The following is a 115,343-nucleotide window of genomic DNA, read 5'->3' as shown; positions in this document are numbered from 1 at the left end:
CGGACTGTCCGCGCCGAGAAATATCTGCATGGCCTGTCGATCCGCGAGAAGCAGCAGCACAACCAGGGCTCCCGTCATCAGAACTGCATAAATCGCCCCTATACGCGTTATCGAACTCACGCGATCCCATTTTCCCGCACCGATATTCTGGGCAGCCATGGCGCTGACAGCGGCGCCAAGCGCCATTGCCGGCATCTGCACATAAGTCCAGAGCTGCTGCGTAGCGCCAAACGCGGCTGTCGTATCGACCCCCTCCTGATTGACCAGCCGCATCATGGTCAGCATCGAACTGGAAACCACAATCATCTGGACGCCCATTGGCAGTCCTTTGGTGAAGATCAGCCGCAGTAATTCCCGGTCCGGAACTAGAAGCCATAATTCCTCGCCGCGCAGGCGCAAAGGCAGATCACGGTAGTAGATATAATAAAGCATCGCTGCGAGGCTTATGTAATTGGCGGCAGCCGTCGCCAAGGCAGACCCTGCGATACCGAGTGCGGGCAGCGGCCCCCAGCCCAGAATGAAAAGGGGATTGAGCGCTATATCCAAAAGAACGGCCATTCCCATGAATATGAGCGGGGTCATGGCGTCGCCGCTGCCGCGCAATGCCATCATCAATGTCGTCTGCATCAAAATCGCCGGCATGGCGAGGAACGTAACTTGCAGAAACGCGCGCGCCAGCGGTTCAATTGCTTCAGGCGTTCCGAGCAGATCCAACACCTTTGGGGCGAGTAGCCAGCCGATGATGGCGACGACAATGCTAAGCGGCACGAAAGTACCAACAGTGGTGCCCGCTATTGCGCGCGCTGTCTCGACATCACGCCGCCCGAATGCCTGTCCGATCAGGATCGTCGATGCCATGCCGAAACCGAAGACAAAGGCAGTTAGCAGAAACATGACCAGGTTGCCGTTTGTCGTCGCTGCAAGTGCATTCTCGCCCAGCAACTGGCCGATCCAGATCGTATCGATCGAACCGTTGGCTGATTGCAATATGGAAGAGCCAAGCGTCGGCAACGCAAAAAGCAGCAAAGCCTGATTGATCGGGGCGGTTGTCAGGTCGATGCTTTGTTTCATGAGACCTCGTCATCGGAATGTTTTGTTGTGAAAGAATTGCCTAAATGAAACTGGATGTTCGTCCCCGTTACCGGAAACCTAAATGGTTGTACTCCGGAGTGATGTTGGCAGTTTGCACACCACACGTAAAGTCACGGAAAAGAGTATCGGATGTGACGCAAAGCGATGGTACGACCGTTTTATGCCATTCCCACTAATCAAAAGATTGCTAATATGGTCATGAAAGCATGGAGGGGCTCTATCCATGAAAGGTCTGGCAAATGAGGCATTGCAAGATGCCGATAAGAATGAGGGTGATCTACATCCTGCTCACGCGGGGTGTCAGCCATCACAACTGAACCCGGGCGATCACGCCTGTGCAGGCGAAGAGCAGCTCAATTGGCTCGTCGCAATGATCAATCACGTGCCAGATTTCATCTATGCCAAGGACCTGCAGGGTCGGTTCCTGTTTGCCAATGATGCTGTGGTTCGCAACAACGGACTATCGGACATCAGAGATCTGGTCGGACTGACCGACTTCGAAATTCATGGTGAAGCTGCGATCACTGCTCGCATTTCCGAAATCGAAAAGCAGGTCATGGAAAGCGGCCAGCCGGATCTCGGTTATGAAGAACGCGCCATGCGCGGCGGAGCTGATCGCTGGCTCATGATCTCGCGCGTGCCTTTGCGCGATAGAAGCGGCAATATTATCGGCGTCGTGGGTGTGTCTCGTGACATTTCCATCAAGAAAAGGGCTGAACGCTTCATGCAGGTTCAGGCCCGTATTCTGGAAATGACGGTAAGCGCGGTTGCCATACCGGAATTTGTCGATCAGCTGGCACATTTGCTGGAAGATATTACAGCTGGTGCTCACTGTGTTGCCATGCTTACCGGGGAAACGACTGACGAAGTCGTCATATCCGCGCCTTCGCTGCCTCAACTGGTGACCGGTTTGAGAGGTGGGCTTGAATCGATTTCGGCCGCGAGTCTCGAAGTGGTGTTGAGGACATTGCTTCCAGACAGCCAAACCATATTCTGCATCGAGATTCCGTCTGCGGACGCTGAGGGGCACGGTTTTCTAGGCTTGGTGGCCGATGTTGACGCTTCGAAAGACCTTGATCTCAGGGAGTTTTTCACTACTGCAGCGAGGCTGACCGGCATTGCCATAGACAGGCGCATTGCCGATGAGCGCATCCGCTATCTGGCCGAACACGATACGCTGACGGGACTGGCGAACAGGGCCTTCCTGGAGCGAAGGCTCGACGAGATTCTCCAACAGGCAGCTTCCGGATCTCGGAGGGTGGCTGTTGGCTTTCTCGATCTGGATCAGTTCAAACCGGTCAACGATACGCTCGGCCATGCAGCGGGAGACAAGCTCCTGCAACAGATTGCCGAACGGATTTCGGTGCTCCTGCGCGACGGTGAACTAGCCGGTCGCATGGGAGGCGATGAATTCATTCTGGTTTTGCAGGCGGATGAAGGTGATTTTTGCTCCCGGCTGGACGAGATCAGGCGGAAGATCAGCGAGCCGGTCGAACTGGACGGGGCATGTCTGGAAGTCACCTGCAGTATCGGCGTCGCCTGTTTCCCGAGACATGGCGGGGCGGCGGGGGAACTCTTGGCGGCTGCGGATGCGGCCATGTATGATGCCAAGGCGAAAGGGCGTAATGGCCTCAGTGTCTATTCCGGCGAAATGTCGCGCGGGCCCGCTACAGGCGGGAGCGGCCAGTCATAGTTGTTGCATGATGTTCAACTCAGCTTGGCTTTGACGAACACGTCATAGCGCGTGCTTTTGCCGAGTATCTGGTGGGAAGGTTTGCGCAATCCGGCCATTGGGTCGGCACGCAGGGGCCATTTCAGCACCACGCGGTTCTGCGCGGCTTCCAGCGCCACTTGCATCAGTCTTTCAGCATCCGGATCTGTGCCGACGATCTCGCGGATTTGCCGCATTTCCTTTTTGACGAGCGCACTGTTACCGCGCGGAGGGTGCATCGGGTCAACCAGCACGACCTGCGGCTTCAGATCCGGCAGGAGCAAGCTGGAATCACCCAGCAGAAGTGTCATGCGCGCGACAGTCTCGGCATAGCGACCGCCTTCTGCAGCAGCGCGCGCCAGCCCTTCGGCGAGAAGAGCGTGCATCTTTTCGGAACGCTCGATCAAAGTTACCTTTGCACCCAGCGATGCCAGCAGAAATGCGTCGCGTCCGAGCCCCGCTGTCGCATCCACGATTTCTGGCGTGGCATCGCGCGTCAGACCGGCGGCCTTGGCGAGAGCCTGTCCGCGTCCTTCGCCGGAGCGAAACCGGTGGCCGACAGCGCCTCCGACGAAATCAACGACCAGTTCCGATGTATCGATTTTCTGCGACATGGATGCTCTCAGAAGGGGCAGGGCGCGGTAAAGTTCACGGAACGACCATCGGGATGCTGGAAAGACAATTCTTCCGCGTGCAGCAGAAGGCGATCTGCAGCAGCCAGCGCTTCACCTTCGGCATAGAATTCGTCGCCAAGGATCACGTGGCCGAGCGCTTTCATATGTACACGCAGCTGGTGCGTGCGCCCTGTGAGGGGATGAAGCCGCAGACGCGTTGTGTTCTCGTCCCGATCCAGAACCCGCCAGCGGGTTTGTGCTGGTTTGCCATTTTCACGGTCGACACGATGACGCGGTTTGTTGTCGGGGTCTATGGCTAGAGGCAGGTCGATCAGCCCTTCGTCATCTTCAACAAGCCCCCAGACCACTGCAACGTAGGATTTTTGCGTCGTCCGCGCCTCAAACTGCGAGGCGATGGCAGCATGTGCCTTGCGGTTGAGCGACATCAGCACAAGGCCCGACGTGTCCTTGTCGAGACGGTTGATCATCTGGGCTTGCGGAAACTGTTCCTGAACGCGTGTTGCGAGACTGTCCGACAATGCGGGGTGACGCCCCGGTACGGATAAGAGGCCACTTGGCTTATCCAGCACGAGAAAGCCTGCATCGCGATGAAGGATCGAGAGGTAGGGTTCCAGCGGAGGGTGATAGACGGGAGCAACGGCGGATAACACAGTCATGATACGCTTCTAGCATGGTTTACGTGTCGCGGAGAAGCGGCCCTTTGTTGACAGCACGTCCGGGTCGCTCTACCGTATATAAAGATGCTCTAAAATACGTTTTTTCCCTTTTATTTTCATGGTGATACGATGATGACCCGCCGCCAAACCTTGTTGGGTGCTGCCGCTGCTGCCGTTGCTATGTCTATGCAGTCACAGAGAGGGCAGGCTGAAGGTCAATCGGCTCGTTCTGCCGGTTTTTGGTATCCGGAAGAAACAGAGCCGCATGAACGTACTTTCATGCAATGGCCGGTGAATCCGGCGGTCTATGACGATCCTGATTTTCTGGATGACATTCAGAAAACGATCGCGAAAATCGCCAACACCATTGCTGAATTCGAGCCGGTCGTGATGCTGGCGGCGGCACAGCACCACCGCGCAGTTCGCAAGCTGGTGTCGCGCAATGTGGAATTATGGGACATTCCGACCGATGATTTGTGGTGTCGCGATTCCGGTCCCTCCTTTGTCGTGGATGGCAAGGGTGGTCTCGCCGTCACGCAGTTCAACTTCAACGGTTGGGGCAACAAGCAGACCCATGGGGCAGACGGTCAGATCGCCGCGCGGATAGCCGAGCGGATGGGGGTGCAGGTTTTCGATACAGGGCTGGTGGGTGAAGCGGGCGGTGTTGAAACCGACGGCCATGGCACGCTGATCGCTCATGAAAGCACCTTCGTCAATGGCAATCGCAATCGGGGCAGCAAAGCTGAAATCGAGAAGATGCTGCTGGATACGATGGGCGCCCGCAAGATGATCTGGGCGCCCGGAATCATTGGTGCCGATATCACCGATTATCATATCGATGCGCTTGCCCGTTTTGTTAAGCCGGGACAGCTGGTAATCCAGATGGGAGATAAGATCGATCCCGACGATCCCTGGTCGGCTGCTGCCTTCGAAACGCACGACATTCTGGCCGCAGCCACCGATGCCGAGGGTCGCAAACTCGATATGGTTATTCTGCCGGAGCCTTATAATATCCGCTCGAAAAGCCACGATTTCGTGTCTTCCTATGTCAATTACTACGTTTGTAACGGCGCGGTGATAGCTGCCGAGTTCGGGGATCGTAAAGCCGATGAACGGGCTGCCGCTATTCTTGCCAAACTGTATCCCGGTCGGGAGATTGTTACATTGAATATCGATCCGGTGGGTGAGGTTGGCGGCGGTATCCATTGTGCCACCCATGAGCAACCCAAGGTCTGAACATGTGGAACTGGTTGCGGCGTAATACTGAACCGTTAGCCGCTCTGGGCGGGATTGCTACAGCCTTTGCCGCGCTCTCGGCGCTGGTTATTATTCCCTATCAGGTCGGTCAGGCCGATCTCATTCAGCGCGACCAGACAGCGCGCGAAATATATCGCGAGTTTCTGAATCTGACGGTGCAAAAGCCCGAGCTGGCCCAGGCCGACTATTGTGCGCTGAGAGGCACGACGCAGCTCACCGCCTATGGGGCATATGTCGAATATCTGCTTTATACATCTGAACAGATGATCGAAACCTCGCCTGACTGGCGTGCGCCGATGGCCGGATATTTGAATGATCACATGGAATATCTGTGCGATCCCGAGGGGCTGGGCGCACGTGATGGTGTAGCTGGTTTGCTGGCGCAGGCTGGACTGGTCTGCAAGCCCGAGAATACCTGTCAGGAAGACACACAGCCTTGAAGTGATATGGCGGAGAGGGTGGGATTCGAACCCACGGTGGAGTTACCCCCACGCCGCATTTCGAGTGCGGTACTTTCGACCACTCAGCCACCTCTCCGCATTGTGCACTACGGTAAAACGATCTATAAAAATCGCGCCGTTGAAAAGCATCTAAAGCGAATGCTAAGTGTGTAGCGGCTCATTAACGAGCCAGAGGCAATTAGACAAGACCTAATTTGCATTCCGTTGTGAAAATTCTTGACTTTTCTGCCGCTTCACACCTATAAGCACCAGACCTTAGGCGTGGGGTAATCCGCGCCTATTGTTTTGATTGCAGATTTCGGACTTTTCCGGGCTGCGATCAGGGGCCAAAAGCCCGCTCATCAACCGACTGATAAAAAGACGGCCCATCACTTCGACGCCAATGTCGTGGAAATGAGAGCCGGACCGAACAACCGAAAGGACAACAAATGTTCGCAGTCATCAAGACCGGTGGCAAGCAGTATCGCGTTGCCGCAAACGACCTCATCAAGGTCGAAAAAGTTGCTGGCGAAGCCGGTGACATCGTAGAATTCGCAGAAGTTCTGATGGTCGGCTCGACCATTGGCGCCCCGACCGTCGCCGGTGCTATTGTCACCGCCGAAGTCGTCGAACAGGGCCGTGCCCGCAAGGTCATCGCGTTCAAGAAGCGTCGTCGTCAGAATTCGAAGCGCACCCGCGGTCATCGTCAGGAACTGACGACCATCCGTATCTCGGAGATCCTCACCGACGGCGCAAAGCCTTCCAAGAAGGCCGCCGAGAAGAAGGCTCCGAAGGCAGCGCCTAAGAAGGCAGCAGCCAAGGCCGAGTCGGCTGAGTAAGTAGAGAGATTAAAGGAGAACACCAATGGCACACAAAAAAGCTGGCGGTTCCTCGCGTAACGGTCGCGATTCAGAATCCAAACGCCTTGGCGTGAAGAAGTTCGGCGGCGAAGCTGTGCTCGCCGGCAACATCATCGTGCGTCAACGCGGCACGAAGTGGCATCCGGGCGCCAATGTTGGCCTCGGCAAGGACCACACGATTTTTGCAACCACGAACGGTTCTGTATCTTTCCGTACGAAAGCCAACGGCCGCACGTACGTATCGGTAGACCCGATCGCGGAAGCAGCAGAGTAAGCCGGGCACTCTCTAAAGCACCGGCGTCCCATCGGACCCGGTGCAAATGGCAGCCTAGCCAAAAGATCGAAGGGAAGATGGGGCCACCATCTTCCCTTTTTGCATCTGGAGGAACGAAAAATGGTTGTCGAAGTTCTGGAAGAAGATTGTTACGACGCAAGCAGTAGCGAAAGAAGAGACAGTTACACCGATCTGTCGCCCGGCCAGGCTGTCGGCTTGGCGACCAGTCTGGCTGATGATCTGAGCCCCGATCTGGCTTATGAACTAGACTGTCCTGTCCTCGTCACTGAAAGGCTGGTCCTGCGCCCGCCGCATGTCGAAGACGTGGATGCGATTTCCTATCTTGCCAATAACGCCCGCGTCTCCGGTATGCTTGCCCGCATGCCGCATCCATACACGCGTGAAAATGCGGTCGATTTTGTCGAACGCGTGCGAAAAGGCGAGATGGGCAATTGCATCTACGCCATCACGCAAGCGGAAACCGGCATCTTTATGGGCTGCTGCGGCATTCATGCGCATAAGCATGGCGAGGGGCTGGAAATCGGCTACTGGCTGGGTGAGCCCTATTGGGGGCACGGCTTTGCCACCGAGGCCGCTCACGCCCTGATCGATCTGGCTTTCCGTGCAACTGCCATCGAGCGGCTGCATGTCTCGTGCCGGGCCAGCAATGGCGGCTCCCGCCGGGTGATCCACAAGTGCGGGTTCCAGTTCAGCAGCATGGGCATGGCGGATTCGCTTGCCGCAGGCAATGTGCCGGTCGAGCGCTATGTCCTTGATCGTCGCACCTGGATCGGGCTGAGAAGCTGGCAGTCGTAAACAAAAGGTCCTGCGTGCCAAACCTTGTAGGCCGCAGGACCAATAATAACGGGGAATGAAATGATGGATACTCATGCAATCGCACGCGAGAAGATCGTGGTGCGTGCGCTCGAAAAGGGCGATCTGCATCGCTATCGAGCCATAAGATTAAGCGCTTTGCAGCGTGCGCCAATGGCCTTCGGTTCGAGTTTCGAAGAAGAGAATGCCTATTCGGACAGCGTGTTCGCACGTCGTCTGGAGCAGGTGGACGGTAATGTGGTTTTCGGTGCCTTCGACGGTGAAAACCTGCTGGGAACGGCTGGCCTTTTCCGCCACGACCGCAAGTCCGAGCGCCATCGCGGCACGCTCTGGGGTGTCTATGTGGCCCCCGAAGCGCGCGGGCTGGACTTGGGCAAGGCCCTCGTCAGCAAGGTCATCGACCATGCCGCAAAGCAGGTCGTCGTTCTGGATGCCAAGGTGGTGGCCACGAATGAAGCCGCCAAGCGCGTCTATTATGCGCTTGGTTTCAAGACTTTCGGTGTCGAACCCAAGTCACTTTACGTGCAGGGCCAATATCTGGATCAGGAATTGATCTATATCGATTTCACCGATCCGGTCTGGAAAGACAAACTCGGATGAAATCTGGCCTCCTCGACTGTTTGCAGGAGGCCGCTTTTGCTGTAATTGCAACACACCACATGCGGGCACAGGCCCGCATGTAACAATATTCAGGGCGTCTGCCGCCCAAAAGCCCGCCAGAGTGTGGGCATCCAAGAAGGTTACGTTCAGATGAAGTTTCTCGATCAGGCAAAGATCTACATCCGCTCCGGCAATGGCGGTGCGGGGGCGGTTTCGTTCCGCCGCGAGAAATTTCTCGAATTCGGCGGTCCCGATGGCGGTGATGGTGGACGCGGCGGCGATGTCTGGGTGGAGGCTGTAAACGGCCTCAACACGCTGATCGACTATCGCTATCAGCAGCATTTCCGGGCCAAGACCGGCATGCATGGCATGGGCCGCAATATGACCGGCGGCAAGGGCGACGACGTTATTCTCAAGGTGCCGGTCGGCACGCAGATTTTCGAGGAAGACGACGAAACGCTGATCTGCGATATCACCGAAATCGGCCAGCGCTACCGGCTGGCCAAGGGCGGCAATGGTGGCTTCGGCAATCTGCATTTCACGACCTCGACCAATCGCGCGCCGCGCCGCGCCAATCCCGGACAGGAAGGCATCGAGCGCACCATCTGGCTGCGCCTGAAACTGATCGCCGATGCTGGTCTGGTCGGTCTGCCCAATGCCGGAAAATCCACCTTCCTTGCAAGTGTGACAGCTGCCAAGCCGAAGATTGCCGATTATCCATTCACCACGCTGCATCCCAATCTGGGCGTCGCCCGCGTGGATGGCCGCGAATTCGTCATCGCCGATATTCCGGGCTTGATCGAAGGTGCGAGTGAAGGCGTCGGTCTTGGCGACCGTTTCCTCGGCCATGTCGAGCGCACGCGCGTTCTGCTGCATCTGGTTTCGGCGCAGGAAGAAGATGTCGCCAAGGCCTATCACGTCATTCGTGGTGAGCTTGAGGCCTATGAACACGGGCTTGCCGACAAGCCGGAAATCGTTGCGCTGTCGCAGATCGATACGCTCGATCCTGAAGCGCGCAAGGCCAAGGTCAAGGCGCTGAAAAAGGCATGTGGGCGCGACCCGCTGCTGCTTTCAGCCGTCAGCCATGAAGGTCTGAACGATGCTCTGCGCCAGCTCGCAAGCGTCATCGACCAGAGCCGCGCCGCAGAGGCCGGTACGGCGGAAGCCGAAGAATAAGCGTCGGATTTTATTTGGGCACGCATCTTGTCCGAAAACCGTTTCACACTTTTCGGGATGCGCTTTGGATGCGGCGAGGGGAATGAAAGCATGCTGAAGCAACTGAAAAACTATCGCCGCATCGTTGTTAAAATCGGGTCCGCTCTTCTGGTGGATCGAGCAGCCGGTCTCAAGCGGGACTGGCTGGAAAGCCTCGGGCAGGACATTGCCGCTCTGCATCATGCAGGCGTCGAAGTGCTGGTGGTTTCTTCCGGTGCTATTGCACTTGGACGCACGGTTCTGGGGCTGCCGAAGAAGGCGCTGAAACTTGAGGAAAGTCAGGCCGCCGCCGCCGCAGGTCAGATCGCGCTCGCCAAGGCCTATGCCGATGTGCTTGGCGGTCATTCCATCCGTTCAGGCCAGATTCTCGTCACGCTGTCCGACACCGAGGAGCGCCGCCGCTATCTCAACGCGCGCGCGACCATCGAGACGCTGTTGAAGCTGAAGGCCGTGCCGGTCATCAACGAGAACGATACGGTGGCAACCACCGAAATTCGTTATGGTGACAATGATCGTCTGGCCGCACGTGTGGCGACCATGATGGGCGCGGACCTGCTTGTCCTGCTGTCGGATATTGACGGGCTTTATACGGCCCCGCCACACAAGAACCCGGACGCCGAGTTTCTGCCGCTGGTCGAAACCATCACCCCGCAGATCGAGGCCATGGCGGGAGCGGCGGCGTCGGAACTGTCGCGCGGCGGCATGAAGACGAAGCTCGACGCGGGCAAGATCGCCAATGCGGCAGGGACCGCGATGATCATCACATCGGGCACGCGTTTCGGCCCGCTTTCGGCAATCGATCGCGGTGAACGCGCGACACTGTTTGAACCGGCGCGTGCGCCGGTCAATGCCTGGAAAACCTGGATTTCCGGCAATCTTGAACCGGCTGGCCGTTTGACGGTGGATGCCGGTGCAGCCAGGGCACTGAAATCCGGCAAGTCGCTTTTGCCCGCAGGCGTCAGGGAAATCGACGGCCAGTTCGAGCGCGGCGATACGGTTGCGGTGATCAACGAGGACGGACGCGAAATCGCGCGCGGACTGATCGCTTATGATGCCGAGGATGCGCGCAAGATCGCAGGGCATAAAAGCGATGAGATCAGTGAAATTCTTGGCTATGATGCTCGCGCGGCGATGATCCATCGCAACGATCTGGTTGTGCGTGCTGCCAGCAATGCAGAAGTCGCATAGGGGAGATGGGATGCTGACCAAGGCAGAAACGGTAAACGATATTGCTGCAGTCATGGCGGAAGTGGGCCGCAAGGCGCGCGCTGCCGCAGCCCCTCTTTCCATCGCTACCACTGAACAGAAGAACAGGGCGCTGATTGCTGCCGCCGATGCGATGCTTGAAGCGCGTGGCGATATTCTTGAAGCCAACAAGCTTGATCTGGCCAATGCGGAAAAGAGCGGCATGGCAGCCTCTTTCGTTGACCGGCTGACGCTCGATGACAGCCGGATCAGTGCGATTGCCGACGGTATCCGTGCTATCGCAGCCCTGCCTGATCCGGTGGGCGAAGTGATTGCCGAATGGGATCGTCCGAACGGGCTCCATATCGAGCGTGTGCGCACGCCGCTCGGTGTGATCGGCGTCATTTATGAAAGCCGCCCCAATGTGACTGCGGATGCCGGTGCGCTGTGCCTCAAGGCAGGCAATGCCGTTATCCTGCGTGGCGGTTCGGATTCGGCGCATTCGTCGGCTGCCATTCATAAGGCGCTGGTCAGGGGGCTCGAAGCAGCCAGCCTGCCAGCCGATGCGATCCAGATCGTGCCAGTGACCGACCGTGCCGCTGTTGGCGAAATGCTGAAAGGTCTGGACGGTGCGATTGATGTGATCGTGCCGCGTGGTGGAAAAAGCCTTGTTGCGCGCGTTCAGTCGGAAGCGCGGGTGCCGGTCTTCGCGCATCTGGAAGGCATTTGCCATCTTTATATCGACAAGTCCGCCGATCTCGACATGGCCCGCAAGATTGCGGTCGATGCCAAGATGCGGCGCACCGGCATTTGCGGCGCGGCGGAAACGCTTCTGGTCGATCGTGCCGCAGCTGCGATGCATCTAGTGCCGATCCTTGAAGACTTGGCTGCCAAGGGTTGTGAAATTCGCGGGAGTGCGGACGTGCTGGCGCTCTATCCGGCAGCAAAGCCTGCAACCGAAGAGGACTGGTCGACCGAATATCTCGACGCGATCATTTCCGTTGCGCTGGTTGACGGTATTTCGGGCGCGATTGAGCACATCAACCGCTATTCCTCGCACCATACGGAAGCCGTCGTGGCTGAGGATGCGGCAGCGGTTGCGCGCTTCTTCAACGAGATCGACTCGGCCATTCTCCTGCACAATGCCTCGACGCAATTTGCCGATGGCGGCGAGTTCGGCATGGGCGCGGAAATCGGCATTGCTACCGGCAAGATGCATGCGCGTGGACCGGTCGGTGTGGAGCAGCTGACCTCGTTCAAATATCGCGTTCGCGGTGACGGTCAGATTCGTGGTTAGGTTCGAATGAAATTCGGCTTCGGGCTTTCCGCATTGAGGGAACAATATCCTGGTGTCGATGCGCATTATCTGCGCATGCCTTATGTCGAGAAGGGCATGGCGGTCGGGCTGTTTGGCGGCTCGTTCAACCGCCGCATGGCGGGCACGCGCTGGTGGCGGAAATCGCAATCCGGCGGCTCAAGCTCGACCAGCTCTGGTGGATGGTGACGCCCGGCAATCCGCTGAAAGACAGTCGCGAACTGGCGCCGCTTGCCGACCGATTGAAACTGAGCGAGGAAATCGCATCCGATCCGCGCATCAAGGTGACGGCGCTCGAGGCAGCCTTCAACGTGCGTTATACGGCGGATACGCTGGCGCTTATCCGCGATGCCAATCCCGGCGTCCATTTCGTCTGGGTGATGGGGGCGGACAATCTTGCCTCCTTCCATCGCTGGCAGCGCTGGCGCGAGATCGCGCAGAATTTTCCGATTGCGGTTATCGACCGGCCGGGTTCGACGCTGGCCTATCTGTCGTCACGCATGGCGCAGACATTCTCCGACAGTCGCGTCGATGAACAATATGCGCCGATGCTGGCGCGTCGCACACCTCCGGCCTGGACCTTCATCCATGGACCGCGTTCGTCGCTCTCATCCAGCGCGATCCGCAAATCCCGTACATGATCTTGATGCTTTCATGACGATTTCGACAAGATATATGCAAAACGGGCGAATAAACTGAAAAAGTGAACGGTTTGGAAAAGCCGATAGTCTTGAAACAAAACAGGGACTCTGCCTATTTTAGGGAGTGTGGTGCTTATAACTGCCACACGGCGTTGTTCTGCTGAGAAAGGGAATACACTGAGAACAGCAATTGAGAAGAAGGCTCATCACGCGCCTTCAACGGTCAGGATGGACGAGTCCAATCTCGTGTCCCAGACCTTCGACGCGGCCTTGGCCAGTCTCGAAAACTCCAAGGCAGAATCCATCATCCCCATCGACATTCGCGGAAGATCAACGATCGGCGATTATATGATCGTCGCGTCGGGCCGTTCGCATCGTCATGTGACGGCGGTTGCCGACCATCTCCTGCAGGCCCTGCGTGAAGCAGGCTGCAAGGATATACGGGTCGAAGGTCTCGAGAGTGGCGACTGGGTTCTCATCGACACCGGCGACATCATCGTCCATGTCTTCCGACCGGAAGTCCGTGACTTCTACAATCTCGAGAAGATCTGGCTCGACGAGGGTTTTGACGCGTTCGACACCGAACGTGCGCCGGGATTGGTGCATTAGAGCATTTTCGAGCCAAAACTGCGAAGCGGTTTTGCGTTGGATAATGCGCGAAAAAAGAAGATTAAAGCGTGAAACGCTTTAGTTCGATGAATTGAGAGCGTCATGCGTGTGAGTGTTTTTGCCGTGGGCCGGATGAAAGCCGGCCCCGAACGGGAGCTGGTCGAGCGTTATTTCGACCGATTTTCGAAAGCTGGACCGCCATTGGGGCTTGAATTCGCCGGTGTGAGCGAAATTCCCGAAAGCCGGGGCCAGACGGCAGAGTTGCGCAAGGCCGAAGAAGCCCAGCGCATTCATGAAGCTCTCGATAATGGAGCTGCCTTGATCCTTCTCGACGAGCGCGGCAAGGCGCTCGGATCCGAAGCTTTTGCGGATCGCATCGGGCGGATGCGGGACGACGGCAAGCGCCAGCTCATCGTCGCCATTGGCGGGCCGGACGGCCACGATCCGGCATTGCGATCACGTGCCGACCTCGTTCTGGCGCTGGGCGAATTGACCTGGCCGCACCAGATCGCCCGCATCCTGATTGCCGAGCAGCTTTATCGCGCCGCCACCATTCTGGCAGGCCACCCTTATCACAGGTCCTGATATGGGGGCTGGTTGTAGACTGCGCCCCTCAGTGTGAAACTCTTGCCGCTTTCGGGAATGAGAACGGTAAGGCCATCTGCTGCTTGCCGGGTGATCTCCAGACCGGCCTTAGCAAGAGTTTCAACGATGAAGGCGCGGTCGGAACGCTTTGCCGCCACGATATGCTCGCAAATATAGGTATGGACATAGCCGCGCCCTTCGCGCCAATCCTCCGTCATCGTTTTCAGTGCTTTTGCATTCATGACGACCGGTTTATCGTGCGAAGGCCGGTTTAACCAGCGATCCGTTATCGGCGGTATTTATGGTTGATGGTTCGTTAACGGGTTCAGTCTAGTTTCGGCTCTGAATTTGGCCTTGTTTCGTCCTGATAGAACACGCATGAGTCCTGAACGCCTTTTCAAAAGACCACGATTGCTTGCTTTCATGCAGGCTGGCCTCGTTTTGGCTGGCGTGTTCGCCTGCGCGCCGTCGGTTCTTGCGCAGGAAGCCTTGCAGCAGCAGCGTGATCAGGCGGCGAGCGAATATGAGAAGCTCAGCAGCGAACTCACCGTCACCGGCGACAAGCTGAAACAGCTTGAAGACGAGGTGGCCGGGCTCAAGAAGGACCAGACGACCATCACCGCAGCGCTGATCCAGTCGGCCAAGACTGACAAGAAGCTGCAGCAGGATATTGCCGATATTGCCGACAAGCTTACCGCGCTGCGCGAGCAGGAAGATGGCATTCGCTCGTCGCTGCGCGCACGGCGCGGCGTTCTGGCGGAGGTGCTGGCCGCATTGCAGCGCATGGGGCTGAACCCGCCGCCTGCCATTCTGGTGCGGCCCGACGATGCTCTGGCTTCAGTGCGCAGCGCCGTGCTTCTTGGCGCTGTCGTGCCTGAAATGCGTGAGCAGGTGGAAGAACTGACGGGCGACCTGAAGGATATGCAGCGGGTCACTGCCTCCATCCGGCAAGAGCAGGAAAAGCTGAAGGCGACGCGCACGGTTCAGGCCGAAGAGCAGAAACGGCAATCACTTCTTCTTGAGGAGAAGAAGAAATTGCAGTCGCAATCGGAACAGGAAATCGATGCGCAGCGCAAGCGTTCGGAAGAATTGGCGGCCAAGGCAGGCAGCCTGAAAGACCTTATCGACGGGCTCGATAAGCAGATGGCGGGCGTGCGCGATGCAGCCGAATCCGCTCGCAATGCCGAGGCGGATCGCCTTGCCGCAGCAAGGGAAAAAGCCGGAGAAGCAACGCCGAACGACAATCATCTGCGAGCCCAGATTGATTTTGCTTCGCTACAAGGCAAGCTCGCTTTGCCTGCAGCTGGCAAGACGATGCGCCGCTTCGGCGAGAAGGACGGTGTCGGCGGCAGCATGATGGGGCAGGTCGTTGAAACCTTGCCTTCTGCCACGATTACGTCACCTTCCGATGGCGTGATACTTTACGCAGGCACATTCCGTTCTTACGGGCAGCTCTTGATACTCGACGCGGGCAATGGATATCATGTCGTCATGGCTGGCATGGGTCGAATCGACGTATCGCAAGGCCAGTTTGTACTTGCGGGAGAGCCGGTCGGCGCGATGGGAGAAAAACTTCTGGCAAGTGTTGCACCGATAGAGGTGGGCAATGGTGCGCCATTGCTTTACATTGAATTTCGAAAGGATGGAAAACCCGTCGATCCCGCCCCTTGGTGGACCGAACGGCTTTCTGGAAGGACGTGAAAATGATACGTAAACTATCGCTGCTGTTCGCCGGGGCCCTTCTGGGGGCGTCAGCCATGGTGATGGTCCAGGGCGCGCCGGCTTCCACTGCTTTTGCGGCAGGGAAAGATAGCGATGTCTACAAGGAACTGGCCCTTTTTGGTGATATTTTCGAACGGGTGCGCGCGCAATATGTGACGCCGCCGGACGACAAGAAGCTGACCGAAAGCGCGATCAACGGCATGTTGACCTCGCTCGATCCCCATTCCTCCTATCTCAACCCGGAAGCCGCGCAGGACATGCGCGTGCAGACCAAGGGTGAGTTTGGCGGTCTTGGCATCGAAGTGACGATGGACAACGATCTCGTGAAGGTCATCGCGCCGATTGACGATACGCCCGCTTCCAAGGCCGGTGTGCTGGCAGGCGATCTCATCACCAAGATTGACGGGCAGGAAGTTCGCGGTCTTTCGCTGACCGATGCGGTCGACAAGATGCGCGGTGAAATCGGTTCGTCTATCGAGCTGACGATCCAGCGCCAGGGCGTCGACAAGCCGATCACGCTGAAGATCGCACGCGCTGTCATCAAGGTGAAAGCCGTTCGCTATCGCGTCGAGAACGATATCGGCTATCTGCGCGTCATCTCGTTCACCGAACAGACATCCGAAGACCTCAAGAAGGCGATCAAGGATATTCAGGACAAGATTCCGGCCGAAAAGCTCAAGGGCTTTGTGCTAGATCTTCGCCTCAATCCGGGTGGTCTGCTCGATCAGGCTGTGGCTGTTTCCGACGCCTTCCTCGACAAGGGTGAAGTCGTCTCGACCCGTGGTCGCGATCCGCAGGATGTGACCCGTTTCGATGCACGCAAGGGCGACCTGACCGACGGCAAGCCGGTCATCGTTCTCATCAATGGCGGTTCGGCCAGCGCGTCGGAAATCGTTGCCGGTGCATTGCAGGATCATCGCCGCGCCACGGTGCTCGGCACGCAGTCCTTCGGCAAGGGTTCGGTGCAGACGATCATTCCGCTTGGTGAAAACGGCTCGCTGCGTCTGACGACGGCGCTTTATTATACGCCGTCGGGCAAGTCGATTCAGGGCAAGGGCATCACGCCTGACATCAAGGTTGACCAGCCTTTGCCGCCGGAACTGAAGGGTGAGGACGTCGTTCGCGGCGAATCCGAACTCAAGGGCCACATCAAGGGCAATGCCGAGGATGACAATGGCTCCGGTTCGTCGGCTTATGTCCCGGCTGATCCGAAGGACGACATCCAGCTCAACGAAGCCTTCAAGCTCCTGCGTGGTGAGGTGGCCAATGCCGCATTCCCGCCGGATCCGAAGAAGGGTGTGTTGAACTGATCGCTCCATGCTGGATCTGAACAGCCCGTTAGGACTGGATAAGAAACCGCAAAAGCGCGGGGGCTCACGCTCCCGCGCTTTTCGTTCGTTCGTGACAGGCCTTGTCATTTTAGGCGGGCTTTGCCTTGCCGGGGGCGCGGTGTTCGCCATCTGGCAGAGCAATCAGGCAGCTTTTCGCAAAACCGAAACTGCCGCCGTGGACACGACGCAAGTCGAAGTGCCAGTCGCCAACAAGACTGAAGCCAAGCCCGTAACCGGCAATACACCGCCGCCCGGCAGTGCGCTGCGCGGGGCAAGTGGTCAGCCGGGGCCTGCCATCATCAAGGTCACACCGGACATGCCGCCCGGTATGCCAGGTGCCGCCACCGGTATGGCGGAGGGTAATGTGGTCGTGGTGCAGAACACGCATCAATCCGGACAGGATAAGCGTGTCGCCCATCTGCCGGAACAGGCGCTGGTCGAGCAAAGCCCCACCGGCCCGCTGCCGGTACGCGGGGCGGATGGTCTGCGCCCCATGGATGCCTATGCAGCCGGATGGTCCGGCGCGCGGGGCGCGCGGATTGCGCTTGTCATCGGCGGACTTGGGCTGTCACAGACCGGCAGCATGGAGGCAGTCGACAAGCTTCCGCCGGAAGTCACGCTCGGATTTGCGCCGCAGGGCAACAGTTTGCAGCGCTGGATGCAGGCGGCCCGGCAAAACGGTCACGAACTTGTGCTGCAATTGCCGATGGAGCCTTTCGACTATCCGCGCGTCAATCCCGGTCGCAATACGCTGACGGTGGATGATGGTGCCAGCAAGAACCAGGCTTCCTTGCTGTGGGCGCTGTCGCGGATGACCAATTATGCCGGTGTGATGAATTATATGGGCGCGCGTTTTACATCCGAGACGGAAGCCTTTTCGCCGGTGCTGAGCGAGATCGGAAAGCGCGGCCTGTATTATCTCGATGACGGCACCTCGGCGCGCAGTCAGGCTGACCGGATTGCAGGAAGCGATGCGGTGCCTTTCGCGGCGGCGGATATTCTGATCGATGCGGCGCAGGAGCGCGGCGCGATCCTCGACCGTCTCGATGAACTGGAGCGGACTGCGCGTGCCAATGGCAGCGCCATCGGCACCGGCTCGTCCTTTGCGGTGACCGTCGATGCAGTTGCCGAATGGGCCAATGAGGTCAAGAAGCGCGGCATTGAAATCGTGCCGGTCTCGGCGCTGGTCCGCGACCCCGAACGGCAATAATTTGCACATCATGGAGAATGTCATGTCGAAGCACAAAGGTCCCGTCGATCCCGAAAGCTTGCCTTACCGTCCCTGTGTCGGGCTGATGGTGCTGAACAAGGCCGGTCTGGTCTGGGCTGGCCGTCGTATCGTCATTCCGGGCGATGAGATGGATGGCGCGACCCAGCTCTGGCAGATGCCGCAGGGCGGGATCGACAAGGGCGAGGAGCCGCTCGAGGCAGCTATCCGCGAACTTTACGAGGAAACCGGCATGAAGTCGGTATCGCTGCTCGAAGAAGCGTCAGACTGGATCAATTACGATCTGCCGCCGCATTTGGTCGGCCAGGCACTCAAGGGCAAGTATCGCGGCCAGACGCAGAAGTGGTTTGCCTATCGTTTCGAAGGCGACGAGAGTGAAATCGCCATCAACCCGCCGCCCGGCGGACACACTGCCGAGTTCGACCGCTGGGAATGGAAGCCGATGGTCGAGCTGCCGGAACTGATCGTTCCCTTCAAGCGCAAGGTTTACGAGGAAGTCGTCGCGGCTTTCAGGCATCTGGTAGCCTGATTTAACAGGGGGAGGAGCCTCCGCCCCCTTGTGCCGCCGCCCAACATATAGTCAACTCGCTTCAGGCGCACCGAACGGTTGCGTTTTGAGAGGGAGAAAAACGCATGGATGTTGGAAGTCTTCTCGTATTCCTTTTCGTAGGTCTGATCGCTGGCTGGCTGGCTGGCAAGGTCGTGCAGGGTGGTGGTTTCGGCCTGATCGGCAATATCATCGTCGGCGTGATCGGCGCATTCTTTGCAGGCTGGTTGCTGCCGCGTCTCGGATTTTCCGTTGGCGGAGGGATTGTCGCCTCAATCATCAACGCCTTTATCGGCGCGGCTATCCTCCTGATTATCCTGCGCATCGTCAAACGCGCCTGACTTGTAAATATTCTTCTGAACAGGCCCGGCTTCCCGCAAGCCGGGTTTCTTCATTCCGAAGTTCAATCCCATGACACCGAATTCCAAACTTTCGCTCGGTCTGGTTCTGACCGCATCGGCTGGTTTCGTCGATGCGATTGCCTTCCTGCAGCTGGGCGGTTTCTTTGCATCCTTCATGAGCGGCAATACCACGCAGCTGGGTGTCGCGTTGGCGGGACAGCCCGGCGTGCAGGGCACTGTGCTGGTCTGGTTTCCCGCGATCCTGATCGTGCTGTTCTTTTCCGGCGCCTTCTTCGGCACGCTTGCGGTGCGTTCATACGGTCGTGCGGGCAGTCTTTATGTGATGGCAAGCGTGGTGGCGATCCTGCTGCTGGTCGGCGTGCTGCGGCGCGAGGGTGCATTGCTGGTCCAGCCGGTGCTGCTGCTTGCCGCAGCCATGGGCGCGCAGAATGCTGCGGTGCAGCCCATCGGAGCTGCGCGTCTTGGCGTGACCTATGTGACCGGTACGCTTTTCAACGCTGCCGCAGATCTTGCTTGTTCGCTGCGCGGTGAAACGCCAAAATGGCGCTGGCTGCAGCATGTGGCGGTCTGGCTGTCCCTGATGCTGGGCGCTGTCGGCGGCGGTCTCGGCCATTATTTCATCGGCCTCGACGCCTTGTTCGTTCCGGCTGCAATGATTGTCGGCGTCATGGTCGCCTATATGCGGCTCAATTGATTTAGCATGATCTGATCCGAAAACCGGCTTCCACTTTTCGGGATCATGCTTAACTGAACAGCGATTTCTCGCTTTCGACCAGTTCGGAAATGAGTGCCGATATGGCGGTGACGCGCCGCAATGTGCGGGCAGATTCATGATAGGCGAGCCAGTAGGCGCGCCGGATCACCCGATCCGGCAGAATGGGCACGAGATCGGGATCGGCGCGGGCGATGAAGGCGTGCAATATGCCGATGCCTGCACCGGCCCGCACGGCCTCGACCTGTCCCAAAGCACTCGACACTTCGAAGGCCGGTTTCCAGTCACGGCTGATTTCCGGCGCATAGGCCAGCGACGGGTTGATGACGAGATCCTCCACATAGCCGATGAGCCGGTGCCGGGCGAGATCGTCGGTGTTTTCCGGCGTGCCGTTCGCCTCCAGATAGCTGCGATGCGCATAGAGACCGAGCGTATAATCGACGAGCCTGCGCGCGATCAGCCTGCCTTGTTCCGGACGTTCGACGGTAATGGCGATATCGGCTTCACGGCGCGACAGTGAGAACGAGCGCGGCACCGGCACCAACTGGATGGTCAGGTCCGGATATTTCTGTGTCAGCCGCGCCAACCGGGGCGCCAGAAAGTTGACCCCGAACCCGTCCGGCGCGCCGATGCGCACCGTGCCCGACACGGCAATATCCGCATTGCCGACATGCGAGCGGGCGGAAAGCATTTCAGCTTCCATGCGTTCGGCGGCGAGCAGAAACTCCTCGCCCGCCTGTGTCAGCGTCGAACCGTTGGTGCGGCGTGTCAGAAGCGTGGTGGACAGCGCCGTTTCAAGCGCGGTCAGCCGTCGGGCAACCGTGGTGTGGTTCAGGCCGAGCCTTTTGGCCGCGCCCAGAATTTGGCCCGAGCGAGCAACAGCGAGAAATATGCGAATATCGTCCCAGTTCATGATGCTCTCTGCATAAGGATGTATTCTGATTACTATAAAATTTGCACAACGGATACGCTTTTCATCGCCTTGCAATCATGAATTTGCAGAGTCAAGATGATGTCAACGATGGGAGCTTTGCAGGCTCCTCAAAGCGATCATCAGGGAGGTTCTTCGATGCGCAATATCGGACATTTCATCGGCGGCAAGCATGTGGCAGGCAAGAGCGGCCGCACGGCAGACGTCTTCCAGCCGCTCGACGGCTCGGTGCAGGGCAAGGTAGCGCTCGCCACCAAGGAAGAAGTGCGCGCGGCTGTCGAAAACGCCAAGGCCGCACAGCCAGCCTGGGCTGCGACCAACCCGCAGCGTCGTGTTCGCATCCTGCGCAAGTTCGTCGAACTGGTCGAAGCCGAATATGACAGCCTGGCCGAATTGCTGGCCCGCGAACACGGCAAGACCATTGCCGACGCCAAGGGCGACATCCAGCGCGGCCTCGAAGTGGTGGAAGTCTGCCTCGGTGCGGCGCACATGCTGAAAGGCGAGTTCACCGACAATGCCGGTACGGGCATCGATACTTACTCCATGCGCCAGCCGCTCGGTGTTGTTGCTGGCATCACGCCCTTCAATTTCCCGGCCATGATCCCGCTCTGGAAGGCCGGTCCGGCGATTGCTTGCGGAAATGCCTTCATCCTGAAACCATCCGAACGTGATCCGGGCGTACCGATGCGCCTTGCCGAACTGTTCATGGAAGCCGGTCTTCCGGCAGGCATTTTCAACGTCGTCAACGGCGACAAGGAATCGGTCGATGCGCTGCTCGACGATCCGGACGTCCAGGCCATCGGCTTTGTCGGCTCCACGCCGATTGCCCAGTACATCTATGGCCGCGGCTGCTCGAACGGCAAGCGCGTGCAGTGCTTCGGCGGTGCGAAGAACCATCTCCTCATCATGCCGGATGCCGACATGGACCAGACCGTCGATGCGCTGATCGGCGCTGGCTACGGTTCGGCTGGCGAACGCTGCATGGCGATCTCGGTTGCCGTTCCGGTCGGTGAAGACACCGCCAACCGTCTGATGGAAAAGCTCATTCCCCGTGTTGAATCGCTGAAGATCGGCACCTCCACCGACAATTCCGCCGATTACGGCCCGCTGGTCACCAAGGCTGCGCTCGACCGCGTGCGCGGTTATGTGGACCTTGGTGTTGAAGAAGGCGCGAAGCTGGTCGTCGATGGCCGTAACTTCAAGATGCAGGGCTATGAAGATGGCTTCTACATGGGGGGTTGCCTGTTCGACAACGTGACCAAGGACATGCGTATCTACAAGGAAGAAATCTTCGGTCCGGTTCTCTCGGTCGTGCGCGCCAAGAACTACGAGGAAGCGCTGGCTCTGCCGAACGATCATGAATATGGCAACGGCGTTGCGATCTTCACCCGTGATGGTGATGCTGCCCGCGATTTCGCCAGCCGCGTGCAGGTCGGCATGGTCGGTATCAATGTGCCGATCCCGGTTCCGATCGCCTACTACACCTTCGGTGGCTGGAAGGCTTCCGGCTTCGGCGATCTCAACCAGCACGGCCCGGATGCATTCCGCTTCTACACCAAGACCAAGACCGTCACCTCGCGCTGGCCGTCGGGCGTCAAGGATGGTGCGGAATTCGTCATCCCAACGATGAAGTAATAGGCAGCCTTACTGTCCCCCAAGCGAAACCCCGCCCTTGTGGCGGGGTTTTTGTTTTACGGATGCGGCAGCGGAAAGCCGTGCCGCTCCGCAAGGACGGCCAGTATCTTGTGAGGGTCGCCGATCAGCGAACGCCCTTCGTACCTCCCGGTCTCGAACGGGGACCGGTCGCCATCCTTCAGTATGAGCAAGGGCAGGTTTTGGTTGTCTTCGCCTGCCAGCTCTATGACGGCCTTGCGCGGGCGCTGCCAGTCGACGCGCTCTATATCCAGCCTGTCTCCCAGTGCCGGAAAAGAAGCCAGAACACCCTCGATGAGGGCGCAATGCCAACAATAGAAAAGCTGGCCGGGATAAGCCGGATCTTCAAAACCCGGTTTCAAGAGAAAAAGTCTGTCCTGATTCATGTCGTTTGTCCCAAGGCGCAAGGCCGCTGCAAAGAGGGTGATGCACAGCGCAAATTCGCTAGCTTTGGAACAGCTTTCCAAGCCAAGCGTTCACAACGGATGTATAGCTTGATTTTGATTGCAAAAGCTCAACTTTTCCGATCATCGCCCTAAACTAATAATATGTAGCTCGAAGCCCGATCATTACTGTCAGGAGTTCCGTTCATGAGCGAAAAGATCAATCGCCGTATCGTGCTGGCATCGCGCCCGGAAGGTCGGCCAACCGCAGAAAACTTCCGGCTGGAGGAAGCGGCGATCCCGAGCCCCGGTGACGGTGAGGTTCTCCTGAGACTGCATTATCTGTCGCTCGATCCTTATATGCGTGGGCGTATGAGCGCGGCCAAATCCTATGCCGCGCCGGTGGCAATCGGCGATGTGATGGAGGGTGGCACGGTAGGCGAAGTCGTTGAAAGCAAGAGCGCAGGCTTTGCTCCGGGTGATTTCGTGCTTTCCCATTCCGGCTGGCAGGATTATGCGGTTGCCGATGCCTCGACCTTGCGCAAGCTCCACCCGAAAGAAGCCCCTGTAACGACGGCGCTTGGCGTTCTTGGCATGCCGGGCTTTACCGCCTATTCCGGCCTGCTCACCATCGGCCAGCCGAAACCGGGCGAGACCGTCGTGGTTGCGGCCGCAACCGGTCCGGTCGGTTCTGCCGTCGGGCAGATTGCCCGGATGAAGGGCGCACGCGCTGTCGGCATTGCGGGCGGAGCGGATAAATGCAAGGCGTTGATCGATGAATTCGGTTTCGATGTGGCTATCGATCACCACAGCAAGAATTTCGCACAGGAGCTGGCTGAGGCCTGCCCGAAGGGCATCGACGTTTATTTCGAAAATGTCGGCGGCAAGGTCTTCGACGCGGTGTTTCCGCTGCTGAACCAGTTTGCGCGGGTTCCGGTCTGTGGCCTGATTGCGCAGTACAATCAGAGCGGCCCGTTCGATGGACCTGACCGGCTGCCGCTGGTGATGCGGGATGTTCTGTCGAAAAGCCTGACCATTCGCGGTTTTATCCAGCGTGATTTTGCCGATCAGAGGCCAGCCTTTTACCATGACATGGTGAAGTGGATTGCCGACGGTCAGGTGCGTTATCGCGAAGACATTGTCGATGGGCTGGAGAATGCGCCGAAAGCTTTCATTTCCCTGCTGGAAGGAGGTAATTTCGGAAAGCTCATCGTGAAGCTCGCATGAGACTGCAATAAACTGCTTGCAGAACTGCGACTTGAGCGTGATGCTGTGCCTGTTTCTTCTGTTGGAAACTAGTGTGGCGAATCCGAAATTCGTATCACTCCGGGGCGGGGTTGCGAACGAATTTCGGTTTCAAAGCCACACTAGGTCATTGCAAAGGGCAGGCAGAGCATGGGCGAGCGCCAGCAGGCAGGCATAGGGGAAGGCGGCGGGCCGGGACGCGAGCGTCAGGAAGAGGCCCGGCGTATTCTCGACAGGCTCGAACGCGAGCAGACCGGTGCCGAAGGCATCGTGCGGCGCGGATTTTCCCGCACTGCGCATCATCTGGCTGCCACTGACGCCCCCGAAAATGATCCCATCGAGCTTTGGGCTACGCGGATCGGGCGCGGGCTCGGCTTCCTCATCACGCTGGCGATCATCGTCTGGCTCATTCTCTATCTCATGCAAAGCTAGGTACTCAATGACGCTTTCTGCGCCTTCGGATGCGACAACCGTTATTGTCATCTCAAGCCATGTCGTGCGCGGTTCAGTTGGCAATAGAGCCGCCGTTTTCGCGTTGGAAACGCTGGGTTTTCCCGTATGGGCCGTGCCGACCGTAGTGCTGCCATGGCATCCGGGTCATGGGCCTGCTGGACGCATCGTGCCACCGGCGGAAGAGTTTTCGCGCCTGATGCAGGATCTTCAGCGCGCACCGTGGCTTGGCGAGGTGGGTGCTGTCCTGACCGGCTATCTCGGTCATCCCGAGCAGGCGGCAGCCGTTGCCGAACTGGTCAAAGCCGTGAAGGCGAAGAATCCGGGGGCGGTCTATCTGTGCGATCCTGTCATCGGCGATGAAAAGGGGCTTTATGTCCCCGAAGCGACTGCCATGGGTATTCGCGACAAGCTTCTGCCGCTTGCCGATATCGCAACACCCAATCGTTTCGAGCTTTCATGGCTGACCGGCGTTCCGCTGGAAGACAATTCCGCCTTGATGGAGGCTGCATTGGAAGCCGGTCCGGCAACCATGCTGGTCACCTCGGCCTTTCCGCTGATGAGCGGCAGCATCGGCAATATTCTGCTCACGCCGACCATGGCGCTGATGGCCGAACATCGCCGTGTCGATGGTCCGACCAACGGTCTCGGTGATCTGACCTCTGCCGTGTTTCTGGCGCGTCGCCTGTCCGGCATGGCGGAGGAAAAGATGCTGCAGAGCACTACTGCGGCAGTGTTCGAAATCATGGCGCGCTCGGCAAAGCGCGGGGCGGACGAGCTGATGCTGGAAGCCGATGCGTCGAGCCTCGCCACGCCGATGGCCATGGTGCAGACGCGGCGGCTGATGCATCCGACCAAGGGGTTCCGCGCTTGACACTTATGGCTCCAGTGCTTGCTGGTGTTGACGGCTGTCCTCGCGGCTGGATCGCCGTGACCGGGGATGGCGGCGGTTTGCGAGCGGAAGTGTTCGGCAGTTTCTCCGCCCTGGTGGCGTCGCTTCCGGATAAAGCGATCATTGCGGTCGATATGCCGATCGGCCTGCCGGAAAAGGGCGGGCGGTCGGCGGAGCGGGCCGCACGAGCACATCTTGCCGGAAGGCAATCGAGTGTTTTTTCCATTCCGCCGCGTGCTGCTGTCTATGCCGAAGATTATCGCGAGAGCTGTTCTTTGTCGCTGGAACACACCGACCCGCCACGCAAGGTTTCCCGGCAGGCTTTCGGGCTTTTCCCGAAGATTTGCGAGATCGATGAATTGTTGCGCTGCGATCTACGGCTTGCCGAGCGTATCATCGAATCGCATCCCGAACTGGCTTTTGCGGTTTTGAATGGCATGAAGGCCATGTCCCTGCCGAAGAAGATCAAAAGCCGGGTGAATCCGGAAGGAATGGCCGAGCGCCGGGCCTTGTTGCAGCACTGCGGATTGCCGGAAGATTTTTTGAAAGGTCGCGTCCCGCGCGGTGCCAAGGAGGATGACTTTCTTGACGCCTGCGCCATGTATCTCGTGGCTGGTCGTCACGCGCGCGGTCAAGCGCACCCGCATCCTGACCATGAAGAACGCGACGCTTTCGGTCTTCGCATGGCGATATGGGCTTGAGAAGCTTGCATGAAAGCGAAAGGGATCATGCGTCCAATTGGACGCAGTCCGTTCAGTGCATTTCGATTGATCTCGGTTTTCGATAGGGATATTGGAAAAATATGGTTGATCTTCCAGACTCACTTCTCGCCGGTTATCGAACCTTCATGCGCGAGCATTTTGCCCACGAAACTTCACGATATCGCCATTTGGCCGACAAGGGACAATCACCGGAAACGCTGGTTATCGCTTGCTGTGACTCCCGTGCGGCTCCCGAAACCATCTTCAACACGGCGCCCGGCGAAATCTTCGTCCTGCGCAATGTTGCCAATCTCATTCCGCCTTACGAGCCCGATGGCGAATACCATGCTGCTTCGGCAGCACTGGAATTTGCGGTTCAGAGCCTCAAGGTGAAGAATATCGTCGTCATGGGCCATGGCCGTTGCGGCGGCATCAAGGCTGCGCTCGACACCGAAAGCGCACCGCTTTCGCCGGGTGACTTCATCGGCAAATGGATGAGCCTGATCGCGCCTGCAGCTGAAGCCATCAGTGGCAATCAGCTCATGACGCAGAGCGAGCGCCAGACCGCGCTGGAACGCATCTCGATCCGCTACTCCATCAACAATCTGCGCACATTCCCTTGCGTCGATATTCTGGAGAAGAAGGGCAAGCTCACCCTGCACGGCGCATGGTTCGATATCTCGACCGGCGAGCTGTGGGTGATGGATCACCAGACGGGTGATTTCAAACGGCCAGACGCGGCCTGATCCAGATTTAAAAAATGCTTCCTGAAACGGCTTCTCTCAGATCGAGAGGGGCCGTTTTGCCATATTTTGGCCAGCCAAAATTGACGTTTTTGTCTTCCAAACGCGAAAATTCGCATCAAAACATACAAAAATAGCCCCAAACTTTGGGGCTATTCTGTGAAACGTGAGGCTTTTCTACGGCAATTTCAGAGAGAAATTGCGATTTCAGCCTTCAGTTCTTACTTGCCGTCGATGGCCTTGCCCATGACGGCGATGGCGCGCTGGTAAACCTGTGCAGCATTCCAGCCCTGGATCGCGCCGTAGTTCGGTTCGCCTGGCTGATAGCCTGCACCGCGCTGCCAGCCATGGCCGACAAGGAAGTTCGCGGTCGAATAGAGAGCATCCGCCTTGGAGCGGGCCATGTCGATATGGCCGCTGCCGTCGCCGTCGACGCCGTATTTCAGGACGTTGACCGGCAGGAACTGCGTCTGGCCGATTTCACCATGCATGGCGCCAACCGCATTTGGATTGAGGTCCTGACGGTCGATCAGCTTGAGCGCTGCATAGAGCTGGTCGGTGAAATAATCGCTGCGGCGGCAGTCATAGGCGAGCGTCGCGACAGCCGACAGCGTATGCTGCTTGCCGAGATAGGCGCCGAAGCCTGTTTCCATGCCCCAGATCGCGAGCAGCGGTCCGGCTGGAACGCCATAACGCTTTTCGATCGCAGCGAAGAGAGCGGCGTTCTGCTGCTTCTGTGCGCGACCGCGCTTGATGATGGTATCAGCGCCGCGCTTCTGCATGAACTGTTCGAAGGAGAGCTTGAAGCTCTTCTGGTTGCGGTCGGCATTGATAGTGGCCTGCGCGTATTTGGTATTGCCAAGCGCACCGATCGCGGCCTTGCCAATGCCACGCGAAGCGGCTTCCTTCATCGTCTGCTGGAGCCAGGCATTATAACCGGCGGCATTATTGCCGCACTGGGCTGCCTCGGCAATGCCTGTTCCCGTCATCATGCCCACTGCAAGAACTGCTGCTGCCGTCCAAGACCGGCCCTTGGCAACCAATGCCATTCGTTTCTCCTTTGGAGTTGATTCGACCTCAACGCGAATTTGCCATTCCTTACACCAAATGTCATGCGGCAACGGCAAAGCGGGACGAGGCAGGTGCGAAATGCCGCGTCTCAAGCATTTTTGCACAAAAACAGCAAGCTTTTGTTGGTCCCAAAACCTTGATCGGAATTTTTCGCTTGGAAGCTGTGGCTTTCATACCTATTGCTTATGGTCTTACTGGTAAAACTTCTTTACCAGCGTTTCATAGTTGACTTTCAAAGTTCGTGACATTGACGGGGAGGACGCCACATGTCGAACGGATTTCTTGCATTATTTGCATTTCTGCCAATTCTCGTAGCCGGCGTGATGCTGGTCGGATTTCGTATTCAGGCCCGCATTGCGATGCCGGTGACCTATGTGCTGACTGTCGTGATCGCAATGGCGGTCTGGGGCATGAGCGGCAACCGGGTCATTGCCTCGACCATTCAGGGCCTGATCCAGACTGCAGGTCTGCTCTGGATCATTTTCGGTGCGATTCTGCTTCTCAATACGCTGAAATATTCTGGCGGCATTTCTGCGATCCGCTCCGGCTTTGCCCAGATCAGCCCTGACCGCCGCATTCAGGTGTTCCTGATTGCCTGGCTGTTCGGCTCGTTCATTGAGGGCGCATCCGGTTTCGGCACGCCTGCTGCGGTCGTGGCGCCGCTGATGGTGGCCGTCGGTTTTCCGGCACTTGCCGCCGTTACTTTCGGATTGATCATCCAGTCGACGCCCGTGTCGTTCGGTGCCGTCGGCACGCCGCTTATCGTCGGTGTCCAGTCAGGTCTCAATCGCGAGGCGCTGACGGCGCAATTGCAGGGCGCCGGATCGAGCTGGGAACAGTTCTTCCATATCATCACATCGGAAGTGGCTATCCTGCACGCCATCTGCGGCACGTTCATGCCGCTGTTCCTCGTGGTCATCATGACCCGCTTCTTCGGGCGCAACCGCTCTTGGACGGAAGGTCTTGCCATTCTGCCCTTCGCGCTGTTTGCGGCCTTCTCGTTCACCATTCCTTATGTGCTGAGCGCGGTTTTCCTCGGTGCTGAATTCCCGTCCATGATCGGCGGTCTCGTCGGGCTTGCGCTGGCGACGTTTGCCGCACGAGCCGGTTTCCTGATGCCGAAGCAGAGCTGGGATTTCCCTCCCGCTTCGGAGTGGCCTGCAGGCTGGGTCGGCACCGTCCAGATCAAGCTCGATGAACTGACCTCGAAGAAAATCCCGCTCGTTCTGGCATGGACCCCTTACATTCTGCTGGCGATCTTTCTGGTGGTCAGCCGTACGTTCCCGTCGGTTGGCAATGCGCTGAAGTCGATCACGTTCGTTGCCAAGGACATCATGGGCGAAACCGGTATAGGTGGTGATTTCACGCCGCTCTTCCTGCCGGGCGGTCTTCTGGTCATCGTCTGTGTGATCACCTTCTTCCTGCATCGGATGAACGGCGGACAGTTCGCCAAGGCTTTCGGTGAAAGCACAAAGACGCTGGTGGGCGCAGGCTTCGTGCTTCTGTTCACCGTGCCGATGGTGCGCGTCATGATCAATTCCGGCGTCAACGGCAAGGAACTCATCAGCATGCCGCTGATGGTTGCCGACTGGGTGGCGGTGGAAGTCGGGAATGTCTATCCGTTCTTCGCGCCGTCCGTGGGAGCGCTGGGTGCGTTCCTCGCCGGGTCCAACACGGTGTCGAACCTCATGCTCAGCCAGTTCCAGTATGGCGTGGCGGAAGGGCTTGGCATTTCCGGTGCGCTGATGGTCGCCGGTCAGTCAGTGGGCGCTGCCGCTGGCAACATGATCGCGATCCACAACGTGGTTGCAGCTTCCGCGACGGTCGGCTTGCTGGGACGTGAAGGCACGACCTTGCGCATGACCATCATTCCCACGATCTATTATGTGGTTCTGGCGGGAACGCTGCTGATGATCGGCCTTTATGTGCTGGGCATCGGCGATCCGCTTGCCGGTGTGGCCGCACAGTAAAACAAAATCGAAACCGGCCCTGTATTGGAGCGCATCCCGAAAAGTGTGAAATGGTTTTCGGAACAAGATGCGCCCAAAACAAACTGGGCCGGTTTCAGTGAGTTTCAGGCCTTTTGCTTGACATTGCGGGCTGATCACCTTAAAGCCAGCTCCAATCTATCCGCGATCTTCAGAACGCGAGCCACCGACCGGGACCCATTTGGTATAAAGCGATCCCGGAGGTCCACATCCGACAGCGCGATGCGCCCTCGGGTGCTGTATCGCTTTGGTTGCTTCTTGAACTGGCAGATAAGCGGGACGATTTATCCCTGACGAAGCATAAGCCTCTTCTCGGATTAAAAGGAAATTCGATGTTTGAATCACTTCAGGAGCGTCTTGGCTCCATCCTGAACGGCCTTACCGGACGCGGCGCTCTTTCTGAAGCCGACGTGGCCGCAGCGTTGCGCGAAGTGCGTCGCGCGCTGATCGAGGCTGACGTTTCGCTGGAAGTGGTTCGCTCCTTCACCGACCGCGTTCGTGAGAAGGCGGTTGGCGCCGAAATCCTGAAAAGCATCAAGCCCGGCCAGATGGTCGTCAAGATCGTCCATGACGAGCTTATCGAGATGCTTGGCACCGAAGGTGTCGCGATTGACCTGAACGCGCCTGCGCCTGTCGTCATCATGATGGTCGGTCTGCAGGGGTCGGGCAAGACGACCACCACCGGCAAGATCGCCAAGCGTTTGACGGAGCGCCAGCGCAAGAAGGTGTTGATGGCGTCGCTCGATACGCGCCGTCCTGCCGCACAGGAACAGCTTCGCCAGCTCGGTATTCAGACCAGTGTCGACACGCTGCCGATCATCGCCGGCCAGTCGCCGGTCGAAATCGCCAAGCGCGCCGTACAGGCTGCAAAGCTTGGCGCACACGATGTCGTCATTCTCGATACCGCAGGCCGCACGCATATTGACGAGCCGCTGATGGTGGAAATGGCGGATATCCGCAAGGCCGCCAATCCGCACGAAATCCTGCTCGTCGCCGACAGCCTGACCGGTCAGGATGCAGTCAATCTGGCGCGCAATTTCGACGAGCGCGTTGGCATTACGGGTATCGTTCTCACCCGTATGGATGGCGATGGCCGTGGCGGTGCAGCGCTTTCGATGCGTGCCATCACCGGCAAGCCGATCAAGCTGATCGCCACCGGCGAAAAGATGGATGCGCTTGAGGAATTCTATCCGAAGCGTATCGCCGACCGTATTCTCGGCATGGGCGACATTGTTTCGCTCGTGGAAAAAGCTGCTGAAAACATCGACGCGGAAAAAGCCGCAGCGATGGCCAAGAAGATGCAGTCCGGCAAGTTCGATCTCAATGATCTTGCCGATCAGCTAGGCCAGATGAAAAAGCTCGGCGGCATGGGCAGCATTATGGGCATGATGCCCGGCATGGGCGGAATGAAGGACAAGGCAGCAGCAGCCGGTCTCGACGACAAGGTGTTCGACCGCCAGCTCGCAATCATTGGCTCGATGACCAAGGCCGAGCGCGCCAATCCCGACCTTCTCAAGCACAGCCGCAAGCAGCGCATTGCCAAAGGCTCCGGCACGACTGCTGCCGATATCAACAAGCTTCTCAAGATGCATCGCCAGATGGCCGACATGATGAAAGTCATGGGCAAGGGCAAGGGCGGAATGATGAAGCAGATGATGGGGGGCCTTGCCAACAAGATGGGTCTTGGTGGCGGCCTGGGCGGAGGAATGGGCGGTATGCCCGATCTTTCCAAGATGGACCCCAAGCAGCTTGAAGCACTTGCCAAGCAGGCTGAAGCAGCCGGTCTTACCAAGGGCGGCGGTTTGCCGGGCCTTCCGGGCGGCGGTCTCCCCGGTTTGGGTGGATCGAAGCTTCCCGGTCTTGGTGGCGGTCTTCCCGGCCTGCCGAAGAAGAAGTGAGCATCATGAGCGACGAACAGAACACTGCACCGGCTGAACTTCTGGCACTGCGCGCTTCCATCGACAATATCGATGCAGCGCTGATCCATATGCTGGCCGAACGTTTTCGCTGCACCAAGGCTGTCGGTGTACTCAAGGCTGAACGCGGCCTCGCACCGGCTGATCCGGCCCGCGAAAAACGTCAGGTGGAACGTCTGCGCGCCTTGGCAACCGATGCCCATCTCGATCCCGATTTCGCCGAAAAATTCCTGAACTTCATCGTGAAGGAAGTCATTCGGCATCATGAGCATGCCGCCGCAAACCACGGCGGAAAGTAAAGCGCATCCCGAAAAGTGTGAAACGGTTTTCGGGTAAGATGCGCGTCAAAACAACAACCGTAGCTACGGTTTAACCCGTTTTGCCCCGACCATCCCTCGGGCGAAGCAATTGTCTAAAGGAAAGAAAAAATGTCTCTCAAGATTCGTCTGGCCCGCGCTGGCTCCAAGAAGCGTCCTTACTACCACATCGTTGTTGCCGACGTCCGCAGCCCGCGTGATGGCCGCTTCATCGAAACCGTTGGTGCATGGAACCCGATGCTGGCCAAGGACGCTGAACGCGTGAAGCTCGATGCCGACCGCATCCAGCATTGGATTGCACAGGGCGCACAGCCGACCGACCGCGTTCTGCGCTTCCTCGACCAGGCTGGTCTTGCAAAGCGTCCGACCCGCAGCAACCCGACCAAGGGTGAGCCGGGCAAGAAGGCTCAGGAACGTCTGGCCATGGCCAAGCAGGCTGAAGAAGAAGCTGCCGCAAAGGCCGCTGAAGCTGCCGCAGCCGCTGCTGCTCCGGCTGAAGAAGCTGCAAGCGAATAATCTTCGCGCAGCTTGCATTTTGAGAAAGCGGCGGAGCAATCCGCCGCTTTTTTGTTGGTGGTTTTGTGGGGAATAGGGGGATGTAAGTGAGGACTGCCTTGAAGCTTGCCGCAGTGCTGTCGGCATTTATTGTTGTCGCCCCTGCCGGTCCGGCGAGCGCGATGGACACGCAGGTACTTGCAACAGCTGCAGCCTCTTATGAGGACGGAGCAGCGGCTCAACAATTGGAAGACCGGCTTGCCGACCTCATTGAGGCAGGGGACAAGGCTGGTCTGGAGGCGCTCGCCACGCAAATCGAGAGGGACGACGGCCCTATTCTTGAAGCTTTGGCGGTACTGATGGAAGAGAATGGACCGGCATTAGATGGGACGAAGCCTGCTCACAGCGACGAGCTGGCGCGGTTGGCCATGGCCATGGGGCCTTGCCATCAAGCGAATATAGCTCTCAGGTCTATCGTTCTACTCGTTTCTGCGGGCGAAGCTGAACCGGTTGTCAGGAATGGTATTGTCATGATCGACGGGAGTGAAATCGATAGCACCTATGCACGCCTGATCCACATATGCGAGAAGATAAAGAAGCTTCCTGCTCATAGGCCGAGGATCGGGTCAAGATGCTCTTTCACGGGTATCTGTGGCGATGATCCCGATATGAATTGAGATATATCGGGACTGACCTTGTGGCATTCCAATGATAAGGTCAGACCATGGAACATTCTGGTGAAATCGGCTGCATCCCTGAAACCCACCGGTCGCGGCTTTACCTTGTTGTTCAAATCGACTGGAAAACGAGTGAATTTCGTCTATCTTGTTGATTTGACGGCCCGCATTCGAGCGAATATGCGCATGCGGGTGATGAATTTGTTTCCCCGGCGCTTGGCAAAGCGCTCTTTTCAGGAGAAGTCCATGTCGGCTGCGACGGTTGCCACTTCTTTCTCTTTTCGCCGTATTTTCATCGCTCTTGGTCTGGCTGTTCTGGTTCCGCTGCTATCGGCATGCGGTTTCAACACGATCCCGACCAATGAGGAAAAGGCGAAGGCTGCCTGGGGCGAGGTGCAGAACCAGTACCAGCGCCGCGCCGATCTCGTGCCCAATCTGGTCGAGACCGTGAAAGGCTATGCCGCTCACGAACAGGAAACCCTGCAGGCTGTGATCGAGGCGCGCGCCAAGGCGACGCAGGTGCAGATCACGCCGGAAACGCTCAACAATCCGGAACTCTTCAAGCAGTTTCAGGATAATCAGGCCAATCTGACAAGCGCACTGTCGCGCCTGATGGTGGTGGTCGAGCGCTATCCGGACCTGAAAGCCAACCAGAACTTCCTTGCATTGCAGTCGCAGCTTGAAGGTACTGAAAACCGCATCGCCGTCGCACGCCGCGACTATATCGAGGCGGTTCGCGTCTACAACACGGCGCTGCGCACCATGCCGACGATGATCTGGACGTGGATCTGGTATCGCGATGCACAGCCGATGCAGAGCTTCAGTGCAGATGCAGGCAGTCAGGCCGCGCCCAAAGTCAACTTCAACTGACGGCGCGTTTCATGATGCGTTTCGGGGCGAGTGCAGCACTCTCGCGTGATCGTCGCGGTCTTGGCTGGTTGGGCTGGCCGCGACATCTCCTTGCGCTCGCTTTCCTGCTGTTTTCCGCAGCGCTGACGCTGCACACGGCGGCCCTTGCACAAGACGCGTCGACGCCTGCACAGGCATTGACCGGTCGTGTGGTGGATGCGGCGGGGATCATCGACCCCGCCGAGCGCCAGCAACTGACCCAGAAGCTTGCCGACTTTGAAGCGAAGTCATCGGATCAGGTGGTCGTGGTGACGGTCCCGAGCCTCAACGGCGAAGACATCGAAACCTATTCCAACCGTCTGTTCCGTGCCTGGGCGCTGGGGCAGAAACAGGAAAACAACGGCATATTGCTGGTGGTTGCGCCCAATGACCGTAAGGTGCGGATCGAGGTCGGCTATGGTCTCGAAGGTGTCATGACCGATGCGCTTTCAAGCGTCATCATCAATGGCACCATCATTCCCGAATTCCGTACCGGCAATTACTCGAACGGCATCGTACAGGGTGTTGACGGCATTCTTTCGGTGCTTTCCGGTGATGCCGCCGAGCTTGAAGCGCGGGCCAAGCGCAATGTGCAGTCGAGTTCCGATGATGTCGACTGGGTCTTTGTCGTCTTCATCGCCTTCTGGTGCCTGATCTTCTTCGGTGGCTTCGGCATGGCGATCCTGACGCCGGTTTTCGGACGCAAGATCGGGCCGGGCAAATATCAGTGGCTCGGCATGGTCGTCGATTACAACAATCGCGGCGGCGGCTCTGGCGGCAGGGGTGGTGGCAGCTGGGGCGGCGGCGGTGGCTGGTCGTCCGGCGGGGGAGGCGGTGGTTTCTCCGGTGGTGGCGGTTCATCCGGTGGCGGTGGCGCCTCGGGTAGCTGGTAGGGAGACGCAACGATGAAGCATCACACGCTGATTGGCGCCGAGGACCATGCCCGTATCGCCGAGGCCATCCGCAAGGCGGAAGCAGAAACCAGCGGCGAAATCTATGCCGTTCTGGCGCGCTCGAGCGATGACTATTTCTTTGCGGCGGGCTTTGTTGCGACTTGCGGCATCCTGATCGCTTCGGTGATCGCGGCCTTTCTCGCCCATTGGTACTGGTTCGATATCCGCCTGCCCATGTTCGGACTTGCGGTGCTGGCGGCGTTCCTGACTGCGATGCTGGTGCTCTGGTTCTTTCCGGCCATTCGCATGTTGCTGGTGCCGCGCCGCATCCGTTACAAGCGCGCCCATCTCAATGCGCTGCAGCAGTTTCTGGCGCGCAATGTCCATATTACGGAGCACCGCACCGGCATTCTGCTCTTTGTCTCAATGGCCGAACATTATGCCGAGGTGATCGCCGATGCGGGCATCCATGCGCGTGTCGAACAGGACGAGTGGAATGCAATCGTCGCGACGCTCATCCATCACGCCTCCCGCGCACAAATGACCGAGGGTTTCGTACTGGCTATCGGTCAGGCCGGGGTTCTGCTGGAAAAGCATTTTCCGGCAGGACCGGACAATATCAATGAGCTGGACGATCACCTGATCGAGCTCTGAGTGTCTGTTCCAAAAGTCACCATGCCGGCTGCAAATGACGTTTTTGCCACGGCCTGACGCTTTTTGATTCAGGCACTGACAGGCCGATTCATTTATCAGAATCATCTGCAACTTTAGTCGGAAATGTGGCGAAGCAGGGCTGCTGCTTGACCCTTTTGGCAGCACTTTTGAGCTGCGCGGAGAAATCCGCTGGCATATTCCGAAATTTCGCGGGAAGTTTTCGAAGTTTTGTTCCAAATTAAATGGATTAAATGCGGTCTTTCTGACTTTCCGGGAAATTTTTCGTTATTTTCAACGAATTGCCATCGAAACCAATGCCTAATCTGCTAGTTTGGCGCGCATTGCCATCATGACAGGAGTATCCGACGTGACTGCAAAGCAGGATCGGTCGAGCAAGGTTAAAGGTTCCAAGGCAAGCAAGGAGGAGAAGAAGGGAGGCAAGTCGAAGGCGCTTACGGCCTTCTCGCAGCTTCTCTTCGAATGGGCGCCGCCAGAAGATCTGGCCGCTTACGATGCTGCCGCTCTCGACAGTTCAGCCCGTCACGGCTATGCCGCCCTCGAATCCTATCGCAAGGGCAAGAGCATCATCAGCGTCGATAATGGTATCGAGCGCCATGGTCGGCCGGTGAGCGTCATCACCATCGTCAACGACAATATGCCGTTCCTGCTCGACTCCATCATGGGTGAGCTGAATGATCATGTCAGCCAGATTTTCATGGTCGTGCATCCGGTTCTGGACATTGCGCGCGAAAAGGACGAGCTGGTCATTCTGGGCGAAGCATCGCAGCTCGCGCCTGCCAAGAGCGTCGAGCGCGTCAGCCTGGTACAGATTCATCTTCCAGCCCTCGACAAGCAGGTCAAGGCCGATCTGACTGCCGCCATCAAGCGCGCGCTCGGACAGGTTCGTGCCGCTGTCAGCGACTGGAAGCCGATGTTGAAGCGCCTCGATGGCGCTATCGCCGATTACAAGCGCGTTTATGAAATGACGAGCGATCCGGCTATGCCGGAGGCCATCGCGTTTCTGGAATGGCTGCGCGATGATCGTTTCATTTTCCTCGGACTTCGCGAACTCACCTTCAAGGGCAAGGGCGACAAGCGCGAACTGGTTCCGGTCAAGGAAACGCTCGGCATTCTCAACGACAATGAAGTCCGCGTCCTGCGCAAGGATGACGACGACACGGTGACGCCGCGTGAGGTAACGGAATTCCTCGACAGCAACGAGCCGCTGATCGTGACCAAGGCGAATTCGCTTTCGCTGGTGCATCGCCGCTCCTATCTCGATTATGTCGGCGTGAAGATATTCGGCGAAAAGGGCGAAGCCATCGGCGAACTGCGCCTGGTCGGTCTCTTCACCTCGGTTGCCTATACGAGTTCGGTTGCAGGCATTCCGTTCATTCGCTCCAAGGCCGATGCCGTCATCAAGCATCTCGGGTTCAACCGCGAGGACCATTCGGGCAAGGCGCTCATCAACGTGCTGGAAGAATATCCGCGCGACGAGCTTTTCCAGATCGATGTGGAAAGCCTGACGGCCAATGCCGAGCTGATCCTTGCGCTTGGCGAACGCCCGCGTGTGCGTGCCGTTCCGCGTCTCGATCGCTTTGGCCGCTTTGCGACCGTGCTGGTCTATATCCCGCGTGACCGTTACGACTCGGTCGTGCGCGAGAAGATCGGACACTATCTCGTTGATATCTATGGCGGCGACAGTTTCGAATTCCACCCGGTCTTCCTGCAGAACGGCCTGACGCGCGTTCAGTTCGTCATCCGCCGTCACGAGCGCTCCACACCGCATGTGGATCGCGAAGCGCTGGAAGCCGAAGTGCGCGCCATTGTCCGCACATGGGACGATGCGGTTCGTGAAAGCTCTGACAGTGCAGACGCAAAGACGGTCGCGCTTGCTGCAAGCTTCCCGCCATCCTATCGCGAAATCTTCACGGCACCGGAAGCGCTGGTCGATGCGGAGCGCATCGCTGGCCTCAGCGCAGAGGCTCCGCTTTTCGTGGACTTCTATCGTTATCGCACCGATGGTCCTGATGCGGTTTCGCTGAAGCTTTATCATCACGGTGCGCCGGTTGTTCTGTCGCAGCGTGTGCCGCTTCTGGAAAACATGGGCTTCCGTGTCGTCAGCGAGCAGACCATCGACCTGCCGCATGCTGGCAAGGACGGCGCTGCCGTTTACGTGCACGACATGCAGCTCGTGAACGCCTATGGCGCTCCCGTCGATCTTTCCGACGATGGCGAGATGCTGGAAGATGTGTTCCGCAATGTCTGGGACGGTCTGGCTGACAATGACGGCTATAACGCGCTGGTGCAGACCGCACGCCTGACGGCACGCCAGATCATGATCCTGCGTTCCTATGGCCGTTATCTGCAACAGGCGGGCATTGCCTATTCGCAGGGCTTCATCGCGGCCGCACTGAACCGTTATCCTGAAATCGCCAGCGATCTCTATTCGCTGTTCGATCTGCGCTTCAACCCATCGGCCAAGCGCCGTGATGCGGCTGAAAAGAAGCTGGTCGATGCTATTGAGACCGCATTGCTTGGCGTGCCGAGCATCGATGACGACCAGATTTTGCGCCGTTTCCGCAATCTGATCGAAGCGACGCTGCGCACCAATGCCTATCAGCCGGATGCCGACGGCAAGCCGCGTGTCACCTTTGCCTTCAAGCTCAATCCGCGTCTGGTCGAAGGCCTGCCGGACCCGCGCCCTTATCGCGAAATCTTCGTCTATGGGCCGGAAGTGGAAGGCGTGCATCTGCGCTTCGGCGCTGTCGCCCGTGGTGGTCTGCGCTGGTCGGACCGCGCACAGGATTATCGCACCGAAGTGCTGGGCCTCGTGAAGGCACAGCAGGTCAAGAATGCGGTGATCGTGCCGGTTGGTGCCAAGGGCGGCTTCTATCCGAAGCGTTTGCCGGTTGGCGGCGATCGCAATGCCGTGTTTGAAGCTGGTCGCGATGCCTACAAGGTGTTCATCTCCACGCTTCTGTCGGTCACCGACAATATCGAGGACAATCATGTCGTGCCGCCGGCGGAAGTCGTGCGCCATGACAATGATGATCCTTATTTCGTCGTTGCTGCCGACAAGGGCACGGCCACTTTCTCCGATACGGCCAATGCCATCAGCCAGGCACATGATTTCTGGCTGGACGATGCCTTCGCATCCGGCGGTTCCGCCGGTTATGACCACAAGGGCATGGGCATTACCGCGCGCGGCGCATGGGAAGCCGTGAAGCGGCATTTCCGCGAATTCGACACGGATATCCAGACCGAGCCTTTCACTGTTGCCGGTGTGGGTGATATGTCGGGCGATGTGTTCGGCAACGGCATGCTGCTTTCCGAACAGATCAAGCTGGTGGCTGCGTTCGACCATCGCGATATTTTCATCGATCCTAACCCGGTTCCAGCCGACGGCTTTGCCGAGCGCAAGCGTCTGTTCGAATTGCCGCGTTCGAGCTGGCAGGACTATGACCGCTCCAAGCTTTCGGCTGGCGGTGGCATCTATAGTCGCAGCCAGAAGACGATTACCTTGTCGGCAGAAGCTGCTGCGGCCATCGGCCTTGGAAAGACCTCCGGCACGCCGCAGGAAATCATGACCGCGATCCTGAAATCGAAGGTCGATCTCCTCTGGTTCGGCGGTATCGGCACCTATATCCGCTCCTCCGCTGAAACGGATGCACAGGTTGGCGACCGCGCCAATGACGCGATCCGCATCACCGGCTCGGAAGTCGGTGCACGGGTGATCGGCGAAGGCGCCAATCTCGGCGCGACCCAGCGCGGGCGCATCGAATATGCGCTGGCGGGCGGTCGTGGTAATACCGATGCCATCGACAATTCGGCAGGCGTCAACTGCTCGGACGTCGAGGTCAACATCAAGATCGCTCTGGCTGCTGCCATGCGTTCGGGTAATCTCAAGCGCCCGGCACGCAACAAGCTTCTGGTCAGCATGACCGACGATGTGTCTGAACTGGTTCTGCGCAACAACTATCTGCAGCCGCTGGCGCTTTCGCTCAGCGAAAGGCAAGGTCTGGCGGAGTTGCCCTATCAGGCACGGTTCATGGCGGAGCTGGAAAACCGCAAGCTTCTCGACCGCAAGGTCGAGTATCTGCCGTCCGATGCGCTGCTGGCCGAACGCCAGAAGGCAGGCCAGCCGCTGACGCGTCCGGAACTGGCGGTTCTGCTTGCTTATGCCAAGCTGTCGCTGTCGGATGATCTGGTGGCAAGCCAGCTTCCGGACGAACCTTACTTCCAGTCGCTGCTGTTCGGCTATTTCCCGAAGCGCATGACCAAGACTTATGCCGAGGAAATCTCCGGTCATCGTCTGCGCCGTGAAATCGTCGCTACTTTGCTGGCAAACGATGTCATCAACCGTGGCGGTATCACCTTCATCAGCCGTCTGGCCGATACGACGGGCAAGTCGCCTGCCGATATCGTGCGTGCCTATGTGGCGGTGCGCGACGGTTTCGAGATCGATGCGATCTATGACGCCATTGATGCGCTCGACAGCAAGGTGCCGGGCGATGTGCAGAACCAGTTCTACCATCTCGTCGGCGAAATGCTGCAGGCGACGACGGCCTGGGTGCTGCGCAACGATACGACACGCGCCAACCTGACGGAACTGGTGGATACGATCACCAGGGCACGTGCCGAACTGGAACCGCGTTTCGACGGCCTGATGCCGGAATATCTGAAGAGCACGCTTCAGGCCGACAAGGCCGCTTTCGTGGAAAAGGGTGCACCAGAAAAGCTGGCTCAGCGTCTTGCCAATCTGCAGCTTGCAGGCATCATGCCGGACATTGCCCTGATCGCGCATCTGGCCGGTGCCGACCGGGTGGTGACCGCCAAGACCTATTTCGGTGTTTCGGAAGCCTTCCGCATTGGTCGCATCGAGGAAGCCGCGCGTTCCATCCCCGTCACGGACTATTATGACGGGCTTGCTCTGTCACGAGCAAGCGATACGATCACGCAGGCCGCGCGCGGCATCACCATTGCGGCGCTCAAGCGTTTTGCCAAGGACAAGGACCCGGCAGCAGCCTGGTTCGCAGCCGATGGTGCGCGTATCGAGCAGGTGAAAAACCGTATGGTGGCGCTGACGGAAGGTGGTGACCTGACAGTCTCGCGACTGGCGGTTGCAGCGGGCCTGATGTCCGATCTGGCGCAATAGAAAACAACGACATAATCTTGCAAAAGGGCGGCTTCGGTCGCCCTTTTTGTTTCTTTTGAAACAGCATTTCGGGTTATATGGTACCGCTGATAAAAGCGAAGTATCCAACCGACTGGCCGGTCAATGGTTGGACCAACTTCTTGTCCGGGGGAAGGAACAAACAATTGAGCGATCAGGTTCTGCCTGCTCGGGGCTATGCCTCGCGGCGCGGCATATGGGGCTGGATATTCTTCGACTGGGCGGCACAGCCATTTTTCACGGTTATTGTCACCTTCATTTTCGGTCCATACTTCATCTCCCGCATGGCCGACACACCTGAAGCCGGGCAGATTGCCTGGGGCTATGGTATCGCTGCCGCAGGTTTTGTGATCGCTGTTCTTTCGCCTGTTCTGGGGTCGATTGCCGACAAGACAGGCTCCCGCAAACCATGGATCGGCTTTTTTGCTGTTCTCAAGATCGTTGGACTCATGACGCTCTGGTTTGCGGTGCCCGGTGCGAACCTGTTCTGGGTGCTTCTGGCTTTCAGTATCGCGATGGTCTCGGCGGAGTTTTCAATCGTTTTCAACGATTCCATGATGCCGCGGCTCGTCCCGCGCAGCGAGATCGGCAGGGTGTCCAATCTGGCCTGGGGGCTTGGCTATCTGGGTGGTGTTCTGGTGCTGATCTTCGTGGTGGTTTTTCTGGCTGCATCACCCGACACAGGCAAGACGCTGATTGGGCTTCCGCCACTCTTCGGCCTCGACCCCGTCAGCGGCGAAGATGCCCGCATCACCGGCCCCATAGCGGCACTCTGGTATCTTGTTTTCATCATGCCGATGTTTCTGTTTACACCCGATCAGGCGCGCGGGCAGCCGCTGCGTCAGGCAATCGGCAGCGGTCTGGCGGAACTCAAATCGACGCTGCGGGAAGTGCGCGAACATCCGGGGATCACGCGCTTTCTGGCCGCCCGCCTTTTCTATCAGGACGGGCTCAATGCCATTGTCGCGCTCGGCGCCGGTTATGCCGCTTCATTGTTTCAATGGAGCATCAACGAGATTGGCCTCTTCGGCATGATCACCAATGTGTCGGCGATCCTGAGCTGCCTTGTCGCGGCGCGCCTCGATATCAGGCTCGGCTCCAAGATCATCGTCATCGGATCGCTGGTGCTTTTGCTGCTGGCTTCGCTCGGTATCGTTTCCACCGGAACGCATTATCTGCTGTTCGGTCTGGTGCCTGTCAGCTATCCGGAGGCAAAAGGCTTGTTCTCGACAGCTTCGGAACAGGCTTTCCTCATCTACGGGCTGACGATCGGCGTCGCGCTTGGGCCTATACAGGCCTCGTCCCGGTCGTGGTTTGCGCGCAGCATCAAGCCGGAGGAATCGGGTCGATATTTCGGCATCTATGCGCTGGCGGGGCGTGCGACGAGTTTTCTCGGACCGTTTCTGGTTGCGACGATCACTGCGCTCAGCGGCTCGGCTGCACTTGGCATGTCGGTGCTGCTGCTGTTCTTCGCCGTCGGGCTCTATCTGGCGGCCATAACGCCTTACCCCGCCGACAAGCCGCTTGCATCCGGCCCGCTGTAACGGGCCGGAATCTGACTTTTATTCGATCCAGCCGAGTGAACGCTGAACCGCTTTTTCCCATGCGTTGAACAAGCGCGTGCGCTCGTCTACGGGCATTCGCGGATGCCAGCGATGGCCCACCTGCCAGTTTTCCACGATGTCGTGCGTGGATTTCCAGTAGCCGACGGCAAGCCCTGCCGCATAGGCAGCACCCAGCGCCGTCGTCTCGATAATTTTCGGGCGCACGACCGGCACATCCAGAATGTCGGACTGGAACTGCATGAGCAGTTCGTTGATGGTCATGCCGCCATCGGCGCGCAACTCCGTGATTTCGACGCCTGAATCCTTCACCATCGCATCGAGCACTTCGCGCACCTGATAGGCGCTCGCTTCCAGGGCCGCCCGGGCAACGTGCCCCTTGTTGGCGAAGCGGGTGAGGCCTGCAATAATGCCGCGCGCTGAATCCTGCCAATGCGGTGCAAAGAGGCCGGAAAAGGCGGGAACGAAATAGACGTCGCCATTGTCCTCGACGGTACGCGCCAGCGTTTCGATGTCGCTGCTGTTCTTGATGATGCCGAGATTGTCGCGCAGCCATTGCACCAGGGCGCCGGTAATGGCGATGGAGCCTTCCAGCGCATAAACCGGCTTGGCGCCGTCGAGCTTGTAGGCAACCGTGGTCAGCAGGCCGTAATTGGAGGGCACCAGTTTCTCGCCGGTGTTCATCAGCATGAAGCAGCCCGTGCCATAGGTGTTCTTGGCTTCGCCCGGTTCCAGACATGCCTGACCGAAGAGCGCTGCCTGCTGGTCGCCCAGAATGCCCGCAAGTTTTACACCGGAAAGGGAGGGCAGGGTGATCTCGCCATAGACTTCGCTTGAAGAGCGGATTTCCGGCAGGCAGGCTGACGGAATATCGAAAAGACGAAGTATGTCTTCATCCCATTGCAGCGTCGAAAGATCCATCAGCTGGGTGCGGGAAGCATTGGTCACATCGGTGATGTGGATGCCGCCATCGGTGCCGCCGGTCAGGTTCCAGACCAGCCATGTATCGATTGTGCCGAAAAGTGCGTCTCCGGCTGCGGCCTTTTCACGCGCACCCGGAACATTGTCGAGTATCCAGCGCAGCTTGAGCCCGGAGAAATAGGTCGAGATCGGCAGGCCGGTCTTGGCACGCAGCTGGTCTGCGCCGCCGTCCTTCGTGTACCGGGAAACAAGTTCGTCGGTGCGCGTATCCATCCAGACGATTGCATTATAGAGCGGCGCACCGGTTTTCCTGTCCCAAAGCAGTGTGGTCTCGCGCTGATTGGTGATGCCGACGGAAGCGATATCACTTGCCTTCAGTTTTGCTTTTTTGAGTGCGGCGGCAATGACGTGCTGTGTGTTGCGCCAGATTTCTATCGGATTGTGTTCGACCCAGCCCGCCTTTGGATAAATCTGCTCATGTTCGCGCTGGTCGCTCGCGACGATATCGCCCTGCCTGTCGAAAATGATGAAACGCGAACTCGTGGTTCCCTGGTCGATGGAACCGATAAACTGCGTCATGGGGCGGGCTCCTCCGTTGATCCGGTCTATGCTGAAAACGAATTTAAACGAAACAATATGAAACTCAATGAAAACGAGGCCCCGGAATGGTTGGTTCCGGGGCCTCGATATATACTTTTATAAGGGGTTAGAGCATTTCCAGCAAAAGTGCGGAGCGGTTTTGCGCAGGATAATGCGTAAAAGCTCTAATGGCGGAAGTGACGCATCCCCGTCATGACCATGGCGATGCCGTGTTCGTCGGCAGCGGCGATCACTTCATCGTCCCGCATGGAACCTCCCGGCTGGATGACTGCGGTTGCACCGGCCTGAACGGCGGAAAGCAGACCGTCGGCAAACGGGAAGAACGCGTCGGAAGCGACCACGCAGCCCTTGGTGAGCGGTTCTGCAAGACCGGCGGCTTCTGCTGCGTCTTCAGCCTTGCGGGCTGCGATGCGGGCTGAATCCACGCGGCTCATCTGGCCTGCGCCGATGCCGACCGTTGCGCCGTCCTTCACATAGACGATGGCGTTCGACTTCACATGCTTGCCGACGCGGAAGGCGAATTTCATATCGTTGAGTTCGGCTTCGGTCGGCGCACGTTTGGTGACGACCTTGAGATCGAGATCGTCGACCACACCATTGTCGCGCGACTGGACCAGCAAACCACCGGCAACCGTCTTGGCGGCAATGCCCTTGGCGCGCGGGTCCGGCAGGCCGCCGGTGACGAGCAGACGGAGGTTCTTCTTGGCAGCAACAATGGCCTGTGCGCCTTCGGTGGCATCCGGAGCGATAATGACTTCGGTGAAGATCTTTACGATCTCTTCAGCGGCTTCCTCATCGAGCATCTTGTTAAGCGCGACGATGCCGCCGAACGCCGAAACCGGATCGCAGGCGAGTGCCTTCAAATAAGCTTCCTTGATGGTGGCTGCTTCTGCAACGCCGCAAGGATTGGCGTGCTTGATGATGGCGACGGCTGCGGTGCGGGCAGGGTCGAATTCTGCGACGAGTTCGAAAGCCGCATCGGTGTCGTTGATGTTGTTGTAGGAGAGCTGCTTGCCCTGAAGCTGGGTCGCGGTGGCAACACCGGGGCGCTTCTCGCCAGTGAGATAAAAGCCAGCCGTCTGGTGCGGGTTTTCTCCGTAGCGCATGACGGAATGCAGCTTGCCTGCGACCGAGCGATAGACCGGAGTTTCTTCGTTGATCGCTTCGGCAAACCAGTTGGAAATGGCTGCGTCATAGGCTGCTGTGCGCGAGAAGGCCTTGGCGGCAAGTTTCTTGCGGAAGGCAAGCGGCAGGGAGCCTGCATGCTTTTCCAGTTCAGCGACGACGTCGGCATAGTCGGCAGGATCGACGACCGTGGCGACATAGGCGTGGTTCTTGGCCGAAGCGCGGATCATCGCGGGGCCACCAATGTCGATGTTTTCGACGGTCGTGTCGTAGTCGCCGCCCTTGAAGCGGACTTCCTCGAACGGATAGAGATTGATGACGGCAAGATCGATGCCGCCGATGCCGTGTTCTTCCATGGCCGCGACGTGTTCCGGATCGTTGCGCACGGCGAGCAGGCCGCCATGGACCGCCGGATGCAGCGTCTTGACGCGTCCGTCCATGATTTCCGGGAAGCCGGTTACTTCGGATACATCCTTCACCGGAATGCCTTCAGCGGCAATCGACTTGGCGGTGCCGCCGGTCGAGAGGATTTCGACACCTTGCGCGTGAAGCGCTTTGGCGAAATCGATCAGGCCGGTTTTGTCGGAAACGGAAAGGAGGGCGCGGCGCACCCGATGAAGATCGGGAGCGGGAATATGCTTGGAGCTGACAGCCATAGGGAGTTGGTCTCTTCGTTGCTGAAACGGATGCGTTCAGGAAAGTGGACGGCTCGCCCTAACACAGGCGCGCCGAGAATCCTATCGCAAAAGGCCGGAAAAGAACGGTGAAGAGGTATTTCTTGCCCCGCATTCGATCCCATTGACCCTCGACCCTTCGAGACGGCGCTACCGCGCCTCCTCAGGATGAGGGGTTGAGAGCGAATTATACGTAACTGCCGAGTGCGACGCGGCTGAACTGCCAGTTCACTTCCGGCAATTCTGATGCCGGGAAGGAGAGCACGATCTGCTTCGATGTCACGGGGCCACGGAAGCCCGCAAAGAAGATCGAATCTTCCAGTTGCGGCGCAACTTCAAAACAGGAGAAGACCCAGGTATCGTCGCGATCCGCCGACAGAACGATCAATCCGTTCTCATCGAAGGAAATATCGACCGACGGATGCAGATGGAAACGCACCGCAATATTGTCGCGTCCGTTCGCCTTCAACGGACGGCCATCGCCGCGATAAAAGCGGTCTGCGCCCTGAATGACGCTGCCATTGTGCGACAGCACAAGACGACGTTCGTGATAGATGCCGAACAGGCGCGCATAGCCGTCATGGCTGGCAACAAAGCCCTGTCGTCCCATTTCCTCGATCCGGTCACGCTGCACGCGGGTCGGGCCTGCAATGATCGGCGTGCCGATCATGTTGGAGAGACCCGCATTGAGGCTGAAGCGGCACGAGGACGTGTCGTTGATGGTGGCCGTGGAGTGCGCAGCCGTGGAACGGCCTAATGGACGAAATTCCGGCGGACCGAAACGGTCGATACCGGAATTGACGATATAGCGCTGGCGCCCGGAGGACATTTCGAAGGCGAGGCAGCCGGCATGGGCATCCCGCGAAGCTGTGACCGGCGGCGGCAGTCCGGTATCGGCGATGATGGTGGTCGAACCCATCGAAAGCCGTTCATAGCCGGAATAGGGTGCATGGGTCAGCGGCGATCCAGCGGTCTCGTCATGCCGGAGAACCGAGATGATGCGTTCCGGCATGGTGGGGCCGACGCCGTTGAAAAGCGCAAGGCTACCATCCTGATGGCGGAAGAAGCGCAGGGCCGGCAACATGCGCTCGACGGCTTCGATCAGCGCCTTGGGCGGGGCTTCCGTGCCATTGGCATAGGTCTGGCGGAGCGGCAAAAGATCGGCCAGCAGTTCCAGAACCGTAACGGGGTTGCGCGAGATATGTCCGCCATCGGGCAGAATCTGGCGTTTCAGCTCATACTCCAGATTGCGCCGGGCGGCGCGTGCCGTCGGTGGCGAAACGGGCAGAGCCAGAGCGGCGAATGCCAACGCGATACGGGCGCGCAACCGTTCCTCGCCATCATCCATGGCGGCGGCGACGGTGCGCAGATAACGCACCTGCATGGCAAGCGAGCGCATGAAGCGGCGATAGGCGGGGAGTTCGGCGCCCGACAGAATAAGGTTTGAATGCTGAAGCCAGGCGATGATGCGCTGGGCAGTGACTTCCGGCGACCAGGCGATGCCGCCGATGCGCTTGCCGAACATGCGCATCCAGTCATCGACGAGCGCGCGCGCATTAGCGGTTGCCAGTTCGCTATTGGCGCTTTTCAAATGACGCAGCCAGCCGAAACTCTGAAGCGCTGCTTCCCATTCTGGCGTCGGCGGTTCGACGGCGAAAGGCGACAATCCGCCCGTTTCGACCAGACGACCGGCCAGCGCAAAACGGCCATGATAGAATTCCTGTGCCAATTGCGGGTCTGCTACGCGCAGATCAGGCGGTGCGATCAGGATACGGTCGGGGGTGAAGCCGGTGAAGCGCCAGCGATAAAGCGGCCCCATGCGCAGACGGCGGCTGAACTTGCGCCAAGCCTGTGCAACGGCCAGTCCCCAAAGATGTGGGGTTTCGCTGAGGGCGACTGCCACCCGGTCTTTCTCCGTATCGTTTGTCATTATTGTTTGGCCAGATCGAACAGCCAGTTCCTTTGATACAATTGTACAGAAATGGTGAATCGAGCGTTAACCATAACGGGTATCGCGACCCGTTATGGCAAATTATACGATTTGTTTGCTTATATCCGGTCTCAGGCCCGGCGCTTGAAGCGGGCCGCGAAGAAGCCGTCCATGCCAGCCATGTGCGGATTGCCTTCAAAACGATCCGGCGGCAAGTCTGCCGGGGTCGATCGCAGAAAGCCTTCTGCTGTGACCAGCCCATCCAGAAGCCCGTTCAGACTGGGGCAATCCTGCTCCGTGATCGGGAAAGGTTCCAGCAACGGATTTTCCGCTGCCTTGCGCGCCATTTCCTCACCTTCGAGCGGGTGCAGCGAACAATTGGAAAAGACGATTACGCCGCCGGGTTTGACCAGAGTGGCCGCGTGCGCCAAAAGTTTGCCCTGAAGTTCGGCAAGCTTTGCTATGTCCTGCGGCGTCTTGGTCCAAGGCACATCCGGATGACGGCGCACAGTGCCGGTGGAAGAGCAGGGCGCATCCAGAAGCACAGCATCGAACAGTTCGTCCGGCTGGAAATCCATCAGATTGGTGGCAACGGTCTTCGCCTCGAAGCCGAGACGTTCCAGATTGCCGCGCAGGCGCTTCAGCCGGTTTTCGGAAAGGTCGAGCGCGGTCACGTCTGCGCCCTGAAGTACGAGCTGCGCCGTCTTGCCGCCGGGGGCAGCGCACAGGTCGGCAACCCGTTTGCCCTTGATATCACCCATCAGGCGCGCAGGCAGGCTTGCCGCCACATCCTGCACCCACCAGTCGCCTTCGGCAAAGCCGGGCAGGTCGGTGAGATTGCCTTCGACCGTTTGCAGGCGCACCGAACCGTTGGGCAGCGCAACGCCACCGAGCTTTTCGGCCCATGCCTTTGCGTCACCCTTGACCGTGAAATCGATCGGCGGCTCATAGGCATGCATGGCAAGAATGGCTGCTGCTTTTTCCGCGCCATAGGCGTCGGTGATGCTTTTGGCAAACCACTCCGGCACATTGGTTTCCGGCTGCAATGTATGCGCCAGAGCGCGTTCCTTGTTACGCGAAAGGCGACGCAGCAGCGCATTGACGAGACCGGCATATTTGCGATTGCGCGGATCGTTGTTCGCCGCTTCCACCGCAAGATCGACCGCCGAGTGATCGGGCAGGTTCAGATAGAAAATCTGGGCGATGGCGACATGCAGAAGATGCTTCAGTGCTACTGCATTTTCCGGCAATGGCCGGTCGAGCCGCTTGTTGATGGCGCGTTCGATGCTGCCGCGATTGCGGAGCGCAGAGCCGAGAATGGCGCGAACCAGCGCGCGGTCGCGCGGCTCCAGCGCCAGATATTGCGGATGGCCGTGCGTATTGTCGGTCAGGCCGTCGAGCGAGGTGTTCTTTTCGATTACCGCGCCAAGAAGGCGTGCCGCACACAAACGCGCCGCCAGACCGGGGCGCAGGTCTGCGGCGCTGTTATTCGTTTGTGGCTTTTTATTTCCACGCTTTGGCGCGGGCTTTTTATCGTTCACACTGTTCAACTTTATTTATGACCACGGTCCGCGAAAACCCGAACCGCCATTGCTGTTACCGCCTGCATTACCCCATGGACCACTGCTTTGGGAAGGGGCAGCGGCACGCGGTGCCATTCCAGCGGAGCGGATGCCCATTTCGGCAGCCATCTGTTCAAGTGCGGCGATGCGGTTATCGGTATCAGGGTGTGTCGAGAAAAGATTGTCTGCGCCACGTCCGCTCAAGGGATTGATGATGAACATATGCGCGGTTGCCGGGTTGTGTTCGGCTTCCTCGTTCGGGATGGCCTTGGCGCCGCGCGCGATCTTGCCCAGCGCCGAGGACAGCCACAGCGGATTGCCGCAGATTTCCGCGCCGCGCTTGTCAGCGGCATATTCGCGGGTGCGGCTGACAGCCATCTGCACGATCATTGCGGCGAAGGGCGCGACGATCATGGCAAGAATGGTGCCGACCACGCCCATGATGCCGTTGCCGTTCTCGCGGTTGCCGCCCAGGAAGAAGGCGAAATTGCCGAGCATGGATATGGCACCGGCAAGTGTTGCGACGATGGTCATGGTCAGTGTGTCGCGGTTCTGGACGTGCGCCAGCTCGTGCGCCATCACGCCTGCGACTTCTTCCGGCGTCAGGCGGTTGAGGAGGCCAGTCGTGGCTGCAACGGCAGCATTTTCAGGATTGCGGCCCGTGGCAAAAGCGTTCGGCTGGTCTTCGTGGATAATGTAGACCTTCGGCATCGGAAGGCCCGCATTGGCGGCCAGCCCGCTCACCATGCGGTAATAGTCCGGTGCGCTGCGCTCATCCACTTCCTGCGCATTATACATGCGCAGCACCATCTTGTCGGAGTTCCAGTAGCCGAACAGGTTCATGGCGACTGCAATTACAAGCGCAATCATCATGCCGCCGCCGCCGCCCAGCAAATAGCCGATGCTCATGAACATGACCGTCATGAGGGCGATCAGCATGGCAGTTTTTGTCATATTCATCTGCGGCGGTCTCCAAATCTTAGGCTGCATGACCCGCAAGGGTTTTGCACGGCAAGCCTTTCTGCCTATATGATGGGTATGAACAGGCTTTGCTTCAATGTTCGAAGCAAAAACCGAGAACGGGATTGTGACCGATGAGCGAAAAAACCGAAAGCCCGCAAAACGTTGACAAGCGCACGTTCGAAGACCTTCCGCCTGCTGCCCAGCGCGCATTGAAGGAAGCTGAAGCGCGTCGCGCTGCCGAAAAGTCAAACGAAGCGCCCCGCGAAATCGGTGGTCGCGGCGGCAAGGACCCCGCCCGTTTCGGCGATTGGGAGATCAAGGGTCGGTCGATCGATTTCTAGTAAGTTTGGGATATTGTCGCCCTGCTTGCCTGCAAATCGCGCTCTTCTGCGCTTCCGGTGCTCATGTACTTTAAGTACACTCCGCTCCGGTTCTCGAAGATCACGATTTTCGTCTCAGCAGGACGACAATCTCATCAAACTTGGGCGCCTTCTCAGACCGCGTTGTTAAAAAGCCCCGGTTTCCCGGGGCTTTTACTATTTTTTGTTCTGGCGATTTTCGATCAGGTCGTCCACGACGCCCGGATCGGCCAGCGTCGAGGTATCGCCCAGTGCGCCGAACTCGTCTTCGGCGATCTTGCGCAGGATGCGGCGCATGATCTTGCCCGAGCGGGTTTTCGGCAGGCCCGGCGAGAACTGGATCTTGTCCGGCGTGGCAATAGGACCGATTTCCTTGCGCACGTGCTGGGTCAGCTCCTTGCGCAGGGCATCTTCGTCCTGAACTGCTTCGCCGGTCATCAGCGTGACATAGCAATAGATGCCCTGTCCCTTGATCGGATGCGGATAGCCCACAACGGCGGCTTCTGAAACCGAGTGATGCGATACGAGTGCCGATTCGATTTCCGCCGTGCCGAGGCGATGGCCGGAAATGTTGAGCACGTCATCGACGCGGCCCGTGATCCAGTAGTAACCGTCTTCATCGCGACGGCAGCCGTCGCCGGTGAAGTACTTGCCCTTATAGGTCGAGAAGTAGGCTTCGATGAAGCGCTTGTGATCGCCGTAAAGCGTGCGCATCTGGCCCGGCCAGCTGTCGATGATGCAGAGATTACCGTCCACCGCACCTTCAATGACAGCGCCTTCATTATCGACCAGTTCCGGCTTGATGCCGAAGAACGGCCGTGTTGCCGAACCCGGCTTGAGGTCGGTTGCGCCGGGCAGCGGGGTGATGAGAATGCCGCCGGTTTCCGTCTGCCACCACGTATCGACAATCGGCGACCGCTGGTCACCAACGACGTTGTAATACCATTCCCAGGCTTCCGGATTGATCGGCTCGCCAACCGAACCGAGCAGGCGCAGCGTCGAACGCGACGAGCGGGTGACGAATTCATCGCCGGCGCCCATCAGGGCGCGGATGGCCGTAGGCGCAGTGTAGAAGATGTTGACGTGATGCTTGTCGACGACTTCCCAGAAACGTCCCTGATCGGGGAAGTTGGGCACACCCTCGAACATCAATGTCGTCGCGCCGTTGGCGAGCGGGCCGTAGACGATATAGGAGTGACCTGTCACCCAGCCCACATCCGCCGTGCACCAGTAGATGTCGCCGTCATGATAGTCGAAGACATATTGATGCGTCATCGATGCATAGACGAGATAGCCGCCGGTTGTGTGCAGCACGCCCTTCGGCTTGCCGGTGGAGCCGGAGGTGTAGAGGATGAAGAGCGGGTCTTCCGCATTCATCGGTTCGGGATCGCAGGTCGGTTCGACGCTAGCAACTTCCTGATGGTACCAGAGATCGCGGCCCGGTCCCCAGCTCACCTTGCCGCCGGTGCGGCGCACGGTGAGAACCTTGTTGACCATGACATATTGCTTGGCTGCAATGTCGATGGCGGTATCGGTGTTTTCCTTCAGCGGAACCGGCTTGCCGCCGCGCACGCCTTCATCGGCCGTGATGACGAAAGTGGATTCGCAGTCGACGATGCGACCGGCAAGTGCTTCCGGTGAGAAACCGGCGAAGACGACGGAATGCACAGCGCCGATGCGCGCGCAGGCCAGCATCGCATAAGCCGCTTCCGGGATCATCGGCAGATAGATCGTGACGCGGTCGCCCTTCTTAACGCCGTGCTTCTTCAGCACATTTGCGAGGCGGCAGACATTCTCATGCAATTCGCGATAGGTGATCTTCTTGTCGATATAGGGATTGTCGCCTTCCCAGATGATCGCAACCTGATCACCACGGCTCTTCAGGTGGCGGTCGATACAGTTATAGGAAACGTTGGTAACGCCGTCCTCATACCATTTGATGGATACGTCGCCGTTGAAATCGGTGTTCTTGACCTTGGTGAAGGGCTTGAACCAGTCGATGCGCCGTCCGTGCTTTGCCCAAAAGCTGTCCGGGTCGCTCACGCTTTCCTGATACCATTCGAGATAGGTTGCGTTGTCGATGAGCGTGTTTCTCTTTGCCTCGGCAAGGACCGGGTAAAGCTTTTCCGACATGATTTCCTCCTTCAGCATTCCGCGAGCCGGACGATATCCCGCTCGTATAAATGCACCCAAAAACTGACCGGCACCTCCCGCCGGATGAGACGGTCCACCGTGAAAGGCGAGACCATCGGGTGCCCTGTCTACCTTCCATTGCGGGCAAGGTAAATTAGACAATCGGCGCGTCTATGATCCACAATGACGCATCGTCAGAAATAGCTACTGGCAGCACTCGCTGTCGAATGGTGCTAATATATTGTTTTTACAGTTTAAAAACCATTTTGAGTGATTATCTCCTATTCAGGAGCCTGACAATAAGGCTCTTCACAAAAAGGGGAAATCGCCATGACGACGTCCGCTTTGAACGCAAAGTCAGCCTTCGAACTGCAACTCGCCGGTTATGGTCTGACGACGGCGAAAGTTTTCTACCACTTGCCCGATCATCCGCATCTGCTGCAACTCTTCGTCTGGCAGGATTATGACCTCGCGCCCGATTTTCCGGTGCTCAATCATTTCATCGAATTCTGGAATCGGGAAATCGACGGGCCGTTGCATTCGGTCAGCTACACGCATTTCCGGCTGCTTGGCCCCTCGGACTGGAGGAATGTGCGGGGCGAGATCGTCCTGCACTGAAAGCGATCAGTTGGGCGACGGATAGGTCCTGCCGCCGAAGATGGCCGAGCCGACACGCACCGATGTCGCGCCGAAACCGATGGCGGTTTCATAATCGCCCGACATGCCCATGGAGAGTTTTTCGACCTGTGCCTCGCGGGCGAGCTTTTCCAGAAGCGCGAAATGCGGCCCCGGATTTTCATCCGCAGGCGGGATGCACATCAGCCCCTCGATGGCGAGGCCATGTTCCTTGCGGCAGCGCTCGACAAAGGCGACAGCTTCCTTCGGCGCAATGCCGGCCTTCTGTTCTTCAAGTCCGGTATTCACCTGCACGTAGAGCTTTGGGGCCTTGTTCTGCTTTTTGATCTCGACGGCCAAGGCGGCTGCGATCTTTTCACGGTCGACGGTTTCGATGACATCGAAGAGGGCGACGGCATCGGCGGCCTTGTTGGATTGCAGCGGGCCGATGAGATGCAGTTCGATGCCGGAATAATCGTCGCGCAGTCCCGGCCATTTGGCTTGTGCTTCCTGCACGCGGTTTTCACCGAAGACGCGCTGGCCTGCGTCGAGGACCGGGCGGATTTCCTCCGCATCGAAGGTTTTCGATACGGCGACAAGCGTAACGGAACCCCTGTCGCGCTGTGCTTCCTCTTCGGCATTGGCGATCGCGGCCTTGACCGTGTTCAGGTTCGCTACGATATCTGACATGAAACTCTCGCTTTCAGGCTTTTCATCCGCAAAAGGTTGACGCTTTCGCCAATACGTGGTGAAGGTCGCCATTAAACATCGACTCTCCTTATTGCATCACCTTCGTACGAGTAAATACGGTCATGGCAGCCGAACGTTATAATCCGCGCGTGGCGGAAGCTCATTGGCAGAAAGTCTGGGAAGAAGACCGGACCTTCGAAACCGACAATAGCGACAGCCGCGAGAAATATTATGTGCTCGAGATGTTCCCCTATCCATCGGGGCGCATCCATATGGGGCATGTGCGCAACTATGCGATGGGTGACGTTGTCGCCCGTTACAAGCGCGCCAAGGGTTTCAACGTGCTTCATCCGATGGGATGGGACGCGTTCGGCATGCCTGCGGAAAATGCAGCGATGCAGAACAAAGTTCATCCGAAGGAATGGACCTATCAGAACATCGCCACGATGCGCAGCCAGCTCAAATCGATGGGTCTTTCGCTCGACTGGGCGCGTGAATTCGCGACCTGCGATGTGGAATATTATCATCGCCAGCAGATGCTGTTCATCGACCTTTTTGAAAAGGGTCTGGTGACGCGCAAGACCTCCAAGGTCAACTGGGATCCGGTCGACAACACCGTGCTTGCCAACGAGCAGGTGGTGGATGGTCGCGGCTGGCGTTCGGGCGCACTGGTCGAACAGCGCGAGCTGACGCAGTGGTTCTTCAAGATCACCGATTTCAGCGAGGAATTGCTGGTCGGTCTCGATACGCTCGACCAGTGGCCGGAAAAGGTTCGCCTGATGCAGCGCAACTGGATCGGCAAGTCGGAAGGCCTGCAGGTCCGCTTCGCGCTGGACGGCAATACCGCGCCTGCCGGTTTCTCGGAAATCGAGGTCTATACGACCCGTCCGGACACGCTGTTCGGTGCGGCTTTCGTGGCGATCTCCGCAGATCATCCGCTGGCGAAGAAACTGGCCGAAGACAATGCTTCGCTTACCGGCTTCATCGAGGAATGCCATCAGCACGGCACGTCGCTGGCGGCGCTGGAAACGGCTGAGAAGAAGGGCTTCGACACGGGCGTGAAAGTCAGGCACCCGTTCGACGAGAACTGGGAACTGCCGGTCTATGTCGCCAATTTCGTCCTGATGGAATATGGCACGGGCGCGGTGTTCGGCTGTCCGGCGCATGATCAGCGCGACCTGGATTTCGCCAACAAGTACAAATTGAAGGTTACGCCTGTCGTTCTGCCGAAGGGCGAGGATGCGGCAGGCTTCAGCATCGGCGAAACGGCCTATACCGACGATGGCGTGATGATCAACTCACGCTTCCTCGACGGCATGACGCCGGAAGCGGCCTTCAATGAGGTGGCGAATCGTCTGGAACAGACCAGTCTCGGCAACAGCCCGCAGGCAAGCCGCAAGGTGCAGTTCCGTCTGCGTGACTGGGGCATCTCGCGCCAGCGCTATTGGGGTTGCCCGATCCCGATGATCCATTGCGAAAGCTGTGGCGTCAATCCGGTGCCGCGCGCCGATCTGCCGGTCAAGCTGCCGGACGATGTCGAGTTCGACCGTCCGGGCAATCCGCTCGACCGTCATGCAACATGGCGTCATGTAAAATGTCCGAAATGCGGTGCCGATGCGCGTCGTGAAACCGATACGATGGACACGTTCGTCGATTCGTCCTGGTACTATGCACGCTTTACGGCACCATGGGAAAACGAACCGACCGACCGCAAGGTCGCCGATCACTGGCTGCCGGTCGATCAGTATATCGGCGGTATCGAACACGCGATCCTGCATTTGCTCTATTCGCGTTTCTTCACCCGCGCGATGAAGGTGGCCGGTCACGTCGGCATCGACGAGCCGTTCAAGGGCCTGTTTACGCAGGGCATGGTGGTGCACGAAACCTACAAGGCCAACGGCCAGTGGGTGGCACCTGCCGACATTCGCATCGAGGAAACCGACGGCAAGCGCAGTGCGACCTTGCTCTCGTCCGGCGAGCCGGTGGAAATCGGTTCCATCGAGAAGATGTCGAAGTCGAAGAAGAATGTTGTCGATCCGGATGACATTATCGCTTCCTACGGTGCTGATACGGCGCGCTGGTTCATGCTGTCTGATTCGCCACCCGAGCGTGACGTGATCTGGACGGAAGCCGGTGCCGAAGGCGCCCATCGTTTTGTGCAGCGCGTCTGGCGTCTGGTGGCGGAAGCTGCCGAACATCTGAAGGACGTTGCGCCCAAGACCGGGACGCAGGGTGAAGCCCTTGTCGTTTCCAAGGCTGCGCACAAGGCGGTCAAGGCTGTCGGTGACGATATCGAGAAGCTCGCCTTCAACCGTGGCGTTGCCCGTCTTTATGAGCTGGTCAACACGGCTGCTGCATCCCTGCAGCAGGTGGCTTCGGGCAATGCGGATGACGAGTTGAAGAGTGCCGTCCGTGACGTCACTGAAAAGCTCATCCTGATGCTGGCGCCGATGATGCCGCATCTGGCTGAACAGTGCCTGGCCGTACTTGGCGGCAAGATTGCCGGTCGTGAAACGCTGGTTGCCCGCAGTGCCTGGCCGGAATTCGATCCGGCATTGGTGGTGGAAAACGAGATCGTTATGCCGGTGCAGATCAACGGCAAGAAGCGTGGGGATTTGACAATCGCCCGCGACGCTGATCAAGCTAGCATCCAGCAGGCGGTGCTCGAACTTGACTTCGTCAAGGCTGCGCTCAACGGGAGCTCGCCGAAGAAGGTTATCGTGGTGCCGCAAAGGATCGTCAATGTCGTTGCCTGACCGCTTTTTCTCCGCAATCAAAGCCTTCCGGGTTGCGTTTTTCGCACTCGGGGCCGCGGTTCTGATGGCTGGATGCACCGTGCAGCCGCTTTACTCCTCCGGCGCTGGTGCCGGTGGAACCATAGGCGGCAGCGTGACGCCGGACATGCGCACCAAGCTTGCTTCGGTGGCCATCGATCCGGCTGGCGATGTGTTTCAGCAGCAGGTCCGCAATCGCCTGATCTTCCTGCTTGGCGGTGGCGCCGGTGAACCGGCCAACCCGACCTATCGGCTTGGTCTTGGTCTGAGCAGCAATACGATCTCCGCGGTGAGCGTGGATATTGGCGATCAGACCGACCGTACAGGTCGTCCATCGGCTGGTATCGTCAAGGCAACGTCGAACTTCGTGTTGCGTGACAAGGACGGCAAGCCGCTTTCCGCTGGCACCCGCACGGTTGGCGCTTCCTTCGACCGTCCGCGTCAGGAGTTCGCAAACCTGCGTGCCGAACGCGATGCGCGCAAGCGCGCTGCCGAAGAACTTGCCGAACAGGTGTTCCTCGCTCTGGCGCAGAAATTGTCGAAGCTCTGATCGGGCTTCGACCTGACATCGAAAAGCGGTGCCGCAAGGTGCCGCTTTTTTTGTTTTAGAGGTTGGATAATTAGTAATGAATTCAGGAAGGTAACATTGCTGTGCCTACCCAACATTCATGTGTCTTCTTGTTTTTCCTGGAGTGATTAGCAACCTGAATGCTTCTGCGAGCGCATGATGCGTCCGCTGGTTCAAACCAGTTTTTACAGGAGTAGTTGGATGAAGCGGTTTTCCACGACGATGGGCAGTCTCGCGATTTTGGCCGGGCTGGCGGTTGCCGGTCCTGCGATGGCACAGGAAAAGGCGTCGCCGTTGCAATGGCAATATTTCCAGGCGGATGAGAATGGCTTCAATCGTACGCCTGTCCTTCTGACCGGAGACAAGGACGCGATCCTGCTTGATGGCGGCTTCACGCTTTCGGACGGCAAGGCGGTTGCCGAGAAGATCAAGGAAACGGGTAAGAAGCTGACCACGATCTATGTGAGCCAGAGCGATCCGGACTATTATTTCAGCCTTGGCCCGATCAAGGCCGCTTTTCCCGATGCGCGTATCATCGCGGCCCCTGAAACGGTCGATGCAATCAAGGGCAATATCGAGGCGAAACTGAAGGTCTGGGGTCCGCAGCTCAAGGACAATGGCCCCCAGAAACTGTCGGATGTCGTTATTCCCGAAGCTTCCGATGTGAAGGCGCTGGAGCTTGAGGGCAATGAGATTGAAATCGTTCCCGCCGAAGGCATGACGAACAGGCGTTATCTCTGGGTGCCTTCATTGAAGGCGGTGTTTGGCGGTGTCCTGATAACGGCAGGCGAGCATGTCTGGCTTGCCGATACGCCCGATCTTTCCCAGCGTGAGGCATGGATCAGAAATCTCGATACGATTGCTGCACGCAATCCTGAAGTGGTTGTTCCGGCGCATATGAAGCCCGGTTCGGCGACGGATGTTTCGGCAATCAAGTTCACGCGCGATTATATCGCGGCCTTCGACGAGGAAGCGGCGAAAGCCAAGGATAGCGGCGAATTGATCGCAGCAATGAAGAAGCGTTATCCTGATATTGGCGGTGAAAGTAGCCTGGAACTCGGTGCAAAGGTCATCAAGGGCGAGATGAAGTGGGAATAGGCCGGAGCATTTCCAGCAAAATTGCGAAGCGGTTTTGCGTAGGATAATGCGTAAAAACAAAAAGATAGAGTATTTCCGACGATTAAATTTAAACTGGAAATGCTCTAGTCTCAAATTGACAGGCGGCTATAAAGGCGGTGTGTGTTTCACACCGCCTTTTCATTTGCAGGGCCCGATCAAACCATGCGTCTCGTTTCGTTTTCCGCCAAAGGCTATCGCTCGCTGCGTTCCGTCCGGTTTGATCTCGGACAGGTGACGGTTTTCGTCGGAGAGAACGGTGCCGGAAAATCCAATCTCTATCGGGCGTTGCAACTGGTGAAGGCGGCGGCGGAGGGCAATCTCTCGACGGAAGTGGTGCGCGAAGGCGGGATGCAATCGGCCATGTGGAGCGGCAATCGCCGTAAGCACGAATCGGCACGCATCATTCTGGAAGCGGATTTTGAAGACGAGCGGCTCGCCTCGCGTCTTTCCTATCGTGTCGAGGCAGGTCTGCCGCCGCCGGTTTCCGGTGCCTTTCCCTTCGAGCCGCAGATCAAGGAAGAGCAGCTCAATCTCGATACCGGTCGCCGTCCTGTCGATCTGATGGATCGGCGCGGGCCTGCGGTTTTCGCGCGGGATGGGGAAGGGCGGCGCATGGAACATCCGGCACGCCTGCTGACTTCGGAAAGCGGGCTGGCGGTGCTTGGGCAATCCGGCCATTATCCGGAGATAGGCGATCTTTCCGCGCAGATACGTGGCTGGCGCTTTTACCATGGTTTTCGAAGTGACCGCGATGCGCCGGTGCGTCAGCCGTCCATAGCCGCAACTGCTGCGATGCTGGACGAGGACGGTGGCAATCTTGCCTCCGTCTTTGCCACGCTTGCCCATATCCGGCAGGATACGGTCGATCTGGATCGTCTGGTTGCCGACGCGCTGGAGGATGCCAAGCTGGTCATTCCCTATCCGGAAGAAACGGCGACTTTCGGCCTGAATTTCCCGGCTTTCCCGCCGCGAACATTTCGCCCCGGAGAATTGTCCGACGGACAGATTCGCCTGCTGGCTCTGGCGGGTGCGCTGCTCTCCTATCGCCTGCCGCCACTGATCGCGCTCAACGAGCCGGAGGCAAGCCTGCATCCCGATATGATCCCGTCACTTGCCCGCATGATCGCGCAGGCATCCGAACGCAGCCAGATATGGGTGGTGACTCATTCAGCCGCCCTCGCCAGCGCGATTGCCGAACATTGCGGCGCAAGACCGATCCGGGTGAGCAAGCAGGACGGGGAAACGGTACTGGAATAAAAAAGGCGAGCCGATGGCCCGCCTTTTCATTGTCTCTGAAAATCGTCGATCAGGCGATCTTCTGACCGGTCTTCGCCCAATCGGCGAGGAAGGTTTCGAGGCCCTTGTCGGTCAGCGGATGCTTGACCAGTGCCTTGAGCGTTGCCGGAGGCGCGGTCACGACATCGGCGCCGATGAGGGCTGCTTCCTTGACATGATTGACGGTGCGAACCGAAGCGGCAAGAATTTCGGTGCGGTAATCGTAATTGTCGTAAATTGTGCGGATTTCGGCAATCAGCTCCATGCCGTTGATGCCGGTATCGTCGAGACGGCCAATGAACGGCGAAATGAAGGTCGCGCCGGCCTTGGCTGCCAGAAGTGCCTGATTGGCCGAGAAGCAGAGCGTCATGTTGACCTTGTGACCATCAGAAGACAGAGCCTTACAGGCTTTCAATCCGTCGAGGGTTACAGGCAGCTTGATGCAGATATTGTCAGCGATCTTGGCGATGACGGCTGCTTCCTTCATCATCTGCTCATATTCTGTCGCGGCAACCTCGGCGGAAACCGGGCCCTTGACGATGTTGCAGATTTCCTTGGTCACTTCGATAATGTCACGACCCGACTTCAGGATGAGGGACGGGTTGGTGGTCACGCCATCGACCAGCCCAAGGTCGTTGAGCTCGCGGATTTCCTTGACGTCCGCAGTGTCCACGAAAAACTTCATAACAGCGTTCCTCCATAATGAGCGCGGGTGGATTTGAGGAATTTAAAACCATTTAATTCCCGGAAGGTGGCTTTTCTTTAGCGCAAAGCCGCGCCAAGGTCACGCGATCATGTCGAAAGATTCGCACGATATTTCCAGTCTGTTTCCGGAGCTCGCACCACGGGTCGTTCCCGTGCTCGTGCCTATGCCCGCGGAGCGGCCTTATTCATATATGGTTCCGGAAGGGATGAACGTCCAGCCCGGATCGATCGTGCGTGTGCCGCTCGGACCTCGTGAGGTGGCGGGGATCGTCTGTGAGGGGGAAACCGACGCTGTTGACGCCAGAAAGCTGCGGGCGATTTCCGAAGTTTTCGACTGCCCGCCGGTGGGAGCCGACATGCTGCGCTTCATGCGCTGGGCAGCTGACTACACGCTTTCGCCGCCAGGCATGGTGGCGCGCATGGTCCTGCGTGTGCCAGCTGCATTTGATCCCGAACCGTCAGTGCCGGGGCTTCGTTATTCAGGCGGTGAGCCTGAGCGTATGACCGAAGCGAGGTCGCGGGTGATGGAGCTTGCCCGTGACGGGCTTGCATGGACCAGATCCGGCCTTGCCCATGCGGCGGGTGTCTCCATGACGGTCGTGGACGGGTTGAAGACGCAAGGTATTTTCGAGGAAGTCATGCTGCCGCCGCCAGCCGTGGTGGCAAAGCCCGATATCGACTATGCACGGGCCACGCTTTCGGAAGACCAGCAGGCGGCGGCTGAAATGCTGTCGGAAGCTGTCGAAGCCGATTGTTTTTCGGTTTCACTGCTTGATGGCGTGACCGGATCGGGCAAGACCGAGGTTTATTTCGAAGCCGTTGCCAAGGCGATTGAGCAAGGCAAGCAGGTGCTGATTCTCTTGCCTGAGATCGCGCTGACACAACAGTTTCTCGACCGGTTCCACGATCGTTTTGGGGCAAAGCCTGCCGAATGGCATTCCGACCTTGCACCCCGCACCCGGGAGCGCGTCTGGCGGCAGATTGCCGAGGGTACGGTGCGGGTTGTGGCAGGGGCGCGGTCGGCGCTCTTTCTGCCCTTCAAGGAACTGGGGCTGATCGTTGTCGATGAAGAACATGATCCGGCTTACAAACAGGAAGACCGGGTCTTCTACAATGCGCGCGACATGGCGGTGGTGCGCGGCCATATCAGCGGCTTTCCGGTGGTGCTGGCATCGGCCACGCCATCCATCGAGAGTCAGGTCAATGCGGAGCAGGGGCGCTACAAGCGAATCAAGCTTTATGGTCGCTATGCGGAAGCCGCACTGCCCGATCTGAAGACCATCGACATGCGACGTTCTCCACCACCGCCGGGCCGGTTTTTGTCGCCCGCACTGACCGAAGCTGTTGGCAGGACGGTGGAACGCGGAGAGCAGGCGCTTTTGTTCCTCAACCGGCGCGGTTACGCGCCTTTGACCTTGTGCCGGGTCTGCGGCCACCGCTTTCAATGTCCGCAATGTTCAAGCTGGCTCGTGGAACATCGTTTTCGCGGGCAGCTGATGTGTCATCAGTGCGGCTATCATGAGCCGGTGCCGGAGGCTTGTCCCGAATGCGGCACCCTGGATCATCTGGTCGCCTGCGGTCCGGGCGTGGAGCGCATCGCGGAAGAAGTCGCGGCAACGTTCAGCGAAGCGCGAATCATAGTTCTTTCGTCTGATATGGCAGGCGGCGTGAAGCGGCTGCGGCTGGAACTCGATGCTATCGCAAAAGGCGAGGCGGATATCGTGATCGGCACGCAGCTTGTTGCCAAGGGGCATAACTTTCCCAACATGACATTGGTGGGTGTCGTGGATGCCGATCTGGGGCTTGCCAATGGCGATCCCCGCGCAGCTGAACGCACCTTCCAGCTTCTCAATCAGGTGACGGGACGCGCCGGTCGAACCGGTCGCAAGAGCCTCGGACTGATCCAGACCTACCAGCCGGATCATCCGGTGATGCGGGCAATCGTCAGCAGCGACGCAGCCGCATTCTACAACCGTGAAATCGAGGAGCGCGAACGCAGTACTTTGCCGCCTTTCGGGCGGCTCGCCGCGTTGATTATCTCCGCGGACAACCGGCCCGATGCCGAAAATCATGCGCGTGCGCTTCGCCGTGCGGCACCCTCATCCCCGGAGATTTCCGTGCTCGGGCCTGCCGAGGCACCGCTTGCGCTCGTGCGGGGAAGACACCGTTTCCGCATTCTGGTGCACGGGACCAAACGCGCCGACATTCAAGGATTTATCCGTGTCTTGCTCGCCGCCGGGCCGAAGGAAAAAGGCTCGATAAGGGTTCAGGTGGATATTGATCCGCAAAGCTTCTTGTAGGGCCGTATTGCTATCGAAGCAGGCGTAAAAAAAGATGGCTTGCTTCTCTAGTCGCTAGAGGATGCAGACTGGTCTCAAAGGTTCTATGAGGCTCGAAACCAATGAGATACACCCCTGCTCATCAAACGCGACCTTCAGCGAATAATGGCCCCGGTTTCTGGCTGGTCGCCCTTGTCGGACTGATAATCTGGACATTGTTGATGTGGTTTGCCTACTACATCTCGGATGTCGTGATTGTCTGGATCAGTGGCAATGGACCGGCTTTGGCCGAGACTGGAAAAAGCTTGATCGACAAAGAAGCGACTGCGCTGCTGGATGTGTTCAAGCTGGATCAGGTAGCAGGTTCCGGGATCGGATTGCTGCATAGTTTGCTTGTTCCGGCGTTTTGGATCATTTGGGCGATCGGTGCGATAGCCATCCTTTTCATCCGGTCGGTTCTGGCTCGGATCATTGCGATGCGCGGTTCTCCGCCGCGCTGATGGTTCGTTCCATGCCCTCGAATGGCTTGGTAATTTTGTTGGAATCGCTCGGATATGCCTGAATGCCGGTTGCGTTCAGATAGTGCGATCAGTTTTCGTTTACGCAAAACTGGTTTATAGCCGTGTTCTGTTCAGATTGAGGGCGATCGCGATGGAATTCTATCTTCCCACCACCACCGGAGAATGGCTTGCCTGGGGCTCTGCCGCCGTGACGGCACTTGCTGGTCTTGTCATGCTTTTTGCGCCCGGCATAACGATGAAGCTGTTGCGGCTCCAGCCGATCAATGGCCGTCCCGAAGGTTACGGTTCCATCCGTGCGACGCTCGCCGGACCCTATCTCGGCGTGGGGATCGGATGCCTCGTTTTCGCGCAGCCATTCCTCTGGGTCGTGCTGGGTTCCGTCTGGGGATTTGCACTGTTCGGACGCTTCATTTCGATGATGTCGGATGCGGGTGGGCGCAAGGGTGGACCGAGCGGCGGACGCTTCTATGGCAGTCTCGCAGCGCTGGTGGAGTTCGTGCTTGCAGCAGGTCCGCTGCTCTACGCTTTCGGCTTCATTTCCTGATCGGAAAGAGCTCTGTTCTGCACTTCTGACGTGCAGGCTGCGCAAGGGAAGATAGCGTCGCTGCGGTGGATGCGACTTTTTTGACCGCGAAAGGCGGTAAATCTTACACAAAAGTGCCGGATTCGCGTGTTGCGAGTCCTGTTCGTCTATGCTAGACGGCAATCACATTTCGGTGTTGACGTGCTCGCGCGTCAGTGGTTTTCCGGAAACATTCAATAAAATCATCGGTTTGGCGTCCTGAACAAGATTGGGCCCCAAAAGGATGGTTTCAACGTAGAGAGCAGGTTGTTCGTGGCTGAAACGTCTTCGCTCATTTCAGGTGTCGCACAGCGTTACGCCGGATCTCTTTTCGAGCTTGCGCTTGATGCGAAATCCGTTGCGGCTGTGGAAAAAGATCTTGACCGTTTCGAGGCGCTTCTGAGCGGAAGCGAAGACCTCAAGCGACTGATCTCCAGTCCGGTATTTTCCTCGGAAGATCAGCTTCACGCCATCGGCGCTCTCGCCGACAAGGCGGGCATCAAGGGGCTGGTCGGAAATTTCCTGCGCGTTGTCGCGCGGAACCGTCGTCTCTTCGCTCTGCCGGGCATCATCGCTGCTTTCCGCATTATTGCTGCTGAACATCGCGGTGAAATTTCCGCCGATGTCATCTCCGCGCACGAACTGAGCGCTGCGCAGCAGAACGAATTGAAGGCAACGCTGAAGGGCGTGGCCGGCAAGGACGTGACGATCAATGTCACCGTCGATCCGTCGATCCTCGGCGGTCTTATCGTCAAGATGGGTTCGCGTCAGATCGACACGTCCCTTCGCACTAAACTTTCTTCTCTCAAGCTTGCACTGAAAGAGGTCGGCTGATGGACATCCGCGCCGCGGAAATTTCCGCTATCCTGAAAGAGCAAATCAAGAACTTCGGCAAGGAGGCTGAGGTCTCCGAAGTCGGTCAGGTTCTTTCCGTTGGCGACGGTATCGCCCGCGTCTATGGTCTGGACAATGTTCAGGCCGGTGAAATGGTCGAATTCCCTGGTGGCATTCGCGGCATGGCGCTGAACCTTGAAAGCGACAATGTCGGCGTCGTTATCTTCGGTGCCGACCGCGACATCAAGGAAGGCGACATCGTCAAGCGTACCGGCGCAATCGTTGACGTTCCGGTTGGTCCGGAACTGCTCGGCCGCGTTGTCGACGCTCTCGGCAATCCGATCGACGGCAAGGGCCCGATCAAGGCCAAGGAACGTCGCCGCGTCGACGTCAAAGCGCCTGGCATCATCCCGCGCAAGTCGGTTCACGAGCCAATGTCGACGGGTCTCAAGGCCATCGACGCCCTGATCCCGGTTGGCCGCGGCCAGCGCGAGCTGGTCATCGGCGACCGTCAGACCGGCAAGACCGCCATCATTCTCGATACGATCCTGAACCAGAAGCCGATCCACGACAACGGCCCGGACAAGGACAAGCTGTACTGCGTCTACGTCGCCGTCGGCCAGAAGCGTTCGACCGTCGCCCAGTTCGTCAAGGTTCTCGAAGAACGCGGCGCTCTGGAATACTCGATCGTTGTCGCGGCTACCGCTTCCGATCCGGCTCCGATGCAGTATCTCGCACCGTTTGCGGGCTGCGCCATGGGCGAATATTTCCGCGACAACTCGATGCATGCGCTGATCGGCTATGACGATCTGTCCAAGCAGGCTGTTGCTTACCGTCAGATGTCGCTTCTGCTCCGTCGTCCTCCGGGCCGCGAAGCTTATCCGGGCGACGTTTTCTACCTGCACTCCCGTCTTCTCGAACGCGCTGCAAAGCTCAACGACGAAAACGGCGCCGGCTCGCTGACGGCTCTGCCGGTCATCGAAACGCAGGGCAACGACGTTTCGGCCTTTATTCCGACCAACGTGATCTCGATCACCGATGGCCAGATCTTCCTCGAAACCAACCTGTTCTATCAGGGTATCCGTCCGGCTGTTAACGTCGGTCTGTCGGTTTCGCGCGTTGGTTCTTCGGCCCAGATCAAGGCCATGAAGCAGGTTGCCGGTTCGATTAAGGGCGAGCTTGCCCAGTATCGTGAAATGGCTGCCTTCGCACAGTTCGGTTCCGACCTCGATGCTTCGACGCAGCGTCTTCTGAACCGTGGTGCACGCCTGACCGAACTCCTGAAGCAGCCGCAGTTCTCGCCGCTGAAGACGGAAGAGCAGGTTGCCGTGATTTACGCCGGTGTTAACGGTTATCTCGACAAGCTTGCTGTCAATCAGGTTGGCAAGTTCGAAGAAGGTCTTCTCGCTTCGTTGCGCACCGAGCACAAGGACGTGCTCGATGGCATTCGCAAGGAGAAAGCCATTACTGATGACCTCAAGGCCAAGCTCAAGGCAGCGATCGACGCTTTCGCCAAGTCCTTTGCCTGAATTATGTTAGCCGCATGATTTTATCCGAAAAGTCTCCAACTTTTCGGAATCATGCTCAGACGGGATGAACGGATGCCTTCACTAAAGGATCTGAGAAACCGTATCGCCTCGGTCAAGGCGACGCAGAAAATCACCAAGGCGATGCAGATGGTCGCCGCGGCGAAGCTGCGCCGTGCCCAGGAAGCTGCGGAAGCCGCAAGGCCTTATTCGCAGCGCATGGGTGTCGTTCTCGCAAACATCGCGCAGAACGTAACCGGCGAAGATGCGCCGGCCCTGATGGCCGGTACGGGCAAGGACGACGTGCATCTGCTCGTCGTCTGCACCGCAGAACGTGGCCTTTGCGGCGGTTTCAACTCGCAGATTGCGCGTCTGGCGCGCGATCATGCCCGCAAGCTCCTCGCTGAAGGCAAGACGGTCAAGATCATCACGGTCGGCAAGAAGGGCGCGGACATTCTGCGTCGCGAATTTGCCAGCCTGCTGATCGACCATATCGATCTGCGCGAAGTCAAGCAGCTCGCTTTTGTGCATGCCGACCAGATCGGCCACAAGATCATCAAGCTGTTTGAAGAAGGCGCTTTCGACGTCTGCACGCTGTTCTATTCCGAGTTCAAGTCGGTGATCTCGCAGATTCCGACCGCACAGCAGCTTATCCCTGCTTCGGCGGGCGACAGCGAGGATGCGGAGACCGCAGGCGACGCGATCTACGAATACGAACCTGATCCTGCGGCGATCCTGTCGACGCTGATCCCGCGCAATATCTCGGTCCAGATTTTCCGTGCCTTGCTGGAAAATGTCGCGGGCGAGATGGGCGCGAAGATGAGTGCGATGGATAACGCGACGCGCAATGCGGGCGACATGATCAACAAACTGTCGATCACGTATAACCGCCAGCGTCAGGCGCAGATCACCAAGGAACTGATCGAAATTATTTCGGGTGCGGAAGCGCTCTAGAGCATTTTGCAGCCAGATGGGAACATCTGGCGTCGCATAAATGCGGCGAAATAGAATTTGGTTTACCGCATGATTTCCCAGAAAGTCTGCAACTTTTCGGGATCATGCTAACGGAAGGTAAGGATCGATGGCAAAAGCAGCGACCCCGAAAACTACCGCCGCGGCCGAAGCAAAGCCAGCGGCGAAGGCGCCTGCCAAAAAAGCGGCACCTAAGACCACTGCAGCAGCCAAGTCTGTTGCTGAGAAGTCTGCCGCTCCCAAGGCAGCAGCATCCGGTGCGATCGGCCACGTTACTCAGGTCATCGGCGCTGTCGTCGACGTCAAGTTCCCGGAAGGCCAGCTGCCGCTGATCCTGAACGCGCTTGAAGTCGACAATCAGGGCAATCGCCTGGTTCTCGAAGTTGCCCAGCACCTCGGCGAAGACACCGTGCGCACCATCGCCATGGACGCGACCGAAGGTCTCGTTCGCGGTCAGGAAGCGCGCGACACCGGCGAACCGATCATGGTTCCGGTTGGCGTCGAAACGCTTGGCCGTATCATGAACGTCATCGGTGAGCCGGTTGACGAAGCTGGTCCGATCAAGACCAAGGCAACCCGCGCCATCCACCAGAACGCTCCGGAATATATCGAGCAGTCGACCGAAGCTGAAATCCTGGTAACGGGCATCAAGGTCGTCGACCTTCTCGCTCCTTACGCCAAGGGCGGCAAGATCGGTCTCTTCGGCGGTGCAGGCGTTGGCAAGACCGTTCTCATCATGGAACTCATCAACAACGTCGCCAAGGCGCACGGCGGTTACTCCGTGTTCGCAGGCGTCGGTGAGCGTACCCGTGAAGGCAACGACCTTTACCACGAAATGATCGAGTCGGGTGTTAACAAGCTCGGCGGCGGCGAAGGCTCCAAGGCAGCCCTCGTTTATGGCCAGATGAACGAACCCCCGGGTGCGCGCGCTCGTGTTGCCCTGTCGGGTCTGACGGTTGCTGAAAACTTCCGTGACCAGGGCCAGGACGTTCTGTTCTTCGTGGACAACATCTTCCGCTTCACGCAGGCAGGTTCGGAAGTGTCGGCTCTCCTCGGCCGTATTCCTTCCGCTGTGGGCTATCAGCCGACGCTGGCAACCGACATGGGCGCCATGCAGGAACGCATTACGACGACGACCAAGGGTTCGATCACCTCGGTTCAGGCGATTTACGTCCCTGCCGACGACTTGACCGACCCGGCACCGGCAACCTCGTTCGCCCACTTGGATGCAACGACCGTTCTGTCGCGCTCGATCGCTGAAAAGGGTATCTACCCGGCTGTTGACCCGCTCGACTCCACGTCGCGTATGCTTGACCCGAAGGTCGTTGGCGATGAGCATTACGCTGTCGCCCGTCAGGTTCAGTCGATCCTGCAGCGCTACAAGTCGCTTCAGGACATCATCGCGATCCTGGGCATGGACGAACTGTCTGAAGAAGACAAGCTCACCGTTGCCCGCGCTCGTAAGATCGAACGCTTCCTGTCGCAGCCGTTCTTCGTTGCTGAAGTCTTCACCGGTGCGCCGGGCAAGCTGGTCGATCTCGCCGACACCATCAAGGGCTTCAAGGGTCTTTGCGCTGGCGACTACGATCATCTTCCGGAAGCTGCCTTCTACATGGTCGGCAGCATCGAGGAAGCTCTCGAGAAGGCCAAGAAGCTGGCAGCTGAAGCTGCTTGATGAATTGAATTTCCCGGTGGGCCGCAAGGCCCGCCGTGAAAGCCAATCATTTTGTTTAAGCATGTTCTGAAAGTCGTTTTTTTTCGGGATTGTGCTTTTGAATTCAAGTGAGAACCATGGCTCAAGCTTTCCAATTCGAACTCGTGTCGCCTGAACGGCTCCTGCTTTCCGCGCAGGTGACGGAAGTCGTCATTCCGGGTAGCGAAGGCTATCTGACGGCTCTCGCCGGTCATTCGCCGTTGATGACGACGATCATGCCGGGTGTCGTTTCGGTGAAGCTTGCCGACGGCAAGTCCGACTCCTACGTGGTCTTCGGCGGTTTCGCCGATATCACCCCGCAGGGTTGCACCGTTCTGGCCGAATCGGCGACCCATGTGGACGATATCGACCCGGCAGATATTCAGCGCCGCATTGAACATGCCCGCAAGGCTCTGGACGATGCTTCGTCGAACGAACACCGCACCAAGGCGGAAATCTTCCTGCATCAGCTGATGACGCTGCAGGGAACGATCATGCCAGCCTGATCGGCAGCACTCTATCGTTTTCGGGAAAGCGGGCTCTTGCCCGCTTTTTCTTTTTCAGATCACTGCTCTGCAGTGAATTTGTTCGCAGAACTGTCATATTGCCGCTAAATCCCATCACGCTTGCGTGAGTTCAGGAAGTTCGCTTGAAAATAGTTCGCCAGCGATTTATCCAAATCCGTAATCATTAGTTTACTAATATATAAGGCGGTTGGCATGGATACGGCAGATCTTAAAGCTGAAATGATTGATGCCATGGCGAAGGTTAATCGCAGGCTCCGCACCGTTTTCGACGCGCGTGTGAAGGAACGGGGCCTGACCCTGGCGCGGGCGCGCACCCTGCTTGCCTTGATGGAACAGGAAGGCCTTTACCAGAAAGAACTGGCAGAAGCGCTTGAGATCGAGAATGCGACTATGGTCCGCCTGCTCGATGGTCTGGAGCGCCAGTCATTCATCGAACGGCAAACCGTTCAGGGTGACCGCCGCGCCAAGCGCGTGGTGATGACGGCGGAAGGCAAGATTCTGGCTGAACAGGTCGTGAAGCTCGCCGGTGATGTCCGCGAGGATTTGCTGGAAGGTGTAAGCGACGAGGAGTTGAGCATCGCGCTCAACGTGCTTCGCAAAATGTCAGAATCGATGAACAAGACCCACTGATCGGGTTGTTTTGCCGTAAGTTTTCATCAGTATCAGCTACGTCGTTACAACCTGATACGATAAACGCGATGACAATTTCGGCGCATCTGTTCAATGCGCAGCAATTGACGTTTGGCTACGTTCCAGTGAGCCGGTCACCTAGTGCATGTCTCCCCAAAGCAGGAATCGGTTTTGGGAGACATGCGCAAGAACAAAGAGATAGAGCATTTCCAACGATTCAAACGAGACGGGAAATGCTCTGGCAATCACGATCTTGCGAGGACATGCCGTCCTTGTCGCAGATCAAAGATCGCAAGGTCGGTGAGGTCTTGAATACCTGAGTAACACCATTGCTCAGGAGTTCTCATGATACGCCTTTCCAGACCCTCGTACACAGCCGTGGCACTCGCATTTCTGGCGGTGACCGGGACATCAGCCCTCGCATCTGGTTCGCACGAGCATCCGGCGGAAAACGGCAGTGTCAAAGCTCCACTCAACATTGTCCGTCCGGCGAATGACCTGGCGCCGCCAATTAGAAGAAGCGAGCCAGCGACCATCAAGGTAAAGCTCGATACCGTCGAGGTGACGGGACAGCTCGCAGACGGCGCAGCCTACCACTACTGGACGTTCAACAAGAAGGTCCCCGGCCCGTTCGTGCGCGCCCGAGTAGGTGACACGATCCAGGTGGAGCTCTCCAACAAGGCCGACAGCAGCGAACGTCACAGCGTAGACTTCCACGCTGTGACCGGGCCAGGCGGCGGAGCGGCGGCCACCGATGCCGCACCGGGTGAAACCAAGGCCTTCTCGTTCAAGGCGCTGAAACCGGGGCTGTACGTCTATCACTGTGCTGTGCCAATGGCCGCACATCACATCGCCAACGGTATGTATGGCCTGATCCTCGTCGAGCCGGCAGACGACCTGCCGCCCGTTGACCGGGAGTTCTATGTAATGCAGGGCGAGCTCTACACGTCGCAGCCATACGGATCCAAGGGGAAGCTGACCGAGAGCGTCGAACGCCTGCTCAAGGAAGACCCGGAGTACTATGTCTTTAACGGGGCTGCCAATGCACTCACAGGCGACAATGCCCTGACGGCGAAGGTCGGCGAAACCGTACGCATCTACTTCGGTGTCGGCGGACCCAACAAGACGTCGAGCTTTCATGTGATCGGAGAAATCTTCGACAAGGTTTATCAGCTGGGCTCCTTGACGACGGAGCCGCTATCCGATGTCCAGACAATTTCGGTCCCACCGGGAGGCGCGGCGGCGGTCGACATCAAGCTGGAAGTTCCCGGCGAATACACCCTGGTGGATCACGCGCTGTCGCGAGCGGCACGCGGGTTGGTCGGAACGCTTGTCGTGAGCGGCGAGAACCGTGCCGAACTTTTCCAAAGTGCCATACCTGTCACGACCGAAGTGGAGCAGGGCGAACACAACGCTCATTGATTGGGATTGGTTCTTGTGGGATGGACGCCCTTCCGACGGCCTTAATGTGGCAGAATGGATTTGTTGAACACCATTGAGGAGAGGGCGTCCATCCCTACAAAGCCATATTGGTCGGACGCCGGGTGTCAGGGTGCAAGAGTGCGCAGATAGGCCATCAGTTCACTGGCCGTGTCGCTGGCCCGTTCCGGCTGACGGGAGACGATCGCCTCGATCAGTGTCGCATGGGCATTGGCAGAACCGGCTATGCCGGTCGATGGGCGAAGGCGGAACCAGAAGCGGCGGCTGTGGGTTTGCAGGGGGGCTGCAATACGCGCGGCATAGGGATTGCTCGCCGCCGCGCCCAGAACAATATCGAATGCCTTGTCGGCATCGAGAAACAGGGCCACATCCTCGTTGGGGATGGCCTGCCGCATGGCGGCTGCAGCGGCTTCAAGCCGTTCATAATCGCGAGGGCTGCCAAGCGGGCAGCATCGCGCGCCAGAACGCGCTCGACACCTTCGCGGGCATCCAGCACCTTGATGAAATCCGTCGGATCGATGGCCGCGATGGCAATGCCTGAGCGCGGACGCACTTCCACGAGACCTTCCCAGGCGAGCCTCTGAATGGCTTCGCGCATCGGCGTGCGGCCCATGCCGGTCAGCTCGATCAGTGTGCGCTCGTTGACAACGGTGCCCGGTTCGAGTTCCAGTGTGACGATGGAGCGCTCCAGAATGCGATAGGCTTGCTCGGCGAGGCTTTCGCTACCCCAGCTATCCATGGTCGCCAACGGCATGTTTGCCGGGCTCCGCGTCAACCTGTCTCGAACGTTTGCTTCTTCCATGCCTGTCCATGCCCTGTGGTTACGACGATTGACATAGTGCAATCTTACAGATATATCTCTGATATATCAATATGAGGTGATTTGAGTTTGTCGATCCCTAACTTTGCCTTTGTGGCTTTTTCAAGCGATGGCGAACTTTCAGCACAGTGTCATTCCAAAAATCGATGGACAGAGCCGAAAGGCTGGCATTGAACATACTGAACGCCAATTGCTCGAAGCGTCGACATTGTCCGGTTCTTTGGCAAGGCTATAGGCAAAAATGAATCCGGTGGGGAGCCGCACAAGATGAAATCTGATCCGCAGGGTCAGCAGGATATTCTCATTATCGGTGGCGGTATTGTCGGGGTTGCCACTGCCGCCTTGCTTGCCGAGGCTGGGCGCGAGGTTTTGGTCGTCGACAGAACCGGCATTTGCGAAGAGACCAGTTCTGGCAATGCTGCGGCGCTCGCTTTTTCGGACATTCTTCCGCTGGCCTCCAAGGGCGTCATGCGCAAGGTGCCAGGCTGGCTGATGGATCCGCTTGGTCCGTTTACGATCCGTCCTTCCTATTTTCCCAAAATGGTGCCGTGGCTCTACCGCTTCTGGCGCGCAAGCAGCGCGGATGCATTGGCGAAAACCGCGATTGCACAGGCCGACATCATGCGCCTTGCCGGCAGCGAGATGATGGCGTTAATCGACAGGGCAGGGCTGCGCGGGAGATTGCGCGAGAACGGCAATCTGGAGCTTTATGAAAGCGAAGCCGAGCTTGCTGCCTCCCAGCTGGGCTGGGATGTTCGCGAACAGGCTGGAATTGCCTATGAACACGTGCGCGGTGACCGGCTTGCCGAACTGCAGCCCGGCCTGAGCCCGCGTTTCGTTGCCGGAACTTTCGTTCCCGGCTGGAAGAATGTCAGCGATCCGAAACTGTTCGGCAAGGCCATCTGGGCCTATGCCCAGAGCAAGGGTGCGCGCTTCCTTCAGGCCAAAGTCACGAATGCGAAGCAGGGCCATGGCGGGGCGAGCGTTCATCTTGAGGATGGAACGAAAATCAAGACGACGCATCTTGTCCTTATGGCGGGCGCATGGTCTCGCGATCTTGCCAAGGGCTTTGGCGATGCGGTGCCGCTCGATACGGAACGCGGCTACAACACGACGCTGCCAGTGGGCAGTTTCGATGTGAAACGGCAATTGACCTTTCCGGGCCATGGCTTTGTCATCACGCCGATGGAAACCGGCCTGCGTGTGGGTGGTGCGGTGGAATTCGGCGGGCTCGACCTGCCACCAAATTTCGCGCGATCTGAAGCCATGCTTAAGAAGGCTTCCATGTTTCTGCCGGGCTTTCGGACAGAAGGCGGGCGACAGTGGATGGGCTATCGGCCATCCATGCCGGATTCCGTACCGGTCATCGGCCGGGCCTCGGCAGGCGGCAACATCTATTACGGCTTCGGCCATGGTCATCTCGGCCTCACGCAATCGGCGGCAACCGGGCGGCTTATCCGTGATCTCATCACGGGGGCCGCGCCTGCAATCGACATTGAACCTTTCAAGCCACAACGTTTTCGGAACTGACCATCATGGCAAGACATTCCTTCTTCTGCGTCGACGGACACACATGCGGTAACCCCGTGCGTCTCGTGGCTGGCGGCGGGCCGAACCTCGAAGGTTCGACCATGATGGAAAAGCGCGCGCATTTTCTGCGCGAGTATGACTGGATTCGTACTGGTCTTATGTTCGAGCCGCGCGGCCATGACATGATGTCCGGCTCCATTCTCTACCCGCCGACACGTCCTGATTGCGATGTCGCGGTGCTTTTTATTGAAACCTCGGGGTGTCTGCCGATGTGCGGTCACGGCACCATCGGAACCGTGACGATGGCGATAGAGCAGGGGCTGGTGACGCCGAAGACGCCGGGCAAGCTCAATCTGGACACGCCTGCCGGTCTGGTGGCGATCGAGTATGAGCAGAACGGCCAGTATGTCGAGCGCGTTCGTCTCACCAATGTTCCGGCTTTCCTTTATGCTGAAGGACTTGAGGTCGAATGCCCGGACCTTGGCAACCTCAGGGTTGATGTGGCTTATGGCGGCAATTTCTACGCTATCGTCGAGCCGCAAGAAAATTACACCGATATGGAAGATTATTCCGCGCTGCAGCTGATTGCCTGGAGTCCGATCCTGCGTGAGCGGTTAAATGAGAAGTACAAGTTCCAGCATCCGCTGCTGCCGGATATCAACCGTCTGAGCCATATTCTGTGGACTGGGAAGCCGAAACATCCGGAAGCGCATGCCCGCAATGCCGTCTTCTACGGCGACAAGGCAATCGACCGTTCGCCATGTGGAACCGGTACGTCTGCGCGCATGGCCCAACTGGCTGCCAAGGGCAAATTGAAGCCCGGCGACGAGTTTGTGCATGAATCCATCATCGGGTCGCTTTTTCATGGCCGTGTGGAACGTGCTACCGAAGTTGCAGGCCAGGACCGCACATTGCCGGCGATTATTCCTTCAATTGCGGGCTGGGCACGCATGACGGGATATAATACGATCTTCATCGACGACCGTGATCCCTTTGCACATGGGTTTACGGTCGCGTAAAGTGGGTACGGTCGGTAATTTTAATGCTGACCCCAATTTTTGGCTTTTCGGCCATGTAGAAAGTATGGAATAAGGCGTCCTGGGTAGGAGAAAAAACATATACAGGACGTTTAGTAGGGGACATAACTAGTTTGTGGAGGGATGATGCCCTTAGTCTTTTGTCTGAGGCAAAAGGGGTTGCATTCCTCTATACAGCCGTTAGGTGTAAAGAGCCGGGAATAAAATGAAGGCGCACGAAATAAAGATGCGTCAATAAAATCCCGGGCGGTAAAATGGGTGGCTTCTCGATGGAATATTTCTTCCAGCAGGTGATCAACGGGCTCGCGCTCGGCTCGATCTATGGCCTGATCGCCATCGGCTACACGATGGTCTATGGCATTATCGGCATGATCAACTTTGCTCATGGCGATGTCTTCATGCTCGGCGCCTTCATGGCGCTGATTGTTTTTCTCATGATCACAACCTTCATTGGAGCATTGCCGATTGCGCTGATGCTTCTTCTGATGATGATCGTCGCCATGTTGCTGACGGGTTTGTGGAGTTGGACGATCGAGCGCGTGGCCTACCGGCCGCTGCGTGGTTCGTTTCGCCTCGCACCGTTGATCACGGCTATCGGCATGTCGATTGCCTTGTCCAACTTCGTACAGGTAACGCAGGGTCCGCGTAACAAACCGGTGCCTCAGCTGCTGAACGGTTCCTACAATATCATGGGAACCAACGTGACGATCTCGCTGAAGCAGATTGTGGTCATTGTGGTGACAGCCGTGCTGCTGACGATTTTCTGGTATATCGTCAATCGCACCTCGCTTGGTCGCGCGCAGCGTGCCTGTGAGCAGGATCGCAAAATGGCAGCGCTTCTCGGCATCAATGTCGATCGGGTCATTTCGCTCACCTTCGTGATGGGTGCGATGCTCGCGGCTGTGGCCGGTACGCTCTACCTCTCCTTCTATGGCGTGATTTCCTTTGCCGACGGGTTCATCCCCGGCGTGAAGGCGTTCACGGCGGCAGTTCTGGGCGGTATCGGATCGCTTCCGGGTGCTGTGGTCGGTGGCTTGCTCATCGGTCTCATCGAGGCATTGTGGTCGGCGTATTTCTCGATCGACTACAAGGACGTTGCCGCGTTTTCGATCCTCGCCATCGTGCTGATCTTCATGCCGTCCGGCATTCTTGGCCGTCCTGAAGTCGAAAAGGTTTAATCATGGCTGTACAGTCGAGTTCACGCCCGGATTCCCTTTTTGGCCGGGCCATTCGTGAAGGGTTCTTCGCCGGTCTTCTGGCTCTGGGTCTCTTCTGCCTCATCATCGGTTTCAAGACCGATCAGAACATCAACAACGAACTGGTGCTCGTTCAGCGCTGGGGCGCACTGGCCGTCATGGTCGCGCTCGCTGCGGTTGGTCGTTTCCTGTTCGTTGCATTCCTTCAGCCAACGCTGGAGGCGCGCAAGCTTGCCAAGAGCAAACAGCCGACCGCTGCGGTCGACGAAAGCCCGTCTTTCGTGCGCCGCAACTTCTCGCGCCTCGGCGTTGCCTTCCTTTTTGTCTACCCGGTCCTGATCGTCACCTTTCTGGGCTGGCAGGGATCGCTCAAATGGGTCGATAATTTCGGCGTTCAGATCCTCATCTATGTGATGCTGGCCTGGGGCCTCAACATCGTGGTGGGCCTCGCCGGTCTTCTCGATCTGGGTTACGTCGCCTTCTATGCAGTCGGCGCCTATTCCTATGCACTGCTGTCGGCCTATTTCGGTCTGTCCTTCTGGATGCTGCTGCCGATTGCCGGTATTCTTGCTGCAACATGGGGCGTCATTCTGGGTTTTCCGGTCCTGCGTCTGCGCGGTGACTATCTTGCCATCGTGACGCTTGCATTCGGTGAAATCATCCGTCTGGTGCTCATCAACTGGACAGATGTCACCCGCGGCACCTTCGGCGTTTCCGGTATTGCCAAGGCAACCTTCTTCGGCCTGCCTTTCAATGCCAGCAAGGACGGTTTCGCCGCTCATTTCGGCCTCACCTTCTCGGCGGCGCATTACAAGTTCTTCCTCTATTACGTCATCCTTCTGCTGGCGCTGCTGACGGCCTGGGTCACCATCCGTCTGCGCCGCATGCCGGTTGGCCGTGCTTGGGAAGCACTGCGTGAAGATGAAATTGCCTGCCGTTCGCTTGGCATCAACACCACCACGACCAAGCTCACGGCCTTTGCCACGGGCGCGATGTTCGGTGGTTTTGCCGGTTCCTTCTTTGCAGCACGCCAGGGCTTCGTCAGCCCGGAATCCTTCGTGTTTCTCGAATCCGCCGTCATTCTTGCCATCGTCGTTCTGGGCGGCATGGGCTCCCTGGTCGGTATCGCCATTGCTGCGATCGTCATGATCGGCGGCACTGAAATCCTGCGTGAAATGAGCTTCCTGAAAGCAATTTTCGGCCCAGATTTCACGCCGGAACTCTATCGTATGCTCATCTTCGGCCTTGCCATGGTCGTGGTCATGGTCTGGAAACCGCGCGGTTTCGTCGGAAGTCGAGAACCCAGTGCCTTCCTGCATGAGAAGAAGATGGTGTCGGGTGCCTTTACCAAGGAAGGGCACGGCTGATGGCGGAGATAAGCACTATGTCTGGCACTGCGCCTGATAAAGCCGAATTGGGCAACACTGAAAAAGACACGATCCTGCAGGTCGAGCATCTTTCGATGCGCTTTGGCGGTCTCGTCGCCATCAACGATCTGAGCTTCAATGTGAAGCGTGGGGATATCACGGCGATCATCGGCCCGAACGGTGCAGGCAAGACCACGGTCTTCAACTGCATCACCGGCTTCTACAAGCCGACGGGTGGCATGCTGACGATGAACCGGAAGACGGGCGACAAGTTCCTGCTGGAACGCCTGCCCGACTTCCAGATCACCAAGCAGGCCAAGGTGGCGCGTACCTTCCAGAACATTCGCCTGTTCTCGGGTCTCACTGTTCTGGAGAACCTGCTGGTCGCGCAGCACAACACGCTGATGCGTTCGTCGGGCTTCACGATCCTCGGTCTTCTCGGTTTGCCCGGCTACAAGTCTGCGGCGAAGGATGCGGTTGAAAAAGCGCGTCACTGGCTGGAGAAAATCAACCTGATCGGTCGTGCGGACGATCCGGCAGGCGATCTGCCTTATGGCGATCAGCGCCGTTTGGAAATCGCCCGCGCCATGTGCACCGAGCCGGAAATTCTTTGCCTCGATGAACCGGCCGCCGGTCTCAATCCGCGTGAATCGGCAGAGCTCAACAAGCTCCTGCTCGATATCCGCAATGAAACCGGGACGTCAATCCTGCTGATCGAGCACGACATGTCGGTGGTCATGGAAATCTCCGATCATGTGATCGTGCTGGAATACGGCACCAAGATTTCTGACGGTGCTCCAGAAGCAGTCAAGAATGATCCGCGCGTTATTGCCGCCTATCTCGGCGTCGATGACGAAGAGATTGCCGAGCTTATCGAAGAGGCGGACAAGCCGGGCACCGGTGATGCGGCGGACTTCGTGGCGGCACAACTCGCTGAGGAAGCCATCGAGGAAGAAATTGCCGAAGAGACGGGCGAAGCACCGTCCGGACGCGTTTCTCTCGCCGGTGGTCTGGCGGAGGCACGTGGTGGCAAGGCCGATAATCTGACTCTCATCAAGGGCATCGGCGCGGTCAACGAAAAGAAGCTTCACGAACACGGGATCTATCATTTCGATCAGATTGCCGCCTGGACCGAAGCGGATATCGTGGAAGCTGAAACCTATCTGGAATTCGACGGGCGTATCGCGCGCGAAGACTGGGTCGGGCAGGCCAAACAACTTGCCGCCGGTCAGGCGACAGAGTTCTCCGAGCGCGTTGAACAGGGTGATGTTCCGACGAGCCATAAGACTGCTCCCGTAAAGGCTGCCAAAAGCGGTGGTGCGAAACGCGCTAAGGCGCCGACAAAAGCACCGACTAAAACCGCGGCCAAGCCCAAGAAGGGAGGCGAATGATGCAGGCTGAAACCATGCAGAAAAAGCAACCGCTTCTGGCCGTCGAGAAGGTCGAGACCTATTACGGCAATATTTGTGCCCTCAAGGGCATTGACCTTACCGTCGATGAGGGTGAGATCGTCGCGCTGATTGGCGCTAACGGTGCCGGCAAGTCGACGCTTATGATGACGATCTTCGGCTCGCCGAAGGCGCGTACCGGCCGCATTCTCTTCAACGGCAAGGATATTACATCCATGCCGCCGCATGAGATTGCCAAGCTGCGCATTGCGCAGTCTCCGGAAGGCCGTCGCATCTTCCCGCGCATGACGGTTCTGGAAAATCTCCAGATGGGCGCAAGTCTCGATCATCAGCAACACTTCGAAGAAGACGTGAAACTGATGTTCGACCTGTTCCCGCGCCTGAAGGAACGCATCAACCAGCGTGGCGGCACGCTTTCGGGCGGCGAACAGCAGATGCTGGCCATTGCCCGCGCGCTGATGGCGCGTCCGAAGCTCTTGCTTCTGGATGAACCGTCGCTCGGTCTGGCACCGCTGATCGTGAAGCAGATTTTCGAAGCGATCAAGGAACTGAACCGCACGCAGGGGCTGACGGTGTTCCTCGTTGAGCAGAACGCATTCGGTGCTCTCAAGCTCGCAGACCGTGGCTATGTGATGGTCAACGGCTCGATCACCATGAGCGGCGCTGGCCGCGAATTGCTGGCCGATCCGGAAGTCCGCGCCGCCTATCTCGAAGGCGGAAGGCACTAGGAGGATAAGATGCAGGGTATTCTCTACGAAGAATCGTCATTCTGGTTGTTTTTCCTCATCACCTGTCTGCTGGGCGGCTGGGCCGCCTGGATGACGGGGCGTGCCTGTGCTTCGACGTGGCGCACCTATCCGCAGCTTCTGCTCTATCTGATCCCGCTGGGAGCTGCGGTGCGCTTCATCCATTTCGCACTGTTTGAGGGAACGCTTCTTTCGTTCCACTATTATCTGGTGGATACGATCGTCCTGATGATCATAGGTACGGTCGGCTTTCGCTTCACCCGCACCAAGCAGATGGTGCGGCAATATAGCTGGCTTTATGAAAAAGCTTCGCCTCTCAGCTGGAAGGCAAAATAATTTTAAAGCTTCGCCGTCATGCGGCGAAGCTTTTTGTAAGATCACGTTGACAGTAATAAGATTCAGCGTAGATATTGCTGAGTATTCAGCAAGAAAATAAGGCGATGCAAAAACATCGTTTCGGGGTAAATACAATGATGGGGAGTTTCAACAATGAAGAAGTCACTTTTCTCAGGCGTTGCTCTTGCAGCAGTTATGGCTTTCGGGGGCTCGGCTTGGGCTGATGTTCTTGTCGGTATTGGTGCGCCGCTGACGGGCCCAAATGCCGTTTACGGTGCGCAGATCCAGAAGGGCGCGGAAGCGGCCATCAAGGAAATCAACGATGCGGGCGGCATCAACGGCGAAAAAATCGCGATCACTCTCGGCGATGACGTATCGGATCCGAAGCAGGGTATCTCGGTTGCCAACAAGTTCGCAGCTGATGGCGTGAAATACGTTATCGGTCACTTCAATTCGGGCGTTTCGATCCCGGCTTCGGACGTTTATGCCGAAAACGGCATTCTCGAAATCTCGCCTGCTGCGACCAACCCGGTCTATACAGAGCGCCAGCTCTGGAACACGTTCCGTACCTGCGGTCGCGACGATCAGCAGGGCATCGTGGCCGGTCAGTATATTTTCGACAATTTCAAAGACGGGAAAATTGCCGTCATTCACGACAAGACCCCTTATGGTCAGGGCCTTGCCGATGAAACCAAGAAGAAGCTCAACGAGCTTGGCGTCAAGGAAGCCGTCTATGAAGGCGTGAATGTTGGCGAGAAGGATTTCTCGGCTCTGATCGCCAAGCTGAAGCAGCAGGGCGTTACGGTCCTTTATTGGGGTGGTCTGCACGCTGAAGCCGGTCTGATTATCCGTCAGCTTGCCGATCAGGGGCTGAAAGTCCAGTTCATCTCTGGCGACGGTATCGTTTCCAACGAGCTGGCCTCCATCGCAGGCGATGCGGTTGCCGGTACGCTGAATACGTTCGGCCCGGACCCGCGCAATAACCCGAACAATGCCGATCTGGTGAAGAAGTTCCGCGATGCTGGCTTCGAACCGGAAGCCTACACGCTTTACTCTTACGCTGCCGTTCAGTCTCTGGCTGGGGCTGCGAAGGCTGCCGGAAGTAACGACCCGCAGGAAGTTGCCAAGGCGCTTAAGGAAAAGGGTCCGTTCAAGACCGTGCTTGGCGACCTGTCCTATGACGAAAAGGGCGATCCGAAGCTTCCAGGCTATGTCATGTACAAGTGGGAAAAGGGCGCTGACGGGAAATATACTTACATTCAGCAGTAAGTTTCGCTTACATTCTTTCCCGATGAATGGAAATGCCCGGCTTCAAGCCGGGCATTTTCGTTTCTATGGCGTCGGTCCGCATAAAGTCATGCGGAAAAGCAAGATATAGACTAAATCATTACTTTACTTCGGTATTGAACGTGATTGTATCTAGCTTGACGACTGAATATAGGGCGAATCTCTATATCCAGTCTCGCGTTCTGGTGGGAGGACCAGTTTCAGCGCGGGCAGTTTCAAGCCCGAATTGCGTTTCTGGCGCTGATGCAGTCTCCCATTCGAATATCAGGTTTATGCAACGCCTCTGGTGTTGCTGTTCATGCCTGCAAAAAATGGCGGTCATCTGATCCTGTCAGACTGCCGCTCTGAATGACTATTTTGACGTGTGTCTCGAAAATCGTTTCATACCTTTCGGGATGCGCTTAGTGGGAGCAACTGAAATGAAGAAATCCTTATTCTGCGGCGTCTGCCTTTCGGCACTGGTTGCGATGGGTGGCGTGTCCTTTGCCGACATCCAGCTCGGCGTCGGCGCACCGTTGACCGGCAGCCAGGCAGCTTTCGGCGAGCAGATCAAGCGCGGTGTCGAAGCGGCTGTCGCAGAAGCCAATGCCAAGGGCGGCATGAACGGCGAGCAGATCACCATCGTCTATGGCGACGACGCTGCCGATCCGAAGCAGGGCATTTCGGTTGCAAACAAGTTTGTGGGTGATGGTGTTCAGTTCGTTATCGGTCACTTCAATTCCGGCGTCAGCATTCCGACGTCGGACATCTATGCTGAAAACGGCGTGCTGATGATCGCGCCCGGCACCACCAACCCGACCTTCACCGAGCGCGAACTTTGGAACACGTTCCGCACCTGCCGTCGCGATGACCAGCAGGGCATCGTTGCCGGCAAATATATCGCCGACAATTACAAGGACGGCAAAGTCGCAGTCCTTCACGACAAGACCCCTTACGGTCAGGGCCTTGCCGACGAAACCAAGAAGTCGCTCAACGACAACGGCATGAAGGAAACGCTCTACGAAGGTGTAAACCAGGGCGACAAGGACTTCTCCGCGCTCATCTCCAAGATGAAGGCTGCTGGCATTACTGCTGTTTACTGGGGCGGCATGCATCCGGAAGCGGGTCTGCTCATCCGCCAGATGGATGATCAGGGCCTCAAGGCACAGTTCATTTCGGGCGATGGCATCGTGTCCAACGAACTTGCCTCGATTGCCGGTGATGCTGTTGGTGGTGTCATGAACACTTTCGGTCCCGATCCGCGCGACGACAAGTCGAATGCGGAACTCATCAAGGCTTTCCGTGACAAGGGTTTCGAGCCTGAAGCCTATACCTTCTATGCCTATGCCGGTGTGCAGTCGCTGGTCAATGCCGCCAATGCTGCCGCAAGCAACGACCCGCAGGAAGTTGCAACTGCGATGAAGGAAAAGGGTCCGTTCAAAACGGTGCTTGGCGACATCTCGTTCGACGCCAAGGGCGATCCGAGCCTTTCGCCTTACGTCATGTTCGAATGGCGCAAGGGTGAAGACGGCAAGTATAATTACTTCCAGAAGTAATGGAGCATTTCCAGCAAAAGTGCGAAGCGGTTTTGCGTTGGATAATGCGAGAACACAGATGCTTAGAGCGGTTCTGATGATTGCTTCATAATAGGAACCGCTCTTGTGCCTGATATATTAGCATAAAGTGCTACAAAATTCATCAATCTGCCCGGCATTTAGTCGGGCATTTTGTTTTTATCTCCCTGTTGCACAGTTTGTTTGCGCTTGTGTCTATTGCAGGTTAAGCAATGGCGCCTTTGTCATTGCAGTTAGGGAGATCTGCCTTGTCTTTCGCCCAAAAGCCTATCCGGAAAATTCTGGTCGCCAACCGATCTGAAATCGCAATCCGCGTATTCCGCGCCGCCAATGAGCTGGGGCTCAAAACGGTGGCCATATGGGCTGAGGAAGACAAACTTTCCCTGCATCGCTTCAAAGCCGATGAAAGTTATCAGGTCGGTCGCGGTCCGCATCTGGATCGAGATCTTGGTCCGATTGAAAGCTATCTTTCTATCGATGAGATTATCCGCGTCGCCAAGGTTTCGGGCGCCGATGCGATCCACCCCGGCTATGGCCTTTTGTCCGAAAGCCCGGAATTCGCCGAAGCCTGCGCAGAAAACGGCATCATCTTCATCGGCCCAAAGCCTGAGACCATGCGCCGCCTCGGCAACAAGGTTGCGGCCCGCAATCTCGCCATTGAAATCGGCGTGCCGGTGGTGCCTGCCACCGATCCGCTGCCGGACGATATAGAAGAAGTAAAGAAGCTGGCGGCAGAAATCGGCTATCCGCTGATGTTGAAGGCAAGCTGGGGCGGTGGCGGTCGCGGCATGCGCGCCATCCGCGCCGAAGCCGATCTTGCCCGCGAAGTCACGGAAGCCAAGCGCGAGGCCAAGGCTGCATTTGGCAAGGATGAGGTCTATCTCGAAAAGCTGATTGAACGCGCGCGCCATGTCGAAGTGCAGATATTGGGCGATACCCATGGCAATGCGGTTCATCTTTTCGAGCGTGACTGCTCGATCCAGCGCCGTAACCAGAAGGTGGTGGAGCGGGCGCCGGCACCTTATCTCGATGATGCGCAGCGTCAGGAACTGGCAAGCTATGGCCTGAAGATTGCCCATGCCACCGATTATATTGGCGCCGGTACAGTCGAATTCCTGATGGATGCCGATACGGGCAAGTTCTATTTCATCGAGGTCAATCCGCGTATTCAGGTCGAGCACACGGTTACCGAACAGGTTACCGGCATCGATATCGTCAAGGCGCAGATTCATATTCTCGAAGGCTTTGCCATCGGCACGCCGGAATCGGGTGTGCCGCGTCAGGAGGACATTCGCCTTAATGGCCATGCGCTCCAGTGTCGTATCACCACGGAAGACCCGGAACAGAACTTCATTCCTGATTACGGTCGCATTCAGGCCTATCGTTCGGCATCGGGTTTTGGCATTCGTCTCGATGGCGGCACGGCCTATTCGGGTGCGTTCATCACCCGCTACTACGATCCGCTGCTCGTCAAGGTGACCGCTTCAGGCTCTACGCCTCTGGAAGCCATCCGCCGTATGGATCGCGCCTTGCGCGAATTCCGTATCCGCGGTGTGGCGACGAATCTCACCTTCCTCGAAGCGATCATCAATCATCCGAAGTTTCAGGCAAACGACTACACGACGCGCTTCATCGACACGACGCCGGAACTGTTCGAGCAGGTCAAGCGGCAGGATCGTGCCACCAAACTTCTGACCTATATCGCCGACGTGACGGTCAATGGCCATCCAGAAACCAAGGGGCGCGCAAAGCCGGCTAAGGATGCCGCCAAGCCGCGCGTGCCGTGGTTCGGTGATAAGCCGGTCGTTGATGGCACCAAGCAACGTCTGGACCAGCTTGGACCGAAGAAGTTCGCGGAATGGGTGCGCAACGAAAAGCGTGCGCTGATTACCGATACGACCATGCGTGACGGCCATCAGTCGCTTCTGGCGACGCGCATGCGCACATACGACATTGCCCGCATCGCCAATTCCTATGCGCAGGCACTGCCGAATCTGTTTTCGCTGGAATGCTGGGGCGGTGCGACCTTCGACGTTTCGATGCGCTTCCTCACCGAAGACCCGTGGGAGCGTCTGGCGCTGGTGCGTGAAGCGGCGCCGAACCTTCTTCTGCAGATGCTTTTGCGCGGTGCAAACGGCGTCGGCTACAAATCTTATCCTGATAATATCGTAAAATATTTCGTGCGCGAGGCAGCACGCGGCGGCATCGATCTGTTCCGCGTTTTCGACAGTCTGAACTGGGTCGAAAACATGCGCGTATCGATGGATGCGGTGCTGGAGGAAAACAAGCTCTGCGAAGCAGCGATTTGTTACACAGGTGATATTCTCAATCCGGAACGCGCCAAGTATGACCTCAAATATTACGTCAATCTGGCGAAGGAAGTTGAAAAAGCTGGCGCGCATATCATTGCGGTGAAGGATATGGCGGGGCTTTTGAAGCCTGCCGCGGCCCGCGCCCTGTTCAAGGCGCTACGCGAGGAAACCGATCTGCCGATCCATTTCCATACGCATGATACGTCGGGCATTTCGGCGGCGACCGTACTTGCTGCGATCGATGCGGGTGTGGATGTGGTCGATGCGGCGATGGATGCGCTCTCCGGCAACACATCGCAGCCTTGCCTCGGTTCCATTGTCGAGGCACTGCACGGTTCCGAGCGCGATCCGGGCCTTGATCCGGATTCGATCCGCCGCATCTCTTTCTATTGGGAAGCCGTACGCAACCAGTATGCGGCTTTCGAAAGCGACCTCAAGGGACCAGCTTCAGAAGTTTATCTGCATGAAATGCCGGGTGGTCAGTTCACCAATCTGAAGGAGCAGGCCCGTTCGCTGGGACTTGAAACCCGCTGGCATGAGGTGGCGCAGGCCTATGCTGATGTGAACCGCATGTTCGGCGATATCGTCAAGGTCACGCCATCCTCCAAGGTTGTGGGCGACATGGCGTTGATGATGGTCAGTCAGGACTTGACCGTCGCTGATGTCGAAAACCCGGCAAAGGATATTGCTTTCCCGGATTCCGTAGTGTCGATGATGCGCGGTGATCTTGGTCAGCCGCCATCGGGATGGCCGAAGGCGTTGCAGAAGAAGATTCTGAAGGGCGATGAGCCGTTTACCGTGCGTCCCGGCGCTCTGCTGGAACCTGCCGATCTGAACGCCGAGCGTGAAGGGTTCGAGGAGACGGTCGATCGCAAGATTTCCGATCAGGAATTCGCTTCGGCGCTGATGTATCCGAAGGTCTTCACCGACTATGCATCCGCGCAGGAAACCTATGGCCCGACAAGTGTTTTGCCGACTCCGGTCTATTTCTACGGCTTGAAGCCGGAAGAAGAAGTCTTCGTCGATCTGGAACGCGGCAAGACGCTGGTGATCGTCAATCAGGCGATGAGCGAAACCGATGAGAAGGGCATGGTGACGGTGTTTTTCGAGCTGAATGGTCAGCCGCGCCGCATTAAGGTGCCGAACCGTGCCAAAGGCGCTTCCGGCGGTGTGCGTCGCAAGGTGGAAGCCGGGAACGACAGGCAGGTTGGTGCACCGATGCCAGGTGTCGTATCAACGGTTGCCGTGGCGACCGGCCAGACGGTTACGCAGGGTGATGTGCTGCTTTCCATAGAGGCGATGAAGATGGAAACCGCCATCCATGCCGAACGCGATGGCACCATCGCGGAAGTGCTGGTGCGTCCCGGCGAACAGATCGATGCCAAGGATTTGTTGGTGGTGTATTCCGAATAACGCCAACAAGCGTCTTCCCGGGTCAAAGTTCAATGCCGCGCCGGTAAAAACGGTGCGGTTTTGTTTGCGCTTGCAGAGTTCCCAAAATCTGGTATGCATGTTTATGCCGATTTATGCATGATTGTGCATGATGGGAGGGTGGTGGTGACAGAGCTTCTGCTTCACGAAAGACAGGCGCGCATTCAGGAACTGCTACAGCAGTCTGGTCGTGTACTGGCGGCTGAACTGGCTGAAAGTTTCGGCGTGTCCGAGGATACGATCCGGCGCGATCTGCGCGAGATGGCGGCGGCAGGGCTCTGCAAGCGTGTCTATGGCGGCGCGTTGCGTGCCGTGCCCGAGCCTTCTCCGCTCGCAGAACGGGATTCCGAGCGACCACAAGCGAAGGCCGCCCTGGCTGCGGTCCTGGCGGAACTGGTCGAACCCGGCATGACGGTGTTTCTCGATGCATCTTCGGTGAATACGGCTCTGGCGCGACTTTTGGTCGAACGCGGTGAAGCCATCACCGTCGTCACCAATACGCCGTCTATCGCTGTAATTCTTATGGGCTCGCCGGAGATTGAGCTGATCATGATTGGTGGTCCCATCGACCGGCGGGTGAGTGCCGCCGTCGGGGCGCGCGCCTTGCGTGATGCGGAACTGCTGCGGCCTGATCTTTGCGTTTTGGGCGCGTGCGGTATTGCCGCCGAAATCGGCGTAACGGCGCTGCATCTGGACGATGCGGAATTCAAGCGAGTTATAGCCGGACGCAGCCGGGTGGTGGCACTGGCCATTACGAGCGACAAGCTCGGTACGGTTGCCGCCCATGATGTCGTTCCCTTGGACGATGTCGGTGTCATGGCTGTCGAATATGATGCGGATGAAGCAGCGCTTGCGCCCTATGCGACATCGGATATGAAGATTTTACGTGCGGCAGCGGACCGCAACTGAGGGACAGATGGAACAGGTTTCCGGACGCGAAGATGCGGCGCCTGCGCGTGCGCCGATTGTAACCAGAGAGCGGATTGCCGTTGCGCTACTCTTTCTGATGAACGGCTATATTTTCGGCGGCTGGGCCCCGAAAATTCCGGAATTTGCCGAACGCCTCGGACTTGATAGTGCAGGCATGGGGTTGATGATCCTCGTCTTCGGCCTTGGTTCTCTGGCCATGATGCCGGTCGCAGGTGCGCTTTCAGCGCATCGCGGTTCGGGCATGGTGGTGCGCATTTTTGCACTCGCCTTTATCCCGGCGCTGCTCATCATCGCACTGGTGCCGAATGTGGTCACGGCTGTGATCGTGATGTTCTATTTCGGCGGAACCATGGCTGCGATGGATGTGTCGATGAATGCCAATGCGGTTGCGGTCGAGAAAAAAATGCGCCGGGCAATCATGTCGTCCTGCCATGCATTCTGGAGCCTCGGCGGCCTCATCGGTGCTGCGACAGGCGGCTTTCTTATCGCGCAATTCGGATCGACCGTTCATGCGCTGGTGACGACAATTGTCGCCGCAATCCTGATTGCTATCGCATGGCCTTCGATCATCCCGGACACGGAGCATCATCATCCAAGCGGCGAAAAGCAGAAGCTGACCTTGCCGCGTAATCCTCTGCCATGGCTTGTCGGTGTCATGGCGCTGTTTTCCATGGTGCCGGAAGGGGCGATTCTCGATTGGGGCGCCTATCATATGCGCCAGGATCTGGGTGCTTCCGTCACGGTGGCAGGCTTCGGCTTCGCAGCTTTCTCGGGCTCAATGGCCATCATGCGTTTTGCAGGCGATCTGGTCCGCGACCGGTTCGGTGCAGTCAAAACCCTTCGTGCCTGCACGATCATTGCAATCATCGGCATGCTGATCGTCGGTTTCGGAAACAGCTCAGCAACGGCGATTATCGGCTTCGCGATCTGCGGGATCGGTATTTCCAACATGGTGCCGATCGCCTTCTCGATGGCTGGTAACATGCCGGGCGTCAATCCGAGTGTCGGCCTGTCCATCGCAACGACGCTTGGTTATTCCGGCATGCTGGTGGCGCCGTCGCTGATCGGTTTTGTTGCCAAGCATAGCGGCTTTGGCGTGGTGTTTCTGGCGCTTCCGGTCTTGCTGCTGGTCGTGCTGGCCTTTTCAAGTCTGGCCCGATACGCGGATCATAAGCACTGAACTTTCTTAATGACGCGCATCTTATCCGAAAACCGGTTTCCACTTTTCGAGATGCGCTATTCGGCAGTCCACCCGCCGTCGACGGGAATGGCAGCGCCATTGATCTGCGCTGCCGCATCGCTTGCGAGGAAAGCGGCAAGGGCGCCGATCTGTGCGGTGGTGACGAATTCCTTCGTCGGCTGCTTATCTAGCATCACTTCGCGGATCACGGTTTCGCGGTCCATGTGGTAGGCCTTCATCTGGTCCGGTATCTGCGCTTCGACAAGCGGCGTCAGCACATAGCCGGGACAGATGGAATTGGCCGTGATCTTTGCGGTTGCAAGTTCCAGCGCCAGTGTTTTGGTAAAGCCGACAATGCCATGCTTGGCGGCAACATAAGCCGACTTGAACGGCGATGCCACGAGGCCGTGGGCTGAAGCGATATTGATAATGCGGCCCCAGCCAGTCTTGCGCATATGCGGGATCGCGGCAGCCGAGGTGTGAAAGGCCGATGTCAGGTTTATCGCGATGATGCGGTCCCATTGTTCGGCCGGAAACTCCTCGACGGGAGATACATGCTGGATACCGGCGTTGTTGACGAGAATGTCCACACTGCTGAATTGCTTTACCGTTTCTGCGATCAGTGCGCGGCATTGGTCGGCCTTCGACATGTCGGCCGCAATATAGACCACGCTGACGCCATGTTCCTCGCCGAGCTTGCGTGCGAGGGTATGATCCTCCTCACGGTCGGTGAATGAGTTGATCACGACGTTGTGTCCTGCCGCCGCCAGCGCATGGGCTATACCGAGGCCGATCCCGGAATTCGATCCGGTGACGATTGCGGTCTTGCAGGCAGATGCAGCATTCATGCGTGATTTCCTCCTTGTTCCCGGTGACATAATGAGAGGGCGACAAGGCAACGGCAAGCGATTATATAAAGCGAGAGCCGGATATACGCAGACCCAGATATATGCGGGCCTCAATATAGGCGGGCGTTGACATTCGCGTCGCGCTGCGCCACCTGAGAACAGGTACAGTTAAGAACAGAGCAAAATGTCTTCCGAGGCCGTCAGCTATTTTTCGCATCCATTTCCTCGTCGCCAGTCGGTTGGCGTCAGTGTCGGTGGCGTTATCGTCGGCGGCAGTGCGCCCGTCGTCGTGCAGTCAATGACCAACACGGACACAGCGGATGTGGACTCTACGGTCGCGCAGGTGGCTGCACTTCACCGTGCCGGTTCGGAAATCGTGCGCATCACGGTGGATCGCGATGAATCGGCTGCTGCCGTGCCTAAAATCCGCGAACGGCTGGAACGTCTGGGGCATGATGTGCCGCTGGTCGGTGACTTCCATTATATTGGTCACAAGCTGCTGGCCGATCATCCGGCCTGTGCGGAAGCACTTGCAAAATATCGCATCAATCCGGGCAATGTCGGTTTCAAGGACAAGAAGGACAAGCAGTTCGCCGATATCGTCGAAATGGCGATCCGCTATGACAAGCCGGTGCGCATCGGCGTGAACTGGGGTTCGCTCGATCAGGAACTCCTGACCACGCTGATGGATCGTAATCAGGATGCGGGCGCGCCATTGAGCGCGCAGGAAGTCATGCGCGAGGCCATTGTGCAGTCGGCTCTGATTTCCGCCAATCTTGCCGAAGAGATCGGTCTTGGCCGCGACAAGATCATCCTGTCGGCCAAGGTCAGTCAGGTGCAGGACCTGATTGCCGTCTATACGATGCTGGCGCAGCGTTCCAATCATGCGCTGCATCTGGGCCTCACTGAAGCCGGCATGGGCACCAAGGGCATTGTCGCCTCGTCGGCGGCCATGGGTATCCTGTTGCAGCAGGGCATCGGCGACACAATCCGCATTTCGCTTACCCCGGAACCCGGCGGCGACCGCACCCGTGAAGTGCAGGTGTCACAAGAGCTTCTGCAGACCATGGGTTTCCGGCAATTTATTCCGATCGTTGCGGCGTGTCCCGGTTGCGGTCGCACGACGTCGACCGTGTTCCAGGAACTGGCCCAGACCATTCAGGACGATATCCGCCGCAACATGCCGGTCTGGCGCGAGAAATATCCCGGCGTGGAAGCGCTGTCGGTCGCCGTGATGGGCTGCATTGTCAACGGGCCGGGTGAATCGAAGCACGCTGATATCGGCATCTCGCTTCCCGGCACGGGCGAAACGCCGTCCGCACCGGTCTTTGTCGATGGCAAGAAAGTCACGACGTTGCGCGGTCCTGCTATTGCCGAGGACTTCCAGAAAATGGTTGCCGATTACATCGAGAACCGCTTCGGACTTGATCAGAAAATCGCTGCTGGCCAGAACTAAGCGGTACAGGTGACCGCGCGCGTAGCGGTCTCTGGTGTAGCCTTTAATGTTGCTGCCCAGAAGATGAGCGTGACAAGGCTGATGCCTGCGCCAAGCAGGCAAACGCCATTCCAGCCTGCATAAGCATAGACCCAAGTTGAAACCGCCGAACCGCTTGCGCTGCCGATGGAATAGAAAACCATATAGGCGGCGGTGAGTCTGTTCTGCGCGTCTGGGCGTACACGGTAGATCATCGCCTGATTGGTGACGTGGACAGCCTGAAGGCCGAAGTCGATAATCAGCACACCTGCGATTAGCCAGAGCAGTGAATGTTCCAGCAAGGCTATCAGACCCCATGACACGAACATCAGCAGCAAAGCGATGCCTGTCATCCGCTGGGCATAACCCCGGTCGGCAACACCGCCAGCACGCGACGCGGCAAGCGCTCCGGCAGCACCTGCCAGTCCGAACAGACCGATCTCAGCATGGCTCAGTTCGAAGGGTGGTGCGCTGAGCGGCATGACCAGTGGTGCGAGCAAAGTGGTAATATTGGCGAAGATCAGCATGGCTATGATGGCGCGAATGCGCAGTACCGGCTCGGAGCGAAACAGCGTCACAAGCGACAGAATGAGTGCCGGATAGCTGACGCCGGTCGGCCGCCGCTTCTGGTCGGGCAGGCTGCGCCACAGCAGGAGCGCGATCAAAAGCGTGAGAATAGAGGAAACGAAGTAGACGCTGCGCCAGCCGCCAATGTCGGTGAGGGCGCCAGCTATCGCGCGCGCCAGCAATATGCCGAGCACGATGCCGCTGGTTACGATGCCAACCACATGGCCGCGTCGCGCCGGTGCTGCGAGGCTGGCCGCATAGGCGACAAGTGCCTGTGTGACGACGGCGAGCAGGCCCATAGTGGCCATGGCGACCAGAAGCACGGTGGCATTGGCCGCAAAGCCGATTGCGATCAGGGACAGGACCGACAGAAGGAAATGCGTGATGATCAGCTTTCGCCGGTTGAAGAGGTCGCCAAGCGGGACGAGAAAGATCAAGCCGATTGCATAGCCGAGCTGGCTGGCGGCGACGATGAGGCCTGCTGTTGAGCGTTTGAGGCCAAGGTCGTCAGCCATCACATCGAGCAGCGGGTGAGCAAAGTAGACATTGGCTACCGCCAGTCCGCTTGCAGCCGCAAACAGAAAAAGGGTAGTCGAGGAAAGCAAAGGGCGTGCATCAGGGTTCGCGGACAGCGTTGCGGCCGCGTGGGTTGAAGGTTGCATGACGGACTCCTGCAAAACGGTTTTAAAATGAAACCATTTTGCTTGTAGCTAAAAAGGTTTTATATTGCAACCAGATTGCAATCTGTGGAGTTAACATGGTTCGAAAGAAAAGCATGAAAGGCGATTATTGCCCGAGTGCACGCGCGCTTGATGTGATCGGCGACTGGTGGTCGCTGCTGATCGTCCGTGAAGCCTTCGACGGCGTGACACGTTTCAGCGCCTTTCAGAAGAATCTCGGAATCGCCCGCAATATTCTCTCGGAACGTCTGCGCAAGCTGACGGGAGAGAGAATCATGGAATCCGTGCCAGACCCTAATGGCGGCGCGCATCAGGAGTATCGCCTGACGGCAAAAGGGCGCGATCTGCTGCCTGTCATCGTGTCGCTCAGGCAATGGGGAGAAAAGCATCTCTTTGCGCCGGGTGAAACTCATTCGCGTCTTGTCGACAGCGTTTCAGGCGAGGACGTGGCCGCGCTTGATGTGCGTTCTCAGGACGGGCGCATGCTTTCCGCTGACGATGTGGTTATCGTCAAGGTACGTGAAGACGATCTTTAAATCGTTGTTTTTACGCATTATCCTGAGCAAAATCGGTTTCCGCTTGCGGGAGACATGGTCTAGCTCTGCCGTTCGGCGATGAAGCGGGCGGCCTGTTTCAGGATATCTGCGTCCTTGCCAAAGGGTGCCAGCAAGCTTTCCGCCTGGGTAACCAGTCCGGACAGTTGCTTGCGGGTCCAGTCGATGCCGTGGAGTGAAACCAGCGTGGCCTTTCCGGCGGCGGCATCTTTACCAGTGGCCTTGCCCATCGCCTCGGCGTCAGCGGTCACGTCCAGAAGATCGTCCGCCAGCTGGAAGGCAAGGCCAATAGCGGAGCCGAATTCGGCCATGCGCTCGCGGTCTTCGCTGGATGCATTGGCGATGATGGCTCCGGCCTCGCAGGCGAAACGGATCAATGCGCCAGTCTTCATTGCCTGCAACGTGATGATGCCGGCTTCGTCAGGCTTGCTGGTTTCGGCCATCAGATCGAGAGCCTGTCCGCCCACCATGCCGCCGAGACCGGATGCGCGGGCGAGCGCTGAAACCAGTTGCAGGCGAATTGCTGCATCGAGATCGGTTTCATCCGACGAGATGATGTCGAAAGCATAGGTCAGAAGGCCGTCACCGGCCAGAATGGCGGCAGCTTCATCAAATGCTTTGTGCACGGTCGGCTGGCCGCGCCGCAGGTCATCGTCATCCATGGCTGGCAAATCGTCATGGACAAGCGAATAGCAGTGAATGCATTCGAGCGCGGCAGCAACACGCAGAACGGCGTTGCCACCTTTGCCGAACAAAGCGGCACTTTCGACAACGAGAAAAGGCCGGAGGCGCTTGCCACCGTTCAGGACACCGTGCCGCATGGCGGCGAGCAGCCGTTCGGGGCGGGCGATTTCTCCCGTCTTGAGGCGCTGGTCCAGAAGGCCCGTCAGTGCCATTTCTACTTCCATGGCACGACGGTTGAGAATGGCGGTGAAATCGGTCGACAGCTTTTCCATGTCAAAGGGGATGGACGAAAGCGCTGATTTGGTCAACTGGCCACAACGATCAGCACAGGCTTTTTCATTTGAACGTCACGAAACGGCGTGTTTCGACTTGTTTCCCCGGTTGGATTATGGAATCCGGTTCAAACTTATTAAGGAATGGTTTATGTCGCTTGGGGGAAGGTAGCAGGCGGTGGCAGTGGCAAAAATCATCATCAAGAGCAAAGATGGACGCAATTATCTGGCGGATCCTGTTTGGGGTGCCCGGATTGCTCTCGCGCTCAAGATTCTGGTGATTCTGGCCGTGCTGCCGATTTTCCTGCTTTTCGTCTATTCCGTACCCTTTGTCCGCCCGATCTCGACCCTGATGGTCAAGGACTATGTTTTGTTTCAGGGCGTGGACCGTAGATGGGTCAGTATCGACGATATCGCGCCGGTTCTCGTCAATTCGGTAATGATGGCCGAGGACGGCCAGTTCTGCAGCCATGGCGGGGTGGACTGGCATCAGCTGGGGCTGGTTCTGGACGATACGGGCGAGGGCGGTCCGAGCCGCGGCGCTTCCACGATCACGATGCAAACCGTGAAGAACCTCTTCCTGTGGAATGGGCGCTCCTATGTCCGCAAGGGGCTCGAATTTCCGCTGGCGCTGGCTGCCGACGGTATTCTGTCCAAAAAGCGCATTATGGAAATCTATCTCAATATCGCCGAGTGGGGACCGGGCATTTACGGAATCGAGGCCGCAGCCCAGCATCATTTCAAGCGCCCGGCAGCAAAACTCAATGCGCAGCAATCCGCACTGCTTGCCGTCACGTTGCCAAACCCGGCCTTGCGCAACCCCGCCAAGCCGACGCGCAACATGCAGCGCATTGCCCGGATCGTAGCCGGACGCGCCGCACGGTCCGGTCCCTATGTGGTTTGCGTGCAATAAATGCATGATACGAAAAAAAGATAAGACTCCCGCTGGTCAAATGCCGTTAGAGCGTGTATAGGCACGTGACTTTCCGGAATTTTGTCCGATGTGACAGGCTCTTCGGGGCCGTGCCGGACGTTTATTGACCGATCAGTGGAGCTGGATCCATGGCAGTACCAAAACGAAAAACGTCTCCGTCGAAGCGCGGCATGCGCCGTTCGGCTGACGCTCTCAAGGCCCCGACTTATGTCGAGGACAAGAACTCGGGCGAACTTCGTCGTCCGCATCATATCGATCTGAAGAGCGGTATGTATCGCGGCCGTCAGGTCCTCGAAGCCAAGGAATAAGTCTGACGCTGCATTGCAGCCGAAAGATGGTTTTCAAAAACGCCGTTTCCGGTTTCCGGAAGCGGCGTTTTCTTTTGTGCGGCCTTCTCTGCAAACTGCATGAAAAAGGCCGCATGAAGCGGCCTTGATCGAGAACAATTATTGAAAATCAGCCTGCGTCAGATGCAAAGCCTGCGCCTTCGATGCCGGAAATGGCTGCAATCTCGTCATTGTCCGATGTGTCGCCGGAAATACCGACTGCACCGAGGATTTCGCCGCCTGCATCCTTTATCAGAACGCCACCCGGCACCGGCACGACCTTGCCGCCCGACACGCCCGAGAGGCCTTCCAGGAAGTGTGGACGGTCCTTTGCCTGATTGTTCAGCCAGCGTGAGCCGGTGCCGACCGCAAGCGCGCCATAGGCCTTGCCCGAGCCGATCTCGAAGCGGAGCATGGACGCGCCGTCCTGACGTTGGAAAGCCTTCACATGGCCGCCCGCATCGAGAACGCAAACAGCCAGCGGCTTCAGTTTCAGCTCCGCCGCCTTGGCAAAGGCACCGGCAATAATCCCATTGGCTTGTTCGAGCGTCAGTGAAGGCATGGATAATCTCCTATTTATAGCTAAATGTAATTTAGCGATCATGACCGGCAATGCACACTCCAATGCTGCTCGCCATGGGAAAAACACTTTATCGATTTTCATGAAGACGGTTGCTGACGCACTGCAAAGCTTGCCAAGGCCGGAATTTTGGTCTTTGTGTTGCGCAACATTTCAAGGAGGAAAGAATGTCCGACCAGAAAGCCATCGTCATTGCCAGCGCTGCGCGTACCGCAGTGGGCGCTTTCAACGGTGCGTTTGCCAATATCCCCGCACATGAACTGGGTGCGACGGTCATCAAAGGCGCGCTGGAACGCGCCGGTGTGGCGGCGACTGATGTGGACGAGGTTATTCTCGGACAGGTGCTGACGGCAGGTGAAGGGCAGAACCCGGCGCGGCAGGCAGCCATGGACGCCGGTTGCCCAAAGGAGACAACGGCCTTCTCGATCAACCAGCTATGCGGTTCGGGTTTGCGGGCGGTCGCGCTCGGCATGCAGCAGATTCTTTCCGGCGACGCCAAGATCATCGTGGCAGGCGGCCAGGAATCCATGTCCATGGCGCCGCATTGCGCGCATTTGCGTTCGGGCGTGAAGATGGGCGACTTCAAGATGATCGACACCATGCTGAAGGACGGCCTGACCGATGCCTTCAATGGCTACCACATGGGGATCACGGCGGAAAATATCGCCCGCCAGTGGCAGTTGACCCGCGCCGATCAGGATGAGTTCGCACTGGCCTCCCAGCAGAAGGCGGAAGCTGCACAGACTGCCGGCAGGTTCGAGGATGAAATCGTTCCCTTCACCGTGAAAGGTCGCAAGGGGGATGTAGTTGTCTCAGTAGACGAATATATCCGTCCCGGTACGACGATGGAGGCTCTGACCAAGCTGAGACCGGCTTTCGACAAGGAAGGAACGGTTACAGCGGGTAACGCATCCGGGATTAACGATGGCGCTGCGGCTGTCGTTCTGATGGATGCGGATGAGGCTGCCAAACGTGGTGTGAAGCCGCTGGCTCGCATCGTTTCCTGGGCGACGGCTGGCGTTGATCCGTCGATCATGGGAACGGGGCCGATTCCGGCGACGAAGAAGGCATTGGAAAAGGCAGGCTGGAGCGTCGGTGATCTCGATCTGGTCGAAGCCAACGAAGCCTTTGCTGCGCAGTCCTGCGCCGTTGTCCGTGATCTTGGCCTCAACCCGGATATCGTCAATGTCAATGGCGGAGCAATTGCGATCGGACATCCGATAGGTGCCTCCGGCGCGCGCGTTCTGACAACGTTGCTTTACGAAATGCAGCGCCGTGATGCCAAGCGCGGTCTGGCGACACTTTGCATCGGCGGCGGCATGGGCGTTGCCTTGTGCGTCGAGCGCGACTGACCTTCGCCTTTATCAGAACAGAGGCGGGCGGAGAAATAGCTCCGTTCGCCTTTTTGTTTCCGCAATGAGACGTTTGAAATCGGCGGGGTCGGGCATACGGAATTGCCGGAAAAGTTAATGCGAAATCGAAGAAATGCTCATCAAGGTTCGTCTGGTTTCGATTTTCTATGGTGTGTCGGGCACTTTGAACACCAGATGTGGTGAGAACAAATGGAGAAACTTTGCGGATCAGCGATTCGTCGCCGATTCGTTCCGGCTTTGGCCTGAAGGTTAATGAAGATCGTGTTCGCAACCGTTCAGGGATTAACGAACTATCAGTAATCATTAAGATTTTCTGAAGAATCGCCTTGCTACCGGAACAGCCTGTTGACAGGTTTTGCCAAAAGTTAACGGCGGTGTCGTTTCGCGTCAGGAAAACACAGAAAAGCGGAACATCCGATTCATCATATTGTGGGGTTTTGTGTTAGGCTTACTATATGTTGCCGTGAACAAAAGGCGAAGCTATCCGAGTCAGCGATTCGTCGCCGATTCGTTCCAGAGTCGTTCCAATCGTTAATCGACAAGTTATTGACCGGATGCGTATCGGTCGCCGAAAGGCTGGCAACTCGTCCATATTGAAACTTAACAGGAGCGCTTCCGGTGCAGGTCGTATAGTGCTATCGCAAGAACCAGCATCCAGCCCGTGACGGGCGCTTGTACCGGGAACCCGATTATTGGCATGAACCAACTCCCTGCCCATGATTTGCCGCTGACCTTGAGTGGCCGCGATGTGACTGCGGTGCTTGGGCCGACCAATACCGGCAAAACGCATCTGGCCATCGAACGCATGCTGTCGCATGGAAGCGGGATGATCGGCCTGCCGCTGCGCCTTCTGGCGCGCGAGGTCTATAACCGCGTCGTGGAACGGGTTGGTGCGGCCAATGTCGCGCTGGTCACAGGTGAGGAAAAGATCGTGCCGCCCGGCGCGCGCTATTCCGTCTGCACGGTTGAGGCCATGCCGCGCCGCACCGATGTGGCTTTCGTGGCCATCGATGAAGTGCAGCTCGCCGGTGATCTGGAGCGGGGCCATATATTCACCGACCGCATCCTGCATCTGCGCGGACGGCAGGAGACGCTCCTGCTTGGTGCAGGAACCATGCGCGGCATTCTGGAAAAGCTTCTGCGTGGCATCAATGTGGTGACGCGTCCGCGCCTGTCGCATCTGGCCTATGCAGGGTCCAAGAAGATTACCCGCCTGCCGAACCGTTCCGCCATTGTCGCCTTTTCCGCCGACGAGGTTTATGCGATTGCCGAACTGATCCGCCGCCAGCGCGGCGGGGCGGCGGTGGTGATGGGCGCGCTCAGCCCGCGCACACGCAATGCACAGGTAGAGCTTTACCAGTCGGGCGATGTCGATTTTCTGGTGGCGACCGATGCTATCGGGATGGGGCTCAATCTGGATGTCGACCATGTTGCCTTTGCGCAGAATCGCAAATTCGACGGCTATCAGTTCCGCGATCTGACGCCCGCAGAAGTGGGACAGATCGCCGGGCGTGCGGGCCGACACCTGCGTGACGGCACCTTCGGCGTGACGGGGCAGGTGCATCCGTTTGACGAAGAACTGGTCGAGCGGGTGGAAGCGCATAATTTCGATCCGGTGAAGGTCCTGCAGTGGCGAACGGCCCGTTTCGACTTTTCAACACTCGATTCCCTGCGATTTTCTCTGGAAACGCCCGCGCCGATCGAAGGATTGGCCAAGGCTTTGCCAGCCGTCGATCAACAAGCGCTTGAAAATTTGTCGAAAGACGAAGAGATTGTGCGGCTTGCCAAGACACCGGCACGCATTGAGCTTTTGTGGGACGCCTGCGCGCTGCCCGATTATCGCAAGATCGCGCCGGCGCAGCATGCCGATATCATTGCAACCATCTATCAGGATCTTGTCCGCCGAGGGAGCGTCGATGAAGATTATATGAGCGAACAGGTGCGCCGCGCCGATAGCACAGAGGGGGAAATTGACACCCTGTCGCATCGTGTGGCGCAAATTCGAACCTGGACTTTTGTGTCGCACAGGCCGGGATGGCTTGCCGATCCGACACACTGGCAGGAAAAGACGCGCGAAATTGAGGACAGATTGTCCGACGCGCTGCATGAAAGGTTGACGAAACGCTTTGTAGACCGCAGGACAAGCGTGCTTATGAGGCGCCTGAGAGAGAATGCCATGCTTGAAGCAGAAATCAGCCCTGCCGGAGACGTGATTGTCGAAGGCCACAATGTCGGGCAACTGGAAGGATTCCGTTTTACCGCTGACGTTCAGGCCGAGGGGCCGGACGCAAAGGCGGTGAAGTCGGCTGCACAAAAGGCGCTGGCCGCCGAGTTCGAACGCCGCGCGGAGCGCTTTGCTGCTGCGCCGAACGGCGATTTCGCGCTCGGCTCGGATGGCGTTATGCGCTGGGTTGGTGCAACGGTCGCAACGCTGGTTGCAGGTGATGACCTGCTGAAGCCGCGCGCGGTGATCCTGGCCGACGAACAACTTACCGGAGCGGCGCGCGACAAGGTTGCCGCGCGTATCGAACGGTTCGTCGCCCATCATATCGAAACCGTTCTGAAGCCGCTCACCGATCTGGCTGCCGCTGATGCCCTGACCGGCATGACACGCGGCCTTGCTTTCCAGATCGTCGAGAACCTTGGCATTCTTCCGCGCCGCGATGTGGCAGAGGAAGTGCGTGGGCTCGATCAGGATTCGCGCGCGGCGCTACGCCGTCTCGGTGTGCGTTTCGGCGCCTATCACGTATTCATGCCCATGCTGCTGAAGCCCGCTCCGGCTGGCCTCATCACGCTGCTCTGGGCGCTCAAGAATGATGGCCGCGAACGGGCCGGTTATGGCGACGTCGTGAATGTGTTGGCGGCTGGCCGCACGTCGGTCGTGGTCGATCCGGCGTTCGATCCGATGTTCTACCGTCTGGCAGGCTATCGCGTGCTGGGCCGTCGTGCCGTGCGCATCGATATTCTGGAACGACTTGCTGATCTGATCCGTCCGGCGCTTGCCTGGCGTCCGGGGTCCGGTGCGCGTCCGGATGGCGCTTATGACGGCGGACGGTTCATCGTCACGCCTGCCATGATGTCCATTCTCGGTGCGACCACCGACGATATGGAAGAAATCCTGAAGAGCCTCGGCTATCGTCACGAGGCCATGGAAGCCGCTGCCGTCACGGCGAAGCTTGCTGAGCTGGATGCTTTCGCGGCTGAAGCTGCCGCCAAGGAAGCTGGCGTTTCGCCGGTCGCAGAGGCTGAGAACCCTGCTGTGCCAGCGGCTGAACCTGTGCCCGCACCGGCGGTTGTTGTCGCTGAGACGGAAACCGAAGCCAAAGCGGAAGAAGCTGCATCTGTAGCGGCAGAAACCGAACCGGCAGGTGAAATCGCAGAAGCGGTGGTTGAAGAACCGAAGCCTGTTCTTCTGTGGCGTCAGGGGCGTTTTGAAGGCCGCAACCGCAATCAGGATCAGAACCGTCAGCGTCAAAATCGCGGTAACCAGAATCGTGGTCATCAGAACCGCGATCAGGGCGGCGAAGCACGCAAGTCGGAAGGCGGAGCAGAGCAGCAGGCGCGCAATGATCGTGGCGGCAAGCGCTTCGACAAGCAAAAGCGTCATGACGGCGAAGGCAAGCGCGAAGGTTCCAAGGGTGACTTCCGTGGTGGCAATCAGCGTCAGCCGAAGCGCGATCATGGTCATCAGGGCGGCAAACGTGTGGAGCAGGAACGTCCTGCACGTATCGATCCCGATTCGCCTTTCGCCAAGCTTCTTGCTCTGAAAGAGCAGATGAAGAAGTAAGATGACTGCAGAAGCGGGCGCAAGACAGCGAATCGACAAGTGGCTGTTCTTCGCGCGCGTGGTCAAATCAAGATCGCTGGCGGCGAAACTCGCCGTCGGCGGCAAGGTCCGGGTCAACCGTGACAAGATTGAGCAGGCCGCTCATCAGGTGAAGGTTGGCGATGTGCTGACCATCACACTCGACCGTCGTATCCTCGTTTACAAGATCGTTGCTCCAGGTGAGCGCCGCGGTCCGGCGCCTGAAGCCCAGCTTCTTTATGAAGATCTTTCGCCGCCACCGGTATCTGCTACTGCGATGGCGGCGGAGGCGGTAACGCCGCAACGTGAGAGCGGAGCCGGCGCCCGACCAAGAAAGAACGCCGTGAAACGGATCGTTTGCGCGGAAACTGATACGGACGCGTTGCCGCAGGCATCTTTTGGCGGTGATGGAAATTGCGTGTTGAACTGTCCCGGCGAAAGCCTTTTCCACGTAAAAGCCTTCAAACGAAATGCTGTTTCAGATGTGCGTGACTTCGTGACATTGCGGCGTTTGTACCCTTGTCACGGCAGGATAAAATCGCTACCTCACGCATTGTCATAAAAGGGCATGGGCTGAGACCCGCAACCATTTCCGTGCACAGTGACTTCGTGGCGAGATATTCCAAAGCCCCGAGCCGATTGTCGGCTTGCCGGAGTATCGGCGCAAAGCTGTAGGATAGATAAGCCGCCTGTTCTGGAATTCGGGCGGCAACAGGAGTTCGACGATGACGTATGTCGTGACCGATAATTGCATTCGCTGCAAATATACGGACTGCGTCGAGGTCTGTCCGGTCGATTGCTTCTACGAAGGCGAAAACATGCTCGTCATCAATCCCGACGAGTGCATCGACTGTGGCGTATGTGAACCGGAATGCCCTGCCGAGGCGATCAGCCCCGACACCGAGCCGGGCCTCGACAAGTGGTTGGAATTGAATACGGAATATGCGGCAAAATGGCCCAATATTACCGCGAAGAAAGATGCCCTGCCGGAGGCCAAGGAAATGGACGGTGTGGCTGGCAAACTGGAGAAGTATTTCTCCGCCGAGCCTGGTAGCGGTGACTAATACCCGGCCAGTATTGCAGGTACTGCTTGCAGGCTGTTGCGAGCTGGACGGTATTGTATAAGTATGTCTTCGTTCCGGAAGACTTTGCGCTCCAGGAACATGTAGGTTCAGCCTGGCAAGACTGCCAGGTTGTCCGACATTACAGGAATGCAGGATTTATCACTTGCTTTTTCTGCAATGCATCGGCAAAAGACGAATGAAATCACGGGAAAACGCCCATATTTTAGGCGTGTTGCATTGCCAGATACGACATATTTGGCAATTTGTTGATTCTTTCGCGAAATTGTGTTAGGTTGCTCCAATAATTTCGGTGACTGGACGTCAATTCGTGGCGCTATGCGTTAATCTCTGAAAGGGCTGATCTTTAGTACCGGGCTGATGGCACCGGGGAAGATGATTGCGATTTGGCGTCGTCCCCCTCACCGTACACCCGGTCGGCTAGATTTGCCGTCAGATACGGTTTCAGTTCCAAGCCGACAAACAACTTCCGTGCTTCATTTCTCCGGAGCGCGGTCGAACATCATGTGTCAACCGGCGGGTCGCGCCGGGCACAACAGGGAGTAATGAAGCGTATGTCATCCCAGCAGAAAAAGTCTCCAGTAGCGCGTGGCGGTTTCAAGGCCGGTGAGGCCATCGTGTATCCGGCTCATGGCGTTGGTCAGATCGTCACTATCGAAGAGCAGGAAGTGGCAGGCCACAAGCTCGAGCTTTTCGTAATCGATTTCGAAAAAGACAAGATGCGCCTGAAGGTGCCGGTTGCCAAAGCCGCTTCCATCGGTATGCGCAAGCTGTCGGAGACCGACTATGTTGAACGTGCACTCAAGGTCGTACAGGGCCGCGCACGTGTGAAGCGTACCATGTGGTCGCGCCGCGCCCAGGAATATGATGCAAAGATCAATTCCGGCGATCTGATCTCGATCTCGGAAGTCGTTCGCGATCTTTTCCGCGCTGAGAACCAGCCGGAACAGTCTTATTCGGAACGCCAGCTTTATGAAGCTGCCCTTGATCGTATGGCGCGCGAAATCGCTGCCGTGAACAAGCTTTCGGAAACCGAAGCTGTTCGTCTGATCGAAGCGAATCTCGCCAAGGGACCGAAGCGCGGCAAAGCCGACGCTGAAGCAGACCTCGATGACGATGAAGTTGAAGCGGCATAAGCAGCTTTACTTCTCTTTCTTTCAAAAAGGCCCGGCATTATAGCCGGGCTTTTTTTCTCCATTGAGAAGAGTTCGCCTGCGTCATTCTCCGTGTGATGGAAAGCAGATTGCTTCAAAATGCATTGCGTCGAGCGACTGACCGATTTGCTCGATCTGTTGGCTCAGCGCTCATGAGTTGTTTGCCCTTGTATGTCTGGGGGATGTCGGTGTCTGACCTGCTAAGATATCGCTTGGCCATTCAATAGACCCACAAATCCCTGTATTGCCCTTCGCACGTGATCGCATAGCAGGCGGACGCGCCTTGTTTGTCGGGTATCGCTATGGGTCAGCAGCCAGATATCGCCTACACAGGAACTGGCGGTTCCGGGTACGCGCATGAGTTTCGGTTCGCTATCGCCAAGAAAGCATGGGAGAAACGAGATGCCCATCCCAGCCCGCGTTGCTTGAAACTGTGATCCTATCTCCGCAAAGCGGACCGGATTGGCAGCCATTTTAATCCCGGTCGCTGCCTCCCAATCTGATGGAGCATTTTCGTTTGGTCCCAGCAACCAGGTTGCGGAAGCTGGTGAAGATTGTGTCATCAGATTTCGATGAATGTAGAATGCCATGTGGAATTGGCAGAGTCTTGTTCCGTATAAATTGTCGGGTGGCGTCTTTCCGCCAACGACTACACGCAAAGCGACATCAGCTTCGCGGTTGACGAGATTAATCATTGACGTCGAGCTCAGGATTTCCAGTGCAATGTCTGGATAGGCGGCCTTGAAATCTGCGAGGGATGGCATCAGCAGGTCAATCGCCATTGAAATCGGGAGCGTGAACCTCAGAGGCCCGGAGACACGCTGATCGCGCCCAAAAATCCGAGCCTCGATCTGGGATGAGGCTGTCGCCATCTGTCCTGCGAGTTCAACAATGTCGCTTCCCGCATCCGTAAGCCGGTATCCGGACGCCAGCCTGTCGAACAGTTTTGTTTCCAGTGTTTCTTCCAGCCGACTGATACCACGTATGATCGTGGCATGATTGACGTCCAACGCATCTGCTGCAGCGCGAACCGTGCCGCCCTGAGCGACCGCGAGAAACATGCGAACCTCATTCCAGTGATCCATGGTGCGTTTTCTCACGAGGGTTGTGCGTTAATCTTCAGTTTAAACCTCCACGGGTTCGTCATATCTAGCTGTCAGGCAGGGTATGCGCAATATCGCTCATGGACCTGCGGCTCCCTGTCGTTCAACGAACCCAAGCGAGGATTTCATGGGTAAGCTCGTTTCCAAAGTCGCCGTTGTCACAGGTGGTTCCAGCGGTATTGGATTTGCCATCGCACAGCGCTTTATCAAGGAAGGTGCGACTGTCTATATTGCTGGTCGTCGCAAGGCGGAACTTGAAGCCGCCGTAAATAAGCTGGGACGAGGTGCGACGGCAATTCAGGCCGACATATCCGATCTGGGTAGCTTGGATCGGCTATTTGAAACAGTCCAGAACGAGGAGGGTGGTCTCGATATTCTCGTCGCCAATGCCGGCGTTGTGGAATTGAGTTCGATCCGCGATGCTTCGGAAGATCACTTCGACAAGATGTTCGATATCAATGTGAAAGGTACATACTTCACCGTCCAGGGAGCTCTTCCCGTGATGCGTGACGGTGGTTCGATCATTCTTCTTTCTACATGTATGACAAGCAAGGGAACGCCGGGCTACAGCGTCTATAATGCTACGAAGGCGGCGGTGCGATCTCTCGCGCGTTCGGCGGCGGCGGAACTACTTGCAAACAAGATAAGGGTGAACACGCTAAGCCCTGGGCCGATAGACACTCCCATTATTGAGTCGCAGGTCACAACACCGGAGGAAGCAGCGGCGTATCGCACGAACAGTGCCGCTTATGTGCCGCTGGGACGTCTGGGGCGTCCGGAAGAGCTGGCGTCTGCAGCCCTTTTCCTTGCATCGGACGAAAGCAGCTTCTCGACGGGAACAGACCTTGTCGTCGACGGAGGACTGACGCAGATCTAAACGCGCTCTGACAAGTGGCCCGCTTTTTGAGTGGGCCACTTGGTTAAAATTCTATTGAATTTTGCAGCCAGTCATTAACCTTCCTAGTCATCTTCCTGCATTGTCAGAGATTTATCCTTGCTTGATGGGAACCTGATCGCAGCTGACGCGTTCTCCCAGACACCAGTTCGTAAACGGGTTTGTTTTGCGGCGTAACTACTTTGGCCAAAGAATGGGCCTGGCGGGGAGTTTTGGGCGAATTCGCAAGTTCGTCCAATGAGTCTTTGTGGGACTGGCATATCCTTCCACTGAACGCCCGATGGGCGTGAGTTCAGAACAGGAGAACCAGATGAAGCAGTCATCCATGAGCAGTTCTTCCGCAGTTCCAGCCAATCGCATGCCTATGGTTGCGCGTAGCCTCCCAGCGACAGCAGCCTCTTCCCAATCCATGATCCGCAGCGCAATGTCGGCTCCCTATCTGGAGCGCGAAGAGGAGCGAGCCCTCGCTATTCGCTGGAAGGAACTGAAAGATCAGGAAGCACTTCACCGCATAACATCCGCACATATGCGACTGGTCATTTCTATGGCCGGGCGCTTCCGCAAATTCAAACTGCCGATGAACGATCTCATCCAGGAAGGCTATGTCGGCCTTCTTGAAGCCGCTGCCCGTTTTGACCCCGAACGGGAAGTGCGCTTCTCGACCTATGCATCGTGGTGGATTCGTGCGTCTATGCAGGATTATATCCTGCGCAACTGGTCCATCGTGCGCGGCGGAACAAGTTCGGCGCAAAAGGCGCTGTTCTTCAATCTGCGACGGCTTCGTTCAAAACTGGCTCAGTCCGACGACAATATGACCAAGGCCGAGATGTATCGCGAAATTTCCGATCAGCTGGGCGTTTCGACAAGCGATGTCGAGATCATGGACAGCCGTCTTTCGGGGCCGGATAGCTCCTTGTCGGCACCAGTGAACAACGAGGAATCGGGCGCAGCCCGCCGCATGGATTTTCTGGTTGACGACCATCCCTTGCAGGATGAGGTCGCTGAAAGCTCCATCGATATGGAACGTCGCAATCAATGGCTCAATGTAGCGCTCGATACGCTGAATGAGCGCGAGCTGCACATCATCCGCGAGCGTCGCCTTGATGATGACGGCGTGACGCTCGAAGCGCTGGGCGAAAAGCTTGGTATTTCCAAGGAGCGGGTGCGGCAGATCGAAAGCCGTGCGATGGAGAAGCTGAAGATTGCCTTGTTGAGCCAGCACGAACTGGCTGCCTATCAGGCATAAGCTGTTACAATCAGGGCAACACAAGTGAGGGGCCGAACGGCTCCTTACTTTTGTGGTTCGGTGGCCTTGCCTTCAAGCCGCGACGACCAGTCCTCGACCTTGCGATTTTCGAGGCGGCGCACGGCATAGCGTTTCCAGCTGTCGGCGAGGTGCGAAAGCTCCGCCATCACGGACAGTTCGTCATAGTTCAGCGTGTCGACATAAAGCAGGTGCCAGACACGATGCAGTGTCCAGTTTGGTGAAAGGCGGTCGACGAGGATCATCGAATCGCCAGCTTCAACATTGCCTTCTTCCAGAACACGATAATACCAGCCTGTCCGCCCCGTCTTCTGCACGCGCACGGCCATGTCGGCGGTTGCAAAGCATTCGTTTAGTTTCCAGCAGGGCTGGCGGCCCTGTGAAACCTCGACAAGTGCGCTGCCGAGCCGGAACCTGTCGCCCACGGCGACATTGTGCTCGTTCAGACCCGATGTGGAGATGTTTTCGCCGAAGGCGCCACGCGCGCTCAGACGCGGGTTTTCGCCGATTTCTTCGCGCCAGACCGCATAATGATCATGCGGATAATGATGGAGCGCTTTTTCCGGTCCACCATGCACTTTCCGGTCGCCCTGCGCATCGCAGTCCAGCCCCTCGAAAGTCACGCGGACTTTGCCAGTAACCGGCTGCTTGTCGATGCCGCTTGGAACGCTACGCGGTCCGAGAGGAGCGATTTTTCCGGCAAGGACAGAGTGGATGCGTGTTTCCGTCATCACGACCTACTCGCTGATCAGCTTCACGCGGTCGCCGACCGAAACCGTCGCCCCTGCCGACATGGCATTGAGAAGGCGGAACAGTTCCAGTTTGCGGGTGGTGCCCTGCATGCGTGCCGACAGGCTGGCCAGCGTGTCGCCCGGCTTCACCGTCACGACGCGGATGCGCAGCGGCTTGATGGCGTTCTGTTCGGCAGGCGACAGCAAGCGGAAGGACTGTGTGACCGTCTGCGAAGCAGGCAGAAGGGCGTTGCTGCCTTTCGGTGCTGCTGTCAGGAAGCGATAGACCTTGTTGTTTGCACCGATGACCACAATGTCGAACTGCCACCGGTCGGCGCTGGCGCGCGCAGTTGCGGCGGGCAAACCGTTGATGGTGGTGGTCTGGATCGAACTGTCGTCGAGACCGGTTACCCAGCCCGAGCGGATATAGTCGGCAAGGTTTGATCCCGCCGGAAGAGATGCGCCATCGAAACGAATGGCAACTTCGCCGGGGCCGCTTGCCATGACCGCATTGGCCGAATTGTCGATGGTGAAGCCATCTGGTGCGCGGAAAGTGACACCGAGCTTCGGATGGATGAAGGTCTGTTCGCGGACATAACCTTCATTGGGCGAGTCGCCGTAGAGAAGGCCATCAATTCCGTTGAGGAAGGAATCGCGATCAGTTGTGCCGACGCCGGGTGCGCCGATGCGGCGTGCATGACCAAGCGCAAGCTGGATGCGCTGCGGCGTTGCCGGATGGCTTGCGAGAAAGTCGAGGCTGGCATCGGTCGCGCCCGAAACCGAACGAAAGCCCTGATAGGCTTCCATCGATTGCAGGAAACGCGCCGAAGCGAACGGATCGTAACCGGCTTCGCCGATCATCTTGATACCGATGGCATCCGCCTGCAGTTCCTGATTACGCGAGAACTGGGCAAGCCGCAGCTTGCCGCGCAGCGCCTCCTCGCGGCTGGCAGATTCATTATGCAGGACTTCGCTGGCGACGCGCCCGGCGATGGCCGTCTCCGCCTCCTTCTCCTGCCGCAGAATGCCGTGATTGGCGATGACATGGCCCATTTCGTGGGCAATCACGGCTGCGACTTCGGAAGAGTCGTTGGCGAGTGCAAGCAGGCCGCGTGTAACGTAGAGATAGCCGCCCGGCAATGCGAAGGCATTGATATTGGGACTATCGAGAATGGTGATGCGATAGGTCTGGTCCGGCTTGTCGGTAACCGTCGTCAGCTTGCCGACGATCTTGGCCACCATACGTTCAAGCCTCTGGTCCTTGTACTCGCCGCCATAGGTCGCGAGAATGCGCGGATGTTGTTGCGCACCGAGCTGCGCCAGCCGGTCATTGCGCGTCACATTGTCGACCGTCACGGGATTGTCGGAAGGCTGCAGTCCAAGATCCTTGCTGGAATTGATCGACTGGCAACCGGAAATCAGGGCGACCGCAAGCAAGCCAAGACCGATGGCTGGTTTCCGCCAATTGTGCTGCGTCCATTCTGGCAGGGAGATGGGTAGACACAGGAAGGCCCGGGAACGGGTCGATTGACGGAACAGTATTTTATCCTCGCTTCTGAATCAGATTGCTTGATCCGGGGCCAAATCTAGCCACAGACCAGAAAGCGTACAAGCCGTACATGGGCACTATAAGAAAGCTGTAGCCGGTTCTTCCGGCAGATTGCGAACAAAATATGTCCGCAACCGTAACTCTATTTGAGGTTTAGCGTCGAATTCCGCTTTTCGCCGATATAGTGCCGCAATGCTTCCGGTCCAGTCGAAGAGAGTAGTTCAGTGGCGGGGCCTATTGCGGAAATCCGGCCATTGTCGAGAAAAAGCAACACCGCGTCGAGATAGAGCGCATCTTCAGGCGTATGGGTCACCATCAGCACCGTCATACGGGTTTCAAGTTGAAGCTCCCTGACCAGATCCAGCATCTGGTGTCGCAGCGCCGGGCCAAGCGAGGCAAAGGCTTCGTCGAGGAGCAGAACCGGGCGCTGGCGTATAAGAGCCCGGGCAATCGCCACGCGCTGGCGTTCGCCACCGGAAAGCGCTTCCGGCTTGCGCTGTTCTTTGCCTGCGAGCCCGACACGCGACAAAGCCTCCGCAATATCGGTGTGGTCTTGCGCGGAGAGCTTCAGGTTCGGTGAACGTCCGAGGCCGACATTCTGTTCGACGGTCAGATGGGCAAACAGGTTGTTTTCCTGAAACACCATTGAAACAGGTCGATCCGCTGGCGAAAGTTCACTGACGTCTTTATCGCCGATGAAGATGCGACCGGATTGCGGAAATTCGAAACCGGCAATGAGGTTGAGAAGTGTCGACTTGCCCGAACCGCTTGGTCCGACAATTGCAGCAATAACACCGCCCTCTATCGTCGCATCGAAATGCATGGCGGTTTCACCATAGCTGAAACGAACGTCATCAAGGCGAATTTCGGCAAGGGGGTTCATCGGGGCATCCATCCGGGCATTCATAGAGAAGGCGTTTCCTTTCGGGATGCGCGATCCGCGATCATCATCAATACGAGGCAAAGCAGCCCGAGAATAAGCGCCAGACCTGCCGCGTCGAATGTGCGATAGCTGCCCATGCGCTGCAAGAGGAGATAGGGCAGCGTCAAAAGCGCGTCACTGCCAAACAGGGCAATCGTGCCGAGATCGCCAAGGGAAAGTGCCATGGCAAAGGCGAAGGCCATGCCGAAAGGCTTGCGGATCGAAGGCCAGTCGATGAGCCGGAAACGGCTGATGCCGCGAATGCCCAACAGTGCGCAAAGCCGGTTGTGGCGGCTTGCTGCCGTATCCCATGCGGGGCGTAGAAGACGCACGGCAAAGGGCATGGCCATGGCCGCATTGACGGTGACGACCATAAACGGTGCCATCGCGAACGGATCGGTGAAATGACGAAGCAGGATGAACCAGCCGGCACCGATGACGATAGGCGGCATGACGAGGATCAGGCTGGCACCCGTATCGAAAGTACTGGCGACCTTGCTTTTTTTCATCGCTTCACGTGCCGACACAAGCGCAAGTGACAGGATGACCGAGAGCAATGCCGCAGAAAAACCGAGGGCCAGACTGGTGCCAATGGCGCGCCAGACTGTTCTCTCGGTCAGAAGTCGCGCAAGATCTGCGGCGAGGCCGGAGATGACAACGCCGGCAATCGGCAGTGCGACATAGAGGAAACCTATGCCAATGACGATGACGTTCGCAACACGTTCAGCCGTTGACGCCTTGCCGTAGCGTCGCGGTGTCGCCGCGTGGGTGAAGCCTTCTTCAGACGGACTACCGGTCATCCGCAGGGCCAGAAGGACCAGCAACGTCAATGCAAGCTGCGTGAAGGTGAGGGCGACCGCGCGACCCGGATCAAAATCGAAATGCAAGCTTTGATAGATTGCGACTTCCAGCGTGGTGGCACGCGGTCCGCCGCCCAGCGTCAGCACAGTTGTGAAACTCGTCACGCAGAGCATGAACAGGAGGCCGATCATGCCCGGCAGATTGCGCCGGATTACGGGCCATTCGATGAGCCGGAAGCGCGCTCCATTGCCCATGCCAAGCTGCGCGGATAGTTTCCAGTAATCGGTTGGTATCGAGTCGTAGCCTGCAAGAATGAGACGGACAGCGAGCGGCATGTTGAAGAAAACATGGGCGATCAATATGCCCGTAATACCGTAAATGTCCGGTTGGAACGGATGGCCTGCGGCTTCTGACAGATGCGCAATGAACCCGTTGCGACCATAGATGCTGGTGACGCCGAGCACTGCGACGAGTGCAGGCAGAGCAAGCGGCAGGGCAAACAGGCGCAGAATAAGCCCGCGCCCCGCAAAGCTCGCTTCGGCATAAAGTGCACGGGCAACCGGAACAGCAAACAGCACGGAAAGCAGGCTTGAAGCGATCGCCTGCAGGATCGTGAAGCGCGCAACCCGCCACAGATAGGTGTCGAAATTAACCGCGGCGTCAAAACCACCGCGGCCCGCTTCGAATGCCAGTGCGACAAGCGCACCACCGGCAAGCACGACCAGAAAGACAAGCGCCAGTACGCCCGCAGCCGGTCTGGCGGCGGGGGCGTCTTTCGAGCGGTGCTGTGCCGGGAATGTCGTCATTTACTGGTTGCCGCCAGCCATTCATCGACCCATGACTTCCGGTTCTTGGCTACTTCGTCGGAAGGCAGGAGAAGCGTCTTTTCCGGCTTCGGCATCGCGTAGAAAGCGGCTGGAAGCGGGGTGGATGTCTTGCCCGCTGGATACATCCAGTTGGTTTCAGGAATAACATCCTGGAAGCCGGGGCTGGTCATGAAAGCCAGGAACTTTTGCGCCAGTGGATTTTTCGCGCCAGTGGTGGTCTGGGCGGCCAGCTCGATCTGGAGATAATTACCTTCCGGATAGGCCAGAGCCTTATAGCGCTCCGTCTTTTCCGCAATCATGTGATAGGCGGGAGACGTTGTATAGGACAGCACCATCGGCGCTTCACCCTTGGTGAAAAGACCATAGGCTTCCGACCAGCCGGGTGTGACGGTGAGAATACGCTTCTGCAGTTTCTGCCAGGCCGCTTCCGCTTCGTCGCCATAAACCGATTTCATCCAGAGCAACATGCCCAGCCCTGGCGTCGACGTGCGCGGGTCTTGCAGCACGATCTTCTGGGAAGCATCGCCTTCCACCAGTTCTTTCAGGCTTTTGGGCGGATTGGGCAATTTTTCCGAATCGTAGACCACGGCGAAGTAGCCATAATCATAGGGAACGAAGATATCGTCCTTGAACCCGCCCGGAATGCTCACATTGCTTTGGTCGATGCCGCTTGGAGCAAAAAAGCCGGTGGCGCGTGCTTCGGTCGTCAGATTGGTATCGAGACCGAGGACGATATCGGCTTTGGTATTGCCACCTTCAAGCTTCAGGCGGTTGAGCAGCGCGACACCGTCGGCCGAAGCGATCCAGTCCACTTCGCAATCGCATTCCTTCTCGAAGTTTTCCTTGATCTTCGGGCCCGGACCCCATTCGGAAACGAAACTGTCATAGGTATAAACAGTGAGCTTGTCCTTCGCCTGCGCAGAAGGCGTGAAAGCGAGGGCTGTGGAGATTGAAAAGGCCAGCAAAGATAAAAGCCGCATCACGGCACTTCCTTTCTTTTACAGCAAGAGGATTGAGCGCCGTTTATGGAGCATCTAATCCCTCCGCCGGTGCAAACCGGATCAGGTTCAGCGGGTTGGCCGGGAATGCGACCTCTCAGCCATCCGCGAAAGCAGACGGCACCCCGTTAGAGCGGTTGCGACAATAATCTTTCGCAACGGGAAGGGCAAGGGAGCGCAATGGCGGCGAATGCAGGCTTCCGGCATGGATTTGCCCGTGTTATGAGCGGCTTATGAGCACATTCGTCATTCTCCTCGGCGGTGATCTGGTCGTGACCGATCGCCTGAAACGCCAAATTGCAGGTGCGCGTATTCTCGCTGCCGATAGCGGGATCAGGCACGCTGCTGCTCTTGGTGTCGAACCGGAACTTTGGCTTGGCGATTTCGATTCGGCTTCTGCTGAGCTTCGCGTGCAATATGGACACGTGCCGCAAAAGAGGTTCCCTGCTGCCAAGGACATGACGGACGGGGAACTGGCCTTCGAGGAGGCCTATATGCGGGGTGCGGATCGGGTGATCCTTTGCGGAGCCTTCGGCGGTCAGCGCACCGATCACACGCTTCTGCATCTGACCATGGCAACAGCGCAAGCTGCAAAAGGGCGAAACGTGCTGTTGTCCAGCGGTTCCGAGGAGGCCTGGCCTTTGCCGCCTGGAGATTATGTTTATGATTTTCCGGACGGGACGCCGTTCAGTGTGATCAATTTCAGCACTATCGAAGGCCTTTCGATCACGAATGCGGAGTGGCCGTTAGATAATGTGACACTGCCATTTGGCTCTTCATGGACAGTTTCCAATGTAGTTCGTGGAACACTTCGCGTTACTGCGAGTTCTGGATTAGCGATACTTATCGCCAACTTGGCGATGGAGGAAACACCGCTCCGGGGCCGATAACCTTATCAATCGAAAGAGCTTGACGCTGGCAGGCGAAACGTATTGTAAATGGGCCAAGCGGGTGTCATCTGCTTTACGCCGAAATTGGGGACGCAAAGTCGGTGATTAGTTCAACTCTTGTAGGAGATGTTTCAATGAAGTCACGTCTTACGATGATTGCTGTTGCTGGCGTGCTCGCGTTCTCGACGGCTGCATGCACGACGAATGAACAGCGCACGGCCGGGTACGGCGTTGGTGGCGCAGCACTCGGCGCACTCGCCGGTGGTGCAATTGGCGGCAATGGCCGTGGCGCTCTTGCCGGTGCTGCTATCGGCGGCGTTGCCGGTACGCTCCTTGGTGCAGCCCAGACGCGCAACGGAACGCAGTACTGCCGTTACCGCGATCCTTATGGCCGCGTCTACGAAGCGCCTTGCCAGTAACACTGGGCCAGTAACACTGGGCCAGCAATAGCTGGATAAATAAGTTTGCTGACAGGTCGGGGAAACCCGACCTGTTTGTTTTCACGGGTCTTTTCGTGCCGTACCATTTGACAGAACGGCTTTTGTCGCGGACAAGCAGGGCGGAATTTTTAACCCTGTTTATCGAAGAGAACCATGGCACCACCGCTCCTTCGCCTCGACGAGATCAAGCTCACCTTCGGAGGCACGCCGCTTCTGGAAGATGCCAGCCTTTCGGTAAGCGAAGGCGATCGCATCGCGCTGGTCGGACGTAATGGTTCGGGTAAATCCACGCTGCTCAAGATCGCCGCCGGTATGGTGGAAGCAACGTCGGGTGAGGTTTTCAAACATCCGGGTGCAACTGTCCGCTATCTTCCGCAGGTGCCGGATATGGATGGCTTTGCCAATGTTCGCGCCTATGTGGAAGCGGGGCTTGGGCCAGCCGATGACCCGCATCGTGTCACTTATCTTCTCGAACATCTCGGACTGACCGGCGACGAAAAGCCGGATCATCTGTCCGGTGGCGAGGCACGCCGTGCCGCTCTGGCGCGAGTGATCGCGCCGCAGCCCGACGTTCTGCTGCTGGACGAGCCGACCAACCATCTGGATCTGACCACCATCGAATGGCTGGAAAGCGAACTGCGCCAGATTCGCTCCGCCATTGTTTTGATCTCGCATGACCGCCGCTTTCTGGAAAATGTCAGCCGGGCGACGGTCTGGCTGGATCGCGGTCTTACGCGTCGTCTTGAGCAGGGCTTTGGCCATTTCGAGGAATGGCGCGACAAGGTGCTGGAAGAGGAAGAGCGCGACCATCACAAGCTGGGGCGGCAGATTGCGCGCGAGGAGCATTGGCTGCGTTATGGCGTTACGGCGCGCCGCAAGCGCAATATGCGCCGTCTCGGCGAACTGCATTCCATGCGTGCCGATTTTCGCAATCATCGCAAGGCACAAGGGACGGCGGTACTGGCGGCAAGCGATACCAAGGAATCCGGCAAGCTGGTGATCGAAGCCAAGGGGTTGAGCAAGGCCTATGGCGAGCGTGTTCTGGTAAAGGATTTTTCGATCCGGGTGCAGCGCGGCGATCGTATCGGTCTCGTTGGACCCAATGGTGCCGGAAAGACCACGCTTCTGTCGCTTCTGACTGGCAAGCTTGCGCCGGATTCCGGAACGTTGCGGCTTGGCGTCAATCTCGAAATGGCCGAACTCGACCAGAAGCGCGAAAGTCTCAATCTGGATGAGACATTGGCGCATTATCTGACGGATGGGCGCGGCGAAAGCCTTGTCGTCAACGGCGAACAGCGGCATGTCGTGTCCTATATGAAGGACTTTCTGTTCCAGCCGGAACAGGCGCGTACCCCCATTCGGGAGCTTTCCGGTGGTGAACGTGCGCGGTTGATGCTGGCCCGTGTTTTGGCGCGGCCCGCCAACCTGCTTATCCTCGACGAGCCTACCAACGATCTTGATATGGAAACGCTCGATCTGCTGCAGGAGTTGGTTGCAGGTTTTCCCGGTACAGTCATTCTGGTCAGCCACGACCGTGATTTTCTGGATCGCACGGTTACGTCGGTGATTGCACCGGAAGGTGACGGGCGCTGGCTCGAATATGCAGGCGGCTATGCCGATATGATGGCGCAGCGCAAGGAGCAGGCCTTGAGCCGTCGCTCGGTCAAGGTCTCAGGCGTCCGCAGTGACGAGAAGTCGGAAGAGGATGCGCCGCAGCCCAAGCGTGAGGAAAAGCGCAAGCTTTCCTACAAGCAGAAATTCGCGCTCGAAACGCTGCCCGGCAAGATGGACGCTCTCTCGAAGGAAATCGTAGTGCTGGAAGGCAAGCTCGCCGATCCGCAGCTTTATGCCAAGGACCCGGCGCTTTTTGCCAAGACTGCCGATCTTCTTGAGAAGAAGCGCTCCGAAAATGCGGCCATGGAAGAAGAATGGCTGGAGCTGGAAATGCTGCGAGAGGAAATCGAAGGGTAGGGCTACCCTTCGACATAATCTTCGAACTTAACTGCTCGCCTT

Annotated in this window: 102 protein-coding genes, 1 tRNA gene, 3 pseudogenes and 1 riboswitch (2 of these 107 cut by a window edge); of the genes and pseudogenes, 78 read left to right on the top strand and 28 right to left on the bottom strand. The window is 57.8% G+C overall.

Translation table 11 applies throughout. The features are described 5' to 3' along the window. Window positions 1–1,071: the 5' portion of an MATE family efflux transporter gene (locus LJ361_RS21390; protein WP_010661527.1), read on the bottom strand. 414 nt of this gene lie to the left of the window's left edge; 1,071 of the gene's 1,485 nt are visible here — the first part of the coding sequence; its start codon is at window positions 1,069–1,071; its stop codon lies off the left edge, out of view. 244 nt (window positions 1,072–1,315) lie between these two features. Between LJ361_RS21390 and LJ361_RS21385 the strand changes: the two genes are divergently transcribed. After that, entirely contained in the window at window positions 1,316–2,785 is a 1,470-nt protein-coding gene (locus LJ361_RS21385; RefSeq protein ID WP_264812275.1) for a diguanylate cyclase domain-containing protein, read from the top strand. A 14-nt stretch (window positions 2,786–2,799) separates the two neighbouring features. On the opposite strand, the gene LJ361_RS21380 is transcribed toward LJ361_RS21385, so the two are convergent. Both LJ361_RS21380 and LJ361_RS21375 read right to left on the bottom strand, forming a co-directional pair. Continuing rightward, the gene (locus LJ361_RS21380) at window positions 2,800–3,417 is read right to left on the bottom strand and encodes a class I SAM-dependent methyltransferase (protein ID WP_010661525.1); all 618 of its coding nucleotides are present in this window, start codon (window positions 3,415–3,417) and stop codon (window positions 2,800–2,802) included. Between the two features lie 8 nt (window positions 3,418–3,425). Next, the gene (locus tag LJ361_RS21375; RefSeq protein WP_036564089.1) at window positions 3,426–4,094 is read right to left on the bottom strand and encodes a pseudouridine synthase; all 669 of its coding nucleotides are present in this window, start codon (window positions 4,092–4,094) and stop codon (window positions 3,426–3,428) included. Window positions 4,095–4,223: 129 nt separating this feature from the next. Here LJ361_RS21375 and LJ361_RS21370 point away from each other — a divergent pair, with 129 nt between their 5' ends. Together LJ361_RS21370 and LJ361_RS21365 are read left to right on the top strand one after the other, a co-directional pair. Further along, window positions 4,224–5,330: an agmatine/peptidylarginine deiminase gene (locus LJ361_RS21370; RefSeq protein ID WP_029376292.1), complete on the top strand. Its 1,107-nt coding sequence runs from the start codon at window positions 4,224–4,226 to the stop codon at window positions 5,328–5,330. Between the two features lie 2 nt (window positions 5,331–5,332). Continuing rightward, the gene (locus LJ361_RS21365; protein ID WP_010661522.1) at window positions 5,333–5,791 is read left to right on the top strand and encodes a hypothetical protein; all 459 of its coding nucleotides are present in this window, start codon (window positions 5,333–5,335) and stop codon (window positions 5,789–5,791) included. 7 nt (window positions 5,792–5,798) lie between these two features. Here the strand turns inward: LJ361_RS21365 and LJ361_RS21360 are convergent. Beyond that, a tRNA-Ser gene (locus LJ361_RS21360) sits at window positions 5,799–5,888 on the bottom strand. A gap of 352 nt (window positions 5,889–6,240) precedes the next feature. Here LJ361_RS21360 and rplU point away from each other — a divergent pair. From rplU to rlmH, 10 genes and pseudogenes are all read left to right on the top strand, one after another. Then, complete coding sequence (gene rplU, locus LJ361_RS21355; RefSeq protein ID WP_010661521.1) at window positions 6,241–6,630, top strand: 50S ribosomal protein L21; 390 nt, start codon at window positions 6,241–6,243, stop codon at window positions 6,628–6,630. A 25-nt stretch (window positions 6,631–6,655) separates the two neighbouring features. Beyond that, on the top strand, window positions 6,656–6,925 hold the full coding sequence (rpmA, locus tag LJ361_RS21350) for a 50S ribosomal protein L27 (RefSeq protein ID WP_010661520.1): 270 nt from the start codon (window positions 6,656–6,658) through the stop codon (window positions 6,923–6,925). Between the two features lie 120 nt (window positions 6,926–7,045). Further along, entirely contained in the window at window positions 7,046–7,741 is a 696-nt protein-coding gene (locus LJ361_RS21345; RefSeq protein ID WP_010661519.1) for a GNAT family N-acetyltransferase, read from the top strand. 60 nt (window positions 7,742–7,801) lie between these two features. Beyond that, window positions 7,802–8,359: a GNAT family N-acetyltransferase gene (locus tag LJ361_RS21340; protein WP_012091221.1), complete on the top strand. Its 558-nt coding sequence runs from the start codon at window positions 7,802–7,804 to the stop codon at window positions 8,357–8,359. 150 nt (window positions 8,360–8,509) lie between these two features. Continuing rightward, window positions 8,510–9,535: a GTPase ObgE gene (gene obgE, locus LJ361_RS21335; protein WP_010661517.1), complete on the top strand. Its 1,026-nt coding sequence runs from the start codon at window positions 8,510–8,512 to the stop codon at window positions 9,533–9,535. 90 nt (window positions 9,536–9,625) lie between these two features. Next, window positions 9,626–10,762 (top strand): glutamate 5-kinase, encoded by a 1,137-nt coding sequence (gene proB, locus LJ361_RS21330; protein ID WP_010661516.1) that lies wholly within the window; start codon window positions 9,626–9,628, stop codon window positions 10,760–10,762. Between the two features lie 10 nt (window positions 10,763–10,772). Continuing rightward, on the top strand, window positions 10,773–12,056 hold the full coding sequence (locus LJ361_RS21325; RefSeq protein ID WP_010661515.1) for a glutamate-5-semialdehyde dehydrogenase: 1,284 nt from the start codon (window positions 10,773–10,775) through the stop codon (window positions 12,054–12,056). Window positions 12,057–12,062: 6 nt separating this feature from the next. Continuing rightward, a pseudogene (locus tag LJ361_RS21320) lies at window positions 12,063–12,715 on the top strand (nicotinate-nucleotide adenylyltransferase). A 228-nt stretch (window positions 12,716–12,943) separates the two neighbouring features. After that, window positions 12,944–13,324 carry a ribosome silencing factor gene (gene rsfS / locus LJ361_RS21315; protein WP_010661513.1) on the top strand — a complete coding sequence of 127 codons (381 nt, stop codon included), beginning with the start codon at window positions 12,944–12,946 and terminating at the stop codon, window positions 13,322–13,324. Window positions 13,325–13,426: 102 nt separating this feature from the next. Further along, window positions 13,427–13,909 carry a 23S rRNA (pseudouridine(1915)-N(3))-methyltransferase RlmH gene (gene rlmH / locus LJ361_RS21310; RefSeq protein ID WP_010661512.1) on the top strand — a complete coding sequence of 161 codons (483 nt, stop codon included), beginning with the start codon at window positions 13,427–13,429 and terminating at the stop codon, window positions 13,907–13,909. Here the strand turns inward: rlmH and LJ361_RS21305 are convergent. Further along, window positions 13,897–14,151, bottom strand: a complete 255-nt coding sequence (locus tag LJ361_RS21305) for a hypothetical protein (RefSeq protein WP_010661511.1) — start codon at window positions 14,149–14,151, stop codon at window positions 13,897–13,899. The genes rlmH and LJ361_RS21305 overlap by 13 nt on opposite strands. A gap of 136 nt (window positions 14,152–14,287) precedes the next feature. Here LJ361_RS21305 and LJ361_RS21300 point away from each other — a divergent pair, with 136 nt between their 5' ends. The 6 genes from LJ361_RS21300 (at window position 14,288) to LJ361_RS21275 (ending at window position 19,793) form a co-directional block, all read left to right on the top strand. Next, window positions 14,288–15,610, top strand: coding sequence for a murein hydrolase activator EnvC family protein (locus tag LJ361_RS21300; protein WP_264812271.1), 1,323 nt, complete (start codon window positions 14,288–14,290; stop codon window positions 15,608–15,610). 2 nt (window positions 15,611–15,612) lie between these two features. Then, on the top strand, window positions 15,613–16,941 hold the full coding sequence (locus LJ361_RS21295) for a S41 family peptidase (RefSeq protein ID WP_010661509.1): 1,329 nt from the start codon (window positions 15,613–15,615) through the stop codon (window positions 16,939–16,941). A 7-nt stretch (window positions 16,942–16,948) separates the two neighbouring features. Next, the gene (locus LJ361_RS21290; protein WP_010661508.1) at window positions 16,949–18,172 is read left to right on the top strand and encodes a divergent polysaccharide deacetylase family protein; all 1,224 of its coding nucleotides are present in this window, start codon (window positions 16,949–16,951) and stop codon (window positions 18,170–18,172) included. Window positions 18,173–18,194: 22 nt separating this feature from the next. After that, a complete protein-coding gene (locus LJ361_RS21285; RefSeq protein WP_010661507.1) occupies window positions 18,195–18,719 on the top strand; it encodes an RNA pyrophosphohydrolase in 525 nt (174 codons plus the stop codon). A 104-nt stretch (window positions 18,720–18,823) separates the two neighbouring features. Next, window positions 18,824–19,078: a GlsB/YeaQ/YmgE family stress response membrane protein gene (locus LJ361_RS21280; RefSeq protein ID WP_010661506.1), complete on the top strand. Its 255-nt coding sequence runs from the start codon at window positions 18,824–18,826 to the stop codon at window positions 19,076–19,078. A 70-nt stretch (window positions 19,079–19,148) separates the two neighbouring features. Next, complete coding sequence (locus LJ361_RS21275) at window positions 19,149–19,793, top strand: YoaK family protein (RefSeq protein WP_010661505.1); 645 nt, start codon at window positions 19,149–19,151, stop codon at window positions 19,791–19,793. 49 nt (window positions 19,794–19,842) lie between these two features. Here the strand turns inward: LJ361_RS21275 and LJ361_RS21270 are convergent, their stop codons facing one another. Next, window positions 19,843–20,724, bottom strand: coding sequence for a LysR family transcriptional regulator (locus LJ361_RS21270; protein ID WP_010661504.1), 882 nt, complete (start codon window positions 20,722–20,724; stop codon window positions 19,843–19,845). 156 nt (window positions 20,725–20,880) lie between these two features. Here LJ361_RS21270 and LJ361_RS21265 point away from each other — a divergent pair, with 156 nt between their 5' ends. Continuing rightward, complete coding sequence (locus tag LJ361_RS21265; protein ID WP_010661503.1) at window positions 20,881–22,377, top strand: CoA-acylating methylmalonate-semialdehyde dehydrogenase; 1,497 nt, start codon at window positions 20,881–20,883, stop codon at window positions 22,375–22,377. A gap of 56 nt (window positions 22,378–22,433) precedes the next feature. On the opposite strand, the gene LJ361_RS21260 is transcribed toward LJ361_RS21265, so the two are convergent. Further along, the gene (locus LJ361_RS21260; RefSeq protein ID WP_010661502.1) at window positions 22,434–22,781 is read right to left on the bottom strand and encodes a DUF3088 domain-containing protein; all 348 of its coding nucleotides are present in this window, start codon (window positions 22,779–22,781) and stop codon (window positions 22,434–22,436) included. A 204-nt stretch (window positions 22,782–22,985) separates the two neighbouring features. On the opposite strand from LJ361_RS21260, the gene LJ361_RS21255 reads away from it, so the two are divergent. The 5 genes from LJ361_RS21255 (at window position 22,986) to LJ361_RS21235 (ending at window position 26,812) form a co-directional block, all read left to right on the top strand. After that, complete coding sequence (locus LJ361_RS21255) at window positions 22,986–24,005, top strand: NADP-dependent oxidoreductase (RefSeq protein ID WP_010661501.1); 1,020 nt, start codon at window positions 22,986–22,988, stop codon at window positions 24,003–24,005. Window positions 24,006–24,173: 168 nt separating this feature from the next. Beyond that, window positions 24,174–24,455: a hypothetical protein gene (locus LJ361_RS21250; protein WP_010661500.1), complete on the top strand. Its 282-nt coding sequence runs from the start codon at window positions 24,174–24,176 to the stop codon at window positions 24,453–24,455. Window positions 24,456–24,462: 7 nt separating this feature from the next. Continuing rightward, entirely contained in the window at window positions 24,463–25,347 is an 885-nt protein-coding gene (gene pdxY / locus LJ361_RS21245; RefSeq protein WP_010661499.1) for a pyridoxal kinase PdxY, read from the top strand. Between the two features lie 5 nt (window positions 25,348–25,352). Then, window positions 25,353–26,066 carry a DUF429 domain-containing protein gene (locus LJ361_RS21240; RefSeq protein WP_010661498.1) on the top strand — a complete coding sequence of 238 codons (714 nt, stop codon included), beginning with the start codon at window positions 25,353–25,355 and terminating at the stop codon, window positions 26,064–26,066. Between the two features lie 101 nt (window positions 26,067–26,167). Then, a complete protein-coding gene (locus tag LJ361_RS21235) occupies window positions 26,168–26,812 on the top strand; it encodes a carbonic anhydrase (protein WP_010661497.1) in 645 nt (214 codons plus the stop codon). Between the two features lie 218 nt (window positions 26,813–27,030). On the opposite strand, the gene LJ361_RS21230 is transcribed toward LJ361_RS21235, so the two are convergent. Further along, on the bottom strand, window positions 27,031–27,858 hold the full coding sequence (locus LJ361_RS21230) for a lytic murein transglycosylase (RefSeq protein ID WP_010661496.1): 828 nt from the start codon (window positions 27,856–27,858) through the stop codon (window positions 27,031–27,033). Here LJ361_RS21230 and LJ361_RS21225 point away from each other — a divergent pair. From LJ361_RS21225 to LJ361_RS21175, 11 genes are all read left to right on the top strand, one after another. Beyond that, window positions 27,852–28,109: a hypothetical protein gene (locus tag LJ361_RS21225; RefSeq protein ID WP_155243315.1), complete on the top strand. Its 258-nt coding sequence runs from the start codon at window positions 27,852–27,854 to the stop codon at window positions 28,107–28,109. The genes LJ361_RS21230 and LJ361_RS21225 overlap by 7 nt on opposite strands. Window positions 28,110–28,146: 37 nt before the next feature. Continuing rightward, window positions 28,147–29,850 carry an L-lactate permease gene (locus tag LJ361_RS21220; RefSeq protein ID WP_010661495.1) on the top strand — a complete coding sequence of 568 codons (1,704 nt, stop codon included), beginning with the start codon at window positions 28,147–28,149 and terminating at the stop codon, window positions 29,848–29,850. A 350-nt stretch (window positions 29,851–30,200) separates the two neighbouring features. Continuing rightward, on the top strand, window positions 30,201–31,766 hold the full coding sequence (ffh, locus tag LJ361_RS21215) for a signal recognition particle protein (protein ID WP_010661494.1): 1,566 nt from the start codon (window positions 30,201–30,203) through the stop codon (window positions 31,764–31,766). 5 nt (window positions 31,767–31,771) lie between these two features. Next, entirely contained in the window at window positions 31,772–32,083 is a 312-nt protein-coding gene (locus LJ361_RS21210) for a chorismate mutase (protein WP_010661493.1), read from the top strand. A gap of 129 nt (window positions 32,084–32,212) precedes the next feature. Next, window positions 32,213–32,617 carry a 30S ribosomal protein S16 gene (gene rpsP / locus LJ361_RS21205; protein WP_010661492.1) on the top strand — a complete coding sequence of 135 codons (405 nt, stop codon included), beginning with the start codon at window positions 32,213–32,215 and terminating at the stop codon, window positions 32,615–32,617. An 86-nt stretch (window positions 32,618–32,703) separates the two neighbouring features. Beyond that, window positions 32,704–33,273, top strand: coding sequence for a hypothetical protein (locus LJ361_RS21200; RefSeq protein WP_085982334.1), 570 nt, complete (start codon window positions 32,704–32,706; stop codon window positions 33,271–33,273). Between the two features lie 246 nt (window positions 33,274–33,519). Then, on the top strand, window positions 33,520–34,143 hold the full coding sequence (locus LJ361_RS21195; RefSeq protein WP_010661490.1) for a LemA family protein: 624 nt from the start codon (window positions 33,520–33,522) through the stop codon (window positions 34,141–34,143). Window positions 34,144–34,154: 11 nt separating this feature from the next. Beyond that, the gene (locus tag LJ361_RS21190) at window positions 34,155–35,054 is read left to right on the top strand and encodes a TPM domain-containing protein (protein WP_010661489.1); all 900 of its coding nucleotides are present in this window, start codon (window positions 34,155–34,157) and stop codon (window positions 35,052–35,054) included. A 12-nt stretch (window positions 35,055–35,066) separates the two neighbouring features. Continuing rightward, on the top strand, window positions 35,067–35,708 hold the full coding sequence (locus tag LJ361_RS21185) for a TPM domain-containing protein (RefSeq protein ID WP_010661488.1): 642 nt from the start codon (window positions 35,067–35,069) through the stop codon (window positions 35,706–35,708). Window positions 35,709–36,075: 367 nt separating this feature from the next. Next, window positions 36,076–40,866 (top strand): NAD-glutamate dehydrogenase, encoded by a 4,791-nt coding sequence (locus tag LJ361_RS21180; protein WP_010661487.1) that lies wholly within the window; start codon window positions 36,076–36,078, stop codon window positions 40,864–40,866. Between the two features lie 164 nt (window positions 40,867–41,030). After that, the gene (locus tag LJ361_RS21175) at window positions 41,031–42,428 is read left to right on the top strand and encodes an MFS transporter (protein ID WP_010661486.1); all 1,398 of its coding nucleotides are present in this window, start codon (window positions 41,031–41,033) and stop codon (window positions 42,426–42,428) included. Between the two features lie 18 nt (window positions 42,429–42,446). On the opposite strand, the gene glpK is transcribed toward LJ361_RS21175, so the two are convergent. From glpK to htpX, 5 genes are all read right to left on the bottom strand, one after another. Beyond that, entirely contained in the window at window positions 42,447–43,946 is a 1,500-nt protein-coding gene (glpK, locus tag LJ361_RS21170) for a glycerol kinase GlpK (protein WP_010661485.1), read from the bottom strand. A 185-nt stretch (window positions 43,947–44,131) separates the two neighbouring features. After that, the gene (gene purH, locus LJ361_RS21165; protein WP_010661484.1) at window positions 44,132–45,748 is read right to left on the bottom strand and encodes a bifunctional phosphoribosylaminoimidazolecarboxamide formyltransferase/IMP cyclohydrolase; all 1,617 of its coding nucleotides are present in this window, start codon (window positions 45,746–45,748) and stop codon (window positions 44,132–44,134) included. Window positions 45,749–45,953: 205 nt separating this feature from the next. Then, window positions 45,954–47,696 (bottom strand): heparinase II/III family protein, encoded by a 1,743-nt coding sequence (locus LJ361_RS21160; RefSeq protein ID WP_010661483.1) that lies wholly within the window; start codon window positions 47,694–47,696, stop codon window positions 45,954–45,956. Between the two features lie 131 nt (window positions 47,697–47,827). Beyond that, window positions 47,828–49,237 (bottom strand): RsmB/NOP family class I SAM-dependent RNA methyltransferase, encoded by a 1,410-nt coding sequence (locus tag LJ361_RS21155; RefSeq protein ID WP_010661482.1) that lies wholly within the window; start codon window positions 49,235–49,237, stop codon window positions 47,828–47,830. Between the two features lie 15 nt (window positions 49,238–49,252). Continuing rightward, window positions 49,253–50,218, bottom strand: coding sequence for a zinc metalloprotease HtpX (gene htpX / locus LJ361_RS21150; RefSeq protein ID WP_010661481.1), 966 nt, complete (start codon window positions 50,216–50,218; stop codon window positions 49,253–49,255). 134 nt (window positions 50,219–50,352) lie between these two features. Here htpX and LJ361_RS21145 point away from each other — a divergent pair, with 134 nt between their 5' ends. Beyond that, on the top strand, window positions 50,353–50,562 hold the full coding sequence (locus LJ361_RS21145; RefSeq protein WP_010661480.1) for a DUF1674 domain-containing protein: 210 nt from the start codon (window positions 50,353–50,355) through the stop codon (window positions 50,560–50,562). Between the two features lie 195 nt (window positions 50,563–50,757). Here LJ361_RS21145 and acs read toward each other — a convergent pair whose 3' ends face one another. Next, window positions 50,758–52,713 (bottom strand): acetate--CoA ligase, encoded by a 1,956-nt coding sequence (gene acs / locus LJ361_RS21140; protein WP_010661479.1) that lies wholly within the window; start codon window positions 52,711–52,713, stop codon window positions 50,758–50,760. Between the two features lie 330 nt (window positions 52,714–53,043). Between acs and LJ361_RS21135 the strand changes: the two genes are divergently transcribed. Next, window positions 53,044–53,331: an usg protein gene (locus tag LJ361_RS21135; protein ID WP_010661478.1), complete on the top strand. Its 288-nt coding sequence runs from the start codon at window positions 53,044–53,046 to the stop codon at window positions 53,329–53,331. 6 nt (window positions 53,332–53,337) lie between these two features. Here the strand turns inward: LJ361_RS21135 and LJ361_RS21130 are convergent, their stop codons facing one another. Then, entirely contained in the window at window positions 53,338–54,018 is a 681-nt protein-coding gene (locus LJ361_RS21130) for a YggS family pyridoxal phosphate-dependent enzyme (RefSeq protein ID WP_010661477.1), read from the bottom strand. A gap of 122 nt (window positions 54,019–54,140) precedes the next feature. Here LJ361_RS21130 and leuS point away from each other — a divergent pair, with 122 nt between their 5' ends. The 4 genes from leuS to LJ361_RS21110 all read left to right on the top strand — a co-directional run bounded on the left by leuS (window position 54,141) and on the right by LJ361_RS21110 (window position 59,736). Further along, window positions 54,141–56,774 carry a leucine--tRNA ligase gene (gene leuS, locus LJ361_RS21125; protein ID WP_010661476.1) on the top strand — a complete coding sequence of 878 codons (2,634 nt, stop codon included), beginning with the start codon at window positions 54,141–54,143 and terminating at the stop codon, window positions 56,772–56,774. Beyond that, the gene (lptE, locus tag LJ361_RS21120) at window positions 56,761–57,342 is read left to right on the top strand and encodes an LPS assembly lipoprotein LptE (protein ID WP_264812269.1); all 582 of its coding nucleotides are present in this window, start codon (window positions 56,761–56,763) and stop codon (window positions 57,340–57,342) included. The genes leuS and lptE overlap by 14 nt, the downstream gene beginning before the upstream one ends. A 219-nt stretch (window positions 57,343–57,561) precedes the next feature. Then, on the top strand, window positions 57,562–58,458 hold the full coding sequence (locus tag LJ361_RS21115) for an MBL fold metallo-hydrolase (RefSeq protein WP_010661474.1): 897 nt from the start codon (window positions 57,562–57,564) through the stop codon (window positions 58,456–58,458). A 183-nt stretch (window positions 58,459–58,641) separates the two neighbouring features. Continuing rightward, window positions 58,642–59,736, top strand: a complete 1,095-nt coding sequence (locus LJ361_RS21110) for an AAA family ATPase (protein ID WP_010661473.1) — start codon at window positions 58,642–58,644, stop codon at window positions 59,734–59,736. A gap of 49 nt (window positions 59,737–59,785) precedes the next feature. On the opposite strand, the gene fsa is transcribed toward LJ361_RS21110, so the two are convergent. After that, complete coding sequence (gene fsa / locus LJ361_RS21105; protein WP_010661472.1) at window positions 59,786–60,439, bottom strand: fructose-6-phosphate aldolase; 654 nt, start codon at window positions 60,437–60,439, stop codon at window positions 59,786–59,788. A gap of 109 nt (window positions 60,440–60,548) precedes the next feature. Here fsa and LJ361_RS21100 point away from each other — a divergent pair, with 109 nt between their 5' ends. The 10 genes from LJ361_RS21100 (at window position 60,549) to nirK (ending at window position 71,425) form a co-directional block, all read left to right on the top strand. Next, entirely contained in the window at window positions 60,549–62,759 is a 2,211-nt protein-coding gene (locus tag LJ361_RS21100) for a primosomal protein N' (protein ID WP_105529100.1), read from the top strand. A gap of 101 nt (window positions 62,760–62,860) precedes the next feature. After that, window positions 62,861–63,238 carry a hypothetical protein gene (locus LJ361_RS21095; protein WP_146113242.1) on the top strand — a complete coding sequence of 126 codons (378 nt, stop codon included), beginning with the start codon at window positions 62,861–62,863 and terminating at the stop codon, window positions 63,236–63,238. Between the two features lie 151 nt (window positions 63,239–63,389). Next, window positions 63,390–63,803 carry a hypothetical protein gene (locus tag LJ361_RS21090; RefSeq protein WP_010661469.1) on the top strand — a complete coding sequence of 138 codons (414 nt, stop codon included), beginning with the start codon at window positions 63,390–63,392 and terminating at the stop codon, window positions 63,801–63,803. A 291-nt stretch (window positions 63,804–64,094) separates the two neighbouring features. Continuing rightward, entirely contained in the window at window positions 64,095–64,655 is a 561-nt protein-coding gene (locus LJ361_RS21085; RefSeq protein WP_010661468.1) for a F0F1 ATP synthase subunit delta, read from the top strand. Continuing rightward, a complete protein-coding gene (gene atpA, locus LJ361_RS21080; RefSeq protein WP_010661467.1) occupies window positions 64,655–66,184 on the top strand; it encodes a F0F1 ATP synthase subunit alpha in 1,530 nt (509 codons plus the stop codon). Before LJ361_RS21085 ends, atpA begins: the two co-directional genes overlap by 1 nt. Window positions 66,185–66,256: 72 nt before the next feature. After that, the gene (locus LJ361_RS21075) at window positions 66,257–67,135 is read left to right on the top strand and encodes a F0F1 ATP synthase subunit gamma (protein ID WP_010661466.1); all 879 of its coding nucleotides are present in this window, start codon (window positions 66,257–66,259) and stop codon (window positions 67,133–67,135) included. 127 nt (window positions 67,136–67,262) lie between these two features. Continuing rightward, complete coding sequence (atpD, locus tag LJ361_RS21070; protein WP_010661465.1) at window positions 67,263–68,828, top strand: F0F1 ATP synthase subunit beta; 1,566 nt, start codon at window positions 67,263–67,265, stop codon at window positions 68,826–68,828. A 116-nt stretch (window positions 68,829–68,944) separates the two neighbouring features. Then, window positions 68,945–69,352, top strand: a complete 408-nt coding sequence (locus LJ361_RS21065) for a F0F1 ATP synthase subunit epsilon (RefSeq protein WP_010661464.1) — start codon at window positions 68,945–68,947, stop codon at window positions 69,350–69,352. Between the two features lie 213 nt (window positions 69,353–69,565). Beyond that, entirely contained in the window at window positions 69,566–70,003 is a 438-nt protein-coding gene (locus tag LJ361_RS21060) for a MarR family winged helix-turn-helix transcriptional regulator (protein ID WP_010661463.1), read from the top strand. A 345-nt stretch (window positions 70,004–70,348) separates the two neighbouring features. Beyond that, window positions 70,349–71,425, top strand: a complete 1,077-nt coding sequence (gene nirK, locus LJ361_RS21055) for a copper-containing nitrite reductase (RefSeq protein ID WP_010661462.1) — start codon at window positions 70,349–70,351, stop codon at window positions 71,423–71,425. A 125-nt stretch (window positions 71,426–71,550) separates the two neighbouring features. Here nirK and LJ361_RS21050 read toward each other — a convergent pair. Further along, window positions 71,551–72,245, bottom strand: a pseudogene (locus LJ361_RS21050) (GntR family transcriptional regulator). A 285-nt stretch (window positions 72,246–72,530) separates the two neighbouring features. Between LJ361_RS21050 and LJ361_RS21045 the strand changes: the two are divergent. The 12 genes from LJ361_RS21045 (at window position 72,531) to LJ361_RS20990 (ending at window position 88,577) form a co-directional block, all read left to right on the top strand. Beyond that, a complete protein-coding gene (locus LJ361_RS21045; RefSeq protein WP_010661460.1) occupies window positions 72,531–73,793 on the top strand; it encodes an NAD(P)/FAD-dependent oxidoreductase in 1,263 nt (420 codons plus the stop codon). 5 nt (window positions 73,794–73,798) lie between these two features. After that, entirely contained in the window at window positions 73,799–74,812 is a 1,014-nt protein-coding gene (locus LJ361_RS21040) for a 4-hydroxyproline epimerase (RefSeq protein WP_010661459.1), read from the top strand. Between the two features lie 287 nt (window positions 74,813–75,099). Next, entirely contained in the window at window positions 75,100–76,008 is a 909-nt protein-coding gene (locus LJ361_RS21035) for a branched-chain amino acid ABC transporter permease (RefSeq protein ID WP_010661458.1), read from the top strand. A gap of 2 nt (window positions 76,009–76,010) precedes the next feature. Beyond that, window positions 76,011–77,393, top strand: coding sequence for a high-affinity branched-chain amino acid ABC transporter permease LivM (gene livM / locus LJ361_RS21030; protein ID WP_264812267.1), 1,383 nt, complete (start codon window positions 76,011–76,013; stop codon window positions 77,391–77,393). Further along, window positions 77,393–78,784 (top strand): ATP-binding cassette domain-containing protein, encoded by a 1,392-nt coding sequence (locus tag LJ361_RS21025; RefSeq protein WP_043061904.1) that lies wholly within the window; start codon window positions 77,393–77,395, stop codon window positions 78,782–78,784. Before livM ends, LJ361_RS21025 begins: the two co-directional genes overlap by 1 nt. Further along, complete coding sequence (locus LJ361_RS21020) at window positions 78,784–79,530, top strand: ABC transporter ATP-binding protein (RefSeq protein ID WP_029376283.1); 747 nt, start codon at window positions 78,784–78,786, stop codon at window positions 79,528–79,530. Before LJ361_RS21025 ends, LJ361_RS21020 begins: the two co-directional genes overlap by 1 nt. A gap of 9 nt (window positions 79,531–79,539) precedes the next feature. After that, the gene (locus LJ361_RS21015) at window positions 79,540–79,884 is read left to right on the top strand and encodes a DUF6867 family protein (RefSeq protein ID WP_010661454.1); all 345 of its coding nucleotides are present in this window, start codon (window positions 79,540–79,542) and stop codon (window positions 79,882–79,884) included. Window positions 79,885–80,037: 153 nt separating this feature from the next. Continuing rightward, the gene (locus LJ361_RS21010) at window positions 80,038–81,153 is read left to right on the top strand and encodes a branched-chain amino acid ABC transporter substrate-binding protein (RefSeq protein ID WP_010661453.1); all 1,116 of its coding nucleotides are present in this window, start codon (window positions 80,038–80,040) and stop codon (window positions 81,151–81,153) included. Between the two features lie 437 nt (window positions 81,154–81,590). After that, entirely contained in the window at window positions 81,591–82,706 is a 1,116-nt protein-coding gene (locus LJ361_RS21005) for a branched-chain amino acid ABC transporter substrate-binding protein (protein ID WP_010661452.1), read from the top strand. A 266-nt stretch (window positions 82,707–82,972) separates the two neighbouring features. Then, window positions 82,973–86,449 (top strand): pyruvate carboxylase, encoded by a 3,477-nt coding sequence (pyc, locus tag LJ361_RS21000; protein WP_010661451.1) that lies wholly within the window; start codon window positions 82,973–82,975, stop codon window positions 86,447–86,449. 93 nt (window positions 86,450–86,542) lie between these two features. Continuing rightward, window positions 86,543–87,376 (top strand): DeoR family transcriptional regulator, encoded by an 834-nt coding sequence (locus tag LJ361_RS20995; RefSeq protein ID WP_010661450.1) that lies wholly within the window; start codon window positions 86,543–86,545, stop codon window positions 87,374–87,376. A gap of 7 nt (window positions 87,377–87,383) precedes the next feature. Then, window positions 87,384–88,577 carry an MFS transporter gene (locus tag LJ361_RS20990; RefSeq protein ID WP_010661449.1) on the top strand — a complete coding sequence of 398 codons (1,194 nt, stop codon included), beginning with the start codon at window positions 87,384–87,386 and terminating at the stop codon, window positions 88,575–88,577. Window positions 88,578–88,633: 56 nt separating this feature from the next. Here LJ361_RS20990 and LJ361_RS20985 read toward each other — a convergent pair whose 3' ends face one another. Continuing rightward, on the bottom strand, window positions 88,634–89,425 hold the full coding sequence (locus tag LJ361_RS20985; protein WP_010661448.1) for a 3-hydroxybutyrate dehydrogenase: 792 nt from the start codon (window positions 89,423–89,425) through the stop codon (window positions 88,634–88,636). Window positions 89,426–89,609: 184 nt separating this feature from the next. Between LJ361_RS20985 and ispG the strand changes: the two genes are divergently transcribed. Further along, window positions 89,610–90,881 carry a flavodoxin-dependent (E)-4-hydroxy-3-methylbut-2-enyl-diphosphate synthase gene (ispG, locus tag LJ361_RS20980; protein ID WP_010661447.1) on the top strand — a complete coding sequence of 424 codons (1,272 nt, stop codon included), beginning with the start codon at window positions 89,610–89,612 and terminating at the stop codon, window positions 90,879–90,881. Here ispG and LJ361_RS20975 read toward each other — a convergent pair. Next, complete coding sequence (locus LJ361_RS20975; RefSeq protein WP_264812266.1) at window positions 90,878–92,128, bottom strand: MFS transporter; 1,251 nt, start codon at window positions 92,126–92,128, stop codon at window positions 90,878–90,880. The two genes, ispG and LJ361_RS20975, sit on opposite strands and share 4 nt — an antisense overlap. A gap of 95 nt (window positions 92,129–92,223) precedes the next feature. Here LJ361_RS20975 and LJ361_RS20970 point away from each other — a divergent pair, with 95 nt between their 5' ends. Next, window positions 92,224–92,682, top strand: a complete 459-nt coding sequence (locus LJ361_RS20970; RefSeq protein WP_029376281.1) for a winged helix-turn-helix transcriptional regulator — start codon at window positions 92,224–92,226, stop codon at window positions 92,680–92,682. Window positions 92,683–92,741: 59 nt separating this feature from the next. Here the strand turns inward: LJ361_RS20970 and LJ361_RS20965 are convergent, their stop codons facing one another. Continuing rightward, window positions 92,742–93,656 (bottom strand): polyprenyl synthetase family protein, encoded by a 915-nt coding sequence (locus LJ361_RS20965; protein ID WP_010661444.1) that lies wholly within the window; start codon window positions 93,654–93,656, stop codon window positions 92,742–92,744. Window positions 93,657–93,840: 184 nt separating this feature from the next. Here LJ361_RS20965 and mtgA point away from each other — a divergent pair, with 184 nt between their 5' ends. Both mtgA and rpmF read left to right on the top strand, forming a co-directional pair. Beyond that, on the top strand, window positions 93,841–94,569 hold the full coding sequence (mtgA, locus tag LJ361_RS20960) for a monofunctional biosynthetic peptidoglycan transglycosylase (RefSeq protein WP_029376280.1): 729 nt from the start codon (window positions 93,841–93,843) through the stop codon (window positions 94,567–94,569). 149 nt (window positions 94,570–94,718) lie between these two features. Next, window positions 94,719–94,898 carry a 50S ribosomal protein L32 gene (rpmF, locus tag LJ361_RS20955; protein ID WP_006467787.1) on the top strand — a complete coding sequence of 60 codons (180 nt, stop codon included), beginning with the start codon at window positions 94,719–94,721 and terminating at the stop codon, window positions 94,896–94,898. Between the two features lie 148 nt (window positions 94,899–95,046). Here rpmF and LJ361_RS20950 read toward each other — a convergent pair whose 3' ends face one another. Beyond that, a complete protein-coding gene (locus LJ361_RS20950) occupies window positions 95,047–95,478 on the bottom strand; it encodes a GlcG/HbpS family heme-binding protein (RefSeq protein WP_010661442.1) in 432 nt (143 codons plus the stop codon). A 185-nt stretch (window positions 95,479–95,663) separates the two neighbouring features. On the opposite strand from LJ361_RS20950, the gene LJ361_RS20945 reads away from it, so the two are divergent. The 5 genes and pseudogenes from LJ361_RS20945 (at window position 95,664) to LJ361_RS20925 (ending at window position 102,892) form a co-directional block, all read left to right on the top strand. Next, window positions 95,664–96,848 (top strand): acetyl-CoA C-acetyltransferase, encoded by a 1,185-nt coding sequence (locus LJ361_RS20945; protein WP_010661441.1) that lies wholly within the window; start codon window positions 95,664–95,666, stop codon window positions 96,846–96,848. Window positions 96,849–97,566: 718 nt separating this feature from the next. Then, window positions 97,567–100,656 carry a helicase-related protein gene (locus LJ361_RS20940; protein ID WP_010661440.1) on the top strand — a complete coding sequence of 1,030 codons (3,090 nt, stop codon included), beginning with the start codon at window positions 97,567–97,569 and terminating at the stop codon, window positions 100,654–100,656. A 1-nt stretch (window position 100,657) separates the two neighbouring features. Next, window positions 100,658–101,046 (top strand): annotated as a pseudogene (locus tag LJ361_RS20935) (RNA-binding S4 domain-containing protein). Window positions 101,047–101,399: 353 nt separating this feature from the next. Further along, window positions 101,400–101,738, top strand: a complete 339-nt coding sequence (fdxA, locus tag LJ361_RS20930; protein ID WP_006467781.1) for a ferredoxin FdxA — start codon at window positions 101,400–101,402, stop codon at window positions 101,736–101,738. A gap of 572 nt (window positions 101,739–102,310) precedes the next feature. Next, window positions 102,311–102,892 (top strand): CarD family transcriptional regulator, encoded by a 582-nt coding sequence (locus LJ361_RS20925; RefSeq protein ID WP_006471273.1) that lies wholly within the window; start codon window positions 102,311–102,313, stop codon window positions 102,890–102,892. A gap of 218 nt (window positions 102,893–103,110) precedes the next feature. Here LJ361_RS20925 and LJ361_RS20920 read toward each other — a convergent pair whose 3' ends face one another. Beyond that, window positions 103,111–103,995: a LysR family transcriptional regulator gene (locus LJ361_RS20920; protein ID WP_264812260.1), complete on the bottom strand. Its 885-nt coding sequence runs from the start codon at window positions 103,993–103,995 to the stop codon at window positions 103,111–103,113. Between the two features lie 145 nt (window positions 103,996–104,140). On the opposite strand from LJ361_RS20920, the gene LJ361_RS20915 reads away from it, so the two are divergent. Both LJ361_RS20915 and LJ361_RS20910 read left to right on the top strand, forming a co-directional pair. Beyond that, complete coding sequence (locus LJ361_RS20915; protein ID WP_010661437.1) at window positions 104,141–104,890, top strand: SDR family NAD(P)-dependent oxidoreductase; 750 nt, start codon at window positions 104,141–104,143, stop codon at window positions 104,888–104,890. A gap of 328 nt (window positions 104,891–105,218) precedes the next feature. Further along, on the top strand, window positions 105,219–106,154 hold the full coding sequence (locus tag LJ361_RS20910; RefSeq protein WP_010661436.1) for an RNA polymerase factor sigma-32: 936 nt from the start codon (window positions 105,219–105,221) through the stop codon (window positions 106,152–106,154). A gap of 44 nt (window positions 106,155–106,198) precedes the next feature. Here the strand turns inward: LJ361_RS20910 and LJ361_RS20905 are convergent, their stop codons facing one another. The 5 genes from LJ361_RS20905 to thiB form a co-directional block, all read right to left on the bottom strand. Continuing rightward, window positions 106,199–106,903 (bottom strand): MOSC domain-containing protein, encoded by a 705-nt coding sequence (locus LJ361_RS20905; protein WP_010661435.1) that lies wholly within the window; start codon window positions 106,901–106,903, stop codon window positions 106,199–106,201. Between the two features lie 6 nt (window positions 106,904–106,909). Beyond that, on the bottom strand, window positions 106,910–108,391 hold the full coding sequence (gene cdlP / locus LJ361_RS20900; RefSeq protein WP_029376279.1) for a cell division protease CdlP: 1,482 nt from the start codon (window positions 108,389–108,391) through the stop codon (window positions 106,910–106,912). Window positions 108,392–108,594: 203 nt separating this feature from the next. Beyond that, window positions 108,595–109,335: a thiamine ABC transporter ATP-binding protein gene (thiQ, locus tag LJ361_RS20895; protein ID WP_029376278.1), complete on the bottom strand. Its 741-nt coding sequence runs from the start codon at window positions 109,333–109,335 to the stop codon at window positions 108,595–108,597. 20 nt (window positions 109,336–109,355) lie between these two features. Next, the gene (thiP, locus tag LJ361_RS20890; RefSeq protein ID WP_010661432.1) at window positions 109,356–110,981 is read right to left on the bottom strand and encodes a thiamine/thiamine pyrophosphate ABC transporter permease ThiP; all 1,626 of its coding nucleotides are present in this window, start codon (window positions 110,979–110,981) and stop codon (window positions 109,356–109,358) included. Further along, entirely contained in the window at window positions 110,978–111,982 is a 1,005-nt protein-coding gene (gene thiB, locus LJ361_RS20885; protein ID WP_010661431.1) for a thiamine ABC transporter substrate binding subunit, read from the bottom strand. Before thiB ends, thiP begins: the two co-directional genes overlap by 4 nt. 41 nt (window positions 111,983–112,023) lie before the next feature. Next, window positions 112,024–112,138: riboswitch (TPP riboswitch) on the bottom strand. Between the two features lie 95 nt (window positions 112,139–112,233). On the opposite strand from thiB, the gene LJ361_RS20880 reads away from it, so the two are divergent. The 3 genes from LJ361_RS20880 (at window position 112,234) to LJ361_RS20870 (ending at window position 115,301) form a co-directional block, all read left to right on the top strand. After that, on the top strand, window positions 112,234–112,890 hold the full coding sequence (locus tag LJ361_RS20880) for a thiamine diphosphokinase (RefSeq protein WP_010661430.1): 657 nt from the start codon (window positions 112,234–112,236) through the stop codon (window positions 112,888–112,890). Between the two features lie 134 nt (window positions 112,891–113,024). Continuing rightward, window positions 113,025–113,309, top strand: coding sequence for a hypothetical protein (locus tag LJ361_RS20875; protein WP_010661429.1), 285 nt, complete (start codon window positions 113,025–113,027; stop codon window positions 113,307–113,309). A 174-nt stretch (window positions 113,310–113,483) separates the two neighbouring features. Then, window positions 113,484–115,301 (top strand): ABC-F family ATP-binding cassette domain-containing protein, encoded by a 1,818-nt coding sequence (locus LJ361_RS20870; RefSeq protein ID WP_010661428.1) that lies wholly within the window; start codon window positions 113,484–113,486, stop codon window positions 115,299–115,301. A gap of 27 nt (window positions 115,302–115,328) precedes the next feature. On the opposite strand, the gene LJ361_RS20865 is transcribed toward LJ361_RS20870, so the two are convergent. Further along, on the bottom strand, window positions 115,329–115,343 hold the final stretch of the coding sequence (locus LJ361_RS20865) for an aldo/keto reductase (RefSeq protein ID WP_036581627.1). 933 nt of this gene lie beyond the right edge of the window; only the last 15 of its 948 coding nucleotides appear in the window; its start codon lies off the right edge, out of view; it ends in the stop codon at window positions 115,329–115,331.

The organism is Brucella sp. JSBI001 (assembly GCF_026014005.1).
Lineage (GTDB): Bacteria > Pseudomonadota > Alphaproteobacteria > Rhizobiales > Rhizobiaceae > Brucella > Brucella anthropi.
Note: the sequence above shows the minus strand (reverse complement) of the source record. Positions and strands in the feature narration are given on the sequence as shown.

Bases quoted from the DNA above. Each gene is read 5' to 3' on its own strand.
- LJ361_RS21100 (WP_105529100.1), top strand. From the start codon at position 60,549: ATGTCGAAAGATTCGCACGATATTTCCAGTCTGTTTCCGGAGCTCGCA.
- rlmH (WP_010661512.1), top strand. From the start codon at position 13,427: ATGCGTGTGAGTGTTTTTGCCGTGGGCCGGATGAAAGCCGGCCCCGAA.
- LJ361_RS21115 (WP_010661474.1), top strand. From the start codon at position 57,562: ATGAAGCGGTTTTCCACGACGATGGGCAGTCTCGCGATTTTGGCCGGG.
- rpmF (WP_006467787.1), top strand. From the start codon at position 94,719: ATGGCAGTACCAAAACGAAAAACGTCTCCGTCGAAGCGCGGCATGCGC.
- LJ361_RS21185 (WP_010661488.1), top strand. From the start codon at position 35,067: ATGAAGCATCACACGCTGATTGGCGCCGAGGACCATGCCCGTATCGCC.
- LJ361_RS21210 (WP_010661493.1), top strand. From the start codon at position 31,772: ATGAGCGACGAACAGAACACTGCACCGGCTGAACTTCTGGCACTGCGC.
- glpK (WP_010661485.1), bottom strand. From the start codon at position 43,946: ATGACGCAGTTTATCGGTTCCATCGACCAGGGAACCACGAGTTCGCGT.
- LJ361_RS21325 (WP_010661515.1), top strand. From the start codon at position 10,773: ATGCTGACCAAGGCAGAAACGGTAAACGATATTGCTGCAGTCATGGCG.
- LJ361_RS20990 (WP_010661449.1), top strand. From the start codon at position 87,384: ATGGAACAGGTTTCCGGACGCGAAGATGCGGCGCCTGCGCGTGCGCCG.
- pdxY (WP_010661499.1), top strand. From the start codon at position 24,463: ATGACGCTTTCTGCGCCTTCGGATGCGACAACCGTTATTGTCATCTCA.
- LJ361_RS21075 (WP_010661466.1), top strand. From the start codon at position 66,257: ATGCCTTCACTAAAGGATCTGAGAAACCGTATCGCCTCGGTCAAGGCG.
- LJ361_RS21255 (WP_010661501.1), top strand. From the start codon at position 22,986: ATGAGCGAAAAGATCAATCGCCGTATCGTGCTGGCATCGCGCCCGGAA.
- LJ361_RS21060 (WP_010661463.1), top strand. From the start codon at position 69,566: ATGGATACGGCAGATCTTAAAGCTGAAATGATTGATGCCATGGCGAAG.
- LJ361_RS20910 (WP_010661436.1), top strand. From the start codon at position 105,219: ATGAAGCAGTCATCCATGAGCAGTTCTTCCGCAGTTCCAGCCAATCGC.
- fdxA (WP_006467781.1), top strand. From the start codon at position 101,400: ATGACGTATGTCGTGACCGATAATTGCATTCGCTGCAAATATACGGAC.
- LJ361_RS20985 (WP_010661448.1), bottom strand. From the start codon at position 89,425: ATGAATGCTGCATCTGCCTGCAAGACCGCAATCGTCACCGGATCGAAT.
- LJ361_RS21265 (WP_010661503.1), top strand. From the start codon at position 20,881: ATGCGCAATATCGGACATTTCATCGGCGGCAAGCATGTGGCAGGCAAG.
- livM (WP_264812267.1), top strand. From the start codon at position 76,011: ATGGCTGTACAGTCGAGTTCACGCCCGGATTCCCTTTTTGGCCGGGCC.
- ispG (WP_010661447.1), top strand. From the start codon at position 89,610: ATGTCTTCCGAGGCCGTCAGCTATTTTTCGCATCCATTTCCTCGTCGC.
- nirK (WP_010661462.1), top strand. From the start codon at position 70,349: ATGATACGCCTTTCCAGACCCTCGTACACAGCCGTGGCACTCGCATTT.
- LJ361_RS21045 (WP_010661460.1), top strand. From the start codon at position 72,531: ATGAAATCTGATCCGCAGGGTCAGCAGGATATTCTCATTATCGGTGGC.
- LJ361_RS21135 (WP_010661478.1), top strand. From the start codon at position 53,044: ATGACGACGTCCGCTTTGAACGCAAAGTCAGCCTTCGAACTGCAACTC.
- purH (WP_010661484.1), bottom strand. From the start codon at position 45,748: ATGGCTGTCAGCTCCAAGCATATTCCCGCTCCCGATCTTCATCGGGTG.
- LJ361_RS21370 (WP_029376292.1), top strand. From the start codon at position 4,224: ATGATGACCCGCCGCCAAACCTTGTTGGGTGCTGCCGCTGCTGCCGTT.
- LJ361_RS20945 (WP_010661441.1), top strand. From the start codon at position 95,664: ATGTCCGACCAGAAAGCCATCGTCATTGCCAGCGCTGCGCGTACCGCA.
- LJ361_RS21225 (WP_155243315.1), top strand. From the start codon at position 27,852: ATGCCATTCGTTTCTCCTTTGGAGTTGATTCGACCTCAACGCGAATTT.
- ffh (WP_010661494.1), top strand. From the start codon at position 30,201: ATGTTTGAATCACTTCAGGAGCGTCTTGGCTCCATCCTGAACGGCCTT.
- LJ361_RS21280 (WP_010661506.1), top strand. From the start codon at position 18,824: ATGGATGTTGGAAGTCTTCTCGTATTCCTTTTCGTAGGTCTGATCGCT.
- thiP (WP_010661432.1), bottom strand. From the start codon at position 110,981: ATGACGACATTCCCGGCACAGCACCGCTCGAAAGACGCCCCCGCCGCC.
- LJ361_RS21095 (WP_146113242.1), top strand. From the start codon at position 62,861: ATGAGATACACCCCTGCTCATCAAACGCGACCTTCAGCGAATAATGGC.
- LJ361_RS20915 (WP_010661437.1), top strand. From the start codon at position 104,141: ATGGGTAAGCTCGTTTCCAAAGTCGCCGTTGTCACAGGTGGTTCCAGC.
- LJ361_RS20970 (WP_029376281.1), top strand. From the start codon at position 92,224: ATGGTTCGAAAGAAAAGCATGAAAGGCGATTATTGCCCGAGTGCACGC.
- LJ361_RS21270 (WP_010661504.1), bottom strand. From the start codon at position 20,724: ATGAACTGGGACGATATTCGCATATTTCTCGCTGTTGCTCGCTCGGGC.
- lptE (WP_264812269.1), top strand. From the start codon at position 56,761: ATGTCGTTGCCTGACCGCTTTTTCTCCGCAATCAAAGCCTTCCGGGTT.
- LJ361_RS21110 (WP_010661473.1), top strand. From the start codon at position 58,642: ATGCGTCTCGTTTCGTTTTCCGCCAAAGGCTATCGCTCGCTGCGTTCC.
- LJ361_RS21145 (WP_010661480.1), top strand. From the start codon at position 50,353: ATGAGCGAAAAAACCGAAAGCCCGCAAAACGTTGACAAGCGCACGTTC.
- LJ361_RS21275 (WP_010661505.1), top strand. From the start codon at position 19,149: ATGACACCGAATTCCAAACTTTCGCTCGGTCTGGTTCTGACCGCATCG.
- LJ361_RS21340 (WP_012091221.1), top strand. From the start codon at position 7,802: ATGATGGATACTCATGCAATCGCACGCGAGAAGATCGTGGTGCGTGCG.
- LJ361_RS20965 (WP_010661444.1), bottom strand. From the start codon at position 93,656: ATGGAAAAGCTGTCGACCGATTTCACCGCCATTCTCAACCGTCGTGCC.
- LJ361_RS21250 (WP_010661500.1), top strand. From the start codon at position 24,174: ATGGGCGAGCGCCAGCAGGCAGGCATAGGGGAAGGCGGCGGGCCGGGA.
- proB (WP_010661516.1), top strand. From the start codon at position 9,626: ATGCTGAAGCAACTGAAAAACTATCGCCGCATCGTTGTTAAAATCGGG.
- LJ361_RS20950 (WP_010661442.1), bottom strand. From the start codon at position 95,478: ATGCCTTCACTGACGCTCGAACAAGCCAATGGGATTATTGCCGGTGCC.
- rpmA (WP_010661520.1), top strand. From the start codon at position 6,656: ATGGCACACAAAAAAGCTGGCGGTTCCTCGCGTAACGGTCGCGATTCA.
- leuS (WP_010661476.1), top strand. From the start codon at position 54,141: ATGGCAGCCGAACGTTATAATCCGCGCGTGGCGGAAGCTCATTGGCAG.
- LJ361_RS21010 (WP_010661453.1), top strand. From the start codon at position 80,038: ATGAAGAAGTCACTTTTCTCAGGCGTTGCTCTTGCAGCAGTTATGGCT.
- LJ361_RS21235 (WP_010661497.1), top strand. From the start codon at position 26,168: ATGGTTGATCTTCCAGACTCACTTCTCGCCGGTTATCGAACCTTCATG.
- LJ361_RS21190 (WP_010661489.1), top strand. From the start codon at position 34,155: ATGATGCGTTTCGGGGCGAGTGCAGCACTCTCGCGTGATCGTCGCGGT.
- fsa (WP_010661472.1), bottom strand. From the start codon at position 60,439: ATGAAGTTTTTCGTGGACACTGCGGACGTCAAGGAAATCCGCGAGCTC.
- LJ361_RS21015 (WP_010661454.1), top strand. From the start codon at position 79,540: ATGCAGGGTATTCTCTACGAAGAATCGTCATTCTGGTTGTTTTTCCTC.
- LJ361_RS21025 (WP_043061904.1), top strand. From the start codon at position 77,393: ATGGCGGAGATAAGCACTATGTCTGGCACTGCGCCTGATAAAGCCGAA.
- LJ361_RS21130 (WP_010661477.1), bottom strand. From the start codon at position 54,018: ATGTCAGATATCGTAGCGAACCTGAACACGGTCAAGGCCGCGATCGCC.
- LJ361_RS21230 (WP_010661496.1), bottom strand. From the start codon at position 27,858: ATGGCATTGGTTGCCAAGGGCCGGTCTTGGACGGCAGCAGCAGTTCTT.
- LJ361_RS21160 (WP_010661483.1), bottom strand. From the start codon at position 47,696: ATGACAAACGATACGGAGAAAGACCGGGTGGCAGTCGCCCTCAGCGAA.
- LJ361_RS21090 (WP_010661469.1), top strand. From the start codon at position 63,390: ATGGAATTCTATCTTCCCACCACCACCGGAGAATGGCTTGCCTGGGGC.
- LJ361_RS20975 (WP_264812266.1), bottom strand. From the start codon at position 92,128: ATGCAACCTTCAACCCACGCGGCCGCAACGCTGTCCGCGAACCCTGAT.
- LJ361_RS21290 (WP_010661508.1), top strand. From the start codon at position 16,949: ATGCTGGATCTGAACAGCCCGTTAGGACTGGATAAGAAACCGCAAAAG.
- rpsP (WP_010661492.1), top strand. From the start codon at position 32,213: ATGTCTCTCAAGATTCGTCTGGCCCGCGCTGGCTCCAAGAAGCGTCCT.
- LJ361_RS21345 (WP_010661519.1), top strand. From the start codon at position 7,046: ATGGTTGTCGAAGTTCTGGAAGAAGATTGTTACGACGCAAGCAGTAGC.
- LJ361_RS21220 (WP_010661495.1), top strand. From the start codon at position 28,147: ATGTCGAACGGATTTCTTGCATTATTTGCATTTCTGCCAATTCTCGTA.
- LJ361_RS21040 (WP_010661459.1), top strand. From the start codon at position 73,799: ATGGCAAGACATTCCTTCTTCTGCGTCGACGGACACACATGCGGTAAC.
- LJ361_RS21195 (WP_010661490.1), top strand. From the start codon at position 33,520: ATGTCGGCTGCGACGGTTGCCACTTCTTTCTCTTTTCGCCGTATTTTC.
- LJ361_RS21385 (WP_264812275.1), top strand. From the start codon at position 1,316: ATGAAAGGTCTGGCAAATGAGGCATTGCAAGATGCCGATAAGAATGAG.
- obgE (WP_010661517.1), top strand. From the start codon at position 8,510: ATGAAGTTTCTCGATCAGGCAAAGATCTACATCCGCTCCGGCAATGGC.
- LJ361_RS21365 (WP_010661522.1), top strand. From the start codon at position 5,333: ATGTGGAACTGGTTGCGGCGTAATACTGAACCGTTAGCCGCTCTGGGC.
- atpA (WP_010661467.1), top strand. From the start codon at position 64,655: ATGGACATCCGCGCCGCGGAAATTTCCGCTATCCTGAAAGAGCAAATC.
- LJ361_RS21065 (WP_010661464.1), top strand. From the start codon at position 68,945: ATGGCTCAAGCTTTCCAATTCGAACTCGTGTCGCCTGAACGGCTCCTG.
- LJ361_RS21305 (WP_010661511.1), bottom strand. From the start codon at position 14,151: ATGAATGCAAAAGCACTGAAAACGATGACGGAGGATTGGCGCGAAGGG.
- LJ361_RS21285 (WP_010661507.1), top strand. From the start codon at position 18,195: ATGTCGAAGCACAAAGGTCCCGTCGATCCCGAAAGCTTGCCTTACCGT.
- atpD (WP_010661465.1), top strand. From the start codon at position 67,263: ATGGCAAAAGCAGCGACCCCGAAAACTACCGCCGCGGCCGAAGCAAAG.
- thiB (WP_010661431.1), bottom strand. From the start codon at position 111,982: ATGCGGCTTTTATCTTTGCTGGCCTTTTCAATCTCCACAGCCCTCGCT.
- LJ361_RS20870 (WP_010661428.1), top strand. From the start codon at position 113,484: ATGGCACCACCGCTCCTTCGCCTCGACGAGATCAAGCTCACCTTCGGA.
- LJ361_RS20940 (WP_010661440.1), top strand. From the start codon at position 97,567: ATGAACCAACTCCCTGCCCATGATTTGCCGCTGACCTTGAGTGGCCGC.
- LJ361_RS20920 (WP_264812260.1), bottom strand. From the start codon at position 103,995: ATGGATCACTGGAATGAGGTTCGCATGTTTCTCGCGGTCGCTCAGGGC.
- LJ361_RS21240 (WP_010661498.1), top strand. From the start codon at position 25,353: ATGGCTCCAGTGCTTGCTGGTGTTGACGGCTGTCCTCGCGGCTGGATC.
- LJ361_RS20995 (WP_010661450.1), top strand. From the start codon at position 86,543: ATGCATGTTTATGCCGATTTATGCATGATTGTGCATGATGGGAGGGTG.
- LJ361_RS20925 (WP_006471273.1), top strand. From the start codon at position 102,311: ATGTCATCCCAGCAGAAAAAGTCTCCAGTAGCGCGTGGCGGTTTCAAG.
- LJ361_RS21375 (WP_036564089.1), bottom strand. From the start codon at position 4,094: ATGACTGTGTTATCCGCCGTTGCTCCCGTCTATCACCCTCCGCTGGAA.
- LJ361_RS21295 (WP_010661509.1), top strand. From the start codon at position 15,613: ATGATACGTAAACTATCGCTGCTGTTCGCCGGGGCCCTTCTGGGGGCG.
- htpX (WP_010661481.1), bottom strand. From the start codon at position 50,218: ATGAATATGACAAAAACTGCCATGCTGATCGCCCTCATGACGGTCATG.
- acs (WP_010661479.1), bottom strand. From the start codon at position 52,713: ATGTCGGAAAAGCTTTACCCGGTCCTTGCCGAGGCAAAGAGAAACACG.
- LJ361_RS21300 (WP_264812271.1), top strand. From the start codon at position 14,288: ATGAGTCCTGAACGCCTTTTCAAAAGACCACGATTGCTTGCTTTCATG.
- LJ361_RS20880 (WP_010661430.1), top strand. From the start codon at position 112,234: ATGAGCACATTCGTCATTCTCCTCGGCGGTGATCTGGTCGTGACCGAT.
- LJ361_RS21020 (WP_029376283.1), top strand. From the start codon at position 78,784: ATGCAGGCTGAAACCATGCAGAAAAAGCAACCGCTTCTGGCCGTCGAG.
- LJ361_RS20905 (WP_010661435.1), bottom strand. From the start codon at position 106,903: ATGACGGAAACACGCATCCACTCTGTCCTTGCCGGAAAAATCGCTCCT.
- LJ361_RS21260 (WP_010661502.1), bottom strand. From the start codon at position 22,781: ATGAATCAGGACAGACTTTTTCTCTTGAAACCGGGTTTTGAAGATCCG.
- thiQ (WP_029376278.1), bottom strand. From the start codon at position 109,335: ATGAACCCCCTTGCCGAAATTCGCCTTGATGACGTTCGTTTCAGCTAT.
- rplU (WP_010661521.1), top strand. From the start codon at position 6,241: ATGTTCGCAGTCATCAAGACCGGTGGCAAGCAGTATCGCGTTGCCGCA.
- LJ361_RS21005 (WP_010661452.1), top strand. From the start codon at position 81,591: ATGAAGAAATCCTTATTCTGCGGCGTCTGCCTTTCGGCACTGGTTGCG.
- rsfS (WP_010661513.1), top strand. From the start codon at position 12,944: ATGGACGAGTCCAATCTCGTGTCCCAGACCTTCGACGCGGCCTTGGCC.
- LJ361_RS20875 (WP_010661429.1), top strand. From the start codon at position 113,025: ATGAAGTCACGTCTTACGATGATTGCTGTTGCTGGCGTGCTCGCGTTC.
- LJ361_RS21035 (WP_010661458.1), top strand. From the start codon at position 75,100: ATGGAATATTTCTTCCAGCAGGTGATCAACGGGCTCGCGCTCGGCTCG.
- LJ361_RS21380 (WP_010661525.1), bottom strand. From the start codon at position 3,417: ATGTCGCAGAAAATCGATACATCGGAACTGGTCGTTGATTTCGTCGGA.